This is a genomic window from Arthrobacter sp. MDT2-3 (genome assembly GCF_059090465.1).
Map to the genome: position 1 here is coordinate 1 of NZ_JBNHFS010000005.1, position 114062 is coordinate 114062.

At 64.3% G+C, this 114062-nt stretch carries 104 protein-coding genes and 1 pseudogene (1 of these 105 running past the window's edge); 62 read left to right on the plus strand and 43 right to left on the minus strand.

Annotation, left to right across the window (positions count from 1 at the left end; all coding sequences use genetic code 11):
- The first annotated feature begins 973 nt into the window (after positions 1-973).
- The 7 genes from AC5RUQ_RS15030 (at position 974) to AC5RUQ_RS15060 (ending at position 6243) form a co-directional block, all read left to right on the plus strand.
- Positions 974-1573, plus strand: coding sequence for a class I SAM-dependent methyltransferase (locus tag AC5RUQ_RS15030; RefSeq protein WP_493948153.1), 600 nt, complete (start codon positions 974-976; stop codon positions 1571-1573).
- Positions 1574-1665: 92 nt separating this feature from the next.
- The gene (locus AC5RUQ_RS15035; protein ID WP_493948154.1) at positions 1666-2085 is read left to right on the plus strand and encodes a hypothetical protein; all 420 of its coding nucleotides are present in this window, start codon (positions 1666-1668) and stop codon (positions 2083-2085) included.
- 406 nt (positions 2086-2491) lie between these two features.
- A complete protein-coding gene (locus AC5RUQ_RS15040) occupies positions 2492-2803 on the plus strand; it encodes a hypothetical protein (RefSeq protein ID WP_493948156.1) in 312 nt (103 codons plus the stop codon).
- A 605-nt stretch (positions 2804-3408) separates the two neighbouring features.
- Positions 3409-4272 (plus strand): TIGR02391 family protein, encoded by an 864-nt coding sequence (locus AC5RUQ_RS15045; protein ID WP_493948157.1) that lies wholly within the window; start codon positions 3409-3411, stop codon positions 4270-4272.
- Between the two features lie 37 nt (positions 4273-4309).
- Positions 4310-4669 (plus strand): DUF2750 domain-containing protein, encoded by a 360-nt coding sequence (locus AC5RUQ_RS15050; protein ID WP_493948159.1) that lies wholly within the window; start codon positions 4310-4312, stop codon positions 4667-4669.
- 382 nt (positions 4670-5051) lie between these two features.
- The gene (locus AC5RUQ_RS15055; RefSeq protein WP_493948160.1) at positions 5052-5690 is read left to right on the plus strand and encodes a hypothetical protein; all 639 of its coding nucleotides are present in this window, start codon (positions 5052-5054) and stop codon (positions 5688-5690) included.
- 253 nt (positions 5691-5943) lie between these two features.
- Positions 5944-6243 (plus strand): hypothetical protein, encoded by a 300-nt coding sequence (locus tag AC5RUQ_RS15060; protein WP_493948162.1) that lies wholly within the window; start codon positions 5944-5946, stop codon positions 6241-6243.
- 101 nt (positions 6244-6344) lie between these two features.
- Here the strand turns inward: AC5RUQ_RS15060 and AC5RUQ_RS15065 are convergent, their stop codons facing one another.
- Both AC5RUQ_RS15065 and AC5RUQ_RS15070 read right to left on the minus strand, forming a co-directional pair.
- On the minus strand, positions 6345-7271 hold the full coding sequence (locus AC5RUQ_RS15065; RefSeq protein ID WP_493948163.1) for a hypothetical protein: 927 nt from the start codon (positions 7269-7271) through the stop codon (positions 6345-6347).
- A 333-nt stretch (positions 7272-7604) separates the two neighbouring features.
- Positions 7605-8261, minus strand: coding sequence for a VOC family protein (locus AC5RUQ_RS15070; protein ID WP_493948164.1), 657 nt, complete (start codon positions 8259-8261; stop codon positions 7605-7607).
- Between the two features lie 283 nt (positions 8262-8544).
- Here AC5RUQ_RS15070 and AC5RUQ_RS15075 point away from each other — a divergent pair, with 283 nt between their 5' ends.
- The 8 genes from AC5RUQ_RS15075 to glmS all read left to right on the plus strand — a co-directional run bounded on the left by AC5RUQ_RS15075 (position 8545) and on the right by glmS (position 20996).
- Positions 8545-8808: a putative quinol monooxygenase gene (locus tag AC5RUQ_RS15075; protein WP_493948166.1), complete on the plus strand. Its 264-nt coding sequence runs from the start codon at positions 8545-8547 to the stop codon at positions 8806-8808.
- Between the two features lie 688 nt (positions 8809-9496).
- A complete protein-coding gene (locus AC5RUQ_RS15080) occupies positions 9497-9742 on the plus strand; it encodes a hypothetical protein (RefSeq protein ID WP_493948167.1) in 246 nt (81 codons plus the stop codon).
- Positions 9743-11871: 2129 nt separating this feature from the next.
- The gene (locus AC5RUQ_RS15085; protein WP_493948168.1) at positions 11872-12252 is read left to right on the plus strand and encodes a hypothetical protein; all 381 of its coding nucleotides are present in this window, start codon (positions 11872-11874) and stop codon (positions 12250-12252) included.
- A gap of 2 nt (positions 12253-12254) precedes the next feature.
- Entirely contained in the window at positions 12255-13592 is a 1338-nt protein-coding gene (locus AC5RUQ_RS15090; RefSeq protein ID WP_493948169.1) for a glycosyltransferase family 2 protein, read from the plus strand.
- Positions 13585-15396: a polysaccharide deacetylase family protein gene (locus AC5RUQ_RS15095; RefSeq protein ID WP_493948170.1), complete on the plus strand. Its 1812-nt coding sequence runs from the start codon at positions 13585-13587 to the stop codon at positions 15394-15396. The genes AC5RUQ_RS15090 and AC5RUQ_RS15095 overlap by 8 nt, the downstream gene beginning before the upstream one ends.
- A 53-nt stretch (positions 15397-15449) precedes the next feature.
- Complete coding sequence (locus tag AC5RUQ_RS15100) at positions 15450-17237, plus strand: polysaccharide deacetylase family protein (protein WP_493948171.1); 1788 nt, start codon at positions 15450-15452, stop codon at positions 17235-17237.
- Between the two features lie 36 nt (positions 17238-17273).
- Positions 17274-18974 (plus strand): endo-1,4-beta-xylanase, encoded by a 1701-nt coding sequence (locus tag AC5RUQ_RS15105; protein WP_493948173.1) that lies wholly within the window; start codon positions 17274-17276, stop codon positions 18972-18974.
- A gap of 135 nt (positions 18975-19109) precedes the next feature.
- Positions 19110-20996 (plus strand): glutamine--fructose-6-phosphate transaminase (isomerizing), encoded by a 1887-nt coding sequence (gene glmS / locus AC5RUQ_RS15110; protein ID WP_493948175.1) that lies wholly within the window; start codon positions 19110-19112, stop codon positions 20994-20996.
- A gap of 133 nt (positions 20997-21129) precedes the next feature.
- On the opposite strand, the gene AC5RUQ_RS15115 is transcribed toward glmS, so the two are convergent.
- The 4 genes from AC5RUQ_RS15115 to AC5RUQ_RS15130 all read right to left on the minus strand — a co-directional run bounded on the left by AC5RUQ_RS15115 (position 21130) and on the right by AC5RUQ_RS15130 (position 27518).
- A complete protein-coding gene (locus AC5RUQ_RS15115; RefSeq protein WP_493948176.1) occupies positions 21130-21789 on the minus strand; it encodes a 4'-phosphopantetheinyl transferase family protein in 660 nt (219 codons plus the stop codon).
- Between the two features lie 38 nt (positions 21790-21827).
- Entirely contained in the window at positions 21828-23180 is a 1353-nt protein-coding gene (locus AC5RUQ_RS15120; protein ID WP_493948437.1) for a M1 family metallopeptidase, read from the minus strand.
- 56 nt (positions 23181-23236) lie between these two features.
- Positions 23237-27190 carry a Pls/PosA family non-ribosomal peptide synthetase gene (locus tag AC5RUQ_RS15125; protein WP_493948438.1) on the minus strand — a complete coding sequence of 1318 codons (3954 nt, stop codon included), beginning with the start codon at positions 27188-27190 and terminating at the stop codon, positions 23237-23239.
- 139 nt (positions 27191-27329) lie between these two features.
- Positions 27330-27518 (minus strand): three-helix bundle dimerization domain-containing protein, encoded by a 189-nt coding sequence (locus AC5RUQ_RS15130; RefSeq protein ID WP_493948177.1) that lies wholly within the window; start codon positions 27516-27518, stop codon positions 27330-27332.
- A 270-nt stretch (positions 27519-27788) separates the two neighbouring features.
- On the opposite strand from AC5RUQ_RS15130, the gene AC5RUQ_RS15135 reads away from it, so the two are divergent.
- A complete protein-coding gene (locus tag AC5RUQ_RS15135; RefSeq protein ID WP_493948178.1) occupies positions 27789-28292 on the plus strand; it encodes a universal stress protein in 504 nt (167 codons plus the stop codon).
- Positions 28293-29007: 715 nt separating this feature from the next.
- Here AC5RUQ_RS15135 and AC5RUQ_RS15140 read toward each other — a convergent pair.
- From AC5RUQ_RS15140 to AC5RUQ_RS15195, 12 genes are all read right to left on the minus strand, one after another.
- Complete coding sequence (locus AC5RUQ_RS15140) at positions 29008-29229, minus strand: three-helix bundle dimerization domain-containing protein (protein ID WP_493948179.1); 222 nt, start codon at positions 29227-29229, stop codon at positions 29008-29010.
- 566 nt (positions 29230-29795) lie between these two features.
- Entirely contained in the window at positions 29796-30428 is a 633-nt protein-coding gene (locus AC5RUQ_RS15145) for a TetR/AcrR family transcriptional regulator (RefSeq protein ID WP_493948180.1), read from the minus strand.
- Positions 30425-31189: a tyrosine-protein phosphatase gene (locus AC5RUQ_RS15150; protein WP_493948181.1), complete on the minus strand. Its 765-nt coding sequence runs from the start codon at positions 31187-31189 to the stop codon at positions 30425-30427. The genes AC5RUQ_RS15145 and AC5RUQ_RS15150 overlap by 4 nt, the downstream gene beginning before the upstream one ends.
- Positions 31186-32031 (minus strand): phosphonate ABC transporter, permease protein PhnE, encoded by an 846-nt coding sequence (gene phnE, locus AC5RUQ_RS15155; protein WP_493948182.1) that lies wholly within the window; start codon positions 32029-32031, stop codon positions 31186-31188. Before phnE ends, AC5RUQ_RS15150 begins: the two co-directional genes overlap by 4 nt.
- Positions 32015-32830, minus strand: a complete 816-nt coding sequence (locus tag AC5RUQ_RS15160) for a phosphonate ABC transporter ATP-binding protein (protein ID WP_493948183.1) — start codon at positions 32828-32830, stop codon at positions 32015-32017. Before AC5RUQ_RS15160 ends, phnE begins: the two co-directional genes overlap by 17 nt.
- Complete coding sequence (gene phnD / locus AC5RUQ_RS15165; protein WP_493948184.1) at positions 32830-33735, minus strand: phosphate/phosphite/phosphonate ABC transporter substrate-binding protein; 906 nt, start codon at positions 33733-33735, stop codon at positions 32830-32832. The genes AC5RUQ_RS15160 and phnD overlap by 1 nt, the downstream gene beginning before the upstream one ends.
- A 732-nt stretch (positions 33736-34467) precedes the next feature.
- Entirely contained in the window at positions 34468-34860 is a 393-nt protein-coding gene (locus AC5RUQ_RS15170; protein ID WP_493948185.1) for a hypothetical protein, read from the minus strand.
- 319 nt (positions 34861-35179) lie between these two features.
- Positions 35180-35953, minus strand: coding sequence for an alpha/beta fold hydrolase (locus AC5RUQ_RS15175; RefSeq protein ID WP_493948187.1), 774 nt, complete (start codon positions 35951-35953; stop codon positions 35180-35182).
- A 96-nt stretch (positions 35954-36049) separates the two neighbouring features.
- Positions 36050-36949: a diacylglycerol/lipid kinase family protein gene (locus AC5RUQ_RS15180; RefSeq protein WP_493948189.1), complete on the minus strand. Its 900-nt coding sequence runs from the start codon at positions 36947-36949 to the stop codon at positions 36050-36052.
- A gap of 94 nt (positions 36950-37043) precedes the next feature.
- Entirely contained in the window at positions 37044-37202 is a 159-nt protein-coding gene (locus AC5RUQ_RS15185) for a hypothetical protein (RefSeq protein ID WP_493948190.1), read from the minus strand.
- A 303-nt stretch (positions 37203-37505) separates the two neighbouring features.
- The gene (locus AC5RUQ_RS15190; RefSeq protein WP_493948191.1) at positions 37506-37757 is read right to left on the minus strand and encodes a hypothetical protein; all 252 of its coding nucleotides are present in this window, start codon (positions 37755-37757) and stop codon (positions 37506-37508) included.
- A gap of 224 nt (positions 37758-37981) precedes the next feature.
- Positions 37982-38260, minus strand: a complete 279-nt coding sequence (locus AC5RUQ_RS15195; protein WP_493948192.1) for a hypothetical protein — start codon at positions 38258-38260, stop codon at positions 37982-37984.
- Between the two features lie 179 nt (positions 38261-38439).
- Here AC5RUQ_RS15195 and AC5RUQ_RS15200 point away from each other — a divergent pair, with 179 nt between their 5' ends.
- Positions 38440-39138: a TetR/AcrR family transcriptional regulator C-terminal domain-containing protein gene (locus AC5RUQ_RS15200; RefSeq protein ID WP_493948194.1), complete on the plus strand. Its 699-nt coding sequence runs from the start codon at positions 38440-38442 to the stop codon at positions 39136-39138.
- A gap of 224 nt (positions 39139-39362) precedes the next feature.
- Here the strand turns inward: AC5RUQ_RS15200 and AC5RUQ_RS15205 are convergent, their stop codons facing one another.
- Positions 39363-39587, minus strand: a complete 225-nt coding sequence (locus tag AC5RUQ_RS15205) for a hypothetical protein (RefSeq protein WP_493948195.1) — start codon at positions 39585-39587, stop codon at positions 39363-39365.
- A gap of 238 nt (positions 39588-39825) precedes the next feature.
- Here AC5RUQ_RS15205 and AC5RUQ_RS15210 point away from each other — a divergent pair, with 238 nt between their 5' ends.
- The 6 genes from AC5RUQ_RS15210 to AC5RUQ_RS15235 all read left to right on the plus strand — a co-directional run bounded on the left by AC5RUQ_RS15210 (position 39826) and on the right by AC5RUQ_RS15235 (position 43688).
- A complete protein-coding gene (locus AC5RUQ_RS15210; RefSeq protein WP_493948439.1) occupies positions 39826-40611 on the plus strand; it encodes a hypothetical protein in 786 nt (261 codons plus the stop codon).
- On the plus strand, positions 40608-41039 hold the full coding sequence (locus AC5RUQ_RS15215; RefSeq protein WP_493948196.1) for a phage holin family protein: 432 nt from the start codon (positions 40608-40610) through the stop codon (positions 41037-41039). Before AC5RUQ_RS15210 ends, AC5RUQ_RS15215 begins: the two co-directional genes overlap by 4 nt.
- Entirely contained in the window at positions 41036-41731 is a 696-nt protein-coding gene (locus AC5RUQ_RS15220) for a DUF3618 domain-containing protein (protein ID WP_493948197.1), read from the plus strand. Before AC5RUQ_RS15215 ends, AC5RUQ_RS15220 begins: the two co-directional genes overlap by 4 nt.
- Positions 41728-42432, plus strand: coding sequence for a MarR family winged helix-turn-helix transcriptional regulator (locus AC5RUQ_RS15225; protein ID WP_493948198.1), 705 nt, complete (start codon positions 41728-41730; stop codon positions 42430-42432). Before AC5RUQ_RS15220 ends, AC5RUQ_RS15225 begins: the two co-directional genes overlap by 4 nt.
- Complete coding sequence (locus AC5RUQ_RS15230; protein WP_493948199.1) at positions 42369-42830, plus strand: DUF4383 domain-containing protein; 462 nt, start codon at positions 42369-42371, stop codon at positions 42828-42830. The genes AC5RUQ_RS15225 and AC5RUQ_RS15230 overlap by 64 nt, the downstream gene beginning before the upstream one ends.
- A 72-nt stretch (positions 42831-42902) precedes the next feature.
- Positions 42903-43688: a DUF2382 domain-containing protein gene (locus AC5RUQ_RS15235; protein ID WP_493948200.1), complete on the plus strand. Its 786-nt coding sequence runs from the start codon at positions 42903-42905 to the stop codon at positions 43686-43688.
- A 218-nt stretch (positions 43689-43906) separates the two neighbouring features.
- On the opposite strand, the gene AC5RUQ_RS15240 is transcribed toward AC5RUQ_RS15235, so the two are convergent.
- Together AC5RUQ_RS15240 and AC5RUQ_RS15245 are read right to left on the minus strand one after the other, a co-directional pair.
- Complete coding sequence (locus AC5RUQ_RS15240; RefSeq protein ID WP_493948201.1) at positions 43907-44035, minus strand: hypothetical protein; 129 nt, start codon at positions 44033-44035, stop codon at positions 43907-43909.
- Positions 44036-44044: 9 nt separating this feature from the next.
- A pseudogene (locus AC5RUQ_RS15245) lies at positions 44045-44257 on the minus strand (response regulator); the annotation flags it as partial.
- Positions 44258-44670: 413 nt separating this feature from the next.
- Here AC5RUQ_RS15245 and AC5RUQ_RS15250 point away from each other — a divergent pair.
- The 3 genes from AC5RUQ_RS15250 to AC5RUQ_RS15260 are packed head-to-tail and all read left to right on the plus strand — an operon-like array spanning position 44671 to position 47068.
- Positions 44671-44946 (plus strand): BatC protein, encoded by a 276-nt coding sequence (locus AC5RUQ_RS15250; protein WP_493948202.1) that lies wholly within the window; start codon positions 44671-44673, stop codon positions 44944-44946.
- A 39-nt stretch (positions 44947-44985) separates the two neighbouring features.
- Positions 44986-46152, plus strand: a complete 1167-nt coding sequence (locus AC5RUQ_RS15255) for a cupin domain-containing protein (RefSeq protein ID WP_493948440.1) — start codon at positions 44986-44988, stop codon at positions 46150-46152.
- Positions 46142-47068 carry a ferredoxin family protein gene (locus AC5RUQ_RS15260; protein ID WP_493948203.1) on the plus strand — a complete coding sequence of 309 codons (927 nt, stop codon included), beginning with the start codon at positions 46142-46144 and terminating at the stop codon, positions 47066-47068. The genes AC5RUQ_RS15255 and AC5RUQ_RS15260 overlap by 11 nt, the downstream gene beginning before the upstream one ends.
- Positions 47069-47179: 111 nt before the next feature.
- Here AC5RUQ_RS15260 and AC5RUQ_RS15265 read toward each other — a convergent pair whose 3' ends face one another.
- Positions 47180-48187: a hypothetical protein gene (locus AC5RUQ_RS15265; protein ID WP_493948204.1), complete on the minus strand. Its 1008-nt coding sequence runs from the start codon at positions 48185-48187 to the stop codon at positions 47180-47182.
- Between the two features lie 420 nt (positions 48188-48607).
- On the opposite strand from AC5RUQ_RS15265, the gene AC5RUQ_RS15270 reads away from it, so the two are divergent.
- Both AC5RUQ_RS15270 and AC5RUQ_RS15275 read left to right on the plus strand, forming a co-directional pair.
- Positions 48608-49336: an HNH endonuclease family protein gene (locus AC5RUQ_RS15270; RefSeq protein ID WP_493948205.1), complete on the plus strand. Its 729-nt coding sequence runs from the start codon at positions 48608-48610 to the stop codon at positions 49334-49336.
- Positions 49337-49933: 597 nt separating this feature from the next.
- A complete protein-coding gene (locus AC5RUQ_RS15275; protein ID WP_493948206.1) occupies positions 49934-50701 on the plus strand; it encodes a VldE C-terminal domain-containing protein in 768 nt (255 codons plus the stop codon).
- Between the two features lie 419 nt (positions 50702-51120).
- On the opposite strand, the gene AC5RUQ_RS15280 is transcribed toward AC5RUQ_RS15275, so the two are convergent.
- Positions 51121-52401 carry a cation:proton antiporter gene (locus AC5RUQ_RS15280; protein WP_493948207.1) on the minus strand — a complete coding sequence of 427 codons (1281 nt, stop codon included), beginning with the start codon at positions 52399-52401 and terminating at the stop codon, positions 51121-51123.
- Positions 52402-52677: 276 nt separating this feature from the next.
- Between AC5RUQ_RS15280 and AC5RUQ_RS15285 the strand changes: the two genes are divergently transcribed.
- Positions 52678-53448: an SMP-30/gluconolactonase/LRE family protein gene (locus AC5RUQ_RS15285; protein ID WP_493948441.1), complete on the plus strand. Its 771-nt coding sequence runs from the start codon at positions 52678-52680 to the stop codon at positions 53446-53448.
- A gap of 39 nt (positions 53449-53487) precedes the next feature.
- Here the strand turns inward: AC5RUQ_RS15285 and AC5RUQ_RS15290 are convergent, their stop codons facing one another.
- The gene (locus AC5RUQ_RS15290; protein WP_493948208.1) at positions 53488-54090 is read right to left on the minus strand and encodes a dihydrofolate reductase family protein; all 603 of its coding nucleotides are present in this window, start codon (positions 54088-54090) and stop codon (positions 53488-53490) included.
- A 303-nt stretch (positions 54091-54393) separates the two neighbouring features.
- Between AC5RUQ_RS15290 and AC5RUQ_RS15295 the strand changes: the two genes are divergently transcribed.
- The 6 genes from AC5RUQ_RS15295 (at position 54394) to AC5RUQ_RS15320 (ending at position 63803) form a co-directional block, all read left to right on the plus strand.
- Positions 54394-55026 (plus strand): dihydrofolate reductase family protein, encoded by a 633-nt coding sequence (locus AC5RUQ_RS15295; protein WP_493948209.1) that lies wholly within the window; start codon positions 54394-54396, stop codon positions 55024-55026.
- Between the two features lie 301 nt (positions 55027-55327).
- Positions 55328-58417, plus strand: coding sequence for a DUF5107 domain-containing protein (locus AC5RUQ_RS15300; protein ID WP_493948210.1), 3090 nt, complete (start codon positions 55328-55330; stop codon positions 58415-58417).
- Positions 58414-59727 carry a cellulase-like family protein gene (locus AC5RUQ_RS15305; RefSeq protein WP_493948211.1) on the plus strand — a complete coding sequence of 438 codons (1314 nt, stop codon included), beginning with the start codon at positions 58414-58416 and terminating at the stop codon, positions 59725-59727. Before AC5RUQ_RS15300 ends, AC5RUQ_RS15305 begins: the two co-directional genes overlap by 4 nt.
- Before the next feature lie 12 nt (positions 59728-59739).
- Positions 59740-62100, plus strand: a complete 2361-nt coding sequence (locus AC5RUQ_RS15310) for a beta-galactosidase (protein ID WP_493948212.1) — start codon at positions 59740-59742, stop codon at positions 62098-62100.
- Entirely contained in the window at positions 62070-63032 is a 963-nt protein-coding gene (locus tag AC5RUQ_RS15315) for a helix-turn-helix domain-containing protein (protein ID WP_493948213.1), read from the plus strand. Before AC5RUQ_RS15310 ends, AC5RUQ_RS15315 begins: the two co-directional genes overlap by 31 nt.
- A 102-nt stretch (positions 63033-63134) precedes the next feature.
- On the plus strand, positions 63135-63803 hold the full coding sequence (locus AC5RUQ_RS15320) for a cyclodeaminase/cyclohydrolase family protein (RefSeq protein WP_493948214.1): 669 nt from the start codon (positions 63135-63137) through the stop codon (positions 63801-63803).
- Positions 63804-63824: 21 nt separating this feature from the next.
- Here the strand turns inward: AC5RUQ_RS15320 and AC5RUQ_RS15325 are convergent, their stop codons facing one another.
- The 3 genes from AC5RUQ_RS15325 to AC5RUQ_RS15335 are packed head-to-tail and all read right to left on the minus strand — an operon-like array spanning position 63825 to position 66067.
- Complete coding sequence (locus AC5RUQ_RS15325) at positions 63825-64601, minus strand: MBL fold metallo-hydrolase (RefSeq protein ID WP_493948215.1); 777 nt, start codon at positions 64599-64601, stop codon at positions 63825-63827.
- Between the two features lie 47 nt (positions 64602-64648).
- Positions 64649-65350, minus strand: coding sequence for an SCO1664 family protein (locus AC5RUQ_RS15330; RefSeq protein ID WP_493948216.1), 702 nt, complete (start codon positions 65348-65350; stop codon positions 64649-64651).
- 45 nt (positions 65351-65395) lie between these two features.
- Positions 65396-66067, minus strand: a complete 672-nt coding sequence (locus tag AC5RUQ_RS15335) for an MSMEG_4193 family putative phosphomutase (protein ID WP_493948217.1) — start codon at positions 66065-66067, stop codon at positions 65396-65398.
- A 90-nt stretch (positions 66068-66157) separates the two neighbouring features.
- Between AC5RUQ_RS15335 and AC5RUQ_RS15340 the strand changes: the two genes are divergently transcribed.
- Positions 66158-67546, plus strand: a complete 1389-nt coding sequence (locus AC5RUQ_RS15340; protein WP_493948218.1) for a sigma 54-interacting transcriptional regulator — start codon at positions 66158-66160, stop codon at positions 67544-67546.
- Between the two features lie 62 nt (positions 67547-67608).
- Entirely contained in the window at positions 67609-69615 is a 2007-nt protein-coding gene (locus AC5RUQ_RS15345; RefSeq protein ID WP_493948219.1) for a vWA domain-containing protein, read from the plus strand.
- Positions 69616-69649: 34 nt separating this feature from the next.
- Here the strand turns inward: AC5RUQ_RS15345 and map are convergent, their stop codons facing one another.
- Positions 69650-70432, minus strand: a complete 783-nt coding sequence (gene map / locus AC5RUQ_RS15350) for a type I methionyl aminopeptidase (RefSeq protein ID WP_493948220.1) — start codon at positions 70430-70432, stop codon at positions 69650-69652.
- A gap of 63 nt (positions 70433-70495) precedes the next feature.
- Between map and AC5RUQ_RS15355 the strand changes: the two genes are divergently transcribed.
- Positions 70496-70798, plus strand: a complete 303-nt coding sequence (locus AC5RUQ_RS15355) for a helix-turn-helix transcriptional regulator (RefSeq protein ID WP_493948221.1) — start codon at positions 70496-70498, stop codon at positions 70796-70798.
- A 22-nt stretch (positions 70799-70820) separates the two neighbouring features.
- On the opposite strand, the gene AC5RUQ_RS15360 is transcribed toward AC5RUQ_RS15355, so the two are convergent.
- Positions 70821-72104 carry an MFS transporter gene (locus tag AC5RUQ_RS15360; protein WP_493948442.1) on the minus strand — a complete coding sequence of 428 codons (1284 nt, stop codon included), beginning with the start codon at positions 72102-72104 and terminating at the stop codon, positions 70821-70823.
- A 251-nt stretch (positions 72105-72355) separates the two neighbouring features.
- On the opposite strand from AC5RUQ_RS15360, the gene AC5RUQ_RS15365 reads away from it, so the two are divergent.
- The 3 genes from AC5RUQ_RS15365 to AC5RUQ_RS15375 all read left to right on the plus strand — a co-directional run bounded on the left by AC5RUQ_RS15365 (position 72356) and on the right by AC5RUQ_RS15375 (position 76393).
- Positions 72356-73300: a 5'-3' exonuclease gene (locus AC5RUQ_RS15365; RefSeq protein WP_493948222.1), complete on the plus strand. Its 945-nt coding sequence runs from the start codon at positions 72356-72358 to the stop codon at positions 73298-73300.
- 455 nt (positions 73301-73755) lie between these two features.
- Positions 73756-74181: a ChaB family protein gene (locus tag AC5RUQ_RS15370; protein ID WP_430226086.1), complete on the plus strand. Its 426-nt coding sequence runs from the start codon at positions 73756-73758 to the stop codon at positions 74179-74181.
- Between the two features lie 31 nt (positions 74182-74212).
- Positions 74213-76393, plus strand: coding sequence for an elongation factor G-like protein EF-G2 (locus AC5RUQ_RS15375; RefSeq protein ID WP_493948223.1), 2181 nt, complete (start codon positions 74213-74215; stop codon positions 76391-76393).
- Between the two features lie 19 nt (positions 76394-76412).
- On the opposite strand, the gene AC5RUQ_RS15380 is transcribed toward AC5RUQ_RS15375, so the two are convergent.
- The 5 genes from AC5RUQ_RS15380 to AC5RUQ_RS15400 form a co-directional block, all read right to left on the minus strand.
- A complete protein-coding gene (locus AC5RUQ_RS15380) occupies positions 76413-78095 on the minus strand; it encodes an alkaline phosphatase D family protein (RefSeq protein ID WP_493948224.1) in 1683 nt (560 codons plus the stop codon).
- A 38-nt stretch (positions 78096-78133) separates the two neighbouring features.
- Positions 78134-78862: an anti-sigma factor domain-containing protein gene (locus AC5RUQ_RS15385; RefSeq protein WP_493948225.1), complete on the minus strand. Its 729-nt coding sequence runs from the start codon at positions 78860-78862 to the stop codon at positions 78134-78136.
- Positions 78849-79532, minus strand: coding sequence for an RNA polymerase sigma factor (locus AC5RUQ_RS15390; protein WP_493948226.1), 684 nt, complete (start codon positions 79530-79532; stop codon positions 78849-78851). Before AC5RUQ_RS15390 ends, AC5RUQ_RS15385 begins: the two co-directional genes overlap by 14 nt.
- Positions 79529-80260, minus strand: a complete 732-nt coding sequence (locus AC5RUQ_RS15395) for a class F sortase (RefSeq protein WP_493948227.1) — start codon at positions 80258-80260, stop codon at positions 79529-79531. Before AC5RUQ_RS15395 ends, AC5RUQ_RS15390 begins: the two co-directional genes overlap by 4 nt.
- A 180-nt stretch (positions 80261-80440) precedes the next feature.
- Positions 80441-81268, minus strand: a complete 828-nt coding sequence (locus tag AC5RUQ_RS15400; protein WP_493948228.1) for a DUF4397 domain-containing protein — start codon at positions 81266-81268, stop codon at positions 80441-80443.
- 284 nt (positions 81269-81552) lie between these two features.
- Between AC5RUQ_RS15400 and AC5RUQ_RS15405 the strand changes: the two genes are divergently transcribed.
- Positions 81553-82068, plus strand: coding sequence for a flavin reductase family protein (locus AC5RUQ_RS15405; protein ID WP_493948229.1), 516 nt, complete (start codon positions 81553-81555; stop codon positions 82066-82068).
- 54 nt (positions 82069-82122) lie between these two features.
- Here the strand turns inward: AC5RUQ_RS15405 and AC5RUQ_RS15410 are convergent, their stop codons facing one another.
- Positions 82123-82536, minus strand: a complete 414-nt coding sequence (locus tag AC5RUQ_RS15410; protein WP_493948230.1) for a CBS domain-containing protein — start codon at positions 82534-82536, stop codon at positions 82123-82125.
- A 300-nt stretch (positions 82537-82836) separates the two neighbouring features.
- On the opposite strand from AC5RUQ_RS15410, the gene AC5RUQ_RS15415 reads away from it, so the two are divergent.
- From AC5RUQ_RS15415 to AC5RUQ_RS15430, 4 genes are all read left to right on the plus strand, one after another.
- The gene (locus AC5RUQ_RS15415; RefSeq protein ID WP_493948231.1) at positions 82837-83148 is read left to right on the plus strand and encodes a hypothetical protein; all 312 of its coding nucleotides are present in this window, start codon (positions 82837-82839) and stop codon (positions 83146-83148) included.
- Positions 83138-83734 (plus strand): hypothetical protein, encoded by a 597-nt coding sequence (locus tag AC5RUQ_RS15420; protein ID WP_493948232.1) that lies wholly within the window; start codon positions 83138-83140, stop codon positions 83732-83734. The genes AC5RUQ_RS15415 and AC5RUQ_RS15420 overlap by 11 nt, the downstream gene beginning before the upstream one ends.
- A 25-nt stretch (positions 83735-83759) precedes the next feature.
- Positions 83760-86393 carry an ATP-dependent helicase HrpB gene (gene hrpB, locus AC5RUQ_RS15425; protein ID WP_493948233.1) on the plus strand — a complete coding sequence of 878 codons (2634 nt, stop codon included), beginning with the start codon at positions 83760-83762 and terminating at the stop codon, positions 86391-86393.
- 152 nt (positions 86394-86545) lie between these two features.
- Positions 86546-86698 (plus strand): hypothetical protein, encoded by a 153-nt coding sequence (locus tag AC5RUQ_RS15430; RefSeq protein ID WP_493948234.1) that lies wholly within the window; start codon positions 86546-86548, stop codon positions 86696-86698.
- A 62-nt stretch (positions 86699-86760) separates the two neighbouring features.
- On the opposite strand, the gene AC5RUQ_RS15435 is transcribed toward AC5RUQ_RS15430, so the two are convergent.
- The gene (locus AC5RUQ_RS15435; protein ID WP_493948235.1) at positions 86761-87438 is read right to left on the minus strand and encodes an alpha/beta hydrolase family protein; all 678 of its coding nucleotides are present in this window, start codon (positions 87436-87438) and stop codon (positions 86761-86763) included.
- A 69-nt stretch (positions 87439-87507) separates the two neighbouring features.
- On the opposite strand from AC5RUQ_RS15435, the gene ligD reads away from it, so the two are divergent.
- Positions 87508-88530, plus strand: a complete 1023-nt coding sequence (ligD, locus tag AC5RUQ_RS15440; RefSeq protein ID WP_163163472.1) for a non-homologous end-joining DNA ligase — start codon at positions 87508-87510, stop codon at positions 88528-88530.
- 4 nt (positions 88531-88534) lie between these two features.
- On the opposite strand, the gene AC5RUQ_RS15445 is transcribed toward ligD, so the two are convergent.
- Entirely contained in the window at positions 88535-89155 is a 621-nt protein-coding gene (locus AC5RUQ_RS15445; protein ID WP_493948236.1) for an L-threonylcarbamoyladenylate synthase, read from the minus strand.
- A gap of 161 nt (positions 89156-89316) precedes the next feature.
- Here AC5RUQ_RS15445 and AC5RUQ_RS15450 point away from each other — a divergent pair, with 161 nt between their 5' ends.
- The 6 genes from AC5RUQ_RS15450 to AC5RUQ_RS15475 all read left to right on the plus strand — a co-directional run bounded on the left by AC5RUQ_RS15450 (position 89317) and on the right by AC5RUQ_RS15475 (position 93361).
- Positions 89317-89754 (plus strand): VOC family protein, encoded by a 438-nt coding sequence (locus AC5RUQ_RS15450; protein WP_493948237.1) that lies wholly within the window; start codon positions 89317-89319, stop codon positions 89752-89754.
- A 55-nt stretch (positions 89755-89809) separates the two neighbouring features.
- Positions 89810-90496: a hypothetical protein gene (locus tag AC5RUQ_RS15455; protein ID WP_493948238.1), complete on the plus strand. Its 687-nt coding sequence runs from the start codon at positions 89810-89812 to the stop codon at positions 90494-90496.
- A gap of 16 nt (positions 90497-90512) precedes the next feature.
- Positions 90513-91022 carry an HAD domain-containing protein gene (locus tag AC5RUQ_RS15460; protein WP_493948239.1) on the plus strand — a complete coding sequence of 170 codons (510 nt, stop codon included), beginning with the start codon at positions 90513-90515 and terminating at the stop codon, positions 91020-91022.
- Positions 91023-91188: 166 nt separating this feature from the next.
- Positions 91189-92514, plus strand: a complete 1326-nt coding sequence (locus AC5RUQ_RS15465; RefSeq protein WP_493948240.1) for an inorganic phosphate transporter — start codon at positions 91189-91191, stop codon at positions 92512-92514.
- On the plus strand, positions 92511-92732 hold the full coding sequence (locus AC5RUQ_RS15470) for a hypothetical protein (protein ID WP_256247702.1): 222 nt from the start codon (positions 92511-92513) through the stop codon (positions 92730-92732). The genes AC5RUQ_RS15465 and AC5RUQ_RS15470 overlap by 4 nt, the downstream gene beginning before the upstream one ends.
- 74 nt (positions 92733-92806) lie before the next feature.
- Positions 92807-93361 carry a dihydrofolate reductase family protein gene (locus AC5RUQ_RS15475; protein WP_493948241.1) on the plus strand — a complete coding sequence of 185 codons (555 nt, stop codon included), beginning with the start codon at positions 92807-92809 and terminating at the stop codon, positions 93359-93361.
- 3 nt (positions 93362-93364) lie between these two features.
- On the opposite strand, the gene AC5RUQ_RS15480 is transcribed toward AC5RUQ_RS15475, so the two are convergent.
- Complete coding sequence (locus AC5RUQ_RS15480) at positions 93365-93826, minus strand: hotdog fold thioesterase (RefSeq protein ID WP_493948242.1); 462 nt, start codon at positions 93824-93826, stop codon at positions 93365-93367.
- Positions 93827-94046: 220 nt separating this feature from the next.
- Here AC5RUQ_RS15480 and polA point away from each other — a divergent pair, with 220 nt between their 5' ends.
- The 3 genes from polA (at position 94047) to rpsA (ending at position 99828) form a co-directional block, all read left to right on the plus strand.
- The gene (gene polA / locus AC5RUQ_RS15485; protein ID WP_493948443.1) at positions 94047-96689 is read left to right on the plus strand and encodes a DNA polymerase I; all 2643 of its coding nucleotides are present in this window, start codon (positions 94047-94049) and stop codon (positions 96687-96689) included.
- 146 nt (positions 96690-96835) lie between these two features.
- On the plus strand, positions 96836-98134 hold the full coding sequence (locus AC5RUQ_RS15490) for a GNAT family N-acetyltransferase (protein ID WP_493948243.1): 1299 nt from the start codon (positions 96836-96838) through the stop codon (positions 98132-98134).
- A 215-nt stretch (positions 98135-98349) separates the two neighbouring features.
- Positions 98350-99828 (plus strand): 30S ribosomal protein S1, encoded by a 1479-nt coding sequence (gene rpsA / locus AC5RUQ_RS15495; protein WP_013600871.1) that lies wholly within the window; start codon positions 98350-98352, stop codon positions 99826-99828.
- Positions 99829-99943: 115 nt separating this feature from the next.
- On the opposite strand, the gene AC5RUQ_RS15500 is transcribed toward rpsA, so the two are convergent.
- Together AC5RUQ_RS15500 and AC5RUQ_RS15505 are read right to left on the minus strand one after the other, a co-directional pair.
- Positions 99944-100447 (minus strand): GNAT family N-acetyltransferase, encoded by a 504-nt coding sequence (locus tag AC5RUQ_RS15500; RefSeq protein ID WP_493948244.1) that lies wholly within the window; start codon positions 100445-100447, stop codon positions 99944-99946.
- Positions 100431-101120 (minus strand): IMPACT family protein, encoded by a 690-nt coding sequence (locus tag AC5RUQ_RS15505; protein ID WP_493948245.1) that lies wholly within the window; start codon positions 101118-101120, stop codon positions 100431-100433. The genes AC5RUQ_RS15500 and AC5RUQ_RS15505 overlap by 17 nt, the downstream gene beginning before the upstream one ends.
- A gap of 73 nt (positions 101121-101193) precedes the next feature.
- Between AC5RUQ_RS15505 and coaE the strand changes: the two genes are divergently transcribed.
- From coaE to AC5RUQ_RS15525, 4 genes are all read left to right on the plus strand, one after another.
- A complete protein-coding gene (coaE, locus tag AC5RUQ_RS15510) occupies positions 101194-102408 on the plus strand; it encodes a dephospho-CoA kinase (RefSeq protein WP_493948246.1) in 1215 nt (404 codons plus the stop codon).
- An 81-nt stretch (positions 102409-102489) separates the two neighbouring features.
- Positions 102490-104586, plus strand: a complete 2097-nt coding sequence (uvrB, locus tag AC5RUQ_RS15515; RefSeq protein WP_493948247.1) for an excinuclease ABC subunit UvrB — start codon at positions 102490-102492, stop codon at positions 104584-104586.
- A gap of 203 nt (positions 104587-104789) precedes the next feature.
- Entirely contained in the window at positions 104790-105818 is a 1029-nt protein-coding gene (locus tag AC5RUQ_RS15520; RefSeq protein WP_493948248.1) for a TerC family protein, read from the plus strand.
- A gap of 106 nt (positions 105819-105924) precedes the next feature.
- On the plus strand, positions 105925-107298 hold the full coding sequence (locus AC5RUQ_RS15525) for an MFS transporter (RefSeq protein ID WP_493948249.1): 1374 nt from the start codon (positions 105925-105927) through the stop codon (positions 107296-107298).
- A 13-nt stretch (positions 107299-107311) separates the two neighbouring features.
- Here AC5RUQ_RS15525 and AC5RUQ_RS15530 read toward each other — a convergent pair whose 3' ends face one another.
- The 3 genes from AC5RUQ_RS15530 to AC5RUQ_RS15540 all read right to left on the minus strand — a co-directional run bounded on the left by AC5RUQ_RS15530 (position 107312) and on the right by AC5RUQ_RS15540 (position 111765).
- On the minus strand, positions 107312-108655 hold the full coding sequence (locus tag AC5RUQ_RS15530) for an alpha/beta fold hydrolase (protein WP_493948250.1): 1344 nt from the start codon (positions 108653-108655) through the stop codon (positions 107312-107314).
- Positions 108648-109148, minus strand: a complete 501-nt coding sequence (locus tag AC5RUQ_RS15535; protein WP_493948251.1) for a GNAT family N-acetyltransferase — start codon at positions 109146-109148, stop codon at positions 108648-108650. Before AC5RUQ_RS15535 ends, AC5RUQ_RS15530 begins: the two co-directional genes overlap by 8 nt.
- A 70-nt stretch (positions 109149-109218) precedes the next feature.
- Entirely contained in the window at positions 109219-111765 is a 2547-nt protein-coding gene (locus AC5RUQ_RS15540) for a DEAD/DEAH box helicase (RefSeq protein WP_493948252.1), read from the minus strand.
- 96 nt (positions 111766-111861) lie between these two features.
- Here AC5RUQ_RS15540 and AC5RUQ_RS15545 point away from each other — a divergent pair, with 96 nt between their 5' ends.
- Both AC5RUQ_RS15545 and AC5RUQ_RS15550 read left to right on the plus strand, forming a co-directional pair.
- Positions 111862-112641 carry a trans-aconitate 2-methyltransferase gene (locus AC5RUQ_RS15545; protein WP_493948253.1) on the plus strand — a complete coding sequence of 260 codons (780 nt, stop codon included), beginning with the start codon at positions 111862-111864 and terminating at the stop codon, positions 112639-112641.
- A gap of 161 nt (positions 112642-112802) precedes the next feature.
- Positions 112803-114062 carry the 5' portion of an ABC transporter ATP-binding protein gene (locus AC5RUQ_RS15550; protein WP_493948254.1) on the plus strand. It continues 513 nt past the right edge of the window, so 1260 of the gene's 1773 nt are visible here — the first part of the coding sequence; it begins with the start codon at positions 112803-112805; its stop codon lies beyond the right edge, outside the window.

Sequence of the window (114062 nt, forward strand, 5' to 3'; positions counted from 1 at the left end):
CTACGAGGCCAGATCTCTAGATGACTCATAAGACCTCCGCAGGGCAGGTCACGTACCTAGTCAACGTCGCGCCTGTTCGGGGTTGTCGGATGTCCGTAAGACATCCAACCCGGCTTCCTTGACCAAGCAAACTTGAAGGGGTTTACGTTGCTCTGACCTGGCGATGCCGCAGGTGTTGTGAACAATCGGCGAGAGTGCGTCAGATGTAGCGACTCTGCGTCAAGTTAGATGGAAGTGGACAGAAATGATGCCAGGAACAGCTCCTTCTAAGGCACTTCCCCACCTGTTTTGAAAGGCTGATGTTGGATATTCCGTCAACCTGCCTCGACCGGGCAAACCTCTGTCTGGTGACGCGGCCGGAACTGGTGGCGACTCTGATCCGTCCATGGCTGGGGTCAATTCGGTTATCCACGGCTGGAAATTGGGAGCCGTTGGGGTAGCTCCTGGCAGCAGTAGCGGTGGATAACCTCTGAGAATTGTCCCCGGCTGGGGCCGGCGGACCGGACTTGGAACGTGGGTCGATCCCGGTTGTTCCGTAGATCAGCACCACCTGCTCAGGGTAATTCGGGTTCTCGATGTGAGGGGCGCTGAGATCGTCGTAACTGTGCCGCAACGTCCGTTCGAGGGTAGCGGCCCGCTACCCTGAGCACGAGGCCGCCAATCGGGCTGCTGCCAGAACAGCCAGGTCACCGAGGACCTGATGGACCGCCTCGGCTCGAACTGACCTTGAATTGGCCCTTTCGCCCTGTTTCCGCCGCCGTGCAACGGCAAGCTTTGGGAGTCGAGTGTGGGCAGCGCGTGACGCGGTTTCCTGCTGCGCCAAGGGATCGTAGAAAACCACGTGGAGCCCACTGGTCGTGCTGTCGTCTGATGGTTTCTTCGCCAATGCATTCATCCTTTCTTCCCCGCAAGAGCATGCTGGGCGCCAACCCGGGTGTCATCCCGTGATGTTGGCAGCGCTACGCTCGTCAGCATGGGGAATGAAACTATCCGAGCCGCTTACGGGGCACGTGCCGCCGAATACACACGCATGCTTGGTTCCGTTGAGGACATGCACAAGTTGGATCAGCAACGGATCAGACGTTGGGCTACGAGTATTAACGGCCAACTGATAGACGCCGGGTGCGGGCCAGGCCATTGGACCAACTTCCTGTATCAACACGGCTCGGCTATACAAGGGATAGATCTCGTACCCGAATTCATCGAAAACGCCCGCGCGCGCTTTCCCGATGTGCCTTTTCGCGTTGCTTCCTTCCGCGAGCTGGACGTACCAGATGGATCACTCCAGGGCGTGCTTGCTTGGTACTCCCTCATTCACCTGCCACCAGACGAGTTGCCCGTGGTGCTCAGGGAACTCGCCCGTGCCCTTGTCCAGGGCGGGCAACTACTCGTCGGATTCTTCGAGGGTTTGCCGGGTAAGCCTTTTCCACAGGCTGTTACAACGGCCTACTCCTGGTCCACCGATCAGATGGGGTACTTGCTGAATGAAGCAGGTTTCGACGTGCTCGAGATGGAGTCACGCCAAGACCCGGGCACACGACCCCATGCCGCCATTGGTGCCGCTGTCCGGTAAGTGATCCTCCACTGGGCACCGCGGGGTGCCGTCCTTTCGTGTTGAGGGGATCCCTGTATTCTTGGGACTTCGCGGCCCAAATGGGCGCATGCTTGCTGAAGATTGGGGACTTCATCATAAATCACCGTGTCGACGACAGGAAGACAGGCACAGCACCTGCCGTCCTTCGCGCATCAGCGTACTTTTGGCTGGCAAGCGCGTTGGTGTCCGGTGTCATTCCAGCCATTGTGATGTTCCTGCGGCCGCCGGACTCATCCTCGTTCGCGGTCAGCATGGGAATGCTGGTCCTTCTGACAGCCCTGCAATGCTGGGCGGCGCTCAGCCTTCTGCGGAGCGAACGCTGGGCCAGGTATGTCCTGACTGGCGTGGCTGTCCTTTCCCTTGCCGGTTTGGTTGCCTTGACTGATGTCCTGGTCGTTATGGGTCTGATCCTCAGTCTTGCTGGTGCCGTGTTGATGTGGCTCCCGGCTTCCAGCGCATACGTCCGGCGCAGCCGCTCACCCATCGGCTAGGCCAGTGCCCATCCATGAAGAAGGTGGCAGTGATCAATCGGTGCCGGCCGGGGATGCGGTCGTTCAGCCCGTGACTTCCGACGTGCGGGCCGCTTCCTATCACTAACCCAATAGCACAGCGGTCCGTAACCCTAACAGGACAAGCATCTTCACGTTGTGGGTGATACCTCGAGATGCCCCGTGAAGGATCCCCTTACGGCTGCACCTAGCGCCAAATAGCGCCGCCAAAAAGCCGCCATTTATCGCCGAAAGTCACACGGTGGGCGCTGCGAATATCCCGATCAGTGTCTTGAGAAGCTTTTGTTTTTCAAGACACAACTGGTAGGTGAAATATGGGTCCGGTCCCGGGATGGTTCCTAACGTGTCGAAATACCGCGGGTTGCCTGACGTAAGGAAAGATCGTGCCATGCAGTCAATTTCGTGGCCGAATGCCTGGCAACCGGAGGCCCGTGAGGCCCTACTGCAATTCATCGACGCGGACGTACGGGTCGAGATCATCGTCGGCCCTCCGCTGACTTCAATCGACGGCAGTGTTATCGCCGGGTACGTTTACCTCGAAGGCACCGATTTGATGATCATTTATGATCGCTCGGGTCGTGCAGACGTTTATCCATGGGGCCTTATGGCCGGACCCGTTCTCGAAATCAACAGCCTCTCAGGCCGCCGGCGCAAGCCGGTCTACCAGCATCCGGAGTGGACAAAAACCCGACGAACTTGACCGCCGGACAGGGAGACTCAGGTTTGCCTGTGATCCGAGAGGACTTAAAATCGTTCGGGATCCTCTGCCGGGGGATCCGAAGTTGCTGCATCCTGGGCAGCTTTCAAAGGCTGACGCCTTCTACCAGCCAGGATCAATGCTGGGGCCCCTACAACATGGCGACGGCCACTCTTCTGAGGATTACGGGAAGTTTGGACATGAGGTTGTTCCCCTTGTTGTCAAAGGTGGCCTGCGCCGTGGGACCTGCTTCGTTGGCCTCGGGGGATACTCTTTGGGCCTGGCCTGCGGCCCTGAAACGCGTAAGTCCTGGCCGAAAAGATTGTCACGGATTTATCAGCGTGTTGGTCACCAGAACGGACCCGTTCGGAGCGGCGGCGAGGCGGCCGGGTCCCGGTCTGTGGGCAGCAGCAGCATGCGACAAATAGCGCCGCGAAAAAGCCGCCCTTTACCGCCGAAGGTCAGAGCCCCAGCCAGCAATGGCGCGGAACGTGGCGCCGGGCTTCCGGGGCGCGGTGATCGACCGGCTTACGGACGCTGCTGCTGGGGACCCGGCATAAGCTGAAGCCTGGGACATTTGACACAAGCTCTGAATACGGGGGAATGATTTGAGCGATTATGGTGAGGACTATCTGCGGCGCCTACTCGACGCTGTTGGCCGCTTCGAGGCCGCATTCAATGCCTGGATGGAAACGCAACAAGAATCTGACCATCGTTCTTCTCGAGGCCTTCTTCCAACTGTCTGGGTAAAAGACGGAGTTGACTCTGCACTGGTGCGCCGCCTCGAACTCGATGTCGCAGAGGCCGCCGGGCTGGCAGCACGCGCAGTCGCCGTTACTGGGGCATACATTTCCGTCACAGGACTAGGTGTTATCGACCCGATTTCCAACTGGTCGTTCATGTCATCACCCAAGGCTCCGCTTGCACCGCGCGATATTCGAATGACTACTGCGAACGTCAAAGGTCGGCTAGAGGCAATGCTCATCGACGCGCAGAGCAACTCGGACTCTAGTCTGCCAAGCTTTTCCCCCGCTCAGCTGCACCCCGTGATCTGGTCGGGTGCAGCTGCACACTGGACGGCTCACCAGTTCCGAGTCGCCGTTCGCGAAGCTGCTGAAGGGCTGACAGTCCATTGGAAGCAGAAGCTTTGCCGCAACGATGTGGACGACACAGTGTTCTGGCAACAGACCCTGTCAGCCGGTGAGGCAGCTGACGGCCGACCAAAGCTTGCTTGGCCTGGTCCCGCCGATGACAAAACCGCCAAGAGCATGCGCGGTGGCCTTGAACCCCTCGCAAAAGCTTTGAACGCCCTGGCTACCGGGCTGAATCTGACTGTCCGAAACGTGACTACCCACACTAGAGATGAGCTCACTGAGCAGCAAGCAATGGAGCGCCTGGCTGCATACAGCTTTCTCGCGCATCTACTCGACCAGTGCCAGGTAAACCGCTTCGAGAATGATCCCGCCCGGTAAAGGATGGGCTTTTCGGAGAGTCTGAGACGATGCAGCAATGACAATTAGTGGCGCGCACGCAACTGCATTTTTCGAGGAAGTCGTCCGCGGACAGCAAGTCTGGACGATCAGGGATACTAACGGTTTTCCAGCCCCGCTCGGAAGCGATGGACTTCGTAGCATGCCCTTCTGGTCTCTGAGTTCACGCGCAGAGCGCATCATCTCTAATGTCCACGACTATGCCGGCTTCGAAAAAGTCGTGATCCCCCTCAGTGAGTGGCGATCAAAGTGGCTGCCCGGCCTGGAACGAGATGGGCTACGTGTGGGGCTCAACTGGTCCGGAAACCGGGCAACGGGCTACGACGTGGAGCCAGGCGCGGCCCTGGCATCCTTAATAACCCGCCAATCATCCGAATAGGTGCACCGTGGAGGATCCGCTTGAGGGCGTCGCGCTCATTCGCACGTGCCGTCGACGATGGGGGCGAACTCGAAGCCTTCGCCTTGCTTCTCGGCGATCTTCTTTGCCAAGCCTCCTATGTGGCGGGCAGGGTCAAACCCTCCGGCAGTTTTACCCGGATATGTTCATTGCTGGAAGCCACGGGGAGGGCATTTCGAATCGGTATAGGTCTCTTGCCGGAACATGCCTCGACAGCGCCCCGTCGGGGGCGGCGGGTGTCCTTCCCCCGGCTAAGCTGGAGTCACGTAGCCATTTAGGTGGGGGGACGGGGACCTCAATGACAGATCTTCAGCACGCTGAGACATGTGAAAGCACAACGACGTGGTCGCGGCGCTGTCGGCGCATGACGCTGATCTACGGCGTCGCAGTTTTCGTCGTCCAGCTGCCTTTGATTGTCGGTCTCTTCCTGCTCAGCTTCTGGCTCCTGAACGTTACAGGGCCGCTTTTGCGAGGGGATGTCGCATTCGGCCATCCGGCCTACGAATATTTGCAGAGTTCGAAAGACCTGCTTGTCGCAGCTTTTGGAGTGCTGACCGCGGTACTGGCCCTCTCCTGGGTCCTGCTGCACCGCTGGTGGAAACGCTCCGCGGCAGCCTTGGGGCCAATGCCGGCGGAGCTGCGTCCGAAGACCTTCAAGGACTGGAACCGGCAGAGGCGAATCATGAAAGTGACCTACCTCGCGGCCGGGGCAGTACTCCTGTGGATATTGGTCCTGACGGTGACCAAGGTTGTCTCCGGGGTGCAGGCCTACGAGGCATGGTCCGCCCTTGGCGAAGTCGGGTTCGACGATCCAGGCTACGACGAAGCGCACTCCCTGCTCGATCTGTCCATCGCCTTGGGTGGTGTCGGTGCTATCGCTTTCTGCATCCTCAGCGTTTCCTGCTGGCGTAGCTACGGTCGGGCGCAACTGTTGCTGGGTCCAGAACCTGCCCGAGTCACGATCCGCGAACTGGACGAATTCAACGTCAACCAAAGGGATTAGTTAGCCCACTGCATAGCGCCCGTTCAGGGTCACCTAGCTACTCAGCCTGAACTCCAGAGAGACCACGAGACCCATGCCACCCGACTTGAGGAACACTCGCAGATCTATTGGACTCCGTCGTGGATGGCCGTTCCTGCTCGCCACATCCCTCCTGCTATCAGCCTGTGCCCCTCCGACAGAGCCCGTCGAATCTTCCCAAGTTGTCGGTGTCTGGGAAGCGAAAGGACCGGGCGGGCGAACCGGGACCTTGGATTTGAAGGCCGACGGCACTTTTGAGGGCGTGGACCTTCCGGACCGCGTCTTCTACCCCTCCACTTTTGATGAAAAGTATGGAGGGCCACCGGACTGGAGTAACTCGGATAGCATCGCGGGCACCTGGACGACCGAATGGAACTTAGGGAACCAGCTGGCGTTTGTACTCATCAACATCGAAGGCAGGGGTGACCAAGATCGGATCAACATCAAGGACGTCGGCGATCGGAAGTACCTGAGCTACTACTACACAGACCCCGACTCGGCAGAGTTCCTCGACCTTCGAAGAGTAGCGCGGTAAGAAACGCCAGGGTACTCCCGTGATTGCAGCCACCCCACTCAATGGTGCGCATTCAATCGGGTGCCCGTTAAAGGATCCTCAATCGGGCATCCGCTATTTTTTCAGCCGCTCCTCTGCAGCCTTCCGCTGTTTCTCTTGCAACTCTTGTATCCGGACCTCGAAACGGCCGGGAGGCCCAGGGGTGACGGCGGGTGCAGTCGAGCCGGGAACCAGTCAAGAGTTTCAAGGTCGGGGTGGCGACGAAGTCCCTCGATCAATTTCTTGGTTCCAAAGACCTTTGATCCCAGCAGGTCCCAATCAGTCCACACTACCCATGTCCGGTCCTCTGGCCACCAGAACTCAGGTGTCACGTCCGGCAGGCCCGGGCGCAGCATTGTCGGCAGCAGGTCTCCGAGCTTGAAGGCGAAAATTCGTGAGTGCACTTCGCTGTCAACGTCCAAGACTCGGCCCAGGATCTCGTCTTCGAATGGGTCGGCCGCGGCGAACATTGCTTCCATTCGATCCGTTGTTGTCGCGGCCCTTAGCAGCGGCAGGAGCGCCTCCAGCTCCACTTGGCCGATGGTTGCATCCACGGGCTGATACACGAAGTCAGCATCCGGCAAAACGAGTGATGCTTCGCGCCAGCTTAGGAAGGCGTCCCAACGAAAGCACGGAGGAACTTCACGCCCATCCCAGAATGCCCCACGCAGTGGAACACCCTTGATATCAGCTACTTCCTTCCACCTCACCCGTACAAACTCGGGTGGTGGGGCGACCGGGTAGGGATTCGGATTGTCCTCGGCTAGCGCTCCAGGATTGATGCCTGGCGGGCACACGTACTGATTGTGAAGGATCCAGACACTGTCCTCGCACCCCGGCGGGAGGACATCCGTTTCGGCATTGATAATGACGTCGTCGCCAAGCCAGCAAAGGTCATCCTCGAAGCCCTTAACTGACCAACCGGGCGGCATAGAAGGGCGGGGACGGTCTGGCCAGGGCCAGTCCATCACGTAACACCCAGGCGGCGGCGCCGCGTCCTCGTTAGTCATGAGCCGAACTTACACCGGTCACAGCAGATACCACTCTCCATCCAACCAACACAGATGTATGCTCTACGGCCTCGGAAACCCTAGCCACACAGGCAATGCGGCCCACGTAATGACCCAAGCGCGGCCGCCCGGTAAGGGATCCCCTTGTGGGCTGCCCATGCGCCAAATAGTGCTGCGAGTACACCGCCATTTATCGCCACAAGTCACATTCCAAACGGCTGACAGGTTGGTTCTCTTGTCTCTACAAAGGATCCTTTGCTGATACGGCCTGGCGCCTCGGGTAGTACATCTGTCAGCGTCATCAATCGTGGCCCGGTCGAGGTGCACCGGTGGTCATTGAGTCTCGAGGATCACCTCGCCCAGCGGCGTGGACAATACGGCACGCAGCGCCGGTTTCGGTGCATGTGCCACGCCCTGCAGCGCCAGCAGCTGGCGCACCGTTGGGGGCAGCCCGCCCAATTGCAGCTCCCGCAGCGCGACGGTGCTGGTAGCCATGTGTTCTGTGGGATGCGTGCCGTCCCACTGGATCAGAGTTAACAGCGCGCCGCCTAGCTGCAGTTTGCCGTCGTCGCGCACCAAGACCTTCCACGCTAGCCACCCCTGCAGCGTGTCGCGAGACATGGCCACCGGAAGGCCCGGGTCGATTCCGGCGTCGAGAATGCCCGCTCGGTGTTTGTCCAGAGCGCCGCTGCGCGCCACCACGTGCACCAGGCCTGGCGAATGGGCGATACGTTGCTGCAGTTCCGGGTCGTCGAGGCCGAACCAGCGCCGGCGCGGTGGCGGCGGAGCATCCGGATCGATGGCGATGATCTCGAAGTATGCGCCCGGGAACGGGGCCGACGCGATGCTGAACACCCGGTTATGCGTGCCCATCAGCGGGTGCTTGCCGCCCGGCCCTGGCGTGATGCCGAGCGTCCCCTCGCACCAAGCCACGCCTTGTTCCAGGCTGGCCGCGGCGACGACGAGGTGATCGACTTCGGTGGTGCTCACAGGCCCACCTTACCGCTGACGCAGGTCACGCTCCGGGCGTCAGAGCCGGACGAAGTCGTGGCTGCCGCTACTGATGACCCGTTTTTCCCCGTCAGTACGCCGTGCAGAACCATGGCCAGTCATTTGGTCTTTTCCGGCAGGGCGGCGCTTGGTGTCCGCCTGGCAGATGACCACCGAGGTTGCGGGAGCGTGAATGCCGGAGTTCCTTGACCAGTCTTTTGTCCCGGGTCTAGTTTGACGTTACTGACCACCCGTATCTCGGGACGAGTTGAAGGAGTTTTCCATGGCACTCGTTACTCTCCTCCATCGCTTTGCCGACTACGACACCTTCCGGAGTGTCTACGATTCGGCGGATGGGCTGCGGCAGGCCGGCGGTGTAATCGATCATTCAGTGCATCGCATGGCCGATGACCCTAACAACATTCTGGTGCTCCACTACTTCGATTCGCTTGAGACGGCCCGCGCCTATTTGAGCAATCCCGGTCTGAAAGACGCCATGCAGCAAGCCGGCATGCAGGGCGAGCCGCGGATCGAGTTCTATGAATAAGGAACGGCCCTAATTTTCTGGCTTCACCTGGACTGTAAATCGCAGCGGTAATTGACGTCGTTTTCGCAGCGGTAATTGACGTCGTTTTCGCAGCGCTAACTGGCGCGCAGGACCCGGACTTGACCGACTAGGACGGCATCCAGCACTTGCTGGATTCTTTGCCAGAACCGACCCTGACACCTCGGATTGGCAGCCCTCGGCTTTGGAATTAGTGACCCCTACACGAGGTCGCCCGGCAAGTCCTCCACTGAATTGGAAGCCGTTGAGGTAGCTCCTTAGAAGCAGTAGAGGTGAATAGCCTCTGAGAATTGTCCCGGTCGTGGGCCCGACAGCCTGCCTCTCCACACTGGACTAAGTGCGCGTTCCACAGTTCTGCCGCGCGGCAAATGAGCCTATTACAGCTGCGTGAGCAGTCCCTGCTGTCAGTTTTAGGTGTACTGCAAATCGGCGTCTTCCCAAGAGCGAGCTATGAATTCCTGCTCATGGACAGGCGTTGGTAGGGAAACCGGCTCGAGCTGGTCCAAATATGGAAATAGGCCGTCGGCATGGCAGGCCTCCGTCAAACCCCGGAGCCGTCCCGAAAGAGACAGAAAGGGTCAGCTGATGATCACCCGAAAGACATCTCAGCGCAACCTTCGGACGGCAGACTCTAACTAGGGGGAGCCCTCCGAAATGGAAAGGACCTGGAATGGTCAGCAATCGCGACATCATTGGCTCCTACGACCAACTTAAGCCGGGGGACGCCATCGAAGCGTTTCATAGAAGCGTTCTGGTCCATCGAGGACCGATCACCGACATCGCCCCAGGCCAGGATTTATTATGGATCCTGGACACCTTGACAGGAAGCCGCCGCCTTCTCGACACCTCCGAACTCGAGATTGTGCGCTTGCCCACGCACTATCGAGAAGTCCTTGTCGGGCTGCCAAGTCATTAGCGCCCGTTCTCCCCAAACCGACGTGAAGGCCCCAATTGCGGACGCACCCATTGAAACGAGCTTCTCGTGGCAGTTGACCTGTTTGATGTGTTCCTCCGGGACGCAACCGCTTTTGACCCGTCGTCAGGCACCACTATTGAACCCGACCCCCTTTTCGGCCTCTACACCAGTTGGTGCAGCATCACCTGCCAACCGCCCTGCACGGAAGCGTCATTCTGGGAGGCGATGCGTCAACGGCTCAGGCCGGGCCCTAACGGGCTGCGAATGAAGGGACCAGCCGCGGCGGACTACTTCCTAAATAGCTACCCGGCACTGGTCTAAGCGCCCGCGTGCCGCCTTCAACTTATCCTCCTCGGATCGTTGATCATGGACCGAACCGCCCCGGTTGGGCCGTCCACAAAAAGCCCGGCAGGACAGCGATCTTCCCGTCATGGTCGCCGCAAGGAAAAGGTCGCGGCGGAAATAAAGAGGCTTGGCGCACTAATTGCCGCCGTCAAAATGAGATTTAAGGCCCCATTGCCCCCGATGCGACAAAGGCGAAAGTCGAAGCCAGCAACACATGATAAAGCAGGTCAATAGCGCCGGTGGGGGATTCGCGTTCCTACGGAACTACGAAAAGCATGTCCTTGCTGCGCAATGCCGTCAGCAGCAGCAGAACATCTCTAACGGCAGAGGGTAAACACGAATTCTGAAGGGCGGCTAATCGTTGACTTGGTGGTCGAGTCGCGCACAATGCAGATTTTCGGCTGTGTGATGCAGTGTGATTTCGATCACCAGACCGACCGAAGAAATATGACGTCATATAGATGGTGCTTGATGTTGCAGTGCCAATTATGCGACGATCCCTGGGATTCGCTTTTCCATTTGCAGGCATCTTGGGATTAAAAGCGCAGATGATGAACACATAAAGCGGTAAGATCATTTCTGGTACGCATCTTCCTTATTTCCGCTTCACAGTAGGGATGGAGTAGGGACACGCTCGCAGAAACTGAGCTTGATCCAGCACTTGTAGGTGCGCCTTCCCGCGACCACTTCACGGCACCGCCGTAGGTATGGGGCGATCGTGAGTGTGGAAATATCGAGAAGGTGCCGCGTTCCTTTCACTGTGTCAAGGATCCAGAACAGCCCAGGGTCGGGCGCAGTGTCCGTCCCCGGGTCCCCTGGACCTAAGGTGTCCTGAAAGACCGCGCTAATTCCGTCTCCTGGGGAGTCCGTGGCTGGCGGGAGACGACGATGCCGTCAGCGCAGGCCTTATTTTTTCCTCCAGATTTCGACGGATCCCCCTTCCTAAATATTTGGCAGGCCTAGGGTGGCCTCCACGTGTCCTACGGGTGATGTTTGCCTGACATCTTGGGTGTTTCTTTAGTAGCTCTGGCCTTTGATCCCGATAACACTGCCACCATGACCTATTTTGATCGCGGACATATTCGCGCAACGAAGCCATGCCCTCTCGCTTGACGGGCGGGCCGCAGAACACATTTCCGCGAATACCTCCCTTGCCAGATGCGGCAAACTATTTCTTTGTGAACAATGGGAAAACTTTTGGAAAGGGGACGGTTTCGCGCGGGAATTAAACGCTGATTAGCAGGTAGTCCCTAATTTCTTTTTTGAGTACAAACTACTCATGTTTTTCGTTCCGCCGCCTTTTATGTTTGAAGCGTTGAGTCACTTCTTGTGGCCTGACTCGCGTGACCCTATTGCTGGTGTTGCATACGAAGTACCAAAGTCAGCGGCCAACCCGCTCGGGCGGTTGTCGCCGGCGCCGGCGTTCACGTTCCTGAACTTCACCATCAAAACTTCACGTCCACCCCATAAGCCGTTTCGCCGTTATTGGCTACGTTCCCTTGAATCGGAAGCTGCTTCCAAAAAAAGCGCGACAACAAAAAATTCGTTTTAGGCAGGGAGACTGCGATGATCCAGCTTTTAATGTCCAAACATCACCAAACCGCCCGCCCCCGATCTTCCAGCGCCGTGGCAACCACACCACACCAATCGTGGGACTCCACGTTGCCCGTCGTCGGCACCACGCGTCTAGGTGCCGCATGGTCAATGACAGCAGAACAGAACCTGTCCCGTGCCGTTTGTTCAGCAAAGGGGCCTCTCCGGTGAGGCACCTCGAAAATATCACTGTGTCTGCCCAGGCGACCTTCGGCCGCGACGGGGCGATGTTCGACAGCTTTGTTGGCTTCATCGCTCAGCTCAGCTTGGTGCTTTGGGTTCTGGTGGTCCTCACCATAATCGTCCGCTTCGTGGGTATTCGGATTTATCGGGACACTACGCGCGCAACTCCAGCCAAGATCGCCGCGGTCAGGTCCCTTCAGATTCAGTCCCCAACAGCAAGGACCGACGCCGGTAGGAACTCCCCTCTCCGTGAGGCCCTGGAGCCCACCAAGCGGCAGACCGAGGTCGCGGGTACCGCAATGTCAGGCTTTGCTATGCACCAGGTGGACCTGGAGAACCGGGCCGCCGGGCAGGTGCGCGGGCTCGCCGGCAACTCGACGGGGGCATAACTATGGACTTCGCCCTCTTGGTCTTTTGGCTCTTCGCGGGCGTCAGCATCCTTTATCTCGTGCACTTTGGCCTCTACCTGGCGGGGGCCAACTTTTACGACGTTTGGCAGCAGCGGCGAAAGGGCATCAAGGGTGTCCGGCTCCCCGCCACGTACCAGCCTGAGTGTGCGGGGACGGCCACCTGGACCCGCAAAGGGTTCCCCGAGGTGCCAGGGCTGGTGACCGTGGTGATCGCGGCTCACAACGAGGAGGCCGTGATCGTGCGGACCCTCGAATCGATCCGGCGGAGTACCTACCGTTCCTTCGAGGTCCTGGTCGCTGACGATGCCTCCGGTGACCTCACTGGGCGGCTGGTCCGTGATTACCAACTGCGTCATCCGGAAATGGACCTGCGCATGGTGAGGATGAAAAAGAATGTTGGCAAAGGTGCGGCGCTCAATGCAGCGCTTCGCCGGCATGCACGCGGACAGTTCGTCATGACGCTCGACGCGGATTCCATCATCAGGCGGGACGCCATCAAGAATGCGCTCAGCTACTTCGAGGACCCGTACGTCGCGGGTGTCGCAGCCAACGTGCAGATCATGGAGGAGACTACGGCCCTGGGCATCCTGCAGCGCTTTGAACACATGATCGGCTACCGGTCCAAAAAGCTGTACTCGCTGCTGAATTGTGAGTTTGTAGTGGGCGGTGTGGCGTCCACGTACCGGATGCGCGTGCTGCGCAAGGTCGACTTTTACGACACGGACACGCTGACGGAGGACATCGGCCTCAGCGCGAAGATCACGAACCTGGGTAACCGCCGCTTCCGCCTGGTCTACGGCGCCGACGTCGTGGCCAAGACAGAGGGCGTGCTTACGTTTCGCGCGCTGGCCAAGCAGCGCTACAGGTGGAAGTACGGAAGCATCCAGAACCTCATCAAGTACCGCGCCCTGACCTTGAACTCCAGCCGACGCTACAGCCGCACCTTGACCTATTACCGGATGCCCATGGCCCTGCTGAGCGAGTTCACCCTGCTCATCTCGCCCCTGGCCTGGACGTACGCCATCTACTGGTCGCTGGCCACCTACACCCCTGCCCTGATCATCGGCGCCTATGCCACCATCACTGCCTACACGCTGCTGACGATCCTGATGGATGAAAACCTTTCACCGCGGGAACAAACGAGGCTGTGCATGTACGCGCCGACAGCCTACTTTTTGTTCTACATCATGGACTTGGTGCAGCTGGTGGCTGCGGTCCGCTGCATCATGCGGGCGCGAGGCCTGGTCCGGCGACCCGAGATCAACACCTGGAAGTCTCCGCAGCGGGCAGGCAGCGTGGCGGTGATAAGCCATGGCTAAGCTCCGGGGAGTCCGCCGAGTTCTGCTGAATCCACTCGTCATCATCACCGTCCTGGTCCTCCTGATGAGCGCCGGATGGATGGCGTATACCGGAAGAATGGGCAGCTTCGCCCAAGCGAGGCCCGGAGCCAACCTGCTGCCCGCGCTCTTTCCCGCCATAGTGGGACCTCCGGCGACACCCGGCCCGTCGCCGTCGGCCGGATCGTCGCTGGCTTCTTCCGGCGGCTGGACTGCCGCGCACAGCGGGGATGCGGAGACTTCCTTAGGGCTGGTGGCTGGGCAAATGGGCGGACAGGCTCTGAAACTTGATATCACCCAGTACGCCACGGGCGATGTCACGCTCACCAGCCCGCGGGTGGATGTCGCTACCGGCAAGAGCTATTTCTTCAAGGCGTTCGCCACCACGAATGCGAATTTCAGGCTACTCGTAAGGAAGCACCTTAAGGACGGCAGCTCCAGGCTGGAGCAGCTGCGGAACCCACTGGAACGGCCAGGCACGTCGGCCTTCACGGTGAGCGACGCGTTCAACAGCGGCGAAAGTGTCACCGCGGTGGAGTACGTCTTCCGCCTCTATTCCGCGGGCACCATCAGTGTGGAGGGCACATACCTGGAGCCAGCGGACGATGTCCTCGTGCCGCCAGCCGCAACCGCGGGACCCAACCTGATCCCAAATCCCGGCTTCGCCGGTATCCAGCCCGGCCAGCCGGCATTCTGGTCGCCGTACTCTTCGGGGACGGCAACGGTTGAGTCCGGGCGCGGTGAGGACAGCCGCGGCAGCTTCCTCTGGACCCGCATCGGGAACTACCAGAACGGCGAAGCGAAGTGGCAGTACCAGCCCGTTCCGGCGGCTCCGGACCGCTACTTCAGGTTCGGCGCGGCCTACAAGTCGGACCGCGAGGTTGATGTCGTGGCCGAATTTGAGCTCGCGGGCGGCGGGCGCGAGTTCCGGAACCTTGAGACCGTGCCGCCGGCGGGGGAATGGACCACCATCACCGAAGCGTTCCAGGTTCCGGACGGGGCGACCACCGCAATGGTCACCCTGATTTCACACGGAAACGGCACCACAGGCGTCCGTGACTATTCGCTCACCGACATCACCAAACCGGGTCCGCTGCGCTGGAGCCAGCCCATAGTCTCGCTCACATTCGACGACGGCTGGCAGTCCGTGTACGACCGCGCCCTGCCCTTGCTGGACAAACATGGCTTCCGGTCCACCCAGTACGTCAACCCCAGCTCGATCGAAACGCCCAACTTCATCACCGCGGCAAAGGTCCAGCAGATGCACCAGGCCGGACACGAAATCGCCGCCCACAGCTACCAGCACGTCGACCTCACCTCTGTCGGCAGGGACCGGCTGGACGACGAGTTGCGCAGGAGCGAGGAGTCCCTGGCGGCCGCCGGCCTTCCTACCGATGACTTGGCACCCCCATATGGGCGCTCCGACGCCCAAGTGGACTGGTACGCGAACAAGTATTTCCGGCTTGTGCGCGGAACGGACGATGGCATCAATACCAGGCAAAACCTTGACCTGCGCGACCTGAAGGTCCTCTACATCACTGACCAGACGACGCCGGACACGTTGAAGGAGGCACTCGCCGAGACCTCCAGATCCAACGGCTGGCTCATCCTCGTTTACCACCAAGTCGCTGCCCCGGACTCGTCGGGCACAGTGAAAAACACCATTGCGGTGGACAGGAGCACCATCACCAGCGACGTCCTCGCCACCCAGCTGCAGCTCATCGACGACAGCGGCATCCAAGTCCAACCGGTCGCCCAGGCAGTCGAGCAGCTGCAGGGCCCCTGACCACCATGCGGTGCTTCGCGGCGCCTTCGCCACCCCAAGAAAAGGAAAAAGTCATGATCAATACCAGAGCAAGATTGGCGTGGCATCGCGCCAGGCTCCTGACCATCGGGGTGGCGGTGTGGGCTGTCGCTGCCGCACTGTTGACTCCGACGGCCGCCAACGCAGCCGTGGACAACCCCGCACCAACCCCGCTGGTGTCCTTCACTTTCGACGACGGCATGCAGAATGCCCTGACGCAGGCCGCCCCAACCCTCAAGAAATACGGGCTCACCGGAACCAGCTACGTCAACACCAACTGCGTCGGCATGACCACCGTGCCCAATACGTGCCGCGCCAGCACCGATGTGCCCTACATGACATGGGACCAGATCACCCAGCTGCAGAACACCTACGGCTGGGAAATCGGCTCCCACACCGTGAACCACCTATGCCTTGTCAGCGTGGGCGATGACTGCCAGGCCACCAAGCTGACGGCAGCCCAAGTCGATGCCGAGCTGGCCAACAGCAAGGCAACACTGGCGGCACACGGCTTCAACGCCACCGCGTTCGCCCCGCCCTACGGTGACTACGACATGTCAGCACTCGCCCAGATAGCCAAGTACTACAGCTCCATGCGCGGCTTCGCCGATACCGGCAACAACCCCTGGCCGCTCGGTGACTACCTGATCCGTAACATTCCCGTGCAGGAGCGAACCACACCCGTCGCCACCCTGAAGGCAAAGGTGGACGAGGCAATTACGAACAAGACCTGGGCTGTGTTCACGTTCCACGACATCCGGCCCTCGCCGAGCCAGAACCCAGACGACTACCAGTACGGTACGGCCGAACTCGACCAGCTGGCCGCCTACGTGCAGAGCAAAGTGGCGGCCGGCCAAATCAGGAACGTCAATATCAGCAAAGGCCTTGTGAACGGCAGCCCCAACTTGCTCGCCAATCCGACGTTCAACAATGGGATTGCCGACGGCTGGCGCACCGACGCCCCGTCCACCATTACTGCTGACAATGGAAATAACGGGAACTACCCCGACTCCGCCAGGTCGGTGAAGATAGTCTCCGGTTCAGCGGCTGGCCACCTGTTCTCGCCGAAGGTGCCGGTCACGGCAGGGACTAACTATCTGTTCAAGTCCTTCGTCAACGTCGCGGCAATCTCTTCCGGTGAGGTCGGGTTCTACATCGACGAGTACAACGCCGCCGGGCAATGGATTTCCGGGCAGTTCCGCAAGCGGGAGAACACCCGCTGGGTACAGTCCATGAACTTCAGCTACACCCCGAGCTCCACCAGCGTGGCGTCGGCGAGCCTGCAGGTCTATGTCACAGGAACAGGCATCACAGCGTATCTGGATAATGTTCAGATGCTGGCGCTTGCCGCCGGGTCGACCCCGCCGGCATCCGTCAACCTCGTGCCCAACGGCGCGTTCGATGCCGGCATCAGCTCAGGCTGGAGGACTGACTCGGCGTCCACCATCCAGGCAGACGGCGCCAACCGCGGAAGCCCTGCCAATCCAGTGAATTCGGTGAAAATGACGGCTACCACGGCGAACAGACACCTGTTCTCCCCTCAGGTCGCTGTCACACCCGGGACCTACAAAATCGCCAGCTACCTCAACATTACGGCCCGGACCAGCGGCGAGATGGGCTTCTACATTGACGAGTACAACGCCGCCGGGCAGTGGATCTCCGGGCAGTGGAAGCTCGGGGTATCGGCTGCCGGCGTGACCAACGTCGATCTCACCTATTCACCGAGCACCAGCTCCGTGGCCAAGGCAAGTGTGCAGGTCATCGTCCAGGGCAATTCAGGGCTGCAGGCATACTTCGACGACGTCCGCTGGACCAAGTCCTAACAGCACCACGTCCTGGCACGGGGAAGAGGAGGCGGGATGGCGGAACGACGGCAAGCACTGGTGTTGGGAATGGCGTCCGCCATTCTCGTGGTCCTTTTTATACTGGGCATCCTGTACAGCAGCTCTCCTCCTAAGCCAGAAAACACGGTTGACCTGCTGCGCGGGGACTGGCGGGAAGTTCCCGGGATCCGGACGGGCAGCGGCGGCCTTCAGATCACTCCCACCGCCAGACGCATTGTGGAGCAGAGCGGGGAGGGCGGCCAGCCGAACCCGCCGCTCAACCTGGCCGGCACCCACTTGGTGGTCGGCGGGGAGTTTTCGCTCAGCGCAACGTTCGCGAATGTAACCGCGGACGCGTCCTGGGCTGTCTATGACCGGCCCCCCGTCATCGCGGACGAGTTCCGCGTCGAACCGCCAGGCCTGCGGCTGACGCTCCAAGGCACTGACCTGAACATCGCAGTGTTTGACGGAACTCAGAAGAAGGACGTCACCAAGCCGGTGCCAGTGCACGAGGAGCACCAAACGGTGAAGGACCCGGGCGCCGCGCTCACGGTACACCGCTTGGGCGATACGCTCACGGTCAGCAGCGGCAGCGACGCGCTTTCCTCACTGCCTTTCGGCAAGGTGTTCTCGTCAGGGTCCCTGTGGCTTGGCTTCTCCAGTGATTCCGGAGACTTTCAAATCACCTCTCTGAAGGCGGTTGCACCGGTAAGCGCGGGCCTGCGCACCTCCGGTGCTGCCGCCTCGGGCGTGCAGCGGTCAGCCGACGGACTGCAGGCTCTGGCTGCCAGGATCCGACCGGACTTCCTGGTCGGAGCGGCCGTGGCCCTGGGCCCCCTCACCGGTGACGGGGACTACGCGCGGGAGTTCGTCGAAAACTTCGGTGCCCTTACCCCAGAGAACGCCATGAAGCCGCAATTCCTTTCCCCGCAGCAGGGGGTGTACACGTTCGAGGAAGCCGATGCGATCCTGGCAATGGCCCAAGCCAAAGGCATGGTGGTACATGGCCATACCATTGCCTTCACCGAGGCCATGCCCCGCTGGATGCAGGAGCTCCCCGCAGACTCCGAACAGGAGCGTCGGGCCAGCGCCGACGTGCTGCTGGACTACGTCACCACCGTAACAATGCACTTCAAGGGGCGGCTGGCATCCCTGGACGTCGTCAACGAGCCGTTCGACGTGAACCAGGGGACCAGCATGCAGCAGAACACCTGGTACCGCGTCTTCGGCCCGGACTATCCGGCGATCATCTCCAAAGCGGTTTACGCCGCCGATCCGCAGGTCAAGCAGTACATCAATGAAAACGGTGCCGACGTGCCGGGACGGCGCCAGGACGCCCTGCTCCAGCTCATCCGGGACACCAACGCCAAGGGCGGGCACATCTACGGAGCAGGCCTACAGGCCCACGTTTATGACCTCGAGACGGACGCCATCTCCGCTAAACACCTCACCCGCACGCTCAACCGCTTCGGCGACGCCGGGCTGCACGTCCGCATCTCGGAAAACGACGTTACGGACGGCCAGGGGACGAACGCCCAGGCGAAACAGTACGCCACCGTGCTGGCCACCTGCCTCCACTCGCCCACTTGCGTCTCCTACACCACCTGGGGAGTGGATGACCGCTACGACTGGTGGATCGACGACGGCGGCAACCTGCGGCAGGGCCACGACCACCTGTTCAACAACGGCCGGCCCACCCCCGCATACGACGCGGTGAAGCGTGCCATGGGCGGCTGACGGCACGGGGCTATTGACCGCCCTGCTCTCGAACCACCGCTTCCCTGCCACAATCAAACCCGGACGGGGGCGGCTGTTGGAAGTGCCTTACAGAGCACAGGAAATTAGCCAAAATCCTAGTTCAGGAGACCTTTTATGTGTGGAATCACGGGGTATGTGGGCCGTTCTGGTAACGGCGGGAATCACAGTGCGCTCGATGTTGTCCTGGAGGGACTGCGGCGCCTGGAGTACCGGGGCTATGACTCCGCAGGGGTCGCTGTGGTGTCCCGGGGTTTGATTGAGTCGCGGAAGAAGTCGGGGAAGCTGAGCAACCTGATTGCCGAGCTGGAGGCCCGTCCGCTGCCGGAAACCGTCACCGGGATCGGCCACACCCGCTGGGCGACCCATGGTGGTCCGATGGACCGGAACGCGCACCCGCACCTGGCAGATGACGGCAAACTCGCCGTGATCCACAACGGCATCATCGAAAACTTCGCCGAGCTGAAGCTTGAGCTGCTGGACAAGGGCGTAACGTTCCTTTCCGAGACGGACACCGAGGTGGCCGCGGCGCTGCTGGGGGATATCTTCCGGAACAAGCTGGGCGGGGACACCTCCGACGGCGGCCTGACCCGGGCCATGGAGCTGGCCTGCCAGCGCCTGGAGGGCGCTTTCACCTTGCTGGCGGTCCACGCGGACCAGCCCGACGTCGTGGTTGCCGCCCGCCGCAACTCGCCCCTGGTGGTGGGCCTGGGCGAGGGCGAAAACTTCCTGGGTTCGGACGTGTCCGGGTTCATCGACTACACCCGCCGCGCCGTGGAGCTGGGCCAGGACCAGATCGTCACCATCACGGCGGACACGGTGGAGATCACGGACTTCTTCGGCAAGCCGGCCGAGGGCAAGGAATACCACGTGGACTGGGACCCCGCCTCGGCGGAAAAGGGCGGTTTCAGCTCGTTCATGGAAAAGGAAATCCATGACCAGCCCGACGCCGTGGCGCAGACCCTGCTGGGCCGGTCGGACATCAACGGCAAGCTGACCCTTGATGAGCTGCGGATCGATGTTGAACGGCTGAAGCAGGTCAATAAGATCATCGTGCTGGCCTGCGGTACCGCCGCGTACGCCGGCACCGTGGCCAAGTACGCGATCGAGAACTGGTGCCGGATCCCCACCGAGGTGGAGCTCGCACACGAGTTCCGCTACCGCGATCCGATCCTGGACGAGAACACCCTGGTGGTCTCGATCAGCCAGTCAGGCGAGACCATGGACACTCTGATGGCCGTCCGGTACGCCCGCGAGCAGGGCGCGAAGACCATCTCGATCTGCAACACCAATGGCTCCACCATCCCGCGTGAATCCGACGCCGTGCTGTACACACACGCGGGCCCGGAAATCGCTGTGGCCTCCACCAAGGCGTTCCTGGCGCAGATCACCGCCGCGTACCTGCTGGGCCTGTACCTGGCACAGCTGCACGGCAACGTAGATGAAGGTGACATCAAGGACGTCCTCGCGGACCTGAACAAGATCCCGGCCAAGATCCAGAAGATCCTGGACAACGCAGGGCCGCTGCGGGAACTGGCCCGGTCCATGGCTGACGAGAAGTCGGTGCTGTTCCTGGGCCGGCACGTCGGCTACCCGGTGGCCCTTGAAGGTGCGCTGAAGCTGAAGGAAATCGCGTACATCCACGCCGAGGGCTTCGCCGCCGGTGAGCTCAAGCACGGCCCCATCGCCCTGATCGATGAAGGCCAGCCGGTGTTCGTGGTGGTCCCGTCCCCGCGCGGCCGCGACTCGCTGCACGCCAAGGTCGTGTCCAACATCCAGGAAGTCCGCGCCCGCGGCGCCCGCACCCTTGTCATCGCCGAGGAAGGCGACGAAGCGGTCAAGGCCTACGCCGAGCACGTCTTCTACGTCCCCGAAACCCCCACCCTGCTGATGCCGCTGCTGACCACCGTCCCGCTGCAGATCTTCGCCGCGGAACTCGCTGCAGCCAAGGGCTACGACGTGGACCAGCCCCGCAACCTCGCCAAGAGCGTCACCGTCGAATAACCGGCACACGGGGCGGTGCCGAACAGCTCGCCGACCTCGCCCTCAAACTGGTCGCGGAGGCAGTAAGACTCCGGCGCCCCGGAGAAACGGGCCCCGCAGAGCCAGCAGCAGGGATCGCCGGCCCGGGCCAGTGTTACTGGGCGTCGCTCCGTTGCCGGGTAGCGATCGAGGCAACAAAGTCTTCCGGAAGACCGACACTGGCGGGGCTGATATCTTCGACCTTCCATAGCGCGGGCCCGCGCACTCCTGCAGGGGTCGGCGTGGACACGTCAACCAGGGAAGGGGCCGTTGCCAGGCCCGTCCCTAGTGCTTTCAGGACGGCTTCCTTGCGGACCCAGAGGCGGGTTTGGAGTTTGGCCGTCAGCGCGGGGGGCACTTCTTGCAGCAGGCCACGCTCATTGGCTGTCATCGCCAGCGACGCGAACCCGTCAAAGTCTGCTGCGGCCCCGTTCTCGATGTCCACGCCGATAGCGGCGATACCGTCGTCAAGGCTGGCGGCCAGTAGGCACCAGTTCCCGGACCGGCTGAGGCTGACGCGAAGACGGGCGTCAGAGGAAGGGAACTGATACCGCGGGATCCCGTGTCCCGGGTCGGTTCGATTGCTACAGGCTGGACAGAAGTAGTCGGCCTTGAGGGACTTTGGGCTGTCCCCGGTCAGCGCACTGATGTGGAGGCGCAACGCTATGCGGCCGGCCAGGAAGGCGTCCCGCAGGGCGGGGGAGCGGAAAGTCGAAGTCCTGGCCAGCTCCGCCTCATCCAGGACATGCACCAGGCCCAGGTCGACGTCGGACAACCGAACGGCCGCCAGCGAGACCCTCTGACCTAACGGCGTCACGGGAGCGGGGGAAGTGCTGGCTCATAGAGCCAAGGGTTCAGAACGGCGCGGGCGTTGAATCCGGGGAGTTCGATGCAAACCTGATCGGCTGTGTCCATGAAATCAGCTGTCGTGACGCTGCCAAAGCGGTAACGGTGCGTCCACGTTCTGAGGATTTCGAAGAACAGCGCATCCCCAGTGGCGTGGCGCAAAGCATGGAGGGCAAGGGCGCCGCGTTTGTAGACGCGGTCATCGAACATCAGCTCCGGTGAGGGGTCACCCACCAGCAAATCCTGCGCCTGGGAGGAGAGTCCCTGCCAGGCGCACTGTGCCCTCTGCTGTGCCGTGGTGTTTCCGGAGGCTTCGGACCAGATCCACTCGGCGTAGCAGGCGAACCCCTCGTGCAGCCAGATGTCGGCCCAGGAGGTGGCGGTCAGGGAGTTTCCGAACCACTGATGGGCAAGTTCATGGGCAATGAGCCGCTGGGCCTCCCATTGCTGGTTGAGATGGTTCGGACCGAAAACAGACAGCGACTGCGCTTCCAGGGGGATTTCGAGATCGTCGTCCGCCACCACCACGGTGTAACCGGGGAAGGGGTACGGGCCGAAGCAGGTCTCGAAAGTCTCCATCATCTGGCCTTGCCGCCCGAGGGCAGCAGCGGCGGTGGCCATGAGGGCCGGGGGTGCCGCAACGAATTGCGGGACCTGACGCTGGCCGCCGTCGTCCGCGGTGCCCGGGCGGTGGCCCGGAAGGTGGGGCTGGAAGGCCAGGGGCCCAAGGTCGTAGCGGCCGATCTGCACCGTGGCCAGATAGGTGGCCATGGGCTCAGGCTGTTCAAAGACCCAGGTTTCGCGGCTGGCCTTGGCATGGCGCGAGACCAGCACACCGTTGCAGACCACCCTGTAGTTGGCCTCTGTGGTGATGGTGTACCCGAAGCTGGCTTTCTGGCTGGGATGGTCATTGCAGGGAAACCAGGACGGCGCGCCGGTGGGCTGCCCGGCCACAAGCACCCCGTCGGTGAGCTCTTCCCAGCCCACTTCGCCCCAGTTGCCGCGCAGGGGACCGGGGGAGCCCTCGTACCGGATATCAAGGCTGAAGTCGCTGCCCGCGGGCACGGGACGGCCGGGGACGATGAAGAGCTGGTGCCCCCGCTGGCTGAATCTCTGCACACGCTGCCCGTCCAGTTGAACCTTCAGTACCCGCAGCCCGGCCAGGTTCAGCATGATGGTGGCCAGCTCAACGTGGGAGCGGGCTGTGATGGCGGCGTGGCCGGAGAGCCTGTTGGTGGACACGCGGTAGTCGAGGTACAGCTCGTAGCGGGTGACGCCGTAATCTGCGGATCCGTGACCTGGCGTGTAGGGATCGGGCAGCGGACTGCGGGGGACGGCTGTCCGCTGCCCGCCTGGTACGTGCTCCTGGTGTGCGGTCACTGTAGCTGGGCCTCTCGGGCGGGAACGGCTGCGGCCGGGGAAGCCCATGGGCTGACCGGATTCCCGATCCAGTAGCTGGCCGCCGGAACGGTCTCGCCACGCATCACAAGCGATGCCGGACCCACTGTGCCGCCGGCACCAATTCGGGCTGCAGGCAAAATTACTCCGTGCGGGCCCATGGTTGCCCCGGCTTCAAGCGTAACGGTGTCGATGCTCATCACCCGGTCGTGGAAGAGGTGGGTCTGGATGACGCAGCCGCGGTTCACCGTGGAGTTCTCACCCAGCGTGACCAGATCCGCCTCGGGCAGCCAGTAGCTTTCACACCAGGCGCCGGAGCCGATCTTGGCACCAAGGCCACGCAGCCACCACACAAGGGCTGGGGTGCCCGCGGCAGCGCGCGCGAACCACGGCGCCGTGACCATCTCGATGAAGGTATCCACCACCTCGTTGCGCCAGATGAATGAACTCCACAGGGGGTGCTCCCGTGCATCGATCTTCCCCACGAGCAGCCACTTGGCCGCTACCGAGCTTGCCGCGGCCACAGCCCCGGCTGCCAGCAGCACGGGCGCCCCGAGCACAGCGGCGGCGGCATATCCGGCGGTTCCGGCGATCCAGTCCAGGACGGCAAGGATGGCGACGGCGATGGCTGCGGTGAGGATGACGGGAACAGCCCTGCACAGTTCCCAGCAGGAGCGGTAGATCTTCAGCCTCAGCGGCGGGTCATAGGTCAGGCTCTGGTCAACCTCCATCCGTGCGCGGCGGAGACGCACCGGCGGGCTGCCCAGCCAGGACGTCCCCGATTTCGCTTTCGCGGGCGTCGCGGACAGCACAGCCACCAGCGAGTTCTTGGGCACGCTGCGTCCTGCCCCGGTCATGCCCGAATTTCCCAGAAACGCCCGCTTGCCGATCTTCGCCGGAGCGATCCTCATCCACCCGCCGCCGAGCTCATAGGAGGCAATCATGGTGTCATCGGCCAGGAAAGCGCCGTCGCCCACCGTAGTCATGGAAGGCAACAGGAGCACTGTGGATGCTTCAACGTTCCGGCCCACTTTTGCCCCCAACAGCCGCAGCCAGACCGGCGTAAACAGGCTTGCATAGAGGGGAAAGAGCAGGTCCCTGGCCATGTCCAGAACGCGTTCGGTGGCCCACACCCGCCAGCCGGTGAAGCTGCGGACGCGGTAGTGGCCTTCGCGGAGTCCCAGGCCAAGCAAACGGACGACGGCGGCCGTCAGGACCATGTTGGACAGGAACCAGACGACGGCGGCAGCAGGCACAGTCCACAACAGTTCCGGCCACGACGAGAACAGGGACTCCTGGCCCCGGACGGCGGCGATCACCGGAAGGGCGCCAAGGGCTGCCGAGACGAAGGGGATGAGCGCCAGGGCTGCCGCTGCCAGCGCGTAGGCGCCAAAGGACAGCACCGATTTCAGGCCCGAGGGCGGCCGGGCGGGCCAGGCCTGCTGTGCCTTCCCGAGGCGCTGGGCAGGCGAGCCCGCAAAGCGCTGGTTCGCCTTGAGCTTGCCCAAGACGGCCGAGCCCGGGGCGACTTCGGATCCGGCACCGATGCGGGCGCCCGGCATGAGGGTGCTCCGCGAGCCAACAGTCGCGCCCGGGCCGACCCGTACGTGTCCGATATGGACCAGGTCGCCGTCGATCCACCAACCCGAAAGATCCACCTCGGGTTCGATTGAACAGCCCGATCCCAGGCTCAGCATGCCGGTCACGGGCGGGACGGAATGCAGGTCAACATCCTTGCCCACTTTGGCGCCCAATGCCCGGGCGTAGTACGGAACCCAGGGGGCGCCAGCCAGGCTGACCGCCCCGGACAGGTCCGCGATCTGTTCTGCCAGCCACAGCCTCAGGTGCACCTTCCCGGACCGCGGATAACTGCCGGGAAGCACGCCGCGGAGAAGCAGGCGCGCCGCCGCCACGGAGATGGCCATCCGGCCCAGCGGATTCACAAACGCCAGCCAGGACACCAGCACCCACCACCAGGACACTGTCGGGGCCCCGCTCAGGACACCGCACGCGGCGAGGACGTTGTTGATGGCCATCAGATATGTCAGCCAGCGCATGGCCACGAGCACGTGCAGGGGCAACCCGGCCACGATCTGGAAGACCTGCGATTTACGGGCGGTAGGCCGCACTGAACGTTCCATCGGCTCGGAAGCCGCCATGCCGCCGTCGGGCGATGAAAGCCGGGCAAGTTCGATCAGTGCTCCAAGCCGCGGGCGGGCGTACACGTCAGCCACGGTGATGGTGGGGTAGCGCACCCGGAGGGCGGAGACCAGCCGGGCGGCGGCCAGGCTGCTGCCCCCGTAGGCGAAGAAATCAGCGTCCAGGCTGTCCGATGGCGTCCCCAGGACGGCCGCCCACTGATCAGCGATCCAGGCTGATGGCCCGTCCAGGTCCGGCGCTACGCCTTCACCTGCGGACGCCTGCGCCAGCGGCCATGGCAGCGCATTGCGGTCCACCTTGCCGCTGGTCTTCACCGGAAGGCTGTCGACGACGGCCAGCAGTGGGATGAGGGCCGCGGGAAGCCGGGCTGCCAGCCGGTTCCGTAATTGGTCAAGGTCGGGGGAAGTGTCCGTCGCCGGCACCAGGTACCCAACGAGGATCTGGTTTCCGGCAGCGGTGCTTTGGACCGTGGCCGCCGCGCCCTGGATGCCGGGCAGGGACTGCAGCGCGGCGTCGATTTCGCCCAGTTCGATCCGGCGCCCACCGAGTTTCACTTGCTCATCGGCCCGGCCCACAAAGACCAGGCCTTCAGTCTCGTACCGTACAAGGTCTCCGCTGCGGTAGGCGCGGTCCCATCCCAGCGTGTGCATGGGCGCATACTTTTCCGCGTCCTTGGCCGGGTCCAGGTAGCGGGCAAGGCCAACACCGCCGATGATCAGTTCTCCGGTCTGCCCCTCGTCCACGGGAACGCCGGCGGCGTCGACGACGGCGAGATCCCACCCGTCCAGGGGAAGTCCGATCCGAACGGGACCCGATCCGTCCATCCGTGCGGCGCAAGCCACGACGGTGGCCTCGGTGGGCCCGTAGGTGTTCCAGACCTCGCGTTCGTCCACGGCAAGCCGCGCTGCCAGCTCGGGCGGGCAGGCCTCGCCCCCGAAAATCAGGAGCCTGACTGCATCCAGCGATTCGGCCGGCCACAGCCCAGCAAGGGTGGGAACGGTGGACACGACGGTGATCCCGTTGGTGATCAGCCATGGGCCCAGATCCATCCCGGTGCGCACCAGAGACCGCGGGGCAGGCACCAGGCAGGCGCCGTTCCGCCAAGCCAGCCACATCTCCTCGCAGGACGCATCGAAGGCGACCGACAGTCCCGCCAGGACGCGGTCCGAGGAGTTGATTGGATGGTCCGGAAGGAACAGCCTGGCTTCGGCGTCGACGAAGGCGGCAGCTGACCGGTGTGTCACCGCCACGCCCTTGGGTTTGCCCGTGGAACCGGACGTGAAAATGACCCAGGCGTCATCCTCAACCCCGGGTTGCCGGGGTGCCGGGAAGGGCGCCTCCCTGCCTGCGCTGAAGATGCCACCGGCGCGGAGGATGGCCGCCACCCCGGCTTCTTCGAAGACGAGGGCAGCCCGCTCTTCAGGGTCGTCCGCGTCAACCGGCACGTAGGCGGCACCCACCAGCAGTGTGGCGAGGATGGCTACATACAGCTCGTTGGTGCCCGACGGGATGCGGATTCCAACTTTGTCGCCGGCTCCGATCCCGTTGCCGTGCAGGCGCCGGGCATACTCCTTCGCGGCGGCGTGGAGGTCTGCGTAGCTTAGGGAGACCCTTCCGTCGTCGAGGGCGGAAGCGTCAGGGAACTGCCGGGCCGTTTCCTCAAAGACCTGGACAAGGGTCCGCGGCGGTGCAGCCTTCTCCGCGGCAGCCAGCTGCGGCAAGTACGCCCCCGCACGCCCATTGTGTCCGGGAGCCTGTCCGCCGGTGTTCACTACGGATACTGCCTGCTTCCCTGCTGGTTCAGTCAGATCAGAAACATTCACCGGCCGAAGTTACTCCGCCGGAGTGAACGGACGATGAACAGCGTCGCGGCCATTCACTTTCGCCTGGGAAAGGCTCTGGAGCCGATCATTAGCTTGGTGGCCGGTGGAAGGTCTCCCGGTGGAGCCGGTTCCAGGCGCTGCGTTCCACCAGGATCGGTATGTAGCTGCGGATGCGGGCACGGCCCAAGGTGTCGTATTCGGCAGCGACAATACCTTGGATATGTTCCCTGGGGGTCTCCGGATAACTTGCAGCCACTCGATCACCGACGCGTAGCACAAGGGGTTTCCTGTGGGTCCTGGTCCATCCGACAAATTGCGGATGTCGGAGGCGTCAAGGGCCGGTTAAGGCCACCGCTTCATGCGTAGCTTTGCGGCGCCGTTCGCCGGCATCAGGCGTGCGGCCCAGCTGTGCCCACCTAGCACTGCGGTGAACATCCGGTGAATACTGACCCGCAGGTTCACATTTGACGCGCCGCCGCCCCGGGGCATGCTTGAATTCGGTCAGGGCAGCGTGCGTGAGCACGCATGCTGAGTGCCGTCAGGGAGCATGGATGCATACAAAAACTTCTCCGCCAGTCTGGGCGCCGACATGGCTTACGCAGGGTCGCTGATTCTGGGGGTCCCATGGTCGGTGCCGCCGTTGCTCGTATACGCAGGTGCAGAGCTGGCCGCTGATCTTAACATCCACCTTGTTTGTGCCTTCGTGGACCCGTCCAGTGTTCTTACGGAATGGGAACCTCAACGGATCCGTACGGCGCTTTCGCTTGATCCTGTTGTCAACGAAGAGGCGCTCTACCCTGCCAACGAGGTGCGTTCGCGTATCACCGGTCTTTTGGGCCCTGACGGAACAGCGTGGTCCTTCCGGGAACTGCACGGCGACGTCAGCTCTGCACTGGCGCGACTTGCTGCGAGCACTGGCGCCAGCTTGCTCATGGTCGGGAACGGACGGCCAGGTCTCCTCGCCAAACTCAGCAGGATTATGGAGGGAACGGTGGCGGACAAACTCGTCCAGGCACAGGACAGGCCGGTGGTCGTTGTCCGCGAATGCTGAGCTTCTTGTACAGTCCATAACGGGGAGAGTTTCCATTTTTGATCTACAGATCAAGGGGAGCCGGGACGCGCTTGGGAGAAGAACAGCACGTCTGCCTCATTGAAGATGACCCGGATGGGACTGATTACCGCAGTGTTGAGTCGTGCGGGGGTTAAAAGTACCGGCGGTCGGCTCAGGAGCGAGGGTAAAGCCGCAGCCGGTTCAACCTTGTCCCTGACCACCCTGGACTTGGGTCTGCCCGACATTGGCGGATCAGGACCTAGGATTCCGTCAACCCAAACGGCCACGATCCAGCCGGTGGGTTCTCTCCCTGCGGGCCCGGTGGCTGCCTCCTCTTCCTCCAGCGTCTGCGCGAGCTCCACGAGGAGTTCGGCCAGCGGGACGACAGCAGTGGACGGAACCGCCTCAGCAACGCTGAACCGCTTCGACAGGTACTGGGCGTAAAGGACATCCCGGCTCTGCTGCCCCGACCTTGAAGGGAAAGTCGTCTTCTTCTCCCAGGCTGACGGGAAACAACAACGGCGCCGGGGGTGACGCCTGCAGCGCCCGCGGGACGTCATGACGGTCCATATCGGGCAGCCCTAGGTCAAGAGTCATCAGGGATAGAGACTCAGCAGCTGCCCCTGCGGCCACCCGTCGGTCCAGGAACCGCCGGCCAGCACCTCGGATCCTGCACGGTCCGGCGCGGCGTGTCAGCAGCCCAGGGATGGCGGGACTAGCGGTCGGGGCTGCGTTGGGTTCTCTCGCGGTGGAGCCGGTTCCATGCGCTGCGTTCGACCAGAATCGGTATGTAATTGCGGATGCGCGCATGGTGGTTTAAGATGTCGTACTCGTCTGCGACGACTCCCTCAATGTGGTGCCGGGGCGTTTCCGGATAGCTGGCAGCCAGCCGTTCAACCAGGCGCAGGACGAGGGGTTCCTTGGGGTCATCACTCATCCACTAAAGTGTGGACGGCACCGTAGTGACCGTCAAGGGCAAGACGTCCGCCGTCCCGGCTCCTGTGTAGTGTCATCAATGAGCGTTTTGGCCCTAGTTGATCTCAGCCCCGACAAATCAACGCGCAGAAGCGGCCCGCCCCTGCCTAATAACCTTCCACGCGTAGAACGGAGGGAGCCTAGGGCGACTCCCGGCAGGTAGGTACATTACGTTCATCCAATAGCCATCGAAGAACTGTTGTGTGAAGTGGGTGCGTGAAGGAATATCTGAGTGGCGGTGTGCTGCCTCGATGGGGAGGTTCCTTCTATCCTCCATCGGAGTACTGACCAGCCAGGGCTGACTCCTGGTCTCAGGAACCCTTTCAGGAGTCAGCCCACCCCTACAGCGGCTGCGGCGATTGCTGGAACTTGAGGAGACCGCACTGGTGGAGGGCAGGTACGCCGTGCGCGCCCAGGACCCGTGGTGGGTCCGCACAGCCTTCGTGACCTCTCGTCCTGCAAAGCACTTGAGCTCAACCTCCCCAGTCAATGAGCCGGCGAAGTTTCCTGCCGGCTCACCTTCAAAAGCTAGCCTGTGACGAGCATGCCCCGCCAGGCCACGTCGAGGGCCGCCCGGCACCGTGCACGGGTGGGCTCGTCGTCGAGGCGGTCTCCCCGGACGACGATTTGGTAGTAGAAGACGCCGGCGATGAGGTCGAAGCAGGCTTCGGGATCAAGGTCGGGCCGGAGTACGCCCTGGTCGATTCCGGTGCGCAGGGCGGCTTCGATCGGTGCGCGCCGCCGGGATACATGGGAGGACCAGTAGGCCTTCTGCAGGTCCCGGTCGGCCATGACAAGCCTGATCCGCTGGCGGAATCTTTCCTCCGGGTAGTCCGTTATGCCGGCTTCCGTGGTGGCCCCGAAAAGCATGCCGAAGATGGCCTCGCGTAGGCCAGCGTCGTTGGGGATGGTTGGGGGAACTTCACGTCCGACATCCAGGGCTGCTGCGACGAGCGTGGTGAGCGAGGGCCACCGACGGTAGAGCGCGGCACGGCTGATCCCGCTGCGTCCCACCACCCGGGCAGCCGTCACTTCCTCTTTGTCGTCGATCAGTTCCAGGACTGCAGCGAGGACCTGAGCATCGATGTCGTCGTTGCGCGGGCGGCCGGGGCCCCGGCGCGCATCTCGCGCCGGGGCCGGGACGGTGGATGCTGCGCTCATGCAAGGGCCCGTTCGCGGATGCGGGCGATGGTTCCTTCACCGAGCCCGGCTGCGCGCAGGGGTGCCAGCACGTCACCGTGGCGTTCCCGCAGCCGGGCGAGCATGGTGTGCATGGCTATGTCCATCGGTTCCTCGGAGATGGTCACGGCCGCCATGGCGTCGAGGTCGAATCCGAGGCGGGCCATGAGCGCGCCTATGGTTGGCTTGGTGCGTTCCAGGATGGCGGGCATGTTGGGGGAGGTGCGGGCGTAGTCTGTGACGATGTCATCGTCGGTGGCGCCGAGGGCGAGCAGGAGGACTGCGGCCAGAACGCCGGTCCGGTCCCTGCCAGCGGCGCAATGGAACGCTGTCGCCCCCGGCGCGAGGGCGATGATCCCGAGGGCGCTGGCGAGTTGCGGCGCGGCGCTTTCCACCATCCTCGCGTACATCTCGCCCATGGCGACGTGCTCGATCACGGGCGCGTCGCCGTCGGGCATTCCGGCGCTGATGCTCTCCATGAGGGGCAGGTGGTGGTAGGCAACTCGGTAGCGCGCAAGCGGGCCGCGGCCGGTCACTGCCGCCTCATCGTTGGTGCGCAGGTCAATGACGGCGGCGAGTCCGCCGTCCACAAGTGCCTGTGCGTCCTCGTCCGTGATGACGGACAGGTCGTCGGCCCGGAGCGCCAGCCCGTCGCGGAGGATGCCTCCTTCGATGGGGATACCGCCGAGGTCCCGGAGGTTGACCGGTGCGCTGAGTTCGATGCCGATGGTGGGTGTTGTCATGTGATTTTCCTTCTGATGAGTGCGCTGCCCTGGTCGATGACCGTGACGAGCACGATGATGCAAATGATGATGGCGCTGAGGTGTCCGTAGTTGTACATCCGCATGGCCGTGGTGAGCTCCAGACCGATGCCGCCGGCGCCCACGAGCCCCAAGATCGTCGCTCCGCGGACGTTGCCTTCGAAAAGCAGCAGGCTGTACGAGGTGAGCAGCGGGGCGGCCTGGGGGAGGATGCCGTACTGGACGACTTGGCGTTTTGATGCTCCGACTGCCTGCATGGCGGTGATGGGGCCGCGGTCCACCGATTCCATGGCCTCGGCGAAGATCTTTCCGATGGAGCCCAGGGAGCCAAGGGTCATGGCGAGGATGCCTGCGAACGGTCCAAGCCCGACTGCCGAGACGAACATCAGCGCGAACACCAGGTCCGGCACCGAGCGGATGATGTTCATGACCCAGCGTGCCGGGTAGTAGAGCCAGCGCGGGGCGATGTTGGACGCCGCGGCGAAGGCCACCAGCAGGGAGAGCACCGCGCCGAGGACGGTGCCCACGATTGCCATCTGGATGGTTTCGATCAGCAGGGTGGTGATGGTGGCGAGCTTGGAAAAGTCGGGCGGGAAGAGCCGGGACAGGAACTCGCCCATGTTCAGGGTGCCTTCGCCCAGTTTGGCAAAGTTGAACTCGGCGCCCCAGAAGGACCAGAGGAGCACGACGACGGCGATCGGTATGCCCGTGAGGAACCGTGCGCGGGGCACGGAGAACGCCCGTTCCAGGCGCAACCGTTCTGCAGGGTCCAAGGTAGTTGGTGGCGTTTGGGCTGGGGCCTCGCGTTCAGAGGTGGTGGTCATGGGAGGCTCCTTCCTCGTCGTAAAGTACCGAGAGCTTGCGGGCGTCGAGTTCTCCCGTGGGGGCGGAGAGGATCAGGTTGCCGTTGCGCAGGCCCAGGATGCGGTCGCTGTGGGCGAGTGCGAGGGGCAGGACGTGGAGGCTGACGAGGACGGGGATACCGTCTTCCTTGGCGATGCCGCGGAGCAGCTCCAGTACCGAGTCGGCGAGTTTGGGGTCGAGGGACGCTACCGGTTCGTCGGCCAGGATCACCCGGGGCTGCTGCATCAGGGCGCGTGCGATGGCGACGCGCTGCTGCTGGCCGCCGCTGAGTGCGCGTGCCGGTTCCTTGGCCTTGTGCGCGATGCCCACACGGTCCAGGTAGTGCATCGCCAGTCGGCGGTGCCCGCTGTTGAATCCGCCCACGAGATTGACCGGTCCGGCGTTGTGCAGGGCGCCGGTGAGGACGTTGGTCAGGACGCTTAGGCGGGGAAGGAGATTGAACTGCTGGAAGACCTGCCCGACGTCGGAGCGCAGTTTCCGCAGGTCGCCGTGCCGAAGGTTGGTGACGTCGTAGCCCGCCACACGGGCGGTGCCCGCCGTGATGGGCGCGAAGCCGGTCAGGCTTTTCATCAGGGTCGATTTGCCGGAGCCGGAGGCGCCCAGGAGGGCGACCATTTCCCCCGGGCGGACGTCCAAGTCCACGCCGTCCAGGACCGGCTGGTCGCCGTAGGCGACGGCCAGGTTTCGCACCGAAACCAATGGGAGGACCTGCTTCACCTCCGAGGCGGCCCCGGCTGCGGCAGCAGTAGGTGCACTCATCAGCCGAGGTCCTCAAGCTTCACGTCGGCGACGGAAGCGATCTCGGCGAAGGAATTGAAGATCGCCGGCTCCGGGTCAATGATTTCCTCGAGGCCGATGAAGCCCTTGCCCAAAGCACCGAGGGCTTCGGCGTTCTTCTCGGAGAAAACGTTCGGCAGCGCCTCCTGCAGGAGCTCGCGGGTATCGGTATCCAGGGACTGCCGGGACAGGACGCTGCCCATCACATCCATGGCCGGGCTCTGGCCGATACCCCTCCACTCGCCGTCGGCAAAGGGAAACATCGGAGCGCCCAGCTCGGTCAGCATCACGGCCGTGCAGGCGGCGTCCACCTGGCCCTGCTTTAAGGCGGCGAAGCTTCCTTCGTGGCCGCCGGCGAAGATGGCCTCGTAATCCTCACCCTTCTTCAAGCCTGCCTCGTGCAGCATGTAGACGGGCATGAAGTAACCGGAACTGGACGCCTGATCGGCGAACGCGACGGTCTTGCCCCGCAGGTCCTCCAGCTTCTTCACCGGCGAACCGTCCAGTACCACGCAGGTGGAGACGGGGTCATCGCTGCCGGCCCACGCCATCAGGGAGTCAACCTCGCCGGTGTTGACCGCAAGGGCCGAGGGGAACCCGCTCATGATGCCGATGTCCACGTGGTCACCGCGGATGGCTTCCACAACACTGAGGTAATCAGGCACATCCGTGACCTCAACCTGGCGCCCGGTTTCAGCCTCGAGCAGTTCGGCAAAGGCCTCGATCGGGTTAGCCTGGGTGGGATCCTCGCCCAGGGGAATGGTGGCAATGGTGATCGGCGCAGAAGTGTCGCTGGCCTGTTCAGCTGCCGGCGCCTCGCAACCGGTCAGAGCAACAAGGGCCCCGACACTGAGCATGCCGAGAGCGGGCAAAGTGGGATAACGCATGATTTCCTTCGCGGAAGATGGTGGGGTTTCGAGAACGCCTATATCGAAACTCCGCCAAGTGACCGCGAATTACGAGAACGCTGTACTGAAAAACAAACAATGGGTTAACGTCCGGTCATGTACAACACTGGACGCTGGGACGCCCACTCCACAGACATCGCGCCAACCCCGTCGCCACGGGCAGCGCACTTCGGCACGAGTGCTGAAATCCCAAGTGCGGCCGAGCGTCATTGCTCCTGTGTCCTGGGCTCTGTCCACGACAGACTGGACCCCCTGGATGGTGTATCAATGACAAGGCGCGCAGGCTCCCACCGATACTCAGGAGTGGATTTACGTCGTGTCGTGCTCACAAGAACACCTTCCCGCAGAATTCCAGGATCCCGCTACTTCAGGTGTCCACCAACAGAGGTTAACCCCACCGAACTCATGCGGGGAGGTCCGTCCAATGGTGTCAGGGGCCGGGCATCTTCCGGACCCTCAATCTGCGGTGTCGTGCTGGCGTGTGACCGGTGACAATACGCCGGGGTCGGCCGTGCCGGTAGGCCAGCGCCTCAGCGGGTGCTTCAGATCGCACCAGTGACGACCCGCTCCTTCGCCTCCGGATTCGGAGGATGATGGCAACCGCCAAACCCAGCCAGGCGATGGCCGCACCGATGACGAGGACTATCGCTGGAATTTTGTCCACCCCCACGCTCCTCATCGTGGACGTACTGTTCTTGCCGCCCTCGCGGATTAGTCCTGGTCTTGAATGAACTGATCGACTGCGCGGGGGGTGCCGGGCGGATCGGAGACCGGTGCAAAGCGGCCGGCCATCGGAGTGTCCTCGTGGTTGTCCGAATGGGAACGAGTTGCGACGGTTTCGCGCCGTCGGCTCAGTTCAACAGTTACGAGGTCGAGCAGCGCTTGGGATGGCCCGGGGAGGTGGAGGGGTCTGCCCTGGCGCCCTGAGTGCTGGATCTGCAGGAGCGCGACCTGGATGCGTACGAGCTCACGGGTGGGCACGGATGGCCATCGGCGGGGCAATTCGTGGGCAGTGTCGGCGTCCGAGACGCATAGGACCGGCAGCACAAAGTCATTGGAGCCATGCCGCGGTTGGGAAGGGTTGCTGGGAGCAGCAGAAGTCACGGCGAGTCCCCTCTGAGCCGCCTGAGGGAAGCCTGCTGCTTGACTTAATGCAGGTATAGCGCGGGATCCGAATCTGGTCAACGGCCTTGAGGGGTGCCGATGCCTGAGCCCAAAAACCCAATTCCCTTAACGTTGGGTTCCCCTGAGACAACTTTAAAGCGCACTTACTATTCACGACGCAAGGAGCGGGAGGGGGAGTGCGCGCCGAAGTTTGTCCCGGTTCCAGAGTGGTTTGAAGCAACTTCTTGTCTGGGTGGTACCGGCCTTTTCGTATGGCTCGGCGGTGCATGTTGCCCGCTGGGCTGGAGTGACGGAGAGGCTAGGACTGCTGCTGGAAAGTTAGGGCCAGGATGCCAGCGGCTGTGGCGGCGGCACCGCCGTGCTGGACGATGTGGGGTTGGCCCGGTACTTCAAGGAAGTGCCCATCCGGGGCGGTAGCGGCCAGTTTTTGGCACCAGAGCCGGGGTGCTACGGGATCCCGGGATCCGCGGATGACCAGAGTGGGTTGGTTTGCCAGGGCCAACCGGGCGTTCAGGTCGTAGGTCATCATGACGGGCAGTTCGGTGAGGTACCAGCGCAGGCCGGACCGGGCATACTCGCGGAAGACGATGGCATTGCCGGCGGGGCTTTCGAGCAGCGAGTCAAGACCCAGGGACAGGCTCTGCTGGAGGACGGTCCTCCGGGCCGGGTCCACCACAGGGCCCAGGAGCACGAGGTGGGAGACCAAATCGGGGCGTTGGACCGCGAGTTCGGTCGCGAACTGGGTGCCCATCGAGTGCCCGATCAGCACCACGCGGGAGGCGCCCATTTTTTCCAGTGTCGCCGCGGTGTGGGCTGCGTAGTCGGCGATCGAGAGCTGCCGGGCCGGTGTGGGCGTTCCGGCGAACCCGGGCAGGTCGATGGCGTGGGTGTTCCCGTGACGGGCCAGAAGGGCCTGCAGTCGCCGGTAGTAGCGGTGGGACATGCCGATGCCGTGCAGCAGCACAAAGACCGGGCCCGGTGAATCCGGTGGACCTGTCAGGGTGTGCACGTGTGAGGTCAAGGACCTTGTGGTAACAATCCTGGGCGTCAGGCGGGGGCCCTTCCCGGGCATGAGCAGACGGTAACGCGTTGATTCAGTGTCTGGTTGTTGGTCGGTTGCGGTGTGCACCGGGTGTCCTATTCCTAAGGGGGCGGTTCAATCGGTTCGTTAGCCCAAGGTGGCGAGGGCAGCCGGGGCCGATTCGATGGTGACCCGTGTGTGCGCTTCAACGGATTTCACTTCTCCGTCGATTTGATACGGGATGGGTTTGAGGGTGGTGAAGGCGTAGTTGCTGACGCTGGGCTGGTCTCCCAGGCCTTGGGTGGCAGCGCGCAGTGCCGTCAGCAGGATCCGGAACTTTGACCTATGAGGGAAGGTCACGACTTCGAATTTGCCGTCCGAGATCTGGTCGTCGGCTTCGCTGAGGGTGGCGTATTTGGCCATTTCGGCGATGTTGGCGAAGACAAGGCTGTCGAACTTCCGGCGTTTGCCCTCTGTCGGGCGGATTTCGAAAGGCTTGAATTTGGAGAAGGTGCGCATGACGGAGAACATTTCCTTCAGAGCGCCTTTGCTGCCTTTTTCCAGGTCGATTGCCATGACCGGGGTCAGGCCGAAGCCGATGTAGGAGTGGGCGTACTCTGTGGGCGCGTCTGCTGTTGCGCCCTTGGTGATGCGCAGGAGGTCGATGTTTCGCACGGCACCTGCGGCGATGGCGTGCTCCAGGGGCTGGGTGCCGATGATGCGGCTGTGGTCGTTGGCGTTGCCCGCAGCCAAAACGGCGCATACCGCGTGCGGGTTGCCGGATTGCATCACGCCGTTGACGACTTCGTTATAGCCCCCGTCGCCGCTGACCGAGACGACCAGTACGTCCCGGCCGGTTTGGGCAGCGTCCCTTGCCAACTCGACGGCATGGCCGGCATGGGCTGTGGGTTGAAGCCTGATCTCTGCGGCATAGGGGAGAAGCTCTCCGAGCTCTGTCCGCAGTTGCTCGGCGAGTGTAGGTGCGTCGCCGGTGCTGTTGGGGTTGAAAATGATGACGATTGATTCGAAGGTCCGTGCAGTGGTCATGATGCGCTCCGCGGTCATTATGCGCTGTGGTTGATTGATGAGTGGCGCCCCCGGCACCTGGTCCAGTCCTGATTTGGCCTCGGCTGTGTGGTGCCTAGCTGTTTCCGGTATGGACGAGGCTGTCGGGATCCTGCTGTAGGGCGGGTGCGTCGGCGAGGCCTGCAGGGGTGAGGTCGAGGTCCTCGACGGCGGGGGTCTCTGGCCCGTTGGCGGGAGTGGCGTCGGTCGCAGTGGTGTTGTTGTTGTTCGTCATCTGGCTATACCTTTCGCCGTAGGGCGGGGGCTGGGGAGAGGTTCGCGCCGCTGTTCCGCCCGAAACGGGTGCTGCCGCGGCAAGGCCTGCGACGTGTTCTGCGGTGGTTTCCAGTACACGTGACCGGTGGCATTTCGAGCAGCGGATGGCCACCGCGAGGGTGCCTGCCTGTCCGCTTCTGACAGCCGGTGACTCGACCAGGAGGTGCCGGTCGGTGTCACACGTCCGGCACCACGGATGTTGACCGCGCGCCTGGTGCACGCCACGGGGGACGTAAGTATTGGTCGTTGTGGTCATCGGGGGTCAGACGACAGCCCGGTAGCTGTTCAGGATGTAGTCCGCTGCCGCCGGACCCCTCATGCGCAGGCACTGCCCGGAATGGACGCGTTGCTTCATCGCGGCCCAGAAGGTGTGCTCCGGCCGGGGGGAATGGCGGGAGACGTGGCACCAGCTGGTGTAAAGGCCGTAGAAGGAATCACCGTCAAGAGTCGAATCGGACTGCGGATCACGGTAGGTGGCTTCCTGGAGGAACTGGTCAAATTGCGAATGCGCCATGAACGGCTCTTTTCAAACACGGTGCAAATTCTCCGCCGTTCGGCTACAGCGGCCTCAAACCCGGTGCCCTTGCACGGGACACCAAGCGGTACTGCCGAAAGTATCGGGTTCTATAACCCAGGCAGGCCAAACAAAAAGGTAAGACAGGACAGTCCTGGCGCAACACCCTCCGGTGCCGCGCCAGGATCAGTTCGTTCCGGCACGGGTGCCGGAAGAGCGCATGTTTAGGCGTGGTTGTTGCTGACCCGGTTGCCGGCCTTCGCGAGGCCGCGGGCCACCATCAGGCCGACCGTGAGGAAAGTGATGTACTGCATTGCGTCGTTGGCGTTGAACACGTCAACACCGTTTTCGCTGGCGTCGTCCCCAACAACTGTTGCGGTGATGATCGTGGCGATGACCGCCGCAACATAGACCGCGAACTCAAGGGTCCGGGTCGAAATCTTGATGTCATTGGCATTGCGGACAGCAGTGGTGGAGTGCTCGTTCTGGGTGTGCGTAGTCAATGGTTCTCCTGAGACGGTGATGTGAGCGGCCGTGGCGGCCATGCAAACCCTGATCCCTTTACTGAAACCATGTCGACAACTTCTCTACAATGTAGACTTTACATGTAGACTGCTTAATAAGCAAGCTTACGTATCTCTAAATGGGTGGGCCTGACGCAAACAACAGGACGGACCCGGCCATGGCTTCCCCCGCAGAATCCAAGAGTTCAGCAGGTGCACCGAAAGCGCGCCTGAGCAGGGAACTCGTGCTCTCCACGGCTCTGACGCTTGTGGACAACGATGGCCTGGAAGCATTGTCGATGCGTCGCTTGGGCCAGGAGCTGCAATGCGATCCCATGAGCCTTTACCGCTACGCGGCCAACCGGGCAGCCCTGCTGGACGGGGTCTCCGAAATGGTTTTTGACGAACTGGCCATCTTTCCCGATGACCCGGACTGGCAGGCCCAGCTGCGCAAGATCGCCCATGATCTCCGGCTCCTGGCCCTGCGGCACCCCAATGTGGTGCCGTTGCTGGTTACCCGGCCACTCTCCACACCACTGGGGTTGCGCCCGTTGGGGACACTGCGGCCACTGGAGCAGATCCTGGCGCTGCTGATCGAGGCCGGCTTCACCCCGGCAACAGCCCTTCACGTCTACCGCGCCTACTACGGGTTCCTCTACGGGCACATTCTGAACGAACTGCAGGAATATATTGTGGACCCGGACGAAAGCGAAGCGATCCTGCGTCTTGGCCTGCACCGCCTGCCGGCCAAAGACTTTCCCCACCTGCGGGCATTGGGGCCGGTCCTGGCCGAATATGACGGCGCCGCAGAACTCGACCAAGGACTTAGCATCCTGCTCTCGGGGCTCAGCAACCAACTAACGACCCACCAGTCCTGAACCAGGGCGTAGCAGGTTCAGGGTGTCCTAAATTGTCCGTCCCGGCGGGTCCGGTGTGCTGGTCCCCAGTGCGTGGCCACATTTCCCGTGAATTTGCGCGCACGGGCCAATCTTCATGCTTCAGCCGCCGAACTTACAGCCGAATGTCGTGCTGGTTTGGGGCCGCCAGGCGGAGACAACACGGGATGGTAATCATGCAAAGAACCAGAGGTGAGGGAATGGCCTCATGTGACCCAGTCTTGGGCAGGCGCATCGTGGGATAAGTCATCGATTGCCCAGGCAAGAATCCTCAGCTCGAACGGGTCCCGTTCGGTGAGGCCGCGCAGGTAGGAATCGAACTCGAACATGTCTGCAGATCCACCGTGGGCCCAGTACTTCAACCACAGATCCTTCACCCAGCCCGGGTCCTTTTGGGCCAATGCTCGTGCCACGCTTCGTGGATCCTCCATCGGGTACCTCCTTCACCATTGGGTTGCCGCTCTGCGGCGCTCCTACTGCTCCGGACGCCTTCTACGTTGCCAGCTGCGGGCGGCCGGTGGCAATTACCGACGTCGGCACCGCCCGGGGCTGCAGGACAAACCATTCCCTGATTAGAAAGGCTACTTACTATTTTTTAGTAATCATGCTTACTATTGCGGGGAGTGCTGGTTCGTCTACAGCAGCTGACTATGAAGGAAAGAGAGCATGATGACGGAAAATCAGTGGACCAACGTCCCCGGATCCTCCTCGCAGGATGCGGACATCACCACCATCGGAACAAGCCCGGCCTCTGACGGCGGGTCCGTCTCGAAGAAGGACGCCGCGAAGGAAGAGGCTTCAAACGTAGCCGGGCATGCAGCCTCTGCAGCGCAGGGCGTTGCCCAGACCGCGAAGGAAGAAGTCGCGAACGTCGCTTCCGAGGCAAAGTCCAGCGCAAAGGACCTGCTGTCCCAGGCCAAGTCGGGTCTTTCCAGCCAGGCCGGCACCCAGCAGCAGAAGGCCGCAGAGGGCATCAGGACCTTCTCGGACCAGTTGCAGACCATGGCCGAGGCCCCGGAGCAGCAGGGCATTGCCAGTGACCTGATCCGTCAGGCAGCCGAGCGCACCTCTACGGTTGCTTCCTGGGTTGAAGGCAAGGACCCGGCAGCACTTCTGGCGGATGTCCAGTCCTTCGCCCGCCGCAAGCCGGGCACCTTCCTGCTGCTGGCAGCGGGGGCAGGTATCCTCGTTGGCCGGTTCGGACGCGGCCTCCAGTCGGGTGCTCCAGACTCCCAGGGCGGCGCCCAGTCCTTCGCTTCTCAGCGCTCCGGTCCGGCTCCGGTCGGGCAAAACACAACTTTTGCCACCGGCGGCCCGGCCGGTTTCTATGATGAGCCCGTCATCCGCGCAGGCGCTCCGGTATCGACTTCATCGCTGCCCTCCGGCACGGCGGAAGACACGCCGCTCCGGCTCGAGGATGACCCCTACACGTCGAAGGAAGGACGCCACCTGTGAGCAGCCAAATTCCGGAGCCTGCCCCAAGCGCAGCGCATCTGAAGGCAGACAACACCTCCTTGGGTGACCTGCTCGGTGATGTGACCCGTGACCTGTCCACCCTGATGCGCCAGGAAGTTGAACTCGCGAAGGCAGAGGCCAAGCAGTCCGCCACCAAGGCAGGCAAGGGCGGCGGCATGCTCGCCGGCGCCGGCGTCGCCGGACATTTCGTCCTGCTCTTCCTGTCCCTGGGACTGATGTTCGCCCTGGGCGCCCTGATGCCGCTGGGCTGGGCCGCCGTGATCGTCGCCGTGATCTGGGGCATCATCGCCGCGGTCCTGGCCTCGATCGGCCGCAAGGAACTCAAACAAATCAAAGGCCTGCCACAAACAGGCGAAACACTTTCCGAAATCCCCGAAACTCTCAAACCAGGTGAGGTAAACCGATGAGCGAAAACCCGGACGCAATCCGCCAAGACATTGAAGAAACCCGCGCACGCCTGGGCACCAACGTGGACGCCCTCGCCGACAAAGTCACCCCGGCGAACGTCGTCCAGCGCCAGACCGACAAGGTCAGGAGCAGCGTCAAGGACGCCGTCGCAGGAGTGAAGGACAAAGTCATGGGAGCAGCCGACTCCGCAACCTCCGCTGTTGGTGACAAGGTGTCCACTGTAGGGGACAAGGTCTCCTCAGGCGCCGGCCACACCGGGAACGCCCTGCACAGCACGGGCGATTCCCTCCACGGTGCCGGGGAAAGCGTTGCAGCCAAACTCTCCGACGCCGGGACCGCGATCTCCGCCGCACCGGCACAGGTGAAGGCCAAAGCCCAGGGTAACCCGATGGCCGCGGGCCTGATCGCGTTCGGCGCCGGAATGCTCATATCCTCCCTGATCCCGGCCAGCCAAAAGGAACGCGAAGCAGCCCAGCAGCTCAAAACCGCTGCCGAGCCCCTCGCCACCCAGGTCACTGACGCGGCCAAGGACATGGTTCAGGATCTGAGGGAACCAGCCCAAGAAGCCATGGAAAGCGTCAAGGCGACCGCCGCCGACGGCGTGCAGAACGTCAAGGCCGAAGGCCAAGGCGCCGTTACGGACGTCAAAGACCGTGCGGCAGAGGCCAAGGACACCGTCCAAAGCACGTGAGTGCCCCGGACAGGGTTTCGGAGCCGCCCCGCGACCCGGCGGGGCGGCCACCGGACCCGGACCAGCAGGTACCGGTTGCCGGCGGCCCGCGGCACATGAAGTCCCGTCCCGGCCCGGCTCCTGACCAGTGGGCTACGTACCGGCTGGTCAGTGTCGCGGCCCGGCTCAATGAGCGGCGGCTTAACCGCCGGCTTGCCCGGCTCGGGCTGACCACTGGATCCCTGGACGCGTTGGAGACAGCAGCGGAACTGGAGCCCACCACTGTCACCGATCTCGCCGCCATTCTCTGCGTTAGCAGGCAAAGCCTGGGCAGGGTCGTGCGGCGCCTCCAAAGCCTGGGGCTTCTGACCAAGGAGCCGGCCAGGGATGGCAGGAGCGCCGACATCTGCCTCACCGAGCAGGGACGTGACATCCTTTCCGCCGCTGAAAACCTCATTCGCGCTGAGACGGAAGTTGAAGCGGCAGATGAGGAGTCGTTCCGCAATCAGCTGGAGCAACATATCCGCCACCTCAGGAACGCCGAGCCGAGCCGTGGTGTACGGCACGGACCCTCCCAAGGGCGGGCAATAGCATCCTCAGGTTCGCGCAACACGCAGGATCCAAACCATGCGCTTCACACTGAAAAAGGAGCAGATACTTGGCTGCTACGAACCGGACTTCCGGACCCAAAACAACCCTTCAAAAAGCAGCCCAGGCAGTAGGCGCTGTCTTCCTTCTGGTCGGCGTGCTTGGCTTCATCCCGGGCATCACGAGCAACTATGAAGCCCTCTCCTTTGCCGGCCACGGCTCTGAAGCCCTCCTGTTGGGGATCTTTCAGGTCTCGATCCTGCACAACATCGTCCACCTGCTCTTCGGCGTCGCAGGCATCCTGATGTCCCGCACCAACGATCAGTCCAGGAACTACCTGCTCTACGGAGGGGTCATCTACCTCATCCTGTGGCTTTACGGACTCATCATCGGCCACGACACCCCGGCCAACTTCGTCCCGGTCAACACTGCCGATAACTGGCTCCACTTCGTCCTGGGCATCGCCATGATCGCCCTGGCCATCCTTCTCTCCCGCAACACCACCCGCACCGCAGGCTCCACGCGCCGCTAACCCAACCGGGGGACAACACACGCCCCAACCTGATCCCCAAAGCCGTTCATCAGCACGAAAAGGAAAAACATCATGCTCAACACTGAAAACCTTTCTGCACTCACCACCGCCGGCGGCAACGTCATCGGCTCCGATGGAAGCAAAATCGGGTCTATAGGCCAGATCTACGCTGACGACGACACCTCGGAACCGACCTGGGTTACCGTCAAGACCGGGCTCTTCGGAACCCACGAGTCCTTCGTCCCGCTGGATTCAGCTACCCAGGATGGCAACGACATCGTCGTGCCGTACACCAAGGACAAGGTCAAGGACGCGCCCCGCGTCGCCCCTGACGGGCACCTCGAACCGGAAGAAGAAGACCGGCTCTACACCTACTACGAACGCTCCGGCGGAGCCGCCTACACCGGCACCGGACGGGACACCACCGATCGGGAAACTACCTCCCGCGGCGCCGTCGGTCATGACACTTCAGGTCCCACCACTGATGATGCGATGACCCGCTCGGAAGAGCAGCTTCACGTCGGCACCGAAAAGCAAGCCACCGGCCGTGCGCGGCTGCGCAAATATGTCGTCACCGAGAACGTCACCACGACCGTCCCGGTCCAGCGTGAAGAGGTCCGCCTCGAGCGCGAACCCATCACCGACGCCAACGTTGGTGCAGCCACGAGCGGCCCGAAGATCAGCGAGGAAGAGCACGAAGTGATCCTGCACGAGGAACGCCCCGTAGTGCAGAAGGAAACCGTCCCCGTCGAACGCGTCCGCCTTGACAAAGACACCGTGACCGAAAACGTCACCGTCAACGAAGAAGTCCGCAAGGAAAACATCGAACTCGACAACGACGGCCGCACCAGCCGCTAAGTCCAGCCCCGCCGGGGCACCCGGCACCGTCAATGCAAGTCCAAGGCCCCGCCCCCATTCCTGGAAGGTGGGGCCTTGGGCTCGTTTTCACCGCTCCAACGTGCCGTTGGCTGGCTCATCAGGACGCTGCTACGGCTGCAAGGGAGTGGCGCCTCACCCGAAAACACCAGCAGCGCTATCTCGTATGGCTTCTGATGCGTCGGTCAGCGGTCGACTCGTCAGGCCATGGAAGGCATCTTGGCCAGTTGGGTGCGGGGCCGGCGCAGCATGGCTCCGATTCGGGCACGGAGTTCGTGGGCTCGAAAAGGCTTGCCGAGGTAATCGTCAGCCCCGGCTGCAAGCCCCATCAGCACGTCCTATTCTGCGATCAAGCCCGTAATCCTAATCAGATACGCATCGCTGAAAGTACGAATCCTGCGGGCTGCTTCGAAACCATCGAAGCCAAGCAGATCAACGTCCATAGTGATGATGACAGGATCGTAGTCCCTGACTGCTTCGACGCCTTCGCTGACGGAGGACGCCCGATGAACAACGAAGCCCGACTGCTTGAGCACATCTGACAAGCAGGCCCTGAAGCTTGGTCACCGAACACTCTCCGAGGGGCAAGTTCGTACGCGGGCACCTTTCCGACACGCCGAAGCTGATCACCACTGCTGGTCGTGCCGTAGTTGACACTCGCCGGATGAGCACCCGACGGCGGTGCCGAGCCCATAGCAGATATGACGCCTCTGAAGCTGCTCAATCTTGCAGGCAGCAGTGTTTCCCGGAGGCCGATGCGCACTGGATTCAATCTCCGAAAGGGGACGGGATGGCCGTGCCGGCCGGCCAATAGGACTGTCCCAGTTCTGAATCAAAAGAAGGTTGTTCCCAGGACTGGCCCGTGCCGTTAGGGTGATCACGGGCGGTGCCGTTGAATCGCCCGGTTGGGTGATCAGTGCCGGTGACGGAGCTGATCCTAGCGATTCGATTCTCGGGAGGAAGCATGACCAGTCCAGAGCAGGATCCGAGCCAGCAGGAAGGCCCCGCGGACGGTGGCGCGGCTGGTGTCCCCGGCATGCATGACGGGGGTGCCGACGGAGGAGCTGACAGCGGTGCAAACGGAGGCGCCGATGGCGGTGCTGACGGTGGAGCCGATGGCGGTGCCGACGGTGGTGCCGATGGCGGTGCCGATGGCGGTGCCGACGGTGGTGCCGATGGAGGAGCTGACAGCGGTGCCGATGGCGGTGCCGACGGGGGAGCCGCAGAACGGGGCATCTAAATTTTGAGCACCACCCGCACGGAACAGGACCCCGACGCCTTGGAAAGCGGCGGGGTCCTGGAGACACGCCTGATCAAGATTGGCCGTGAGAGGTTCGCCGGCGACGTCTGGGGGCGCACCGCGCTGCTCACACGTGGGGCAAGCGACTTCGCCGATCTCTTCTCTGCCGAGGCCGTCGACGAACTGATCTCGCGCCGTGGACTGCGCACACCTTTTCTCCGCGTCGCCAAGGACGGCACTACATTTCCCGACTCATCATTCACCTCACCCGCCGGCGTCGGCGCCACCATCTCTGACCAACTCGACGACACAGCGCTTTGGCGCAAATTCGCGGATGGCGCCACGCTCGTGCTGCAGGCACTGCACCGGACCTGGGAGCCTGTCTCGAACTTCAGCAGCAGGCTGAGCACGGAGCTCGGACATCCGGTGCAGGCCAATGCCTACATCACGCCGCCTCAAAACCGGGGTTTCGACGATCACTACGACGTGCACGACGTCTTCGTCCTGCAGATCGAGGGGACAAAGCGCTGGATCATTCATGAGCCGGTTCATACGGATCCGCTGCGTGACCAACCCTGGACCGACCGACGCTCCGCCGTGGCCGAGGCCGCGAAAGGCGCGGCGTATATCGACACGGCGCTAGAGCCAGGGGATGTCCTCTACCTGCCGCGCGGCTGGTTGCATGCTGCCCAGGCGCAGGGCGAGGTCTCCATCCACCTCACGCTGGGAATCCACAGCTGGACCCGCTACGCATTGGCCGAACAGCTCGCGCAGGCCGCGCTTGCAGCGCTGTGCGACGATCCCGAGATGCGCCGTACGTTGCCCTTGGGCGTGGACGGGCCAAACGGGGAGATCGACGTCGTCCGTCGGCGACTGGCGGCCGCCCTCGCCGAGGCTGATACTGCTGCCCTGTTCCACCGCACCCGGCGGGGCCAGGGACGCCCCGCGCCGCTGGGACCGTTGGCCCAGCTCGCCGCCGTCGACGGCCTAAGCCCCGAGTCCGTGGTGCGGCTTCGCGATGCTCTGGACGCACGGCTGGAGGGACGGCGCCTGACCACGCGCGTGGGTTGGCTCGACTTCCCGGACGCCGAGCTGCCGTCTGTGATGTGCGCCCTGGACGGGGAGACTCACACCGCGGGTGATCTCGGCGTCGAACTCGTTGGAAGACTACTGCGCGCGGGGGTCCTCGTTCCCGTTGAACAGTAATCTAACCAATAACCAGGCCGCAGCGGCCGCCAAGCGCTTTTTCTGTTCTGATGGCGCCCGTTTGCGCGGCGACCCGATTGCCGGCACGGCGCCGCACGGTGTCGTCTGGGTCCTCATTGAGTACCGGGGCGGGTGGCCGCTCAATGGCTTCGAGGGGCTCGATCTTGAGCCAGGGACCAAAGCCAGCGTGCTCTCCGCCGCCAAGGCGGCGCGGGCGCGGGTGCTGCTGGTAAGGCGGCCCGGCCCCCGATGGCGTGAAGGTAAGAGCCATTGGGCCGTGCTGCGCCGTGAGAACTCCGGGGCCTATCGTCAGCAATGGGGGACGTGGAGCCGGCATGAGGATCTGGCGGAGATTGCCACAGCTCTCAGCGGCCCCGGAAAACTCGGCCATCCGCCCGTCATCCTGGTGTGCACCCACAGTCAACGTGACCAGTGCTGCGCCGTGTGGGGACGGCCTGTGGGACGTGCGTTGACTGAGCGCTGGCCGGAGCTGGTGTGGGAATGCTCGCATGTAGGCGGTGACAGGTTCGCAGGCAATGTCGTTGTCGCGCCCGACGGCGTGTACTACGGAAATCTGGGCGCTGAGTCGTCCGTGGCCACGATCGAAGAACACCTCGCCGCCCGCATCCACGCGGAGTACTTGCGCGGTTACACGGACCTCTTCCCCGCACAGCAGGCCGCTGTCGCAGCCACGCTCGGACGTTTCGGCCCGGCCGGCCGGAACGATTATGCGGTTGTGGAGACCTCCCGCGACGGCGATTACTGGCGAATCCGCATCACCGGCAGCCCGCCTCACCCGGCGCGCGTCGACGTCGAACTGCGGGCCCGCCACGCCCCGCCGCGCCAACTGACCTGCCGCGGGCCGGCAATGAGCTCGGCTATTGTCTACGAGCTCATGTCGATCCGCGCAGTCTAAAGGACAGGTTTACCGAAGGCAGTTCGTGTGCACTCATCGCCGCGCCAAGAACCACAGGGGTGCCAGCCGGGCCAAAAAGCATCTGCCACGGCTGGCACCCCTACGTCAGGTTTAGCCGGGGATATTGTCCACAATGATGGGGTACTTGAACACGCCAGTGTTCTCCTTGGTGGACGAGTCCTTTTGGTGCGTGAAGATGGTCACGAAATGCACGCCGTCCGTGAGTTGCGTCGTATCGATGGTCCACACGACATTACGGGGGCCATGGCAGGTGCCTTTGACGGTAGGAGCGCAGGCCGTGGTGCCGCTGCCAAGGACAAGTCCAGTGGAAGGCGGATCCGCGTGAAGCTTCGGATCCACTGACACCATCCAACCGGTGATGTTCTTGCTCACTCCATCGGTGGTCGTCTCGTGCGAGGCGATAAAGGAGTAATTGCCCTTGACCGGCGCGTAAGGCAGCGTTGGCGAGTAGGAAGACGTGCTGGACTTCAGCCGGGCGTAAGCGTACGCGGTGTTGGTGTGCCACCCGTAGCCGTTCGTGTCGTGGCGGTTATAGTGGTCCACCGTCTTGCCGTGCTGGATATTAGCCATGTAGCGGATGGCCGGGCGCACCGTCCCGTCAGCAACCTTTATCTCGAACCGGTTCTGCACCTGCTGCCACCCTGTCTTATCGGCTGTGCCAACGTCGAAGGACGTGGTCACCCAAAAGATGCCAGGTCCCCTGAACTTCGTGGAGTCGGCGTTGTAAAAGGTGGCCTTCTCGCCGCAGGCAGAACAGCTGTCGGTTGCGACCTCTTGCGTGAGCCGGTGCAGGTAACCGTTCATGCCGTGCATGTCGATCCGCCAGTGGGCCGTAAGTACCGTGCCACCAGTCCTGACGGTCTGATCAGCAGGCAGGCATGCCCCCAGGTGGGCGTGAGTCCCATGGTCCGACCACCACGACTGTGCTTCAAGGAAAGTCCGCGGCTCAGGGTACATGCCTGTACCAAGGCCTGCGGCTCCCGGGTCATCCGCCGGCGCGCCGATACATCGATATCCGGCCGCTTGGGCCGGACTGACCGGGCCAAGGAAGACGGCCACCAGCAACGCCCCGATCAGGGCGGACAGGATCTTTCGCATTTTCCGAATCATGTGATCTTTCCCCTACAGCTTGAAGATGTGATTGGAACGCGTCCCACGCTATGGTTACGTCGCTGCCATTCGGGACAATTTGGACGTTTGTGCCCGTGTCGATCCAAAGCATGAACCGCTGCGCGGTGGCCGTAGCGTCCGCGCCGCCGCCCGCAACGGGCTGATGACTGGAAGACCAGCACCTAATGGTTGGAGGCGTTCGCGGCAACCGCGGTGAACGTCACGTCATCAGCGCCTGCGACACCGTGGGTCCATGGTTTGAACAGCTGAGGCAACCATTGGCCCTCGAAAGCGGACCTCCGCAGAGTACTAAGGATGCGGACGTGTGGCAGGCACCACGGACTCGGTTACCTGCCACAGGTGGTGGTCGAAGCTAGCGTGGGGTGACGCCATATAACCAGAAGGACCATGAAGACCACCTGTTATTCCGCCAAAGTCCTGACCAGTGTCGCTGCGATGATGCTGGCTGGGTCATTAGTTGGTTGTGACGCTGCCGCCAACGCCCTTGAGGTCCTCGGGTCGGCCCCACGCAATGCAGCCGATGCGCCAGCCCCGGCAGACCCGTCCTTTGCCATTGAGGCCGCCAACGCCCTTGCCCAATTGGAGGGCATCCCGGTGAAAGGGCGCGCCCCGAAGACCGGCTATACCCGGGATGAGTTTGGACCGGCCTGGGCGGACGTTGACCGCAACGGTTGTGACACCCGCAATGACATCTTGGCCCGGGACTTGACGAGCGAAACGTTCAAGCAAGGCACCAACAACTGCGTGGTCCTGACAGGGACCCTGGCCGATAAGTACACCGGCACCACGATTACCTTCACTCGCGGCCAGGACACGAGCTCCGACGTCCAGATCGACCACATCGTTCCCCTCAGCGACGCTTGGCAAAAGGGCGCACAGCAGCTCAACGCTGACCAACGCAAGGAACTCGCCAATGACCCGCTGAATCTCATGGCCGCCGATGGCCCTACCAACGGTGCCAAAGGTGACAAAGATGCAGCTACATGGCTTCCGCCGAACAAAGCTTTCCGATGCGAATACGTCGCCCGCCAAACTGCAGTCAAGGCCAAATACAGCCTCTGGGTCACTCAAGCCGAGCACGACGCCATCGCCGGTCTTCTCGGGGGCTGCAAATAGGTCCCATCGACTTGGGGCCAGGCGATTCCGGCGCGCAGCCGATAGCAGTGGTACAAACATTTGCCGATGCTGATGGGGTCAATAGTCCATGGGCCAGAGAGACCATCAGCAAGGCAGCCAGCCCGTCCCGCACCTATTTCTGAGCCCAGTAATTCCCCGTTCATGGGTTTTTCTTGCTACTTCAACGCGGCTCATAAGGAGCCATGGAGATCGGGAGCTGCACGCGGTCTCAGACGGCACCATCGCCGCCGGCTCCCTGCTGTCGTGGTCTTCCTCCAAGGCGCTGCAGTCGGCGGGGGCTCGACGTCACGGGGGCGTGTGAACCCGGCGCTGGCGGTCCTGGCCCTCCTGACGGGGTCCTTCCTCGCATTTGCACTGGCCGCCCTTTTCATCCGCGTGAAGAGCAGGCTCCAAGGATGACGTAAGTCGCAGGACAAGGTGCTATGAGTGGATCACTGCCACGTAACGAGAGGGACACGTCATCGGAAACGAAACTGCTGTTATAGGCCCCGGAGTCTTCGCGTCGGCGTGGGCCTGTGAGCTGGCCGCTCCCGGCCTCCATGGGGTCTCCGTGCGGTCTGCACGTTTGCTCTCGTGTTGACCCACAATCATGCGCATCGGACCCGGCGCGGCCCGCTTCGGCTGCTCTTAGGCCTGCTGCTGCTCGGGGTGCTTGCGTCGACACTGGTGCTCTTCGGGCCCGGCGTGTTCAGTGGCTTACGCACCGAGATCACCCCGGTGCTGCTGCCCCCGGAATGCACGGTAGAAACTTCCGAGGGAGAAGTCGGTCTCGACCGTGCGGAGGCGCAGCTGGCAACCACCGCCGTCGCGCTCCAAGCGCGCGGGATGGAGGCACCGGACACATCCAGCATCAATGAGGCGGTACTGCAGCGGCTCGCCGGCGGCCCAGCTGACGACGCCGGCCCTACCCTGAGCTGCCGGGGCTCGGCCGCCAGGGACCTGCAGGAACAACAACTGACTGCCACCGGGCTGACACCGCGCGCCGAACAGGTGCGCGACGCCATGACAGAGGTGTTCGGCGACCAAAGCCTGGGCGGATTCGCCCCGGGTGGCATCGGGCAGGGACACGGAGCGGACTCCACGCACTACGACGGCCGGGCGATTGACATCTTCTACCGCCCGGTGACCGAGGAAAATCGGCGTCAGGGATGGATACTGGCCCACTGGCTCGTCGCCCATGCCGAGGACCTGAACATCCAATACGTCATCTTCGACGACCGGTTCTGGAGCGTCTACAGCTCCCGAGGGCGATGGCAGAACTACGATGCACCAAAGCCGGGCAACGACATCCTGCGCCACCTCGACCATGTACACGTAGACGTTCTGGGTGGAAGTCCCAACTGAAGTCCAGACCGCAATGAGTAACGCCCAGCTGGATGCTCCAGCCGGGCGTTTACGTGGTCTTCGTTGGGGCTGCCTAGCCACAGGATCTGAGGTACCTCATCGATAAGGGTTCCGGGGCTGGAAGCTGCCGCATGGAGAAGGTCATGGTCGACAGCGACTGGCGAGGTCTGGTGGGACACAACCATCCAGGGCAATGCCCTGGCAACGGCAGACGGATTACTGATCAAAAGATTCTTTTCGGACTACACCAGGAGAAGTGGCTATCATTCCCTTCGAAACCGTCGACAGCATCAACGAAGACCTGCGAGCCCTCTTCCCCGGCGATTTTTGAAAGGCCGATAACCGGCCAACCGTCCCTACATCAAGCAGTCGCAGCGCCATTGCCGGGCCCCCTCCGCCTCTTGGTGCTGCCATTTCCCCTACGGAACATCCTGGTGCCGCACGGCGGTTCCTGAAGGTTCCCGTTGAAGCTGCCGGAGTGCGAGCAGCGGAAACAGGAGCACCGAGAGCATTCCTGCTCCGACAAGTGCCGACGAGATTGCGCTGGAGATGAGCCCTTCGTTCCGGCCGATGGCTGTCACCGCCACGATGATAGGCAAACCCGTGGCCCCAAACAGAATGATGGCCCGTTTATCGGCCCAGCTGGACTTTGACGGAGCGGTGAGCAGTGACGGTAGCCCGCGAATGACGAGCAGGAGGAGCAGGAACAGGGGGACCAGCGCCAGCGCGGCCGGGCTGGCGCTAAGCGCACTCAGGTCGAAGTCGATGCCGGTATCGATAAAGAAGACCGGCACCAGGAATCCGAACGCGATGGCGTCGACTTTCGCCTCGATGACGTGCCGGTCCTGCTCCGGAGCGCGTGCAATGGCGACCTTCCAGAGGACACCGGCGGCGAAGGCGCCCAGCAGCATATCGAGGCCCAAAACCATGCTGAGCACAACAAGCACGGTAAGGATGAACATGATGGACCGGACGGCGAACTGCCCGCTGGTGTGAAGGGTCCTCGTGACCTGTGCATGGAGAAGGGAGTGGCGTGCCCGTGAGGCGAGATGGATCGCCAGCCCGGTCAGGAGAATAAACCCGAGCAGGACAGCCGTCGCAGGTCCCAATTCCCTGCCGCTGAAGAACAGCGAGATCGCCACCAGGGGTCCAAACTCCCCGGCGGCACCCAGTGCTGTAACAGCGATACCCATAGGCGACTTCGACGTGCCGGCGTCGCGAAGGATGGGCAACAGCGCGCCCAAAGCTGTGGAGCATAAAGCGACGCCGATGATCACCGCGGCAGCCGGCGTCGGGCCCAGCACAAAGCCAGCGCCAATGCCTGCCGCCAGGGAGATGACCCAGCCAGCGGAGGCGCGGGTGATGGGCCGGCCGCGGATGGCGTCAAAATCGACCTCATTGCCGGCAACGAAGAAAAGCATGGCCAGCCCGAACTGGGCCAACGTGTCGACGAACTCGGTTGGTTGGATCCAACCCAACAGGCTGGGGCCGAGCACGATCCCCAGGACAATCTCGAACACCACGATGGGCACCTTGACCGCCCGGTCAAGGAAGCGGGCCGCAAGGGGCGCCACAACAGCCAGCAGAGCGATCAGAACCAATGACGTGGACAAGCCCTGCATCAGCGGTACCTCCGGTACCTCGGCTGCTTCAAAGGAAAAGTAATCCAAAGCTACCGCCAGCCTCAGCAAAGGCGCCACAACAGCTTTTGTCCCTGTCTTCGGTGCGCTGAGCAGCGCCACTCGATGGTGGTAGGCCAACGGGTCTCGTCGCGCTATCGTTTCCCGTAATGCGCGTGCCCGGGAGGGTTGTCACTGGCGAACGTTCTGCAGTGCAACGCCAGGAAAACTGCCTACGAAGGGGGCCGGATGGGTGCTGAGCTGACGAGTGGCGGGTTGGAGTGCCTGTTCACTGGCTCGGTATGGGCGGAGGGTCCCGTGTGGGTGCCGTCGTCGCGGACAGTGCGCTGAAGCGATATCCCCAACAACCGCATTCTCGAGTTCAACTCCGTTACTGGGAAGACCCGTGAGTACGGACTCGGGGTCGAATTCACCAACGGGCGAAACCTCGATGCTGACGGAACTGTGGTGCAGTGCAGCCACGGGCGCCGCCGAATTGAGCGTGACCGCGGGGGAACGGTGTCGGGGCTGGTTGATTCCTTCCAGGGGCGCCGGCTGAACTCGCCCAACGACGTCGTCATCGCGGGCGACTCGAGCATTTGGTTCACGGACCCGCCGTACGGGATCCTTCCGGGCACCAAGGAAGGGAACGAGGGAGCGCAGGAGTACGGCGGCTGCTACGTTTTCCGGTTCGAACCTGCTTCGGGCACTCTCAATGCAGTGATCACTGACCTCGTGTATCCGAACGGGTTAGCTTTTTCACCGGACGAGTCGGTCCTATACGTTTCGGACACAGCCGGTCCGGCTCACGGAGTGCCGTTGAGAATCGTTGCCTACGACGTGCTCGATGGCATCTGCCACAGCAATGAAACCCTCCTCGAGCTTGAAGAAGGTTATGCCGCTGACGGGCTGAGGGTGGACGTCCAAGGCAGGATCTGGACCTCAGCCGGCCCCACCGTACGAATCTATTCGCCGTCCTTCGATCTCCTGGGTGTCATCCCAGTGCCAGAAAAAGTATCGAACGTGTGCTTCGGAGGCCCGGACGGCCAGGACCTCTACATCACCGCAACCACGAGTCTGTACCGGATCCGCACCACCACCCGGGATGCTGCCGCCCGCAATTCTTGAGCGCGAGGACCACTGCCACAGCGGCACCGCGGTTTCCGCCTAGGTGCTGGGAACCAGCCGGTAACGCACATGCGTTACCAGGCGGGTGCCGCTTACTTCGGTCGGTTCAAGATTGAGGTTTCCGACGCCGTCCAGCAGCCTCTCGCCCGCCCCCAGGATAAGCGGCGCGATGTGGAGCCGCAGCTCGTCGATCAGCCCGGCCGAGAGGAACTGCCGGGCAGTTTCGGCGCCACCGGCGATGGCCACGTCTTTGCCGGCCGCAGCCTCCCGCGCCTGGGCCAGTGCGGACTCAACTCCGTTGTCCACAAAATGGAACGTAGTGCCGCCCTGCATCTGCACAGGAGGGCGTGGATGGTGCGTCAGCACAAAGACGGGGGCGTGGTACGGCGGCTCCTCACCCCACCAGCCGCGCCAGTCCTGATCCCACGGACCGGCCCCGGGGCCGGCGAACATGTTGCGGCCCATGATGTAGGCGCCTGCGGAGAGAATGCCCTGAAGCGCTGCGGCGTTGGCCTCGGCTTCTTCGAACTGCCACCGGTGCAGGTCCTCGCCACCCTCGCCCAACGGGTTGGAGTGGCTTTGATGGGGGCCGGCGAGGAAGCCGTCAAGGGATACGGTGAGATCGCAGGTGACGCTGTTCATGGCTTCCTTCTGCTTGGCAGGGGCGTTCTGAGCGCGGATCGATAACGGCCATGCTATTGGCGTTCGACGGCGGCCGGAAGGGCTGTGTCTGCCGTGCCTGAGCGGGCGGCAGGCAGGATCTGCCGGACCTTCGAGTGAGTGGGCTTCGACCAGGCGGACTCTTGCCCCCCGAGGGCGGTTAGGTTGATTCGATTGCCTTCGGGGAGAACCGGGCCGTCCCTTCCCATACACGTCGGAGGGCTCTTGAAGGCCTGATCGCGGCAGGGATAGCATTGCCGGCACCTGCCATCAAAGGAGACGGTCATGGGTGAGACACCTTCCGAGGCGCCATCAGAACTGATGGTTGATTTCATTATTTCGCTGGACGGCTACGCCTCGGCCGAGGGATGGCCGGGCTGGTGGGGCCTGGAGGGGCCGGAATACCTGGCTTGGCTCGAGCAGGAAGGGAAGAAGGACTACACCCTGCTGATGGGGGCGAACACCTATCGGCTGATGTCCGGCATGTCTGAGGAGGCCGCGGCCGAAGGCTCGGCGTTTTCCGAGGAAGAGGGGGCCAGCCTCACCGGCCTTGCCGCGGTGCCGAAGGTAATCTTCTCGTCCACCTTGCAGGCGCCGCTGACGTGGCCGAACTCCGAACTGGTGACCGGGGATGCCGTTGAGGCGGTGAAGGAGATGAAGCGGACCGGAACCGGCCCGTTGAGCACTCTCGGCAGTGTCAGCCTGTGCAGGTCGTTCCTGGCGGCAGGCCTCGTGGACAGGTTCCGCCTGGTCGTCTTCCCGGTGATCACAGGCCGCACCGGGCAGGAGCGGATCTACGACGGCTATCCCGACGTTTCGTTGGAGATGGTGGAGAGCAGGACGTTCGACGGCCGGCTCCAGTTGCTCGAGTACGTCCCCCGAGTGCTCAGCGGTCCGCCTGGCGTTGGTCCGGCCTGAGGCAAGGCAGCAGAGGGAGCCCTGCTCCGTAGAAGATCGTCCATATGCTCGCGCGCTTAGGCCATGGGAACAGGCCGGGGAACTTCATAGGCTTGCACCCGTGATGGATGCAAACGAACACAAGAGCCACTTAGTCCTGCCAGACGCGCCGCCGGATCAGCAGGCCGTTCTGGAGACAGGTGGCGTTGCCTGCTGGTCCGAACCAGTGTCAATTGACACGTATTCTCCCGGGGAACCGGACCGCTACCCGTTGTTCCTTGACCGGCGCGTGTACCAGGGTTCCAGCGGCAAGGTGTACCCAATGCCTTTCATCGACAGCATCGCGGGGACGAAGGCGCCCCGCCTTTGGCAGGCCATTCACCTCGAGAACGAATATATCCGCCTCATGCTCCTCCCGGAGATTGGGGGCCGCATCCACGTTGGGTTCGATAAGACGGCCGGGTATGACTTCTTCTACCGGAACAACGTGATTAAACCTGGCTTGGTGGGGCTGGCGGGCCCGTGGATTTCCGGCGGCGTGGAGTTCAACTGGCCCCAGCACCACCGCCCCGCAACGTTCCTGCCCGTCGAAACCTCCGTGGACAGGAGCGACGAAGGCCAGGTTACCGTGTGGCACAGCGACCTGGACCCCCTGCAACGCATGCGGGGCTCCCACGGAGTCCGCCTTCGCCCAGGCAGTTCCCTGATTGAGGTCGAAGCTCGGCTGTATAACCGGACTGATGAGCCACAGACCTTCCTCTGGTGGGCAAACGTCGCAGCGCGCACGCATGAAAAGTACCAGTCATTCTTCCCCACCGATGTCAACTTCGTTGCCGACCATGCCCGTCGCGCGATTACGGCTTTTCCGCAGGCTGACCGGCCCTATTACGGTGTGGACTACCCGGCGTTGGCTGGAGAGGGCGCGGACCGCATCGACTTTTATGCCAACGTCCCGGTCCCCACCTCGTACATGGTCACCGACACGGAAGACAGCTTCTTCGGCGGCTACGATCACGAGGCCGACGCCGGGTTCGTCCACTGGGCCGACCGCAGCATTTCCCCCGGCAAAAAGCAGTGGACGTGGGGGAACGGAGCGGTGGGCAAGGCTTGGGATGCGCACTTAACGGACGACGACGGGCCGTACGTTGAGCTGATGTCCGGCGTCTTCACGGACAACCAGCCGGACTTCAGCTACCTGGCTCCCGGGGAGACCCGCACCTTCAGCGAGTTCTGGTACCCCATCCGGCAGATGGGCCCGGCGCACCAGGCGAACCTCGAGTTCGCCGTGTCACTTCAGCTGGACAGAACGTGGCGCAGGGTCACTGTGGGCGTTTCCAGTACGGTGGATCGGGAGGATGCAAAGGTTGTTCTCAAGCACCGGGGCGCAACAGTCCGGGAATGGGTTGCCCGGATCTCGCCGGCGCACCCCTTCACCGAAGCCTTTGATCTGCCCGAACCGGCACATGAATCCGACCTCACGCTGCAGGTCCTGGCCGGGGACCGGGAACTGATTCTCTGGACCCCGAGGAAACCACAGGAAAACAGGGAGGAGCCGTGGGTTGCCACTGAACCTGATCCCGCCACCGGCATGGCAAGTATGGACGAGCTTTTCGTCACCGGAACGCATTTGACGCAGAACCGGCACCCCACGCGTTCGCCGCTGCCGTACTTCGAGGAGATGCTGCGCCGGGATTCGCTCGATTCGCGCGCGTCGATTGCGCTGGCAGCCGCGGCCTACAAAATCGGAGATTACTCCCGGGCCCGGAAACTGCTGGAGAACGGCCTGGGCCGGCTCACCCGCCGCAACCTGAATCCGCCCAGCGGGGAGGCAAGCTACCGCCTCGGCCTGGTCCTGGAGCGCACGGGCCGGTTGGATGAGGCCCGGGAGCGGTTCGGCAAGGCAGCGTGGGACAAGGCGTGGGCGCAGCCGGCACACCTGGCGCTGGCACGCCTGGCCCTCCGGTCAGGACAGCCCGCCGAGGCACACCGGCACGCCGACGCCGCCCTGGCAGTGGACCCGGCCAGCCCTGAGGGGAAGCACCTGCTGTACCTGGCCCTGGACAAAGCCGGGCGGCGGGAGGAAAGCGCCCGGCTGTTGCAGGACATCCTCGCGTCTGATGCACTGGACCCGGTAGCCCTGGCGCTTCACGGCTCACTGGACAGCGCGGATCCAAAGACGGCGCTCACTGTGGCTTGCTGGTTTGCGAGGGCTGGTCAGTGGCAGCTCGCGCTGGACCTCACGGTAAATCCCGCGCCCGAGGGCACTAATAAAGTCTTTGGCAATCCCGAACCCCTTCGCCGCTACCTGCGGGCCAGCTGGCTGGAGGAACTGCTGGACCCGGACGCGGCCTCTGCAGAACGTTCCGCTGCCAGGCGCAGTAACACCGCTTATGCCTTTCCATACGGGCTTGACGACTATGACGCGCTGCACCGGGCCATCGAGGCTGACCCGAGGGACAAGGTGGCACCCGGACTGCTGGGGTGCTGGCTGCTGGACGCGGGCCGCGTACCGGATGCCTTGGCGATGCTTGAAAAGTCCATGCTGCTCGGCTCAACGGACCCCGTGGTATGGCGCAACGCGGCTATCGCCACGGTCAACACCGGGGGCAATCCCGCAGCTGCCGACGGGTACTTGGAGCATGCACTGGAATTGAGCCCGGATGATCCGAGGCTTGTGTTTGAACGGGCAGTCCTAGCCGGCCTTCGAGGGGTTTCTGTCGAAGACCGCATCGCTGCCATTGCATGCCACAATCCGGCTGTCCTTGAGCGCGACGACCTGGCAGTGCTCTACGTCAATCTTCTGACGGGTGCAGGCCGCCCCGAGGAAGCCCTGCAGTTGATGGCCGCACGGACCTTCCAGCCTTTTGAAGGCGGCGAAGGAATGGCCCTTGCAGCCTACGACCGTGCTGCCGTCACACACGCAACCACCCTTTTGGAGCAGGAACCAACGGCGGCCATCGCCTTGCTGCGCGCCGGCGTCGAAGCTCCCGCCAATCTGGGCGAGGGACGGCACCCGGCGGACTCCATGGCCGAGCGACTGGTGGCGCTGGGGGATGCCCTCGATCTCGCCGGAAACGCCAGTGCGGCAGTGGACGCGTGGAAGCAGGCCTGCCAGGAAGGCACTGCGCTGGCCGTGGACCCCAAGCCCGCCAGCGGCGAAGACTACTGGCGGGGGATCGCCCATTGCAGGCTCGGCAGGCCGGCAGAAGCGGAAAAGGTCTGGCAGAAACTGGAAGCGCGGGCCGACGAGCTGGAGTCCGCCCCCTCGGCTCCGGACTACTTCGCAACCTCCCTGCCCGAACTGCTGTTGTTCGATACCGGCACCGCTTCATCCCGGCTCGAGATGGCGAACTCACTTCGGAAGCTCGCCGCCATGGGGCGGGCACACGAGAAAGAAGGGGTGAAGCTGTGACCGAAGAACCGAGGTACCTCGGATCCGGAAATACCGAGAAGGACACTGCCTTCCTGACAGGAGCGCCGCCGTCGCACCTGCCATCCCGTCTCACCATCACGCTCTGGGACTTTTCCTGGTATACCCGTGCCGAGGCCGGCGGCCCGTACGCAGACCTGGACGCTGCTTGTGCGAAGGCGGCGGAGCTTGGGTACAACACGATCAGGATCTGTGCCGCACCGCTGCTGCTCTTTGGTGGACTGGGTCTGGAGGGCCTCGCCGGCGAGTTGGAAATTGAAGGGCTCGGGAAAGCACCGGACGGCGGAATCTACGGCAGGGGCACCCGCTGGTACGACGCTCCCGGCGGTTACCGCCTCAACCTGAAGGAGCGGCTCCTGGAACTTTTCGAGGCCGCAGCCGGGCATGGACTCGTGGTCATCCTGGCCAGCTGGGAGTACCAGCAGTCCACAGTCTTTGCCCAGTCTCCGCAATGGTTCGAGGCCATCGACGCCGTGCCGCTAACCGACAGGTACCGCGTCCTCGCCGATGCCTGGCACCGGCTCATCTATGCCCTCACCGATGCCGGGCACCGGGAGCGGATCGCCATGGTGGAACTGCACAACGAGGTGGACTTCTCCATCCTGCCCGCCCTTGCCGACGGCGAGCAGCTGCACCGGCTGCGGTCACTGCATCCGGACCTCTTGGTCACCGCCAGCTACGGCAAACCTCCGCACCTGGCCATGCACGCCGTCCCTGACGGGCCAGGCGCCGCGCAGTTCCACGTCTACAGCTACGGCGTGCTGGACGCGCTCCAGCAGCAGATCGACATCCGTTCCGAGGGCACGGCCGACTTTCCCAACCCGGCCCTGCGTGCGCTGCTGCGCCCCGATGCGCCGGCGGTCGCAGAGTACGGGCGCGTGGCCGACTGGAAGTACCGCGCCACCGTGGTGACTGACCAGATGTTCTATCGCTACGACTGGATTGATCCGGATGCCTGGGACACCTGGCTGCTTAATGAATACGGGCCCTACCGGGAGGTGATGCGGCGGGAGATTGACTCGCGGGTCATCGCCATCGCGGAGTGGGCCAGGTGGAAGAACGTCCCCGCCGTGGTGGGAGAGGGCTGGATCGGCTACACCCCGCTCCACGGCACCTTCGAGGAAGGCCCTATCGGACGCGACCTTGCAGAGAGAGGTATCCGCACGGCGTTGAACCACGGAATCTGGGGCATGGTCCTGTGCTCCAACGCTGCACCCCATCATCCCCTCTGGGCTGATGAAGCCTGGCAACGCCGCATGAACACCCTCATCCTCACCGCTCCTGGGAGCTGAAAGAATCCACACATGCGCCTTGAACACAGCACCCTCGAATCACAGGGAATCCACGGGCTTTTGAAGGTAACCCACCGGCCCCACGAACTGCCCCTGCAGCTCCCGCCCATGAGCAACGGCGAGGACCCCCACAGCAGGTGGCGGCTCACCAGCCGCTACCTCGAATGCGGGGGCCGGCCAGCTATTCCGGTGTCAGGTGAAATCCACTTTAGCCGGCTTCCCCGGGCAAGGTGGGAGGAGCGGCTGCGGCTGATGAAGGCCGGCGGCATCACCGTGGTGGCCTGCTACGTCTTCTGGATCCACCACGAACCAGTCGAGGGTGGGGCCCGCTTCGACGGCAACCTGGATATTGCCGCCTTCGTCCGCCTGTGCGCCACCCTGGAGCTGGACGTTGTCCTGCGGATCGGGCCCTGGTGCCATGGCGAGGTGCGCAACGGCGGCTTCCCGGACTGGGTCCAGGCAGCCGCCGTCGAGCATCGCACCAATGACCCTGCCTACCTGGCTTTGGTGGAGCGCTGGTTCAACTGCCTCGGCAAGGAGCTGCGGGGCCTGACCGGCGCGGACAGCAACGTCATCGGGATCCAGCTGGAAAACGAACTCTACGACCAGCCCGGGCACATCACGGAACTCAAGAAGCTGGCCCGCGCAGCCGGGCTCAGCGCCCCCATCTGGACGGCCACAGCCTGGGGAGGAGCCGACATCCCCGAGGAAGAGGTCCTGCCGGTCTTCGGCGGCTACGGTGACGGCTTCTGGGTGGACTCCGACGCCCCGTGGGACCCGACGTTCCGGCAGCACTACTTCTTCAGCCACGAGTGGGACGACCCCGGCATCGGTGCCGATCTCCGCGAGCGCTTCTCCGGCAGCGACGCAGCGCCCCCTCGCTCTCCGTCCGCCCTCTACCCGCCGGCCACCTGCGAGCTAACGGGAGGGATGGCCACGGCCTACCAGCGCCGGCCGTGGCCCAAGGGCAAGGACGTGGCCGCCGTGGCCAACAACAAGATCGGCAGCGGTTCCGGCTGGCAGGGCTACTACATGTTCACGGGCGGAACGAATCCTTTCGGTGGCCTGCAGGAGTCGCAGGCAACGGGCTATCCCAATGATCTTCCGGTGTTCGACTACGACTTCCACGCGCCCATCGGTGCGTCCGGCCGGCTGGCACCCAGCTTCGGCCTGCTGCGCAGGCAGCACGCTTTCCTGTCCGCATTCGGCGACCGTCTCGCCCCCATGCCGTCCACCCTCCCGGATCAGGTACCTGCCGGCGTCGAGGACTCGACGACACTTCGCTGGGCCCTGCGCAGCGACGGGCAGTCCGGGTTTGTGTTCGTCACCTGGCACCAACCTCATATCCCGCTCAAGGATTACCCGTCGGCGCAGTTCAGGTTATTGCTGGGGGAGGACACAGTGACTTTTCCCGGCAAGGCTGTGGCCATTCCCGCCGGAACGATCAGCGCCTGGCCCGTGAACCTCGAGATTGAAGGGGTCCGGCTGCGCTGGGCAACGGCATCGCCGCTGACCCTTTTGGGGCCGGAATTTACAACGACCCTGGTCCTCGCAGCCGAAGCAGGAATTGAGCCCCAGGTTTGCCTGCCGGAAGGAACCGAGCTTGAGGGCCCCGTTTCTGCCCTGGGTGGCAACACTTACGCGATTGACGCCACGCAGCCGGCCACCCTCACGGTGCAGTCCCCTGAAGGCTCCCTAACCGTCCTCGTCCTACCGGCTGAGCTGGCTGAGCAGGCGTGGGTCCTCGACACCCCGCGCGGCCGTGAACTGGTTCTGTCAGCGGACCCGCTGTGGGTAGGTGCTGACGGACTCCTGGCCGGCAGGTCTGTTGGGTTGCCTTCCATTCGGCGGTACTCCACCGGGACCGCCCGGTTCGAAGACGTTAGAAGCTCGGCGACGGAACCCGAACGGACACGGTTGACCCTCGCTGCGGAGCTCATCCGTCCCGCACAGCCCGTTCCTGCTTCGTTCGGTTCACTGGCCGGGCGGGCTGCCGCCCCCACCGAGGAAGCTATCGAGGAACTGGCCGAGGTGTACCGGCTTGACCTGACGACGGCGGCGGGGTCCTTGGCCGGCGAGGGGCACTCTGAGCTTGAGATCATGTGGGCCGGGGACGCTGCCCGGCTCCTTGTTGACGGGCTCGTGGTTGCCGACCGCTTCTGGGACGGTTCGCCTTGGCTCCTCCAAGCGCACGATGCCGGCATCCGCCCCGAGTCTGAGGTCCTGCTCCAGATCCTTCCCCTCCCGAAGGATGCGAAGGTGGGGGTGCCGCTGGAGGCCCAGTACAGGCGTGAGGCGGTCGACGGCGACCTTTGTGCCGTGGAGAAGGTGGAGCTGCTTATGTGGACGGGCTGGAAGGAACAGTCATCCTGACCCCCACCGCTGGGACCCTGCCCGCCCGGCATACACTGAGTGATCCGACGGAGGGAGCGCAGGTGGAACGGGCAACGGGCTTCCAGAACCAGCGGCTCGTGGTGGTTCCGAGGCCGCTGGTCCGGGAAGCGCTCACGCGTCCCGTCACACGCCGCCTCATGGTCACTGATGCGGGCGTCTTTCCCGTCGCAGAGGCCCATGGGCGGCACCGTCCCTCGGGCACCGAGGAAACGATCGTCATCCTATGCGTCGCGGGGAAGGGGTGGGTGGAAACCGCCGGTTCCCGGTTCGACGTCGGCAAGTCGACCGCCGTCGTTCTTCCTGGCGGTACGGGGGAGGCCCATGCCTACGGTGCCTCCAGCGAGGACCCGTGGACCATCTGGTGGTGCCACGTGTTGGGCTCTGATACTGCTGAACTTGTTGAGGAATCCGGCGTGCGTCCGGACCGGCCCATTATCCCGCTGGTAGCCGTGGACCGGCTGACGGCCATGTTGGACGAAATCATCTCCGCCTTGGAACATGACCAGTCGCCTGCCCGCCTGGTTGCCACAGCAGGAATGGCCTGGAAGCTCCTCGCCACCCTCGCTGTAGACCGCCGCCTCCCTGAGCAGGGGACGCCCCTCCAGCAGGCCATGAAATTTTTGGAGGAGCGCGTTGACGGCAGCATCCGGTTGCCCGACTTGGCTGCGGTGGTGGGTGTCTCGTCGTCGCAGCTGAGCAAGCTGTTCCGGGAAGCTACTGGTGGGGGAGTGCTGGCCCACCACACTGCCCTGAAGATGGCCCGGGCGAGGCTTCTGCTGGATACTACGGCGCTGACTGTCGCCCAGGTGGGACGCGAAATCGGACTCTATGACCAGTTCTACTTCTCCCGCCAGTTCCGCCGGATGCACGGGGTAAGCCCCAGTGCATACCGGGCGGAACGGAAGGGGTGAGCGCCTGCGGCGCCACACTAACTTAGTGCTGGTGCTGGTTCTCCAGCCCCCCTTGCCCTGTGCCCGCCACCGTCTGCTCACCAACGGGGCACAATAGGTGCCATGGCTGATTCTGAAACGGTGACAACCCAGGGCTCGACAGTTGAGGAATGGACGCAGGCGTTGGCAGAGTCCAAGGGCTCGCCGGGCGGCGGGGCAGGGACGGGGGTAATGCTTGCCATCGCCGCGTCCCTGGTGTCGATGGTGGCCGGCTACACAAAGCCAAGCGACGGCAGGGCCGGGGAACTCGCCGACATCCACGCGCGGGCGCGATCGCTCCGGGAGACCGCCCTTCGGCTGGCCGACGACGACGCTGCCGCCTCCGAAGCGTTCGGCGCGGCGTTCCGCCTGGAACCTGGCCGGGAGCGTGATGACGCCATCCACGGGGCGTCGGTTAACGCCGCGAAGGCTTCGGCCGTGCTGGGCGAACGGGCGATGGAAGCCATCGAAGACCTAGGCTGGCTCGCTTCCCATGGAAACCCTGCGTTGATCGCCGATGTGGTTGTCGCTTTCGGTGCCCTCCGGGCAGCGGTGGCGGGCGCGCGCACGAACGTCAGTTTTGACCTCGCAACGCTGCGATCCGCTGGCGCCTCGCTTGAGCAGATCCGTGCAGACCATCCGGATCTCTGGGCGACCGTCCAACAGCTGAACTCGGCACTGGACCGGATCGACGAGCTGACGGCCGGGGTGGATCACCGGGCAGCCCCAACTGACACTGACGCCGTGAAATAGCTCCGGCCGAGTCAGCGAGGACTATCCGGGTTCGCCCCGGTGAAGCGCCGCCAGGGCTTCGGCCAAAGGCATCCGCAACGCCGGGCCGTGGCCGGGAAGCACCACCGAGGCGTGGACGCCGTCCAGCCGTCGGGTGGCTTCCAAGGCGGCGTCCGGGTCCGAGTGGTACATGCGATGGAGCATTTGCGGTCCGGTCTTCCGGCTCAGCGGATGGCTTGCGGCGAAGGAATCTCCGACCGCGATTGCTCCTGCCGTTGGAAGGAGGATCGCGGCGTTTCCGGGCGTGTGCCCCGGTATCAGGATTGCTTCCGGGCGGCCAGGCAGGCTGCGCAGCGTCGCAGCGTCCCACGCGCGGGCCCGCGTTGCCGGCCTTGCAGTGAGCGCTCCGGCTTTGATGACGTGGAGCATCCACCAGAAAACACGGGGGCGCCATGCACGGACGAGGACCTGGCTGAACGTGACCTGGTGCTTCTCCTTGCCCTGGACGTGGGCCAACTCTTCCGGCGAGCAAAGGATGGGGGTGCCGTAGGTGCCGGAGAAGTGGGCCGCAGCTCCGGTGTGGTCGACGTGGCCGTGCGTGATGAGCACGGCCCGGGCATCAGCCGGCTGCAGTCCCAGGTGCCTGATCGATCCCAGCACCAGGGGGCTATCGGCGGGGTAGCCGCTGTCGATGAGCATAAAACCCGACCCGTCGCGGACCACGATCCAGTTCGAGGCTGGTCCCTCAACGAGGAAGACGCCAGGCACCTGCTCGGAAACGCGGGAGGAAGGATGCCAGCCAGAGGTTGTGGAACGCACTGGCCCATCGTAGCGGCCGCTCCCGTTCATAGAGCTGCGTCCGTCACCTACACAAGGGGCCAGGGGTAACGCATTCCGGTGGGGTCGAGCGGCAGCACGCAATCCCGCAGCACACGCTGCACACGCCGCTGCAGGGCGGCCACTTCGGCGTCGTCCAGAAGCTGCGCGACGTCGGGCGGGACGCGCTCCACGAGCGGGGTCACGTCCTGCAGCAACGAGGCAGGAATGGGTTCGCCCGCAAAATCCCAAATGACAGTGCGCAGCTTGAAGCCGGCGGAGAAACACAGCCCATGGTCGATGCCCCATACCCGCCCGTCATGCCCGCGCAAAACGTGTCCGCTTTTACGGTCCGTGTTGTTGCTGATGAAATCGAACAGGGCGATACGGAACAGGGCGTCATGGGTTTCAGGCGATTCCTCGTACAGAGTGAAGTAGTGGTCCCGGTAGTCGCAGGGGACGAACCATTGCAGCGACCCAATTCCCAAGGGAGAGACGTCCCGGATCACTGTTGGCGGCACGAGCCCCCACTGCAGGTAGTCGCTCAGGAGGTACGCAGCGCGTTCGCGCCGGTACAGTCCGGGCTCGAAGTCGGACAATGGCCGTTCTCCGGCCTCCGGCTTGTAGACAGCATGGGCTGAGTCGTCCCCGGAGGAAACCCGCACAAGGAACGTGGCGTTGCTGCTCCTCGGGATGCGTGCCAGCAGTTCCACCCGGCCTTGGTTGAGCAGCGTCAGTTCCCGCCCCGGCACCGGCTGTCCCTTTTCAATGCCTGGCCCAGCCAGGCGCGCCCGGTTTCATTGCGCCCTCAGCCCGCTCAGGGGCTCTGACGTCGAATTCACCATGAGCACCGCAGGCGCCTGGCCTTCGACATGGGAGATGACCGAGACCGAGCCGGGGCTGATCACGATGCGCTGGAAAAGATCAAGGGGGGTGCCCAGGGCGTCGGCAACGGCGGCCTTGATCGGGTCTGCGTGGGAGAAACATACGACGGCGCCTCCGGGGTGCGCGGTGCGCAGCACCTCGAGTGCACCGACCATCCGCGCCTGCATCTCGGTGAAGCTTTCCCCGTTGGGAAAGCGGAACGTTGACGGACTCTGCTGGACGGCCTGCCACTGCGGCAAAGCGGCCAGTTCGGCGAGCGCGGCTCCTGTCCAGTCGCCGAAGTCGCATTCGAGCAGCCCGGGATCTTCGTTCACCTCCAATGCGGAGCGCACTGCGGCGGGCGCTGCAGTTTCCCGGGCCCGCTCCAGGGGCGAGGAATAGATGGCGTTCACCGGAAGCCCGTCGAGGCGTTCGGCTACGCGTTCGGCCTGCACCCGGCCCCGCTCGGACAGGTACAGCCCCGGTGCCCGCCCCGGCAGCACCCTTCCCGTGGTGGGCGTCTCCCCATGGCGAACCAGGAGGAGGAGGGTGCGTTCCGGTCCCGCCGGCGGTTGCGGTGGCATTGTCTGCGTTGCTGCGATCATCGGTATCAGGGTATGCCCGGAAACGGCTGAGGAACGGGTGTTTGCAGAAATCCCTCGATTCACAGCACATGAGGGGACTACCGTGGAGTGGTGACTGATCGACCCGATATCTTCACGGTTGGAGAACTGCGTGCGGCCGGGCACGTCCACAAGGACCTGCGCCACGAGATCCGCGACAACCTGCTCGCCGCGCTCGCCGCCGGCCGCGATCCATGGCCCGGGCTGTACGGCTTCAGCAGGACCGTCCTTCCCCAGCTCGAGCGCGCCTTGATAGCCGGCCACGACGTCGTGCTCCTCGGCGAACGGGGGCAGGGCAAAACCCGGCTCCTCCGCACGCTGGCCGGGCTGCTGGACGAATGGTCACCGGTGATCGAGGACTCGGAACTCAACGAACACCCGTACGAGCCGATCACGGAGCACTCCCGCGCCCGCGCCCTCACCGAAGGGGACCGGATGCGCGTGGCATGGCGCCACCGGTCGGAACGGTACGTGGAGAAGCTCGCCACCCCGGACACATCCGTTGCCGATCTCATCGGCGACGTCGATCCGATGCGGGTGGCCGAGGGCCGCCGCCTGGGGGACCCGGAAACCATCCACTACGGCCTGGTCCCGCGCTCCAACCGCGGCATTATCGCCATCAACGAACTGCCCGACCTTGCCGAGCGGATCCAGGTGTCAATGCTGAACGTGATGGAAGAGCGGGATATCCAGATCCGCGGCTACGTGCTGCGGCTGCCGCTGGACGTACTCGTCGTCGCGTCGGCCAACCCGGAGGATTACACCAACCGCGGCAGGATCATCACGCCGCTGAAGGACCGGTTCGGCGCCGAGATCCGGACCCACTACCCGATAGAGCTGGCCGACGAGGTGGCGGTGATTCGGCAGGAGGGGCAGCTGGTGGCCGATGTCCCGCCCGTCATCCTTGAGATCCTGGCCCGATACACCCGCGCGCTCCGGCAGTCCCCGGCGATCAACCAGACCTCCGGGGTCTCCGCACGGTTCGCCATCGCCGGTGCGGAAACCGTCGCCGCAGCAGCGCTTCGCCGGGCCAGTGTCCGCGGGGAGGAGGAAGCCGTGGCCCGGATCGTGGACCTTGGCACCGCGGTGGACGTCCTCACCGGCAAGATCGAATTCGAGTCGGGGGAAGAAGGCCGCGAGCAGGCGGTCCTGGACCACCTTTTGCGCACCGCCACCGCCGAGGCAGTGCGGGCGCACTATCAAGGCATCGACCTGGGGCCGCTGGTCGCTGCCCTCGACGGCCACAGGACCGTGACCACCGGCGAACATGTCACGGCGCAGGAATTCCTGCAGAACCTGCCGTCCCTCAACGGAACGGGCCTGTACGACGAAATCAGCGGCCGGCTCGGTGCAACCAACGAAGGGCAGCGCGCAGCCGCCATTGAACTCGCACTGGAAGGCCTCTACCTCGCCCGGCGGATCTCAAAGGAGTCCGACGACGAGGAAACCATCTACGGCTAGCGGAAGAACGGCAGCAGCTGGCTGAAAGCAGCGGCACGGCCAGGACAGGAACAGGAGGCATCATGGGCGTCCACAACCACTCCGCCAGGTATGGCCGGTACACGGGCGGGCCAGACCCGCTCGCGCCCCCCGTTGACCTGGCCGAGGCCCTGGACGCCGTCGCCGAGGACGTCATGGCCGGCTACTCGCCCCGGCACGCCCTGCAGGAGTTCCTGCGGCGCGGCGGCCGGAACCGGGAAGGCCTGGATGACCTCGCCCGGCGCGTCCAGCAGCGCCGCAATGAACTCCTGGGCCGGCACCGCCTCGACGGCACCCTCAACGAGGTCCAGAAGCTGCTCGAAACGGCCGTGCTGGAGGAACGCAAGCAGCTTGCCCGGGACGCGATGATGGACAACACCGACCGGGCCTTCCGGGAGATGCAGCTGCAGAACCTGCCCCAGTCCACGGCGGCAGCTGTCAACGAGCTCGCCTCCTACGACTGGCAGTCCAGCACTGCGCGGGAGGCGTACGAGCAGATCAAGGACCTGCTCGGCCGTGAGGTCCTCGACCAGCGGTTCGCCGGGATGAAGCAGGCGCTCGAGAACGCCACGGATGAGGACCGGGCTGCCGTGAACAGCATGCTGCGGGACCTCAACGGGCTGCTGGACAAACACCGGCGCGGCGAAGACACCGATGCTGACTTCCAGGACTTCATGGCCAGGCACGGCGGTTTCTTTCCGGAGAACCCCCAGTCCGTGGAGGAACTGATTGATGCCCTCGCCAAGCGCGCGGCCGCAGCGCAGCGGCTCCTGCAGTCCATGTCTGACGAACAGCGCGATGAGCTCATGCAGCTCTCGGCCCAGGCTTTCGGCTCACCGGACCTGATGGCCCAGCTTGATCAGCTGGACTCCAGCCTGCGGGCCCTGCGCCCCGGCGAGGACTGGACCGGGTCCGAACGCTTTGAGGGCAAGGAGGGCGTGGGCCTGGGTGACGGCACCGGCGTGCTCCAGGACCTCGCCGAGCTCGACGGGTTGGCCGAACAGCTGTCCCAGTCCTACAACGGGTCAAACCTCGGCGATCTGGATCTGGACGCCCTGGCCCGCCAGCTTGGCCAGAATGCCGCCGTGACCGCCCGCACCCTCGCCGAGGTAGAGCGGGCCATGCAGGACGGCGGCTACCTGCGGCGGGGAGCCGACGGCGACCTGCGGCTGTCTCCGCAGGCCATGCGGAGGCTGGGCAAGTCCCTGTTGCGGGATACCGCCAAGCAGCTGTCAGGCCGGCAGGGGCGGCGGGACACGCGGGTGGCCGGCGCCGCCGGGGAGCAGACCGGTTCCAGCCGCCAGTGGGAGTTCGGGGACGCGGAGCCCTGGGACGTCACGCGCACCCTGACCAACGCGATCAGCCGTACCGCGGCCGACGGCGGCAACCCCGCCCGGGGGCTGCACCTTACCGCGGCAGACATCGAAATCAGCGAAACAGAGGCCCGCACCCAGGCCGCCGTCGTCCTGCTCGTTGATGTGTCGTTCTCGATGGCCGCCGAAGGGCGGTGGGTGCCGATGAAGCGGACCGCCCTGGCCCTGCACCACCTCGTCTCCACGCGGTTCCGCGGGGACCGGTTGGAGCTGATTACGTTCGGCCGCTACGCGCAGTCGATGGATATCGGCGAGCTGACGGCACTGCCGGTCCGCCGGGAGCAGGGCACCAACCTGCACCATGGCCTGCTGCTCGCCGGGCGGTTCTTCCGCCGGCACCCGTCCATGCAACCTGTCCTCCTTGTGGTGACCGACGGCGAACCCACCGCGCATCTGCTGCCGGAGGGCGAGCCCTGGTTCTGCTGGCCTTCGGACCCGGAAACCATCCGCGTCACGGTGGCAGAGCTCGATCGCCTGGGGCGTGCCGGCGCGCAGGCGACGTTTTTCCGGCTCGGCGATGACCCTAGCCTTGAGCGCTTCGTCCAGCGCATGGTTCGGCGGGTCGGCGGCAGGGTCGTCGCGCCCGACGTCGGGGGCCTCGGGGCCGCCGTCGTGGGGGAGTACCTGCGCGCGCACTTCCGGGAGCGTGCCTTCGGCGATTCAGACTGGGCGTCCTGAATATTCTGATTGGGGATGTTGTTCAGCCTCGGCTTCAGGAAAGGGCCTGCCCCGGCAGCGTGAGGATTTCCGCACCGTCGTCGGTGATGGCGATCGTGTGCTCACTGTGGGCCGTCCGGCACCCGGTTGCGCTCCGGAGCGTCCAGCCGTCGGGGTCGGTGATGAGTTCAGCGGTGTCCGCCATGACCCAGGGCTCCAATGCCAGCAGCAGCCCGGGCCGCAGCGTGTATCCACGGCCGGGCCGTCCGGTATTTGGCACGTGCGGGTCCTGGTGCATTGTTGATCCGATCCCATGGCCGCCGAACTGGGTGTTGACCGGGTAGCCTGCCTCGCGAAGGACGGAGCCGATGGCGTGGGAGATGTCACCGATGCGGGCTCCGGGGCCCGCGGCGGCTATCCCTGCCTGCAGCGCGCGTTCGGTCGCGTCGATCATCGCGACGCTCTCCAGGGGCTTGGCGTCGCCCACAATGAAGCTGATGGCTGAGTCTGCAGCGACTCCGCCTTTGGAGACGGCGAGGTCGAGCGTCAGCAGGTCGCCGTCGGCCAGCGTGTAATCGTGCGGCAGTCCGTGGAGCACGGCGTCGTTGACGGCGGTGCAGATGTAGTGGCCGAATGGCCCGCGTCCGAAGGACGGCTCGTAGTCCACGTAGCAGGACTGCGCTCCAGCCTCGACGATCATGGCCTTTGCCCACTGGTCGATGTCCAAGAGGCTGGTGCCCACCGTGCTGCGGGCCTTCAGTGTCTGCAGTATGTGGGCGACCAGGGCACCGGCCTCCTTTGCCCGGCCCAGCTCGGCGGAGTTCAGGATCTCAATCATGCGGCACCTTCCCAGAACCAATAACTATCCCGGCCATATTATCCCGGTATTACAATTGGAGCCATGGTCAGATTGCCGCTCAGTCCCGATGAGGTGGAGCGCGGGCAGCGCCTCGGCTCCCTCCTCCGGCGCGCCAGGGGAAAGCGCCCGATGCTCGCCACCGCGTTGGATGCCCAGGTCTCACCCGAGACCCTCCGGAAGATCGAGTCGGGCCGCGTCGCCACTCCTTCGTTCCCCACCATTGCGGCGATTGCCGATGTCCTCGGCCTCTCCCTCGATGCGCTGTGGGCCGAGATCAACCAGGCGGAGGGCGGTGCTGAGCCGGCCAGTGCGCGTCGCAATGCGGCTGAGCGGTTGGCCTCATAGGCGCACAATGATCCGCGGACTCTCAGGGGCGCGTCTCCTCTGCCGGTCCCTTATCCGGCTGCTCCGTTGATGCATTGGCTTCGTCCGCTGCCGCGCCCTGCCGCCGGCTGGCAACCAGGAACGGAACCGCAAGGCTTTGGAAGATCCCCGCCAGGGCCAACGACATGGGATAGCCGTACAGGTCGGCGCTCCTGCCGAGCACCGGCTGCACCACAACGCCGCCGCTGGATCCCATCAGCGAATCAAAGCTCAGCACGGTGGCCCGCTGCTTGGACGGAATCATGTCGTTCACATACGCCTGCCGTACCGGCATGGCGGCGGAATCGATCACTGCCCACAGCGTCAACAGAACCAGGGCAACCCAGAAAACGCGGGCAAACCCGAGCACCAGGAGAATCACAGCACTGATGCTGCCGCTCAGGATCAACACGGAGGTGCGTTTGCGGAACAGGCGCCGGACATAGGGCGCGAGCCAACCGCCCACCACCTCTGCGCCCGCCACAATGGCCGCTGCCAGCCCGGCAACAGAATAGGCGCGGGGGTCGCCAAAAAGCTCCAGCAGGTACGGCTGCAGGGCATAAAAGACATAGATTCCGACGCCGGCACTGAAGGGGGCGGCCAGCATCACGTACCGTACGGGCGGGATTTTCAGGCCGTTTTCGATCGAGGCGGACAGCACTGCCCGCGTTGCGCGCAACGGGTGCGTCGAACGCTCTGGGGTGAACCCGACGTCGTGCATCAGTCCAAAGGCGACCGCGAACATAGCAAGCAGCACGCCCACCCGCACCAGGAAGGGCACACCGAGGTCCGTAGCCTGGGCGATCACGCCACCGGCCACCGAGCCGGCGAGCATCGCCACGCCCGAGACCATCTGCCCCCGCCCAAACACGGCCTCCAGCCCGCCTTCATAGCCGGAGTAGCGCAGCGCATCAACAAGCCAGGCCTCAACCGCACCGGAGAAGAAGGTGAAGCCCAGGCCAAGCAACACGGACACGACTGCCCACCAGGCGAACGGGGCGGAGAACTGCCACAACAGGTAGTAGAGGTACGTGGATCCGGCCAGGGTCACGGTGCCGAGCAGGAATGACGCCCGGCGGCCCCAGCTGTCGGCGACCACGCCGGTGGGAACCTCGAAAATTACCATTCCGACCGTGAAGAAGGCGTTGGCGGCGAAGGCCTCGAAATTGCTGAGGCCCGCGTCCAGCAGGAACAGCGTGTTGACGCCCCAAATGAACGAAGCCGCAAGCGTATTGCCCAGCGTCAACGTCAGGTAGATGCGCTGGATCCTTCGGGCTGCGGCATTCATCGGTTCGCTGGCCCGGCCCCTCCGTCCAAGGAACACGAGGCCATTCTCACCCCGTTCAGGCTCCTGGTGCCAGAGCCCCGAACAAACCGATTCACGGCAGTGGACGGAGGGGCCAGGAACAGCTCAGAGAATCGACCCGCTTTGCTGCCGACCGTCGTCTCAGCATTCCGCACAGCCTGCTGGCGAATATCGGGCTCGGCGGCAAGATGTACAACTCCCACGAGGAGCCCGTTCCGTGTCAGGATCAAGGTATGCCTGACCGCCTGATGCTGCTGGACACTGCCTCGCTGTACTTCCGCGCCTTTTACGGCCTGCCCGATTCCATCCGCCGCGCGGACGGCACGCCGGTCAATGCCGTCAGGGGACTCCTGGACATGATCGCCAGGCTGACCACGGACTACGGGGCCACCCACCTCATCGCGTGCTGGGACGACGACTGGCGGCCGCAGTGGCGTGTGGACCTCCTTCCCACTTATAAGTCGCACCGCGTCGCGGAGGCGATGACGGATGCCCCTGATGTGGAGGTCGTACCGGACGCCCTCGAGGCGCAGCTTCCCATGATCCGCCGGGCGCTTGGCCTGGCCGGAATCGCCATTGTCGGTGCCGCTGACCACGAGGCCGACGACGTTGTGGGCACCTACGCCAGCCACGCCGACCTCCCTGTCGACGTCGTCACCGGGGACCGCGATCTCTTCCAGGTCTGCGATGACGCCCGCCAGGTCAGGGTGATCTACACCGCGCGAGGCATGAAAAACCTCGATGTCATGACCGAAGCGGCGGTGGTGGGCAAGTACCGGGTGCTGCCCCAGCAGTACGCGGATTACGCCACCCTTCGCGGTGACGCGTCGGACGGGCTACCGGGTGTTGCCGGGATCGGGGAAAAGACAGCAGCGTCCCTGCTCCTGAAGTACGGCACTCTGGAGAGCCTCCTCGAGGCAGCGGCGGACCCAAACAGTGGCCTGTCGTCACCTGTCCGGGCGAAGCTGGAAGCCGCCGCCGATTACCTGGTGGCCGCTCCCGCCGTCGTACGGCTTGTGCGGGACCTCGACCTGCCCTCCCTCGAGGAAGCCGGCGCCCGGCTGCGCCCCGTCACCGGCGGGGCGCGCGCCGAACTCGAAAGCGTTGCCACCGAATGGAACCTGGGCGGGTCGGTCAGGCGGCTCCTCGACGCGCTGGACCGTCCCCGGGCAGGCTGAGTGCTTCCGGGTACGGCCCCCTGGCCCGGAAGCAGCGGCGAAACTGCCTATTTCTTGAGCAAAAGTGACATGGTGGGCTGCCCTCCCTGCCGATATGGTGGCTGCAGTGGTTCAAGCAGCCGGACCTCTCAATTGGGGGATTGGAGTTGCTCATGGCCGATGGCCCGGATAAGCGCGGCAGAGCCAAAAGGGACCGGGAGAAAAGCGGTCCCGACGACGCAGGCGATGCAGAGGATGCCCAGCAACAGGCGGATGACCCGGCTGCTGCCCCCGATGTGGAACCCCGCCGCCCACGCCTCTACGGCTACGACCCAGACTATTGGCCGGAGCAGCGATAGTGCTGTCTTCCAGACGTAGGTTCCCGGCCGGCACGGGCAGCAGACAAGCAAACCAGGGCATGGCTAAGCTGAGTGTGTCCGGACGTTCAGCCTGCTGACGAAAGCGCGGTGAGTGCAATGCCGAAGACGGGAAAGAACGACCACGCCCGCAAGGACGAGCTTCCTTCGACCCTTCAGCGCTCCGACCAGAAAGCGCAGGACACGTTTGCCAAAACCTACGATTCCGCCATGGAGTCGTATGACAACGACGAAAGCCGCGCCGCCCGGGCCGCCTACGCCTCACTGAAGCACAGTTACGAAAAAGTGGGGGACCACTGGGAGCCGAAGGAGAAACGCGGGCCTTCAGACAAACGGGCCGAAAAGGGAGCCGGGGCAGCCGAACCCACCGCCGGCGGCGTGGACGCCAACGCCTCCAAGAAACACCTGCTGGAGCGCGCCCGCGAACTGGATATCCCAGGCCGCTCGACAATGGACAAGGACGAACTCGTCAAGGCGCTGCAGAAGGCTAACGAAGCCGCCACCCGCAAGGCACGCGAAAAGTAAAACAACCAGGCAAAGACGCCAGGAGGTTCGGATGTCGGTCAAAGGCACCAGGGACGCAGCAGGTCCTGCAGGGCGGGGCGGGCCGGAAGGGCGCCAGGGCAACGGCACTGCCGGCATCAGCCCCCGGGACCCCGCCATGGTTCGAAACGTGGCACTTGTTGGCCGGTCAGGTGCCGGCAAAACCACCCTTGTCGAGGCACTGCTTGAGGCCAACGGCATGATCACCAGGAAGGGCTCGGTGGTTGACGGGACCACCGTGAGCGACTCCGATCCCGCCGCCATCCACCAACAACGCTCGGTGGCCCTGTCAGTGGTCCCGCTGCCCGTGGCCGGAATGAAGATCAACCTCCTCGACACCCCCGGCTATCCGGACTTCATCGGCGAACTCCGCGCCGGCCTTCGCGCCGCGGACGCCGTCCTTTTCGCCGTCTCCGCTGTTGACGGGGTGGACGCAGGCACCACAGCAATCTGGCAGGAGTGCCAGTACCTGGGGATGCCGCGTGCCGTGGTCATCACGCGGCTCGACCATCCCCGGGCTGATTACGACGGCGTCCTCGCCGCCTGCCGCGCGGCGTTCGGCGACACGGTGCTTCCGCTGTATGTGCCTGTCCGCACCGACGGGGAGGCCACCGGGCTCCTCGGCCTGCTGTCCGGCACGGTCTTCGAATATTCGCCGGGGACGTCCGGTGGCACGGCGCGTGATGGTGAGCCCCGGGAAATCGAAGCAGCCGATGCTGCGCGGGCCGAGCTCATCGAGGGGATCATCGCCGAAAGCGAAGATGAAACGCTGATGGAGCGCTACCTTGGCGGCGAGGACATCAACGCCGACGTGCTCATCGCAGACCTGGAAACCGCGGTCGCCCGCGGAACGTTTTTCCCTGCGGTGCCCGCTTCGGCGCTCACCGGGCTGGGCACGGCGGAACTGCTGGAGCTCCTCACCAAGGCGTTTCCGTCCCCGCCGGAGCGCAGCCTGCCGCGGGCAACAGACCTTACCGGAACGCCGGTCCGGAGCCTCGCCTGCAACCCCGAGGGGCCGCTGGCGGCCGAAGTGGTGCGCACCACGGTGGATGCCTTCCTGGGCCGCGTCTGCCTGGTCCGGGTCTTCTCCGGAACCCTGCGCGGTGATACCCCGGTCCACGTCAGCGGACATGGGCTCGCGGACCGTGGACACCAGGACCACGATACCGACGAGCGACTCACCCACCTTTACTCGCCCCTCGGAGCCAACCTCCGGCCCGTGCCCTTTTGTATCGCCGGCGACATTGCCGCGGTAGCGAAACTGGGCAGCGCCGAGACCGGGGATACCATCTCGGCCAAGGACCGGCCGCTGCTGCTGGCCACCTGGGAGATGCCCGAGCCGCTCATGCCGGTCGCCATTGAGGCCGATTCCCATGGCGACGAGGATGCCCTGGCGCGCAGCTTGGGAAAGGTGGCAGCCGGCGACCCCACCCTTCGCGTGGAACGCAATGCCGAAACCCACCAGCTGATCCTCTGGTGCATGGGGGAGGCCCACGCCGAAGTGGTGCTGGACAGGCTGCGGGACCAGGGGGTGAAGCTGCACACCGTGGACGTCGTGACACCCCTGCGGGAAACCTTCTCCAGCCGTGCCGCAGGGCACGGCCGCCACGTCAAACAGTCCGGCGGGCACGGCCAGTATGCCGTCTGCGACATCGAGGTTGAGCCCATGCCCCGGGGCGCGGGATTTGAATTTCTCGACAAAACGGTGGGCGGCGTCATCCCCGGAACCTTCATCTCCTCCGTTGAGAAGGGCGTGCGTGCCCAGATGCAGAAAGGCGTTGCTTCCGGTTTTCCCGTGGTGGATGTTCGGGTCACCGTCGTGGGCGGCAAGGCGCACAGCGTCGATTCCTCGGACGCAGCCTTCCAGGCAGCCGGTGCCCTTGCCTTGCGGGAGGCGGCGGCAGCGGGCAAAATCCAGCTGCTGGAGCCTGTCTCGTCAGTGGTGATCAGCGTCCCGGACGAGCACGTGGGGACGGTAATGAGCGACCTCTCAGCCCGCCGCGGCCGGCTGACGGGCACCACGTCCTCCGGCGGGGACAGGACGGAGATTACGGCGGAGGTGCCGGACCAGGAACTCCTGAAATATGCGGTGGAGCTGCGTTCCCTGACCGCCGGCACCGGCACCTTCAGCCGCCAGTACCTCCGGCATGATCCCGTACCCGGCAACGTGGCGGCTGCCGGGGCCGGCAGGTGACGCTGGGGCTTCAGCGGGGTTAGGGCGCCTGCGGGGCGTGCTGCTCAGCCGGCCGGGGCGTGACAGTCAGGGATGCCACCTGTTCAAGCCGGGGGTGCAATTGGTCGCCGCCCTCCACCACGCCTTTCTGCCACCACAGCTTCACTCCTTCGGGGACGACCTCCAGGCACGCCAAATTGTTGTCGAACCATGGTCCTTTGATGCCTGTCCACCGGAAGGGCGGGTCCGGAACCTTTGCGGAGCGCGCAGCCAAAGCACCCAGGGATGCCGAGAGCCCGTAGGACGAAAGGCCCGTGACGTATCGCATCAGCCGCGGCAGCGGGTTACGGATAGGAGAGCAAACAGTTTGGACAATCCGGCTTCCCGCTGCCCGCTGCACTTCCGAGACGTAGGAAAAATGGACGTCCCCGGACAGGAACATCACCGTTTCCGGAGCGCTCCCACGTTGGCCGTCGGCCACTTCGGCGGCCATTGCGGCCACGCGCTGAAAGCTCTTCTGGAATGCTGCCCAGTGTTCCAGGTCCAAAGCCCGGCGCAATTTCTCTGCTGCCTTGGCGGGCAGGCTTCCCCATGCGCCCTCGGCAATGGCTTCGTTCCAGGACTCCAGATAATGCAATCCCATTGGCAGGAGGAACGGGAGCGACGTGGCTATGAGCAGGTGGCGAAAACCGCCTCGCATGCAGTGATCAAGCCAGGCCATTTCCGAGTCGTCCAGCAGCGCCCGCCGGTCGGGAGAGAGATTACGGGCCGCGCGTGAGTCCAGCACAATCAGCCTGGTGTCACCAAAGTCCCGGCAGAGGCTCCACCGGTAGGACTCCGGGTTGGCATCGGCGTGTTCCATAAGTTGGTCCAGTTCAGCACTGATGTCCAGTTCGCCGTTCCCGGTATGCTGGACGATCCGCTGCCACATGGCGTCCCGCGCGCGTTCCTGCGGGGAAAGGTTGCCCAGATGCTGGTACACCCAGTACGAAGCCAGCCCCGAAATTACCCGCTCCTGCCACCACGGGGTTGACGCCATCTCCTGCTTCCACGTTTGGGAGGAGTTCCAGTCATCCCGGATGTCGTGGTCATCAAAGATCATGGTGCTGGGCAGGGTGGACAACAGCCAACGGTTCGTGGGATCGGACCATGCGAGATTGTAAAGGTGGGCGTACTCTTCGTAGTCCTTAAGTTCCTCCCCTGGCGGCTCGTCGATGTCCCGCCGGGAGCGGATGAACTCCTGCATCTGTTTGCTGGTTGAGTCCGCGTAAACCTGGTCTCCGAGGAAGGCCACCAGATCGGGCCAGGCCGTGCCGTCGTCGGATGCCATCCGCAGCGCATAGGCGCGCAGGGAGTCCACGCCGTGGCTGCGGTTGCCCGACGCATCGTGCGGAACGCTGGTGCGGCAGGAGCCGAAAGCCATACGTAGGGGCCTGCCGGGAGCCAGGGTTGCGATTCTCGACGGCGGCAGGTGGGATTCCGGCTTGGGCCACACCTCGGTCCCGTTGATCTCAAGAGTGTAGGGAGCGACGGTTCCCGGTTCCAGCGCTGTCACCTCCACCAGGGCGTAGTGGTGGCCGTGGACAGTGAAGGTCCGGGCGGTCCAGGTTTTTCCGGCGGCGTGGACCGTGACTTCTGCGGAGCCGCGCGTCTCCACCCAGATGCTCGCTGAGGTTTCATCCACGTACCGAATCATGGGGCCGAGCACCAGGGGCGATGTCATGACTAAGTTGTACCCGCTCCGGCCCGACGGCGCCATGGTCAGGAGCTGAGGGTGCCCCGGACGATGCTGACACTGGAATGGGCCGGATTTCCGTCGAGCGGTTCGTCAGAGATGTCAACGATGGGGTAGCTGGAGAGGTCGAGGCCCTCCGGAACGTCAAAGCGACCGGAGGAGGAGTTCATGATCCCCAGGCTGACAAGCCGGGAAAGGTCGGGGGCAATGAGCCACACTTCCTGGTAGCCCCGGGCCTCCGACTTGTCCAGCTGCACCTGAATGGTCCGCGATCCGTCGCCGGCTTCGGTCACGGTTGCCGATCCGGTGGCGGAGAACTGCTCCAGCGGTTCCAGGCGGGCCGAGGCGAGCGGAACCGGTGCGACCGTCTGGTTGACGGCGACCACAACGCCGGTGGTGATCACGGCGGCTGCCGCGGCGGCTGCCAGCCAGGTCACGGGCCGGCGAAGCCACGTGACATTGTTGCTTCCTTTTGCAGGCAGGGGTTCAGCAGGCTCCGCGTTTGCGGGGCCCAGCGGATCCGCCGCAACGGCGTCGGAAAGTCCCAGCTTCCGGTGGATTCCTTCCCACACGTTTGGGCTTGGGCTCTCCAAGGTACTGGCGTCGGGCGTGGTCCGGACGGCGTTGACGGCCCGGCGGAGCGCGGCGTACTCGGCTGCGCACTCAGGGCAGGAACGAAGGTGGCTGATGCTGCCCGCGTCCACAGGCTCGTCCAGGGCGAACAGGCTCAGGGCTTCGGGGTCAAGGTGCTGCATGATCCACCTCCAATCGGTGTCTCAGGTGGCTAAGGCTGCGGCGGATATGACTCTTGACCGTACCAAGGGGAAGGTTCAGTTGCCGTGAAATCTGGTCGTGGGTCAGGTCGTCGTAAAACGCCAGGCGCATAATCGAGCCCTGGGGTTCGCCGAGGCGGTCAAGCTCCCCGTCCAGCAGCAGCCTGTCGGCGAGGATTTCAGCGGAAGATGAGGCGGCGGCGTCCTCCGCCCCGGGCTGAAGACCAGCAGCCGCCAGCACTTTGCGGTTTTCACGGGCAGACGCGCTCAGGGCATCGGTGACCGCATTGCGCGTGATCCCGACAATCCACGCCGGCAGTTCCGCCTTGTAGGGGTCGAAGGTGGACCGTGACTTCCAGACGCGGATGAAGACTTCCTGTGTGACGTCGTCGGCTGCGCTGCGGTTACGCAGCGCCCGGAGCGCCAACGTATACACCAGGGGAGAGAACTGGCGGTAGGCCTCGGCCAGGGCAGTTTCGTCGCCGGCGGCGAAGGAATGGTCGAAGTGCCGGTCCCATCTCCCGAAGCCGGAGGGGCGGGAAGCAGCGCTGCCTCCATGCTGCTCGTCGCCGGAAGGGGTCTGGCCAGAAGGTGCCACATCGGCCTCCTTCCCCACCTCGGCGTTGAGCGTCAGGGCTGCGGAGCGGCTCATTCCAGTTCCGCAGTGACAATGACATTGTCACTGTAGTCCTGTTTCTCGTCCAGCCAGCGGCCTCCGCAGGTGACAATCTTGAGCAGGTGTGGCCCGTCACGGCGGAAGAGGGAACCGCCGTCGAACTTGTCCTTGGCCATCAGCTCAACGGAGCGCACGCGGTAGTTCAGGGCCGGTGCGCCGTTTCGCTCGATGGTGACGCGGGTGCCGGGTGTAAGGCCGTTCAGTTGGGAGAGGGGAGCGAGGTCCGAGGTGGTGTCTACGTGGCCCGCCACAACGGCTGCCCCGGCCGCTGCTCCGGGGGCCGGGCCGTGCCGGTACCAGCCGGCCTGGTCGAAGGCTTCCGGAATCTCCATAGCCCCATCCGGAGAGACGCTCACTTCCACGATGCCCATGTTGATGGTGGTGCCCTCGACGGTCAGTGAGCGTGGTGTCGGGTCCTTGGGTGCAGCCGGCATCGGGGTGGCCTGGCGGATTGGAACATTGGGCAGCGCAGCGGGTGTGCTTGCAGGTGCAGGCGACGATGCGGGGGCGGTGGTGGCTGCTGTGGTGGGGGCGGGGGAGGCAGCTTCCGGTGGTGCCGGTGTGCCGCATCCGGACAGCAGCGCCATTACGGAAAGGACGATGGCGGCGGTCATGGTGCGTGCCTTCGTTGCGCTGCGCCCGGTGGCCGCCTGCGCAACGTCCGGGTGGCCCCGGAACCTTCGCTCCGTCGTCGTGCTTTCCATGGGTACAACCTCCTTTGTCAACGTTGCCCAAGTGTTAATGTTGCCCAAGTGCTTGAAGCTCCGCCTCCTGTCTGGGGGAGCGGAAGGGACGGGCCCGGCCGGCCGGCGAAGGATGCCGGCCGGCCGGGCCTTGGATGTCAGGGCGCCGGGCAGGTTACCGTGCCTCGCCTTGCAGCGACCCTAGTTGACCCTGCGCAGGGCAGCCGAGCGGGAAACGGCGACTGCGCCCAGCAGGAGTGCGATCCCTGCAGCCCCAAATCCGGCGACTGCCATGGCCTGTCCTGCGGCGCCCGCGTCAGCAGCACCGGAGCGTCCGCCCGGGACTGCCCCCGGTGCTGAATGCAGGCCCTCAATGGTCTGCACTGCGAGTTGCAGGTTCTGGTCGGTCAGGCTGCCCCAGGCGTACACGATGGTGTGCGTACCTTCGGCGACCGTCACATCAGCGGGGCCAATGACGGGCTGGGTGGTGCCCGCCGCTGCCACAGCTGCCGGGATGGTGCCCGGATCCAGCGTCAGTGTCTGTTCGTTCGGGTTGGCCAGGTTGGAAATGACGGCGGAACCGGCGGCCAGGACGTCGACTGCGGGAGCGGCAGCGGTGTGCCTGACTGTCAGTTTGCCCTTGCCGGGTTCAATCGGCGAGACGTCGTTGGTAAAGAAGTTCGCCGTGGGCTTGCCGGCGGCATCCAGGTTGGCCACGGCAGTGTAGTTGCCGTTAGCGGCGAGGGTCACGTTGACCGGGCCGATCACGGCGGCTGATGCGTCTGCTGCATCCGCGGCAGTGATGGCGAGGGCGTAGTTTCCTGCCGGAAGAGCCAGCGGGCCGGCAAGGGTGCCGGGAGTAAAGTCGTCCAGGGTCCGCTCGCCATTGACCCAGACGTCGACGGTCAGGCCGGGCACTCCGTGCAGAACGGACAGCTGGGCGTCGCCTTGAGCCGCCTGGGCCGGGCCGGCGAAAGCCAGTGCTGCCGCGACTGCCACTGCTCCTGATGCAAAAATGCTGGTGCGCATGATTTCTCCTTCTTCGGCCCGCTGGGCGGGCGGTTTTTGCTTACACCCCTATTACCGGCACCAGTGCCCATCCGGATGCAGATGCATGAAAAAACTTTAAAAAAATTCCCGGCTGCCCACTGGAAGGCGGAGGTGGTATTTGACGCCGGGCTGCCCGGCTCCATTACGGACGATGTACCGGTATGACCCTCCGTGTCGGTGCGCGTCCGCACGTTGCAGAGCGGTTGAATCCTGTGAGCGGCTGATGGTTTGGTGAGGTAACGATCCAACGAGAGGGCCACGCCATGACAGTCACAGCAGATCTTGCTCCCCGCCGGCTTCGCGACATTTTTGGGACCTTCGCCACCGGTTTGACCGTGATCACCAGCGCAACGGAAGGTGGCCCGGCTGGATTTACCTGCCAGTCGTTCGCATCGTTGTCCCTCGAACCTGCGCTTGTGACCTTTAGCCCGGCGAGGACGTCCAGTACCTGGCCGGTACTGCGCCAGGCAGCATCGTTTGCCATCAACATCCTCCCCGCAACGCAGCAGCATCTCGCGGGGCAGTTTGCCAGGTCGGGAGCTGACAAGTTTGCCGGTGTGGGCTATTCAGCCTCGCCGTTGGGCAACCCCGTCCTGGACGATGCCCTTGCCTGGATCGACTGCGAACTCCATGCGGAGTACGACGGCGGTGACCACACTATTGTGGTGGCTGCCGTGAGGCACTTGAGCGCCCGGGAGGACGCCGAGCCACTGTTGTTCTTCAAGGGCCGGTACGCCGGGATTGCCCCCGCTGGCCGCCTGCTTGAGGCGGCCAGCTAGGCATAGGGTCTACGGCGGCGCTGCAGCGCCATGCCGCGTTCCGGCGGCTGCCAATCAATATGAGATGAACGCGACCAGTTCGCCCACCCGGTCCTCGGGGTAGTTGCGGGCGATGTCGGCCTGGCTTAGAACCCCCACCAGATCGTGGCCATCGATCACGGGCAACCTGCGCACCTGATGGTCCTGCATTGTTCGGATCGCTTCTTCGATCGAATCGTCAGCGCCGATGGTGACGGGTTTTCCTTCACCAAATTCTCCGGCTGTTGCCGTGCGTGGATCCCCGCCCGCTGCCAGGCATTTGATGACGATGTCCCGGTCCGTCAGCATGCCCTTGAGCCTGTTGTCCTCGCCGCAGATTGGGAGTGATCCCACATCGAGTTCCTTCATTTTCCGGGCTGCCGCCTCGAGCGTCTCTTTCTCGCCCACGCATTCTGCGCCCCCGGTCATGATTTCCCGTGCCGTCGTCATGATCTCCTCCATCCGTAATGCCGTGCCTGCCATGCCCTGCCGTGTCTGCGGCGGGATCGGGTGGCCCTACGGGGAGTCGGTCGTGGTCCACAGCTCCGAAGAGCCAGCCAATGGCAAAATGGTAAGCCTGCTGATTATTTGTGTCCAGAGCTATATCGGCCCGGGAGGCAGTTGATCCAGGCAGGCCCCGCCGGCCGGTGAGGTGCAGGGGCTGGAGTTCTTGCGTCACCGCAATCAGGTAGTAAGCTTGCTGATCAATACTAGTAAGCTTGCTGATTAACTGAGGTTAGGAGTAGGGCCATGGGCACAGTTTTTTCTGCCGCCACGGCGCTGGCGGTTACCCTTGCCGGCGCAGCCGCGGCTCTGAGTGCCCCCTTTGGCGCTGCCGGGAACGGCGGCCAGTACCTGGCCGGCCACGTGCTGTTGGGGCTGGGCCTCGGTCACTCAATCGCCATCCTGCTGCGGATGGCAACCAGCCGCCTGATGGCCGGCCGATCCGCAGGCAAGGAGGCTGCCGGCACTGCACCGGAGCCGGCCCAGCTCGCCACGGTTACCGTCCTGCCCACCAGGCCCGCGGCCATGGCACCGCTGCGGGGCAGGCATGCCGCCTGAGACGCAGCCGCTGCGTGAAGGCACAGAAGGCACGCCACCCCGGAAGCGCCTCCGCGTCTGGCAGGCCGCCTCTGCACTACTGGCAGCGGCCGGCCTTGCCGCGGCGCTTTATGCGGCCTCACCGCTCGCGCGGCCGGCGGATTCCGATGAAGGTACACTCCGGGGGCTGCAAATCAGGGTGCTCACCATTAGCCAGGCTGCATCGGAAAACCGCATGGACGGTGCCCTTGCCGCGCTGGAGGCGCTGGAGAAAGACCTGAACGACGCCGCCGGGCAAGGCCTGATCTCGGTGTCGAGGTATCGCGGCATCGAGGCGGCCCTGGACTCTGTGCGTGCGGAGATTACCGGCCAGATTGCAGCGGTGTCGGCTGCCGCTGCTGAAGCCCCAACGGCGGGCACCGCAGACTCCTCCGCGGCTCCGGAACCCGCGCAGCAGCCCGCGCAGGTTGTACCGCAGGTTGTACCGCAGCCGCCCCTGATCGTTCAGGCACCTGCCCCTGAGGTGGCTCCCGTCCAGGAGGAACCGCAGTTGCCGGAGCCCGCAAAGGAAGCCAAAGGAAAGGGCAAGGGGCCAGGGAAACCCTGAGTGAACTTCCGGGCACAATGGACGGATGACTTCTCCAGCCGGGCAGCAGACTGCCGGCAAACCCTTCGACATTGCCGCCATCGGCGCCGGGCTGGCCTTCGCCAGCTCAGCCCGGGCGCTGACGGAAGCCCTCACCGGCGGCAACGGCCCGCGCTCCGCCGTCGTGCAGGCGCCGCCGGGAACCGGTAAAACTACCCTGGTCCCGCCACTGCTCGCGAATCTTTTGGCGCCGCGCGGCGGGCGCGTGGTTGTCACCCAGCCCCGCAGGGTCGCTGCCCGTGCCGCCGCGCGCCGGCTCTCGGTCCTGGACGGCACCCGGCTGGGCAGCCGGGTTGGCTATGCCGTGCGGGGGGAACGGCAGGCCGGATCCGAAACACTCATCGAGTTTGTGACGCCCGGCATCCTGCTGCGCCGCCTGCTCTCCGACCCGGGGCTGGATGGTGTGGCCGCGGTGATATTGGACGAGGTCCACGAACGCGGACTTGAGACGGACCTGCTCGTCGGCATGCTCGTCGAGGTGCGGGAGCTGCGCGGGGACCTCACCGTCGTCGCCATGTCCGCGACCCTGGACGCACCGCGCTTTGCCGCCTTGCTCGGCAACAGCGACGACAGGGCACCCGCTCCCGTAGTGGACTGCCCCTCGGTGCTCCACCCCCTGGAAACAGAGTGGCGGCCTGCTTCGGGGCCACGCCTGGACGACAGGGGAGTAACGCATGCCTATCTCGATCATGTTGCCGCCACAGCTGCGGAGGAGCTCACGCAGGCGTTGAAGGGAGACGGCTCCACCGATGCCCTTGTTTTTGTTCCCGGCGCGCGGGAGGTCTCCCGGGTGGCGGCGGAGCTCCGCCGCAGGCTGGGACCGGACGCGGACGTCCTGGAGCTCCATGGCCAGGTGGCTGCAGCGGAACAGGACCGCGCAGTTTCAGGCCGCGCACCGGGCGGCAGCCCCAGAATCATTGTCTCCACGGATCTTGCTGAATCCTCCCTTACCGTGCCGGGTGTCCGGCTTGTCATCGATTCAGGGCTCACCCGGGAACCGAGGCGCGACGCCGGCAGGGGGATGAGCGGGCTGGTGACGGTTTCGTGCTCCCGGGCCTCCGCCGATCAGCGTGCAGGGCGGGCAGCCCGCCAGGGTCCCGGGCGGGTGGTCCGGTGCTATGACCAGCAGGCTTTTGGCGCCGCCCCGGCCCATGTGACGCCGGAAATCAAGGTGGCGGACCTGACCGGCGCCGCACTGCTCCTGGCAGCCTGGGGTTCCCCGCGCGGAGAGGGGCTCGCGCTGCCGGACCAGCCGCCACAGCAGGCCATGGACGATGCCATGCAGATCCTGCGGGAACTTGGCGCAGTGACAGACGAGGGCCAGGCCACCGGCATGGGAAGGCTCCTGGCCACCATGCCGGCGGATCCCCGGCTGGCCCGGGCCCTGCTCGACGGGGCAGCAGCCGCGGGTCATTTGCCGGCAGCCGAAGCGGTGGCACTGGTCGCGGGTGATTACCGCGCTCCCGGCGCTGACCTGCCCCGCCTCCAGGCCCAGTTGCGGAACGAAACAGGACCGGAAGCACGGCGCTGGGCGGAGGATGCCCGCCGTCTGGCAGCCCTTGCGAAGCAGGGTGCGCTGACTGCTTCGCCGGCACAGCCCGCCCTGCCCGGGAAGGTCGCCGGTGCAGCGGTGGTGGGCGCCGTCGTCGCACTTGCCTTCCCTGACCGCGTGGCACGAAGGGTGGACGGTGACATTCCGAACCGCTATCTCCTTTCCTCGGGTACCCGCGCCGGGCTGCCTGCCGGGAGCTCGCTGTCCGGCCATGAATGGCTGGCGGTGGCGGAAGTGACCCGCGCCGGCGGGAGGGACGCGGCCGGAACCGGTGCGGTGATCCGCTCGGCAGCGCCGCTCGCACCCGAACTGGCGGAAGCTGCTGCGTCGCACCTTTTGACCGATGCGGTCGAGGCGGAATTCAGCGCCGGCCGCCTCTCTGCCCGGAGGGTGCGGCGGCTGGGGGCCATCATCCTGTCGTCCACGCCGGTCCGCCCGTCGCCCGCCGAGGGGCGCGCGGCCGTAGCGGAAGCCCTGCAGCGGGGAGGCCTGGGCGTCCTTGACTGGTCGACGGCGGCAGATGCGTTGCGCCGCCGTCTCGCCTTCCTGCACCGCGGGCTGGGTGCGCCGTGGCCGGACGTTTCGGACCAGGCACTGCTGTCGCGGCTGGGGGACTGGCTGGGACCGGAGCTGGAAGCCCTCGCCGGCGGAGCGGCTGCACGCTCCATAACCCTCGGCGACCCGTTGCGCCGGTTGCTGCCCTGGCCCGAGGCGGCCAGACTGGATGACCTCGCCCCGGAGTGGCTCGAGGTGCCCAGCGGGTCGCGGGTCCGGATCGATTACCCGGACGTTGCGGACCACACTGCCCGGCCCGTGGTGGCCGTCAAGCTGCAGGAGTGCTTTGGGTGGGCAGAGACACCGCGACTGCTCGGTGGCCGCGTACCCGTCCTCTTCCACCTGCTCTCACCGGCCCGGCGACCGCTTGCCGTAACGGACGACCTGACGTCGTTCTGGTCCGGCCCGTACGCGCAGGTCCGGGCCGAAATGCGCGGCCGATACCCCAAGCATCCCTGGCCGGAGGATCCTTGGACGGCCCCGGCCACCGCACACGTTAAGCGGAGGAAGTAGCCGCTCAACCGGCGGATTCCGGCACCAGGAAGTTCAGCGTGAGGTCTCTGATACACAGTTGAAACCTCGCGTCGATGGACTGAAACATCCCGTGGATAGGCTCGTTTCCACCTGGACGGCGTTGTCCACACCCTCACATTAAGGACGTGCAGATGTTTCTCCTCACCAGCCTCAACCTCTTGCTCGACGGCCAGCGGAACGATGACAGCCGATTCCACGGTGGCAGCGATGGACAGTCCGAATTTCCCCACGGTCAGTTGAGCTCTGCCGCCTGGGAAGGGTGGTGGCAGGACGACGCCGCGTAGCTGCTGTCCCCCCGGCGGCTATGGAGCATCGTGGGCCGGCTGCTGTGGCTGGAAGTTCGCTGTCAGCAGTGGCCGCGGATAAAGGCAGCCACGGGTTCGGCAAGGGAAGCACCCACCTCGTCCGCCGAACGCTTACGCCCGGCGACGACGAACGAGTGGTCGCCGCCCTCCATCCACTCGAGAACGGCATTGGTCCCGATCCGCGAGACCACGCCCGCCAGGATGTCCGGTGTTGCGAACGTATCCCGGCTTCCCTGCATGAACAACATGGGAGTTGTGAGCCCGTACAGGTGTTCATCCCTCAGTTTGTCCGGTTTGCCGGGCGGATGCAGGGGATAACCCAGGTACACCAGTCCTGCCGCTTCCATCCCCTCGGCCACCGCCATGGATGCCATCCGGCCTCCAAAGGACTTGCCGCACGCCCAGATCGGGCCGGCATCATTATGGGCTGCAGCCTGCTCCGCCGCCGCGGCCATCGCCACACGCCAGGTGGCGACGGCGACGGGCGGCCGGTCAGGAAATTTTCGGCCCGCTTCCCGGTAAGGGAAGTTAAACCGCAACGTTGCTGTCCCCAGCGCATTCAGCGCCGCTGTGAACCCGCGGAGGAAGGGATGCTCCATCCCGGCGCCCGCCCCGTGGGCCACCACAACCGTTGCGGTCGGATCATCCGGGCGGGCGTACACGGCAGAGACATTGACGCCGCCCACTGCGAGGGTCAGGGGCACTTCTAAGGCAGGCATGCCTCCATCATGCCGGACCCGGATTCCCAAATCTCAACGCAGACAGCAGCCGGGGTGTACGTTGTCCCCATGGCGAGCGAACAGACCACCATCACCGTTCCGGGCCCCGACGGCGAGCGCGAGATGCGCATCTCCAGTCCCAGCAGGGTGCTCTGGCCCGACCTGGGACTCACGAAACTCGACCTCGCACGATATTTCGCCGATGTGGGGGAGGCGTTTATCACCGCCAACGGGGACAGGCCGGTGGCGCTGCAGCGGTACAAGGACAACGTTGACGGCGAGATGTTCTTCTCCAAGAACCCGCCCAAGGGCACCCCGGAGTTCATCCGGACGATGAAGGTGGTTTTCCCAAGCGCCCGTTCCCATCCCATGCTGGTCCTGGACGAACCGGCCGCGGCCATCTGGGCGGTCCAGATGAACACTGTCGTTTTCCACCCATGGCCGTCCCGTACCGCGAACACGGACAACCCGGACCAGTTGCGCATCGACCTGGATCCGCAGCCGGGCACCGATTTCGACGACGCTGTCCCGGCGGCGCTGCTGCTGAAGGAGGTCCTGGCCGAGGCTGGGCTTACCTGCTTCATCAAGACCTCCGGAAACAGGGGACTGCATGTGTACGCGCCCATCGAGCCCACCCGCGAGTTCCTTGATGTGCGGCATGCCGTGATTGCTGCGGCCCGGGAAGTGGAGCGCAGGATGCCGGAGAAAGTTACCACCGCCTGGTGGAAGGAAGAACGGGGCAAGAAGATTTTCCTGGACTTCAACCAGGCCAACCGCGACCGCACCATCGCCGGCGCCTACAGCCCCCGGGCGCTGCCGCACGCCTCAGTGTCATGCCCCATCACCTGGGATGAGCTGGAGACCGCGGATCCGAAAAACTTCACCATCCTCACTGTGCCGGACCGGCTTAAGACCGTCGGTGATCCCTGGGCGGACATGCACAACAACCCGGGAACCATCGACACCCTTCTTGAGTGGTGGGACCGGGACCTCAAGGACGGCCTTGAGGAAATGCCCTTCCCCCCGGACTACCCCAAGATGCCGGGCGAACCGCCGCGGGTGCAGCCCAGCCGGGCCCGAAAGCAGGATTAGCGCCCTACTCGAAACGGGACGGGTCACCCGTCCCGCGGCGGACCACCTCGGCCACGCCGCTGGAGAAGTCCACCACTGTGGTGGGCTCGGCTCCGCAGTCCCCGGCGTCGATCACGGCGTCCACCTGGTGGTCCAGCCGCTCTTTGATTTCCCATCCCTGAGTCATCGGATCCTCCTCGTCCGGCATCAGCAGAGTGCTTGAGAGCAGCGGCTCGCCGAGCTCGGCCAGCAGCGCCTGCACCACACGGTTGTCCGGGATCCTGACTCCCACGGTCTTCTTCTTGGGGTGCAGCAGGCGCCGCGGAACTTCTTTGGTGGCCGGCAGGATAAAGGTGTAGCTCCCCGGAGTCACGGACTTGATGCTGCGGAAAACGTCGTTGCCGATGTTCACGAACTGCCCCAACTGGGCAAAATCCCTGCAGACCAGCGTGAAGTGGTGCTTGTCGTCCAATTTCCGGATGGACCGGATCCGGGCGAGGGCGTCCTTGTTGCCCAACTGTGCCCCCAGCGCATAGCAGGAGTCGGTTGGGTAGGCGATCAACCCGCCGTCGAGCACAATGCGCACTGCCTGGGTGACGGCACGGGGCTGGGGATCCTGCGGGTGAACGTCAAAGTATCTGGCCATGCACCCGAGCCTACGTTCCCCGCCCCGCCGCCGCACGCATTGACGCCAGGGCGTAGCCAAAGCAGCCGGCAGGGCAGATGACCCCCTACCCGCCGACTCCGGATTGGGGCAGGATGTTGTCTGGTTCCATCCCTTTCAGTACAACTCAAGGAGATCCAGCCATGCCCACAACCCTCAACCCGTACCTTGGCTTCCGTGACAATGCCCGGGAAGCAATGAACTTCTATCAGTCTGTTTTCGGCGGTGAGCTGACGCTCAGCACTTTCGGGGAGTTCCAGGCCAGCGAGGACCCGGCCGAGGCGGAAAAGATTATGCATGGCATGCTGACCACCACGCAGGGCCTGGTGCTGATGGGCGCCGACACGCCGAACAGCATGGAGTTCAGTGAAGGCTCCTCCATCTCGATCTCGTTGAGCGGGGATGATGAAACCGAACTGCGCGGTTACTACGAAAAGCTCAGCAGCAACGGCGGCAATGTCACGGTGCCGATGGAGCAGGCGCCGTGGGGCGACGTCTTCGGGATGTGCACGGACCGCTTCGGCGTCGCCTGGCTGGTCAACGTCAACAACCCCGAGACTGCAGGACAGGCAGCCGGCTGACCAGCCCAGCCGTCCTTCCTTGAGGAGGGGCGCCACGCAGTGCGACGATGTACGCGTGGAGTCCCTCTTTGAGATCCTTGACGATAAATGGTGGCTCGTCTTCCCCGCTTTGGCCTTTGCCGGTCACTGGGCGAACTCGTGGCGCAAGGCCAGCGACCGGCGGCACCAGCGGAAGGTGGAGCTGTATAAGCTCAAGAATCAGGCACGTGAGGCTGAGAAAGCTTCGGCCGCTGAGGTGGAGTCACTGATGGCCGCCCATGACGCCGCCAACAAGCGCTGGCTGGACTACGAACTCGACGTGGGCAAGCTGATCGACTTCCCGCTTATGACCGATGTCCGGGAACCCCTCACAGTGGCGTTCCTTCGAGCCAAACGTGAAGCCGACGGACTCCGGCCGGCGGCAGCGGCGGACATGACCTCACACTCCCGCCTCGAGGCATACCGGAAAGCTGTGGATGGCTTCAGTGTGGCTCTGGACGTCTCCGAGCGCGAAGCCAGGCGGCTCAGGGACAGCAAGTTCACAGGTCCAGAACGGGAACGGCTGGCCACCGCCCGGCAGCTGCTGAAAATCGCGGAAAACCATGCAGCCACCCCGGCGGAACGCCAGGCTGCCTACAAGCGGGCCCGCCGGGAACTCGACGGCCTCATCGTCCTGCCCGACGTGACCGTGGCGGCTCTCGAAGAGAAAATCGCACCGATGCTGGACCCGGGCGCACAGCCCTTCAATTCCCACCACGCCTGATCCGCCGGAAGCAGCCGTGGCCGTTCGAACCCTCTACCTTGACGTCGACGGGGTCATCTGTCCCTTTGGCCCCAAAGGGAGCACCGGCTGGGGAACACCTTGGATCCGTGCTGATGCCGGGCTGCTGCCTGTGGCGTACGCACCTGAACTTGTCAAAGGACTCAACAGCCTGGCTGCCATGCCCGGGCTGCGGTGCGTCTGGCTCACCAGCTGGGAGGACCTGGCGCCCCAATACCTCTGCCCGGCCATCGGCCTGAACGGCGGCCGCTGGCCCTTCCTGACAGCCGACGGGCCCGGAAGCGGACCCGGCTGGTGGAAGCTCCGTGCTCTTCAAGCCCATGTGGAAGAGACTGGACCCGGCGCGGTGGCATGGGTGGATGACCAGCTCGCGTTCGAGGCGGAAGCCCAGGCCTGGGCGGGGATCATGGGCCGGCGTTTGCTCACGCTGTCACCGGACCCCCGGCGGGGAATCTCGCCCGCGGAATTGGACGCCGTCGCCGCCTTCCTCGCGGCGCCGGTGTTTTGACCTCCTGCCGAGGACGCGTACGATCGATAAGGTTTCTCGCCGGTTGCGTTAGCCCATCGTGTTAACAACGCAGGGTCATTCCAAGCGAACAGCTGGTGAATTATGCTGTGCAAGGCAGCCGGGGGAAAGAAACTGCTGAACGTCGACTCTGCAGATTGGGCAACAGGTGGATATCACCTTCATGGTGGCGCTGGTCATCGCACTGGCACTATTTTTCGACTTCACGAACGGCTTCCATGACACAGCGAATGCCATGGCTACGCCCATCGCAACCGGTGCCATCAAGCCGAAGACTGCGGTAACCCTCGCGGCCGTTTTGAATCTGGTGGGCGCCTTCCTGTCTACGGAAGTCGCCAAAACGGTCTCCGGTGGCATCATCCGTGAAGGTTCCGAAGGCGTGCAGATCACGCCGGACATCATCTTCGCCGGTCTTATGGGAGCAATCCTGTGGAACATGATCACGTGGCTGAAGGGCCTGCCGTCGAGTTCCTCGCACGCCCTGTTCGGCGGTCTGATCGGTGCGGCCATTGCCGGCATCGGCTTCAATTCCATCAATCTTGAGGGCCTTATGCAGAAGGTCATCCTGCCTGCGATCTTTGCGCCGCTCATCGCCGGCATCGTTGCCTACATCTGCACCCGCCTCGCCTACGCCCTGACGTCACGGCACGATCCCGAAACCGGCAGCAAGCTCACGCAGAAGCGCGGCGGCTTCCGGACCGGCCAGATCTTCACATCCAGCCTGGTTGCACTTGCCCACGGCACCAACGACGCCCAGAAGACCATGGGCATCATCACCCTGGTCCTGATCGCGGCCGGGACGCAGACCCCGGGGTCCGGCCCGCAGTTCTGGGTGATCGCCGCCTGTGCCTTTGCCATTGCCATCGGCACCTACGCCGGCGGCTGGCGCATCATCCGCACCATGGGCGCCGGGCTCACGGAAGTAAAGCCTGCGCAGGGTTTCGCCGCCGAGACCAGCACGGCGTCGGCCATCCTCGCGTCCTCGCACCTCGGCTTCGCACTCTCAACCACCCAGGTGGCGTCCGGTTCCGTCATCGGCTCCGGCATGGGCCGCAGGGGAACCAGCGTCCGCTGGAACATGGTGGGCAAGATCGCCCTGGGCTGGCTCTTCACCCTTCCCGCAGCCGGCATCGTGGGGGCGCTGACTGCGCTGCTGGTCAAGACCGGCGTAGTAGGGGTCCTGATTGCGGCCGTCGCCGGCACGGCAGCCGTTCTCTTTATGTTCTTCTACTCACGCAAGTCCGCCGTCGGCCACCATAACGCCATTGAGGTGGAGGAAGCCGGCCAGGCCGTGCGCTTTGCCAAGAAGAAGGCGATGGCCCGGGCGCGCGCCAAGGCCAAGGCCCACTCGAAGGCCAATGCCGAAGCAAACACCAATGCTGAAGCCAAGACCAGCGCCGAGCCCAACACCAGCGCCGAGGCCACTACCGAAGCTGAAGCCGAAGCCATTACAACGAAAGATGCGCAACGATGAAATGGTTGGAACTGCTGACCGTGGCAGGGGCCACCCTGGCAGCCGCAGTGACCGTCGTGGTTCTCTACTCGCTGGGCGTTCGGCTGACGGCCATTGCCGGCGACGTGCAGCAGGCTTCACCGGGGGTGAAGCGGTCCCTTGCCTATGTGTGCTTCGGGCTGTGCGGATTGGCCGTGCTGTTTGGCCTGTACCTGATCATCCCGTACTTCTCCGGCTAACGTGCCCGGGACGCGCGGCAAGAGCTGCCCACTGGGCCGTTGGCCGGACGGCGGCGGATGGTTAAGCTGGGGCCATGTCCCGGATTCAGTATTTTGTAGCCGCGTCCCTTGACGGTTTTATTGCCACGCCCACAGACGATCTGAGCTGGCTCCTGCAGTTCGATGGTTTTGAGGGCGGCAAGGAAAGCTATGAGACGTTCATGGCCGGCGTCGGCTGCATCGTTATGGGCGGCGGGACGTATGCCTGGCTGATGGAGCATGAACCAGGAAACTGGCCCTATCCTGACACCCCCTGCTACGTCTTTACCCGGCATGAGTACACCGCGCCGGACGGGGCGGACATTACGTTTATCCGCGGGAGCGTCAGTGAGTTCATCGCCGACTTCAAGGCAGACGCCGGAGGCAGGAACGTCTGGGTGGTGGGCGGGGGAGACCTCGCGGCGCAGTTTGCCGACGCAGGCCTGCTGGATGAGCTCATCCTCTCCGTCATTCCCGTTGTGCTTGGCGACGGCAAGCGGCTACTCCCATTGACAGGCCCGACGCCGCCACTTGAGTTGACTGCCTCCCGCGCCATGGGCAGGGGCATCGTTGAGCTGCGTTACCTCCTGAATACAAAGCCCGGGGATTAACGACTATTCGTTATCCCGGATCAAATTGGTGATCCGGGCGGTGGACAGTCGCCGCCCCTGCCCATCCGTCATCACAATCTCGTGTGTCGCAAGAGTCCGGCCAAGGTGGATCGCGGAGCAGGTTCCCGTGACCGTGCCCGACGCGATGGACCGGTGATGGGTGGCGCTGACCTCGATGCCCACCGCGTGGCGTCCTGGCCCGGCATGCATGCCCGCAGAGAATGATCCAAGCGTCTCGGCCAGCACCACGTGGGCGCCGCCGTGCAGGATTCCCGCCACTTGGGTGTTTCCCTCCACCGGCATGGTGGCCACCGTCCGCTCGGGACTCATCTCCAGGAAGCGGATCCCCATCTTAACCACCAACGCGCCTATCCCGAATTGGCCCAGCCAGCCGTGCAGGTGCTCCGGGACGCCGGCGGCAGTGAGCTCGTCGGCGAAGGCGCCGGGCGTGAAATTGTCCATCATGGCAACTAGGCTGGCACCTGTGAGTGAAACAACCAAACCGGCCCCTTTCCCGTCCAATGTCCTGCAGGAGGACAACGCCCCACAGGGCTCAACCGCCCTTGAGGACGCTGCTGTTCAGGACACGGTTCCGGGCCAGGCCGGCGGATCGGTTTCGGCCACTGCTGCCCCCGTGGTCCCTATCACCGGCCAGCCGCGGCTGCTGGTGCTGGACGGCCACTCCATGGCTTTCCGTGCCTTCTTCGCCCTCCCCGCGGACAAGTTCTCCACGATGAACGGGCAGCACACCAACGCCATCCACGGCTTTACATCAATGCTGATCAACCTCATCAAGGAACAGCAGCCCACCCACATCGCTGTGGCCTTCGACGTCTCGGACGAAACCACCCACCGCAAGTCCCAGTACAGCGAATACAAGGGCGGCCGGAACGAGACGCCCAGGGAGATGAGCGGCCAGATCGACCTCATCGCGCAGGTCATGGAGGCATGGGGCATCAAGACCATCAAGCTGCCGGGCTACGAGGCGGATGACATCCTTGCCACCCTTGCCGCAATGGGTGAGAAGGCAGGATTTGAGGTCCTGCTGGTTTCGGGTGACCGGGACGCGTTCCAGCTCATCACGGACAACGTCTTCGTGCTCTATCCCAAGAAGGGCGTGAGCGACATCCCGCGGATGGATGCTGCTGCCATCGAAGCCAAGTACTTCGTCAGCCCGTCCCGGTACTCTGACCTCGCCGCGCTGGTGGGGGAGACCGCGGACAACCTGCCCGGTGTGCCCGGCGTCGGCCCGAAGACCGCAGCCAAGTGGATCAACCTTTACGGCGGACTCGAAGGTGTCCTCGAGCACCTGGACTCCATCGGCGGGAAGGTGGGCGACGCCCTGCGGGAGAACGTCGAAAACGTGAAGCGGAACCGGATGCTCAACCAGCTCCATACGGACTTGGAGCTTCCCGTCACGCTTGATGACTTGTACCAGCCCCGCCCGGACCAGGCCGCGCTGGAGGATTTGTTCGACCAACTTGAGTTCAAGACCATCCGCAGCCGGCTCTTCGCCCTCTACAGTGACGAGGACGCTCCGGCGGCCGAGCGGGAGAGCATCGACGCCCCGGAGTACACCACTCCTGCCACCGCCGCCGAACTGGAAGCGTTCCTGGCCGCGGGCGCGGGGCAGCGCTCCGCGCTGGCTGTGGACCTCATTCCCGGACGGATCGGCGAGGACGCGGCAGTATTGGCCATCGTCCGGGACGATGCCGCTGTTTACATCAACCTGTCCGGCCAGGATGCGGAGACCGAGAACGTGCTTGCCAGCTGGCTGCGCGACCCCGAAGCGCCGAAGGTGATGCACGGATTCAAAGCTGCACTCAAAGCTTTGACCTCCCGGGGGCTGGAGCTGGAGGGCGTGGTGGACGACACCTCGATTTCCGGGTACCTCATCCAGCCCGACCGCCGCTCCTACGAACTCGACGAACTCGCCCAGCACCACCTCAACGTCGGAATTCCTGCCGCCACTGCCAAGGCCGGACAGCTGGAACTGTCGTTCGACGGGGACGATACCGCCGCCGCCGACGCACTGGTCCAGGCAGCCGCCGTCGTGCAGTCCCTCAGCCGATACTTCGAAACCGAGCTCAATGAGCGCAAGGCGGAGGAGCTGCTTTCCACCCTCGAATTGCCGGTCAGCCGGGTCCTGGCTGACATGGAACTTGCCGGCATCGCCATCGACATGGACCGCATGGACGAACAGCTCGCCGATCTTGCCAGGGTCATCGACCACGCCCAGGAGCAGGCATTCGCGGCCATCGGCCACGAAGTGAACCTGGGGTCGCCCAAACAGCTGCAGACCGTCCTGTTCGACGAACTCCAGCTGCCCAAGACCAAGAAGATCAAGTCCGGCTACACCACCGACGCCGCCTCGCTGAAGAACCTTCTGGAGAAAACCGGGCACGAGTTCCTGGTCCAGCTCATGGCGCACCGTGAGGCATCCAAGCTGCGGCAGATGCTCGAGTCGCTGAAGAAGTCTGTGGCGGAGGACGGCCGCATCCACACCACCTACGCGCAGAACGTAGCGGCCACCGGCCGGATCTCCTCGAACAATCCCAACTTGCAGAACATCCCCATCCGCAGTGAGGAAGGCCGCCGCGTCCGCGGAATCTTCGTGGTCAGCGAGGGCTACGAATGCCTGCTGTCCGCCGACTACTCGCAGATCGAAATGCGGATCATGGCGCACCTGTCCGGCGATGAGGGCCTGATCCAGGCTTACCGCGACGGCGAGGACCTGCACCGGTTCGTGGGCTCCAACATCTTCCACGTGCCCACCAGCGAAGTCACCAGCGCCATGCGCTCCAAGGTGAAGGCCATGTCCTACGGGCTGGCCTACGGACTGACCTCCTTCGGCCTGTCCAAGCAGCTGGAGATCTCCGTGGACGAGGCCCGCACGCTGATGAAGGACTACTTCGACCGGTTCGGCGCCGTCCGCGACTACCTCCGTGGCGTGGTGGACCAGGCAAGGGTGGACGGCTACACCGCCACCATTGAGGGCCGCCGCCGCTATCTGCCGGACCTCACCAGTACAGACCGGCAACTGCGGGAAAACGCTGAACGCATCGCCCTCAACAGCCCCATCCAGGGCTCGGCAGCAGACATCATCAAACGCGCCATGCTCGGCGTCCATGCCGAACTCCGGTCGCAGGGCCTGAAGTCGCGAATGCTCCTGCAGGTCCACGACGAACTGGTCCTTGAAGTCGCCGCGGGGGAGCGGGCAGCGGTGGAGAAACTCGTGACCGAGCAGATGGCCGCCGCGGCGGACCTTACTGTCCCGCTGGAGGTCCAGATCGGTGTTGGTCCCAGCTGGTATGACGCCGGGCACTAGCGCGGCCACGCCCTGTAACTGACGGGGCGGGGCGCGATGGACAACCAGGACGTCTGGACACAGTTCAAGGAACTGTACGCGCCCCGTCCCCGCGGAAGCGTGTCGATGCTGGCCAGGAGCGGGGCGGATTGGTTAGGCTCGGTCCGATGGCTGATCTGAGCGGGAACTATGAGATCCGTCGCTTCGGCGCGGTGTCCAAAGGTAATGACGGCTACGCCGAGGCGGAAACCTGGGCCAGGGCGGTGGCCTTTGGGTTCCACGAGTCCACCCGCACGCCCGAGCATGTTGCGAAGTCCCTTGCCACCTACGAAACGGACGGCCGGGTCCTAACCGGGGTCTACCAAACAGGCCCAGTCGCGCCAAATTCGCTGCCCGCCAACGTGCCGGTGGCCACCTTTGCCACCTTCCGCAAGAGCCTGAACATCGGTTTTGGCCGGACCCTTGAGACCCGGCTGGTCACCTCGGTGACCGTGCGGACCTCGCACCGCCGCCGCGGCCTGCTGCGCCGGATGATGAGCGAGGACCTGCACCTCGCCAAGCAGGACGGGCTCGCGATGGCCGCCCTTACCGCCTCCGAGGGAACCATCTACGGGCGCTTCGGCTACGGTGTCGCCAGCTTCGAGCGGACGGTGAAGGTGGATACCACTGCCCGGTTCAGCCTCGGGCACAACCCCACGGGCAGTGTGGAGGTGGCAGATCCCAAGGCCCTGCTGCAGCTCGCGCCGGAGGTCTTTGACCGGGTCCACCAGCTCACCCCCGGATCCCTCGGCCGGCAGGAATGGTACCGGCAGCTCGCGTCGGGATCACTCAGCCGCGACGGCAAGGAGGACCCCGCCGTCAAGGTTGTCCTGCACTACTCGGCCGACGGAGCCGTGGACGGCTACGTCTCCTACAAGTTCCTCGGCTGGGACACCGAACCGTACACGGTGGAAGTGGTGGACCTGGTGGCCGCCGGCAACGACGCCTACCTGGAGCTCTGGCAGTTCCTGGGCGCCATCGACCTCGTGGAGCGGGTGTCCTGGGACGAGGCACCGGTCGATGACCCGCTGGCATGGGCACTCAGCGATCCCCGCTGCATCGACTCCTCGGACAGCCGGGACATGCTGTGGCTCCGCGTCCTGGACGCCGGCAAGGCATTGGAGGCCAGGCACTACCCGGCGGACGGCCGGCTGGTCTTCGAAGTCCATGACGCCCTGGGCCTCACGGCAGGAACCTTTGCCCTCACTGTGGATGGCGGCAAGGCCGTCGTCGAACGCCTGCCGGAAACCGCGGAAGCGGACCTGGCGCTGGATGTCTCGGCCCTTTCCTCCATCTACCTGGGTGCCGTCTGCCCCGTCACGCTGACGGCAGCAGGGCGGATCCAGGAAAAGACGGCCGACGCGGCGCTGAAGGCACGGCAGATGTTCGCCGTCGAGCGGGCACCACACTGCCTCACCCATTTCTGACCCGTAACCCTGGAAACAGGAGCGCCGCTTTTGACCCGTGTTGCGGGCAGCGACTAGAATGAACGGGCGTGTGTTACGTGTGCGCAGCTTTGGTTCGCACTTGAACGCCACGCAATCAGGATGACCCGGCAATCCGCCGCGCTCCGCCTCCAGGTCAGTACCCGGAAGTGGTGGTCGCCTGACCAACTAACTATCCACAACGGAGCCCCTACTACATGACCATCACCTCCACCGAGAAGCCCGGTACCCCCGTAGTCGCCATTAACGACATCGGTACCGCTGAGGACTTCCTCGCAGCAGTCGACGCCACCATCAAGTACTTCAACGACGGAGATCTCGTCGAAGGTACCGTCGTCAAGGTCGACCGCGATGAAGTCCTGCTCGACATCGGTTACAAGACCGAAGGTGTCATCCCCTCCCGTGAGCTGTCCATCAAGCACGACGTTGATCCCGGAGACGTCGTCTCCGTTGGCGATCAGGTCGAAGCCCTGGTGCTCACCAAGGAAGACAAAGAAGGCCGCCTGATCCTCTCCAAGAAGCGCGCTCAGTACGAGCGTGCCTGGGGCGACATCGAGAAGGTCAAGGAAGAAGACGGTGTTGTCACCGGTACCGTCATCGAGGTCGTCAAGGGTGGTCTTATCCTCGACATCGGCCTGCGCGGCTTCCTGCCCGCATCCCTCGTCGAGATGCGCCGAGTGCGCGACCTGGCTCCGTACATCGGCCAGCAGATCGAAGCCAAGATCATCGAGCTGGACAAGAACCGCAACAATGTGGTCCTTTCCCGCCGTGCCTGGCTCGAGCAGACCCAGTCCGAGGTCCGCTCCACCTTCCTCAACAAGCTGGAAAAGGGCCAGGTCCGTCCCGGCGTCGTTTCCTCCATCGTCAACTTCGGTGCCTTCGTGGACCTGGGCGGCGTAGACGGCCTGGTTCACGTTTCCGAGCTGTCCTGGAAGCACATCGACCACCCGTCCGAGGTTGTCGAAGTTGGCCAGGAAGTCACCGTCGAGGTTCTCGAGGTCGACCTGGACCGCGAGCGTGTTTCCTTGTCCCTCAAGGCTACGCAGGAAGATCCGTGGCAGACCTTCGCCCGCACCCACGCCCTCGGCCAGGTTGTTCCGGGTAAGGTCACCAAGCTCGTTCCGTTCGGTGCGTTCGTCCGCGTCGAAGACGGCATCGAAGGCCTGGTCCACATCTCCGAGCTGGCCGTGCGCCACGTGGAGCTGGCCGAGCAGGTTGTCTCCGTTGGCGACGAGCTGTTCGTCAAGGTCATCGACATCGACCTCGAGCGCCGCCGCATCTCCCTCTCCCTCAAGCAGGCCAACGAGGGCGTCGACGCCGACAGCACCGAATTCGATCCGGCTCTGTACGGCATGGCCGCAGAGTACGACGAAGAGGGCAACTACAAGTACCCCGAGGGCTTCGATCCCGAGTCCAACGAGTGGCTTGAAGGCTACGAGAACCAGCGCGCCGCCTGGGAGCAGCAGTACGCTGACGCCCAGACCCGCTGGGAAGCCCACAAGAAGCAGGTTGCCCAGCACGCTGCTGACGATGCTGCTGCCGCAACGTCCGGTGACAGCGATTCCGGCACCACCAGCTACTCCTCGGAGCCTGCTGCTGAGTCCAACGCCGGTGCAGGTACGCTTGCATCCGACGAGGCTCTCGCCGCTCTGCGCGAGAAGCTGACCGGCAACTAATTGCCACCGGCCCGGACTTTCCGGGCCAACGCGACAGACCCCCTGCCCACACGGCAGGGGGTCTGTCGCGTTAACGGAACTGACGGGCCCGCCGTGCTTAAGGGGAACCAGGCACTTAAAGTACGACGACGGCGCTTACTGTCCCGTCGTCGTCGGGCGTGAGTACTGCCCCGGCGGAAGCAAGGACGCGCTGGGCGCCGAGGTTTCCCGTGAGGGTCCGGGCGGTAACCTCGGCGATGCCGGCGTTGCGGGCCTCGTGGAGAACCAGGCGCAGGGCGGCGGTTCCGATGCCCCGGGACCGGAAGCTCCTGCCGAGCCAGATGCCGGTGTCGGCAACAGCCACACCGTTGCCGGATTCAACGCGGCGGAGGCGGATGGAGCCGGCAAGGCTGCCGTCGGCGAGAATACCCCACGTCTTCTCGCCTGCATCCCCGTCCAGGCCGTGGGCGGCCGCGCGGTGATAGCTGAAGAACCACGCCGTGCGCTCCGGGTTCCAGCCCGGGCCGCCCAGCGGGGGCGCCACTTCGTCGGGGGAGGCGTCGCGCTTGGCGAGTTCCAGGAGCTGCTCCAGCACTGTTTCATCCACGTCCACCAGTGCCACGTCAGGGGAAGGGGACATCCACCCACTCCGTTCCTTCGGTTTGGAGGACGGCGCTGCCCGCGGTGAGTGCCTGAAGGCGCTCCGCGGCGGCCGAAATTTCCCCGGCTTCGTCCGGCAGCGCCAGCCGCAGGACAGTGTGCTGCGCGCCGTAGCTGGTTTCCGCCATCACGAAACCAGCACCCCGCAGGTCATTTTCCAGCCGCCCGGCAGCAGCATGCGGCACTTCCGCAGAGCAGATCCGCAACCTGCTGCGGCGCACCATTGGCGCCAGGGAAAGCGCCGAGGACACTGACTCCGAGTAGGCCCGTACCAGTCCGCCCGCTCCCAGGAGGATCCCGCCGAAGTAGCGCACGACGACGGCGGTCACGTCGCTGAGGTCGGCCAGCCCGGGCGTCGTTTCCCTTTTGGCCAGGGCCTCAAGCATGGGGATGCCGGCCGTACCGGAGGGCTCGCCGTCGTCGCTGGAGCGTTGGATGTCCCGGTCGGGCCCGAGAAGGAAGGCCGAGCAGTGGTGCCGGGCGTCGTGGAACTCGCGGCGGAGGCCGGCCACCAGGTCCCTCGCGGCTTCCTCGCTGTCCGCCCGGCGCAGCACTGTGATGAACCTGGATCGTTTGATCTCGATCTCATGGCGGAAGTCCGGACCGGACGCCAGGGTGGTGTAGGCGGTTGTCCTGCTGTCTGGCTCTTGCATCCGCCCCAGTCTAGTTGCGGCATCGGCCGTGGGCCCACGACGCCAGGGGGCGGCAAGGCAATAGTGTGGTGGAGTGCTGAAAATTGGGTTGACGGGTGGAATCGCCTCAGGAAAGTCAGTTGTCGCCTCCCGGCTCAGGGAACGCGGGGCAGTGCTGGTGGACGCTGACGCGCTCGCGCGGGAGGTGGTGGAACCCGGCACGGAAGGCCTGGAGCGGATCGTGGCTGAGTTCGGCGAGGAGGTCCTGGGCGTTGACGGCCGGCTGGACCGGCCAAAACTCGGCGCCCTGGTGTTTGGGGATTCTGCACGCCTGGCGACGCTGAACGGGATCGTCCACCCGCTGGTCCGGGCCCGCGCCGCAGCCATGGTCGAAGCCGCCGCCGTGGATGCCGTGGTGGTGCAGGACATACCGCTGCTCGTGGAAACCGGCCAGGGCAGTAACTTCCACCTCGTCCTGGTTGTGGATGCGCCGGACGACGCGCGGTTGCAGCGGATGCTTGATCACCGCGGAATGAGCCGGGAGGCCGCGCAATTACGCATGGATGCCCAGGCGGGCAGGGAGGATCGTTTGGCCGCGGCCGACGTCGTCCTCGACAATTCGGGGAGCCTGGAGGACCTGGTGAAGCAGGTGGACGAACTCTGGGACGGGCGGTTGGTGCCCTTTGCGCGGAACATGGCTGCCGGGACGCGCGCGGCAAGGAACGGCGGGCCTGTCCTGGAACCGTACCGGGAGGAGTGGGCGAAGCAGGCGGCCAGGATAGCGGCAAGGCTGACGACGGCGGCGCCTGGACTCATCCTGGCGGTGGACCACATCGGCTCCACGTCCGTCCCCGGGCTGGCCGCGAAGGACGTGATCGACCTCCAGATTGCGGTGTCCGGCCTGGACGTTGCTGACACTGCTGCGCCACTGCTGGCGGACGCCGGGTTCCCCCTGGTTCCCGGCGCCGGGTCCGATACGCCCAAACCGACGGAGCCGGATCCCCGGCAGTGGCAAAAACGGTTCCACGCCAACGCCGATCCCGGCCGGCCGGTCAACATCCACGTCCGCGTTGCCGGCTCGCCTGGCTGGCGTTATGCCCTGATGTTCCGGGACTGGTTGCGGGATGACCCGGCCGCGCTCCGGCTGTATGCAGCGCACCAGGCAGATCTTGCCGGGCGTTTTGCCGGCTCGGCCAGCACCAGGGCGTATGCCGAGGCCAAGGAGCCTTGGTTCACGGATGTTGCGTGGCCGCGAATGTCTGCCTGGGCGACGGAAACCGGGTGGGCTCCGCCGTCCTACCCATCCTGAGGCCGGCCCGAAGATCCGGCGGCTGTTCGCCCGTAACGGACGTGCCCTCCCAGTGTCGGTGCCCCACGGTAAATTAGAACCATGAGCCTTGCGCAGGAGATCAACCGTGTTGTAGCCCCCTTCGAGGTCATCAGCGAGTTCAAGCCTGCCGGGGACCAGCCAGCCGCGATTGCGGAGCTGACGGAACGTATCAAGAACGGCGAGAAGGACGTTGTGCTGCTCGGCGCCACCGGTACCGGCAAGAGCGCCACGACGGCGTGGCTGATCGAACAGGTCCAGCGGCCCACCCTGGTGATGGTCCAGAACAAGACCCTCGCGGCGCAGCTGGCCAACGAATTCCGTGAGCTCCTGCCCAACAACGCGGTGGAGTACTTCGTTTCGTACTACGACTACTACCAGCCGGAAGCCTACGTACCGCAGACGGACACCTTCATTGAGAAGGACTCCTCCGTGAATGAGGAAGTGGAGCGGCTGCGGCATTCCGCAACCAACGCCCTGCTGACCCGGCGTGACGTCATCGTGGTGGCCACTGTCTCCTGCATCTACGGCCTGGGCACCCCGGAAGAGTACATCGCCGGCATGGTCACCCTCCGCAGGGGCCAGGAGATGAACCGGGACGCGCTCCTGCGGAAATTCGTTTCCATGCAGTACACCCGCAATGACATGGATTTCCACCGCGGCACCTTCCGGGTGCGCGGCGATACGGTCGAGATCATCCCAATGTACGAGGAACTGGCCCTGCGAATCGAGTTCTTTGGCGACGAAGTGGAGAACATCTACACGCTGCATCCGGTTACGGGCGAAGTGATCCGCGAGGAAACCGAGATGTACGTCTTCCCCGCATCGCACTACGTGGCCGGACCGGAACGGATGACCCGCGCCATTAAGGCCATCGAGGATGAGCTCGCCGAACGGCTGGCCGTGCTGGAAGGGCAGAACAAGCTGGTGGAAGCGCAGCGCCTCCGCATGCGCACCACCTACGACCTCGAGATGATGCAGCAGATGGGCTTCTGCAACGGCATCGAAAACTACTCACGCCACATCGACGGCCGCGGCGGCGGCACCGCTCCGCACTGCCTTATCGACTACTTCCCGGACGACTTCTTGCTGGTGGTGGATGAATCCCACGTGACCATCCCGCAGATCGGCGCCATGTACGAAGGGGATATGTCCCGCAAGCGGACCCTGGTGGACCACGGCTTCCGGCTGCCGTCCGCCATGGACAACCGGCCGCTGAAGTGGGACGAGTTCCTGGAACGCATCGGGCAGACCGTCTACCTTTCCGCGACACCCGGCAAATACGAGCTGGGCAAAGCGGACGGGACGGTCCAGCAGATCATCAGGCCCACCGGCCTCATCGACCCCGAAGTCGTCGTCAAGCCCACCAAGGGCCAGATCGACGATCTCCTCGGCGAAATCAGGACCCGCGTGGAGAAGGACGAGCGTGTCCTTGTCACTACCCTCACCAAGCGCATGGCCGAGGACCTCACCGACTACCTTTTGGGCCATGGCATCAAAGTGGAGTACCTGCACTCCGACGTCGATACGCTGCGCCGGGTGGAGTTGCTGCGTGAACTCAGGATGGGCAGTTTCGACGTCCTGGTGGGCATCAACCTGCTCCGTGAGGGCCTGGACCTGCCGGAAGTCTCCCTGGTCAGCATCCTGGACGCGGACAAGGAAGGCTTCCTGCGGTCCTCCACGTCCCTGATCCAGACCATCGGCCGTGCTGCACGAAACGTGTCCGGCCAGGTGCACATGTACGCCGACCGAATCACGGACTCCATGGCCCACGCCATCGAGGAAACCAACCGGCGCCGTGCCATCCAGGTGGCCTACAACACGGAAAACGGCGTGGATCCGCAGCCGCTGCGGAAAAAGATCGCCGACATCACCGACCAGCTTGCCAGGGAAGATGCCGACACCCAGGAACTGCTCAAGAACAACCGACTGGCCAAGGGCGGCAAACGGAAGGCCGCTGCAAAGGGTGCCGCCCAGGTGCGCTCCGACGGCCTCGCCGCCGCACCGGCGGAGGACCTGGTAGGCCTGATCGAACAGCTGACGGAACAGATGCACGGGGCCGCTGCCGAGCTGCAGTTCGAGGTGGCGGCCCGGATCAGGGACGAAGTCAGCGAGCTGAAAAAGGAACTGCGCCAGATGCAGGCCGCCGGGCACGCCTGACGCAAACGCCATCAGTGACCTGGCTGGGCACCAGCCTGGGGTACAGTTAATGCCACGTAGGGGAGTATCCCGAGCGCTACGATCGTCAACACGCAGGGCATGGTTGCCCTGCCGGGCGTAGCGGGCCGCCACATCAGCACCAAGTGCACAGGCAGGCCGGAGAGACTTACACTGCATCTCTGTACCCTGCGAAAGGCTACCCTGTGCTCGATTTGCCCGTGTGGTTCGAGGTCGGCTCCCTTGTCGTCCTCGGCCTGATCCTCCTGATCGACCTTCTCCTCGTGGTGCGCCGCCCCCACGAGCCCTCCATGAAGGAAGCCGGACTGTGGGTGGCGTTCTACGTCAGCCTGGCTCTGGTGTTCGCCGGCGCCATGTTCGCCTTCACCGGCCCTGAATACGGCGGACAGTTCGTCGCCGGCTGGGTAACGGAATACAGCCTCAGCATCGACAACCTGTTTGTGTTCATCATCATCATGGCCAGGTTCTCCGTACCCCGGAAGTACCAGCAGGAAGTGTTGATGGTGGGCATCATCATCGCCCTGATCCTGCGCGGCATCTTCATCCTGCTCGGCGCCATTGTGATCGAACAGTTCAGCTGGGTGTTCTACATCTTCGGCGCCTTCCTGCTCTGGACCGCCTGGAAGCAGGCCCAGGACGAAGGCGAAGACGAAGAAGACCGGGAGAACCCGCTGATCGCCAAGATCCGCAAGGTCATCCCCATGTCCGAGAAGTTCGACGGCGGCAAGCTGCGCACCACGGTGGATGGCAAAAAGGTCTTCACCCCGATGCTGATCGTGTTCATCACCATCGGCCTCACGGACCTGCTCTTCGCCGTTGACTCCATTCCGGCGATCTTCGGCCTGACCCAGAGCCCGTTCATCGTCTTCACGGCGAACCTGTTCGCCCTGATGGGCCTGCGCCAGCTGTACTTCCTGCTGGGTGGCCTGATGAACCGCCTGATCTACCTGAAGCACGCCCTGTCCTTCATCCTGGCGTTCATCGGCGTCAAGCTGGTCCTGCACGCAATGCACGTCAACGAACTGCCGTTCATCAACGGCGGCCAGCACATCGAATGGGCTCCCGAGATCCCCACCTTTGTGTCCCTGGCGGTCATCGTTGGCACCATCATCATCGCAGTGGTTGCGAGCCTGCTCAGCTCCAAGGCGAAGGAAGCCCACCTGGATCCGCGCCTCGAAGAAGACGTACGCAAGAGCCACAGCGACGTCGACTAGTTCTTTCCGCTTCTGAAACACCTGCAATCCCGGCCGCCCTGTGGCCGGGATTGCTGGCTTTAAAGTAGCCCTATAACACCTGGACGCCGAGGACTAAGCTCTGATCATGGCCGGCACTTTGATGACGGAAAGCGGAGTCCGCCAGGTGCAACGCCGCACCGTGGTGCTGCTGAGTGCAGCCCAGGTCTTTGGCGGGATCGGAACCGGGGCCACGGTTTCCATCGGTTCCATCCTGGCCGTCGAGCTCTCAGGATCAAGCGCGTGGGCGGGAGCGGTCGCTACGGTTATGACGTTGGGGGCTGCACTGGCTGCTTTGCCTCTCGCGTCCCTGGCTGACCGACGCGGACGCCGGATCGGCCAGGTGGCCGGGCTCTCGGCCGCACTGCTGGGCACCCTGCTGATGGTGCTGTCCATAGTTTGGGGCGTCTTCTTCCTGCTGGTGCTTGGTGCGGCCGGTATCGGAGTCGGTACTGCCGCAAGCCTGCAGGCACGGTTTGCCGCAGTCGACCTCGCAGATGCCGAACACCGGGGACGGTCCCTGTCCGCTGTGGTGTGGGCAGTGACAGTCGGCGCCGTGGCCGGGCCCAACCTGATCCAGCCCGGCACCGTGGTGGGCGAGGCGCTCGGCCTGCCGCCTGTCGCAGGTCCGTTCGTGATCTCCGGGGCCGGGCTCCTCGTGGCCACTGTGCTGCTCTTCGTGGGCCTGAGGCCCGACCCCCTGCTGCTGGCACGCAGCCTCGCAGCCGCGGCGGCTCCCGCCCAAGCAGTCTCTCCAGTTCCGGGGAGTCCCCAGGCCGAAGCTTTGCGCGTCGTGTCCCCTTCAATCCGACCGGGTGGGTCCTTGGCCCGGGGGATGCGGGCCATCCGCAGTTCCCGGATGGCGCTGCTCGCCGTGTCCGCGGTGGTCGGGGCCCACGCTGTGATGGTGGGTGTTATGTCCATGACGCCGCTGCACCTGCAGCACCTCGTCGAAGGGCCGGCAGCGTCACATGCCGGCCACACGGCGTCGGGTGATGTGCTGGTGATCATCGGATTCACCATCTCGCTGCATATCGCGGGTATGTTTGCGCTGTCACCGGTGATGGGCTGGCTGACCGACAAGGCAGGCAGGACCGAAACCATCGTGATCGGCTTCTGCCTGCTGATCACCGCCGTCGCCGTCGCCGGCTTCGGCCAGGGCTCCACCGTCGCAGTCGCCGTGGGGCTTGTCCTGCTGGGCCTGGGCTGGTCCGCGTCCACTATCTCCGGCTCTACGCTCCTGGCTGAGAGCGTGGGCCAGGACTCCCGTGTGGTGGTTCAAGGTGTTTCGGACATGCTCATGGGGATCGCCGGCGCAGTTGGCGGCGCCATGTCCGGCCTGGTGCTTAGCCAGGCCGGCTACCTGGGGCTGAACATGGCGGGAGCCCTGGTGGGAGCTGCCGTATTAGTGGCGGCAGCGGTAACAGTCGTGGCTCGCCGCCGGGGGACGCTGGTGCCGTAGGCACGGCATAACGTCAATTGCTGGAACGTGCCATACCCAGCAGGCGGGCGAAGATTCCCTCACCGTCGTCGGCAATTCCGTCGTGATGGAAGTCCGGCGTCTCCCACACCTGCAGTCCGTGGACAGCCGAAGCCGTCTCCAGGGACAGGTTCCGGTCCACGTAAATGTCATCCGAGTAGACGGCCGCGGCTACGGGAACAGTGTTGGCGGCCAGCTGATTGACGTCGTAGAGGGGCTTCCAGTCCGGCTTCGCTGCCAGCAGCCCTGCCACTTCGCGCAGGGGCCGCAGCGCGGGGTCCTGGTCAAAGTACCAGGGGTACACCATTTCGCCTGTGAGCAGCAGCGGATCCGCGTCCGGCCTGAACTCCGGAAACTCGCGCAGCACCCGCCAGGCAGACCAGTCAGTGGCCTCGCCCTGCCCGTAGATGGACTCATGCATCAGGGCATACAACGGGTTGGAGCGGCGGGACACGATCCCCTGCATCTGTTCCAGGAAGGGATCCGAAAGCCGGCTGCCCCCGGCGGCCTCGATGAACGCATCCTCCAGCAGGTAGTGCAGGCTGTCCACCCTGGTGTTGCCGCCCAGGAACGCCCCCGCCATTTGGAAGCGCTCCACGGTGAGGGGGCCGCCGTCGGGCAGGAACTCCGGGGTGCTCCGCAGATGGCGCCCAATCCGCTCGACCGTGGCCCGGTCTTCGGGGTACCAGCCGAAGTATTCCGCGTTGCGCGCGGCCACGCGCTTGAAAGTGGCGCGGTACACGTCATCAGCGGAGCCGGTCAGCGGGGCAAGGCCACCGGTGATGAGCGCCTCACGCAGGCCTTCAGGGGCAAACGAGAGGTAGGTGAGCGCGCAGAAGCCGCCGTAGCTCTGCCCGTAGATGCTCCAGGGTCCCGAGCCCAGCGCACCCCGGATCAGTTCAGCGTCGGCCACGATTGAATCAGCCCGGAAGTGCTCCAGGAAAGCGGCCTGCTGTTCCGCCGTGCCGCGCAGGGGCAGGGTGTTTCGGTCAAGGGGAGTGGACAGCCCGGTGCCGCGCTGGTCCAGCATCAGGATCCGGAAGTCTTTGGCGGCGGCCTTGCTCCAGCCGCCCAGCGAACCGAACCTGTTGCCGCGGCCGCCCGGACCGCCCTGCAGGAACAACAGCCAGGGCAGCTCCGCGGCCTCCTCCTCGCTGTGCGAGGCCGAAACATATTCGCGGGCGAATACCGTGATGGTTTCCGGATCGGGGGAGGAGACGAAATGGTCCAATGGCACCGTAAAGAAATGCTCAACCGTTCGCATGTTGCGGAATTCATGCCGGGCACGAACCTCGTGCCGCACCTGCCCGCGTGCGGCGGCCACCTCCACGTCAGCCATTGGCGGTGGCCTGCACGGCGCTGCCGAACTGCTCGAGGGCGTCGCCCGTGAGGCGGAAGGTGGACCAGCCGTCCATGGGCCGGGCGCCCAGGCGGCGGTAGAAGTTGATGGACGGCTCGTTCCAGTCCAGCACGCTCCACTCCACCCTCGCGTAGCCGTTCTCGACAGCGATGCCGGCCAAGTGCTGCAGCAGCGCCTTCCCGTGCCCCTCGCCCCGCGCCTCCGGGCTGACGTAGAGGTCCTCCAGATAGATCCCGTGGACACCTTCCCACGTTGAGTAGTTCAGGAACCACAGGGCAAAGCCCCGGACATCGCCGTGATCGTTCTCAGCCATGGCCGCAAAGACCCGCGGGTTCTCGCCGAAGAGAACATGCTGCAGCATCTCCGGGGTGTTGCGGACTGCGTCCGGTTCCTTCTCATAGTGCGCCAGTTCGTGGATCATGCGGAGGATCGCGGGGACGTCGTGCGGCGTTGCAGGGCGGATTACACTCATTGTTCGAGCTTACCGCCGGACCGTGCCGCCGCTGTCAGCCCGCCCCCCAAAGCGGGGGCGGCGCGGACTGTCAGAGCCGGTTCACGTCCGTCACCCGCACCACGGCTGTTCCGGTTTCATCCGAGGCCTCCAAATCCACCTCGGCGGAGATTCCCCAGTCGTGGTTCCGGGCGGGGTCGTCAAAGATCTGCCGGACCTTCCACACACCGGGCTCCTCGGTGATGATGAGGAGTCCGGGGCCGCGGGCGTCCGGGCCGGTGCCGATGTCGTTGTGCTCGTCGAAGTAGTCATCCAGGACGTCTTCCCAGCGGTCCGCGTCCCAACCTGCGGCGCCGTCCAGTTCACCCAGGGCCGCGGCGTCCTCATCCGCGAACAATTCCACCCGCCGGAACATCTCGTTGCGGACCATCACCCGGAAGGCGCGGATGTTGGAGGTGAGCGACGGCGGCGGAGGCGGCGGTGCATCGTGCGGGGTGGGGGCCGCGCCCGAGGTCAATTCCTCCCACTCGTCCAGCAGGCTGGAGTCAACCTGGCGGACCAGCTCGCCCAGCCAGGCGTTGAGGTCTTCCAGGTCTTCCCGCAGCATGTCCTGTGGCACTGTCTGCCGCAGGGCCTTGAAGGCATCCGCCAGGTATCGCAGGACGATGCCTTCCGAGCGGGCCAGGCCATAGAACTGCACGAACTCGCCGAAGTTCATGGCACGCTCGTACATGTCCCGCACCACGGATTTTGGCGCCAGTTCGAAATCGCCCACCCACGGCGCGGCTTTGCGGTACACCTCGAAGGCTTCGCTCAGGATCCCGGCCAGGGGCTGCGGGTACGTCACTTCCTCCAGCATCGCCATGCGCTGGTCGTACTCGATGCCGTCCGCCTTCATCGCAGCTATAGCTTCACCGCGGGCCTTTTTCTGCTGGGCAGACAGGATCTGGCGCGGCTTTTCCAGCGTCGCCTCGATCACGGACACCACATCCAGGGCGTACGACGGCGACTCCGGGTCAAGGAGCTCCAGCGCGGCCAATGCGAATGGGGACAGCGGCTGGTTCAGTGCGAAGTTGGGCTGCAGGTGGACGGTAAGGCGAACAGTACGGCCGTCGGACCCCTGCTGTTCGGGCGGGATGCGCTCCACCACCTCGGCGGCCAGCAACTCACGGTAGATGCCCAGGGCCTTCTTCATGAGCTGCAGCTGCGAGGAGCGGGACTCGTGGTTTTCGGTCAGGAGGCGGCGGGCTGCGGCAAAGGGGTCCCCGGGCCGTTCCATCAGGTTCATCAGCATGGCGTGTGTCACGGTGAAGCTGGACGTGAGGGGTTCCGGCACCGATTCGACCAGCCGCTTGAACGTGGGTTCGCCCCAGGACACAAAGCCCTCCGGCGGCTTTTTCTTCACCACCTGGCGCAGCTTCTTCTGGTCGTCTCCGAATTTGGCGGTGGCCTTGGCCATCGCCTTGACGTTCTCCGTGACGTGCTCGGGGGCCTGGACCACCACGGTCCCGGCGGTGTCGTAGCCTGCCCGTCCGGCCCTGCCGGCAATCTGGTGGAACTCACGCGGGTTGAGCAGCCGGGTGCGGACGCCGTCGTACTTGCTCAGGGCGGTCAGAAGCACGGTGCGGATGGGCACGTTGATGCCCACGCCCAGGGTGTCCGTGCCGCAGATGACTTTCAAGAGGCCGGCCTGCGCCAGCTGTTCCACCAGCCGGCGGTATTTCGGGAGCATGCCCGCGTGGTGCACTCCAATGCCGTGGCGGACCAGGCGGTTGAGCGTCTTGCCGAAACCGGCGGCGAAACGGAAGTTGGCGATCAGCTCGGCGATCCTGTCCTTCTCTTCGCGGGTGCAGACGTTGATGCTCATCAGCGTCTGCGCGCGGTCGATCGCCTCGATCTGGCTGAAGTGCACCACATACACCGGCACCTGCTTGGTGGAGAGCAGCTCCTCGAGCGTCTCGTGAACAGGGGTCTCGTGGTAGTAGTAATGCAGCGGAATGGGCCGCACCGCCGAGCTCACCGTGGTGGTGGCCCGTCCGGTCAGCTTGGTCAGTCCTTCTTCAAACCTGCTGACGTCCCCCAGCGTGGCCGACATCAGGAGGAATTGTGCCTGGGGGAGCTCCAACAGGGGCACCTGCCACGCCCAGCCGCGCTGCGGGTCCGAGTAGAAGTGGAACTCGTCCATGATCACCGAGCCCAGCTCCGCTGCCGCCCCTTCGCGGAGCGCCGTGTTGGCCAGGATCTCGGCCGTACAACAGATGATGGGGGCGTCCTGGTTGACACCGGAATCGCCGGTGATCATGCCCACGTTCTCGGCGCCGAAAATCTCGCAGAGGGCAAAGAACTTTTCTGAAACCAGCGCCTTGATCGGCGCCGTGTAGTAGCTGCGCCGGCCCTGGGCCATCGCTTGGAAGTGGGCGGCAATGGCTACGAGGGACTTTCCGGAACCGGTGGGCGTGGCCAGGATGACGTTGGCCCCCGTAGCCAGCTCCATAATTGCTTCGTCCTGCGCGGCGTACAGCTCCAGCCCCCGGCTTTCCGTCCACTCAACGAACCGGGTGTACAAAGCGTCAGGATCGACGGCGGAAGCGGGCAGGTCGCGGGCGGGCAGAAGGGGCAGCTGGTCAACGAGTTTCATTGATTTCCAGCTTAGTGCCCTGACGCGGCCCGTAATCCGCTGCCTCCGGGTTAGGCTTCGGCGTACCTGCAGAACCAGAACGTGGAGACAGATGACATGAAATGGGATCCGGCGAAATACGTCCAGTTCGGCGATCACCGGCATCGGCCGTTCTTCGACCTCACGGGCAGGGTGGACGCTGAGTCGCCCGGGCAGGTAGTGGACCTGGGGTGCGGGCCGGGAAACCTCACAGCCACGCTCGCGGAGCGCTGGCCTGAAGCCGAGGTCGTCGGGCTGGATTCCTCGGCGGAGATGCTGGCCAAAGCCGAAGCAGTTGCCCAGGGAACGCCCTCCCTGCGGTTTGCCCTCATGGATATAGCTGAGTGGATGCCATCCGCGGAAACCGGGGTAGTGGTGAGCAACGCGGCACTGCAGTGGGTTCCCGGCCACCAGGACATGATGCGTTCCTGGCTGGCGGCGCTCCGTCCGGGCTCATGGTTTGCCATGCAGGTTCCAGGAAACTTCAACGCACCGTCCCATGCGCTGATGAGGGAGCTCGCCGGGTCCTCCCGGTGGGCACCCAAGCTCCGGGGGGTGCTGCGGGGCGGCGAGTCGGTGGGTGAACCCGCGGATTACCTTCGAATACTGCTCGACGCCGGCTTCTCGGCGGACGCGTGGGAGACAACCTACCAGCAGGTGCTGCCCGGCCGGGATCCAGTCCTGGAGTGGGTGCGCGGTACTGCCCTGCGGCCCGTCCTGGCGGTTCTGCCGGCGGAGGAGGGCGCCGACTTCGAGGCCGAGTATGCGGCAGCCCTTCGAAACGCCTACCCGGCTGGCCCGCACGGAACCGTCTTTCCCTTCCGCCGGATTTTCGCAGTAGGTCGCAGGAACGGTTGAGGAACCTCCATTCGCTGGATGTTCTCTACAAAGGCGTCATGGGGTGTGACACAAAGCGTAAGTGATGTGGCTTACAATTGCGTGATTGGCCGTTGGGGGAGGCCGTTACCGCCTATGGCGGCCTCCCTGACCGCAGTGGAGGTATGGTGCTGATTGCATTAATGAGGCGGCTGTTGGCGGACCACAAGCCCGCCGTGACCGCCATCGTCCTCCTGCAGCTGGTTCAGGCCGCGGCGAACCTCCTGTTGCCTACAGTCAACGCCGCGATCATTGACGACGGAATCGTCACTGGCCGGACCGACGTGATCTCCCGCCTGGGCGCGGTGATGGCCGTGATCGCGATTCTCCAGGCGGCGGCCGCCGTCGCAGCGGGATACCTCGGCGCGGTTGTTGCGATGAGGATGGGGCAACAGCTGCGGGGGGAAATCTTTGCAAGGATCCAGTCGCTGTCCTCCCAGGACGTTGCCGTTTTCGGGACCCAAAGCCTGACCACCCGTGCCACCAACGACACGCAGCAGGTCCAGGCGTTCGCTGTGCTGGTGTTCACCATGCTGGTAGCCGGGCCGGCCATGGGGGTGGGGGGCGTGGTCCTGGCCCTGCAGCAGGACGTGGCGCTGTCATCGGTGGTGATCGTCATAGTGCCGCTGCTCCTGCTGATTATGTACCTCATTGTCCGGAGGCTGATCCCGCTCTACCGGGAAGGGCAGGATCTGCTGGACCGCGCCGGCGGAATCCTTCGTGAGCAAATCATCGGCGCCGGTGTGATCCGGTCCTTTGTCCGCCAGGACCGGGAAGTGCGCCGCTTCGCCCGGGTTAACAGCAGCCTCACTGCCAATAACCTGCAGTCCGCGCTGCTGGTTGCCGGCATGCTCCCGCTGGTCATGCTGGTGGTCAACATTTCCTCCGTGGCTGTGGTGTGGTTCGGGGGACACCGGATCCAGGGCGGCCTGATGAACATCGGGGCGCTGACAGCGTTCATTGCTTATATCCTGCAGATCCTGCTGGCCATCATGATGTCGATGTACGTCCTGATGACGGCACCCCGCGCAGCGGTCTGCGCAGAGCGGATCAGCGCCGTCCTGGACACCGAGCCGTCAGTACGGGAACCGCTGGACCCAAAACCCCTTCACCTGAAGAGCGAAGACAGTCCCGCGGCTGGCCCTGACGTCCAAACAGCTCGTACCGTGCCTCCCGGTACCCTGGAGTTCTCTGACGTGGGCTTCTCCTATCCGGGTGCAGAGGAGCCCGTCCTTGCCGGCATCAGTTTCACCGCACGCCCGGGCACCACAACGGCGATCGTTGGCTCTACCGGCAGTGGGAAGTCCACCCTCCTCAACCTGATCCCGCGCTTCCTGGATTCCACGGCCGGAAACATCAGCCTGGGGGGCGTGGACATCAAGGACGCTTCCCTGGAAACCCTG

Excerpts from the sequence above, each read along its gene's own strand:
- AC5RUQ_RS15235 (WP_493948200.1), top strand. The coding sequence starts at position 42,903 with ATGCTCAACACTGAAAACCTTTCTGCACTCACCACCGCCGGCGGCAAC.
- AC5RUQ_RS15430 (WP_493948234.1), top strand. The coding sequence starts at position 86,546 with ATGTTTCTCCTCACCAGCCTCAACCTCTTGCTCGACGGCCAGCGGAAC.
- AC5RUQ_RS15385 (WP_493948225.1), bottom strand. The coding sequence starts at position 78,862 with ATGCAGCACCTTGACCCCGAAGCCCTGAGCCTGTTCGCCCTGGACGAG.
- AC5RUQ_RS15450 (WP_493948237.1), top strand. The coding sequence starts at position 89,317 with ATGCCCACAACCCTCAACCCGTACCTTGGCTTCCGTGACAATGCCCGG.
- hrpB (WP_493948233.1), top strand. The coding sequence starts at position 83,760 with ATGACTTCTCCAGCCGGGCAGCAGACTGCCGGCAAACCCTTCGACATT.
- AC5RUQ_RS15525 (WP_493948249.1), top strand. The coding sequence starts at position 105,925 with ATGGCCGGCACTTTGATGACGGAAAGCGGAGTCCGCCAGGTGCAACGC.
- AC5RUQ_RS15435 (WP_493948235.1), bottom strand. The coding sequence starts at position 87,438 with ATGCCTGCCTTAGAAGTGCCCCTGACCCTCGCAGTGGGCGGCGTCAAT.
- AC5RUQ_RS15150 (WP_493948181.1), bottom strand. The coding sequence starts at position 31,189 with ATGACAACACCCACCATCGGCATCGAACTCAGCGCACCGGTCAACCTC.
- AC5RUQ_RS15445 (WP_493948236.1), bottom strand. The coding sequence starts at position 89,155 with ATGGCCAGATACTTTGACGTTCACCCGCAGGATCCCCAGCCCCGTGCC.
- AC5RUQ_RS15270 (WP_493948205.1), top strand. The coding sequence starts at position 48,608 with ATGAAGACCACCTGTTATTCCGCCAAAGTCCTGACCAGTGTCGCTGCG.
- AC5RUQ_RS15300 (WP_493948210.1), top strand. The coding sequence starts at position 55,328 with ATGCCTTTCATCGACAGCATCGCGGGGACGAAGGCGCCCCGCCTTTGG.
- polA (WP_493948443.1), top strand. The coding sequence starts at position 94,047 with ATGGCTTTCCGTGCCTTCTTCGCCCTCCCCGCGGACAAGTTCTCCACG.
- AC5RUQ_RS15160 (WP_493948183.1), bottom strand. The coding sequence starts at position 32,830 with ATGAGTGCACCTACTGCTGCCGCAGCCGGGGCCGCCTCGGAGGTGAAG.
- AC5RUQ_RS15295 (WP_493948209.1), top strand. The coding sequence starts at position 54,394 with ATGGGTGAGACACCTTCCGAGGCGCCATCAGAACTGATGGTTGATTTC.
- AC5RUQ_RS15490 (WP_493948243.1), top strand. The coding sequence starts at position 96,836 with ATGGCTGATCTGAGCGGGAACTATGAGATCCGTCGCTTCGGCGCGGTG.
- uvrB (WP_493948247.1), top strand. The coding sequence starts at position 102,490 with ATGAGCCTTGCGCAGGAGATCAACCGTGTTGTAGCCCCCTTCGAGGTC.
- AC5RUQ_RS15355 (WP_493948221.1), top strand. The coding sequence starts at position 70,496 with ATGGTCAGATTGCCGCTCAGTCCCGATGAGGTGGAGCGCGGGCAGCGC.
- AC5RUQ_RS15535 (WP_493948251.1), bottom strand. The coding sequence starts at position 109,148 with ATGAGTGTAATCCGCCCTGCAACGCCGCACGACGTCCCCGCGATCCTC.
- AC5RUQ_RS15475 (WP_493948241.1), top strand. The coding sequence starts at position 92,807 with ATGTCCCGGATTCAGTATTTTGTAGCCGCGTCCCTTGACGGTTTTATT.
- phnD (WP_493948184.1), bottom strand. The coding sequence starts at position 33,735 with ATGCGTTATCCCACTTTGCCCGCTCTCGGCATGCTCAGTGTCGGGGCC.
- AC5RUQ_RS15240 (WP_493948201.1), bottom strand. The coding sequence starts at position 44,035 with ATGGGGCTTGCAGCCGGGGCTGACGATTACCTCGGCAAGCCTTTTCGA.
- ligD (WP_163163472.1), top strand. The coding sequence starts at position 87,508 with ATGGCGAGCGAACAGACCACCATCACCGTTCCGGGCCCCGACGGCGAG.
- AC5RUQ_RS15365 (WP_493948222.1), top strand. The coding sequence starts at position 72,356 with ATGCCTGACCGCCTGATGCTGCTGGACACTGCCTCGCTGTACTTCCGC.
- rpsA (WP_013600871.1), top strand. The coding sequence starts at position 98,350 with ATGACCATCACCTCCACCGAGAAGCCCGGTACCCCCGTAGTCGCCATT.
- AC5RUQ_RS15545 (WP_493948253.1), top strand. The coding sequence starts at position 111,862 with ATGAAATGGGATCCGGCGAAATACGTCCAGTTCGGCGATCACCGGCAT.
- AC5RUQ_RS15320 (WP_493948214.1), top strand. The coding sequence starts at position 63,135 with ATGGCTGATTCTGAAACGGTGACAACCCAGGGCTCGACAGTTGAGGAA.
- AC5RUQ_RS15090 (WP_493948169.1), top strand. The coding sequence starts at position 12,255 with ATGGACTTCGCCCTCTTGGTCTTTTGGCTCTTCGCGGGCGTCAGCATC.
- AC5RUQ_RS15250 (WP_493948202.1), top strand. The coding sequence starts at position 44,671 with ATGACCAGTCCAGAGCAGGATCCGAGCCAGCAGGAAGGCCCCGCGGAC.
- AC5RUQ_RS15370 (WP_430226086.1), top strand. The coding sequence starts at position 73,756 with ATGCCGAAGACGGGAAAGAACGACCACGCCCGCAAGGACGAGCTTCCT.
- AC5RUQ_RS15405 (WP_493948229.1), top strand. The coding sequence starts at position 81,553 with ATGACAGTCACAGCAGATCTTGCTCCCCGCCGGCTTCGCGACATTTTT.
- AC5RUQ_RS15095 (WP_493948170.1), top strand. The coding sequence starts at position 13,585 with ATGGCTAAGCTCCGGGGAGTCCGCCGAGTTCTGCTGAATCCACTCGTC.
- AC5RUQ_RS15505 (WP_493948245.1), bottom strand. The coding sequence starts at position 101,120 with ATGCAAGAGCCAGACAGCAGGACAACCGCCTACACCACCCTGGCGTCC.
- AC5RUQ_RS15265 (WP_493948204.1), bottom strand. The coding sequence starts at position 48,187 with ATGCGAAAGATCCTGTCCGCCCTGATCGGGGCGTTGCTGGTGGCCGTC.
- AC5RUQ_RS15030 (WP_493948153.1), top strand. The coding sequence starts at position 974 with ATGGGGAATGAAACTATCCGAGCCGCTTACGGGGCACGTGCCGCCGAA.
- AC5RUQ_RS15050 (WP_493948159.1), top strand. The coding sequence starts at position 4,310 with ATGACAATTAGTGGCGCGCACGCAACTGCATTTTTCGAGGAAGTCGTC.
- AC5RUQ_RS15190 (WP_493948191.1), bottom strand. The coding sequence starts at position 37,757 with ATGGCGCATTCGCAATTTGACCAGTTCCTCCAGGAAGCCACCTACCGT.
- AC5RUQ_RS15175 (WP_493948187.1), bottom strand. The coding sequence starts at position 35,953 with ATGCCCGGGAAGGGCCCCCGCCTGACGCCCAGGATTGTTACCACAAGG.
- AC5RUQ_RS15210 (WP_493948439.1), top strand. The coding sequence starts at position 39,826 with ATGACGGAAAATCAGTGGACCAACGTCCCCGGATCCTCCTCGCAGGAT.
- AC5RUQ_RS15065 (WP_493948163.1), bottom strand. The coding sequence starts at position 7,271 with ATGACTAACGAGGACGCGGCGCCGCCGCCTGGGTGTTACGTGATGGAC.
- AC5RUQ_RS15055 (WP_493948160.1), top strand. The coding sequence starts at position 5,052 with ATGACGCTGATCTACGGCGTCGCAGTTTTCGTCGTCCAGCTGCCTTTG.
- AC5RUQ_RS15540 (WP_493948252.1), bottom strand. The coding sequence starts at position 111,765 with ATGAAACTCGTTGACCAGCTGCCCCTTCTGCCCGCCCGCGACCTGCCC.
- AC5RUQ_RS15410 (WP_493948230.1), bottom strand. The coding sequence starts at position 82,536 with ATGACGACGGCACGGGAAATCATGACCGGGGGCGCAGAATGCGTGGGC.
- AC5RUQ_RS15220 (WP_493948197.1), top strand. The coding sequence starts at position 41,036 with ATGAGCGAAAACCCGGACGCAATCCGCCAAGACATTGAAGAAACCCGC.
- AC5RUQ_RS15185 (WP_493948190.1), bottom strand. The coding sequence starts at position 37,202 with ATGACGAACAACAACAACACCACTGCGACCGACGCCACTCCCGCCAAC.
- AC5RUQ_RS15135 (WP_493948178.1), top strand. The coding sequence starts at position 27,789 with ATGGATGCATACAAAAACTTCTCCGCCAGTCTGGGCGCCGACATGGCT.
- AC5RUQ_RS15500 (WP_493948244.1), bottom strand. The coding sequence starts at position 100,447 with ATGTCCCCTTCCCCTGACGTGGCACTGGTGGACGTGGATGAAACAGTG.
- AC5RUQ_RS15105 (WP_493948173.1), top strand. The coding sequence starts at position 17,274 with ATGGCGGAACGACGGCAAGCACTGGTGTTGGGAATGGCGTCCGCCATT.
- AC5RUQ_RS15395 (WP_493948227.1), bottom strand. The coding sequence starts at position 80,260 with ATGGAAAGCACGACGACGGAGCGAAGGTTCCGGGGCCACCCGGACGTT.
- AC5RUQ_RS15075 (WP_493948166.1), top strand. The coding sequence starts at position 8,545 with ATGGCACTCGTTACTCTCCTCCATCGCTTTGCCGACTACGACACCTTC.
- AC5RUQ_RS15380 (WP_493948224.1), bottom strand. The coding sequence starts at position 78,095 with ATGACATCGCCCCTGGTGCTCGGCCCCATGATTCGGTACGTGGATGAA.
- AC5RUQ_RS15100 (WP_493948171.1), top strand. The coding sequence starts at position 15,450 with ATGATCAATACCAGAGCAAGATTGGCGTGGCATCGCGCCAGGCTCCTG.
- AC5RUQ_RS15080 (WP_493948167.1), top strand. The coding sequence starts at position 9,497 with ATGGTCAGCAATCGCGACATCATTGGCTCCTACGACCAACTTAAGCCG.
- AC5RUQ_RS15140 (WP_493948179.1), bottom strand. The coding sequence starts at position 29,229 with ATGAGTGATGACCCCAAGGAACCCCTCGTCCTGCGCCTGGTTGAACGG.
- AC5RUQ_RS15415 (WP_493948231.1), top strand. The coding sequence starts at position 82,837 with ATGGGCACAGTTTTTTCTGCCGCCACGGCGCTGGCGGTTACCCTTGCC.
- AC5RUQ_RS15335 (WP_493948217.1), bottom strand. The coding sequence starts at position 66,067 with ATGATCGCAGCAACGCAGACAATGCCACCGCAACCGCCGGCGGGACCG.
- AC5RUQ_RS15360 (WP_493948442.1), bottom strand. The coding sequence starts at position 72,104 with ATGAATGCCGCAGCCCGAAGGATCCAGCGCATCTACCTGACGTTGACG.
- AC5RUQ_RS15200 (WP_493948194.1), top strand. The coding sequence starts at position 38,440 with ATGGCTTCCCCCGCAGAATCCAAGAGTTCAGCAGGTGCACCGAAAGCG.
- AC5RUQ_RS15345 (WP_493948219.1), top strand. The coding sequence starts at position 67,609 with ATGGGCGTCCACAACCACTCCGCCAGGTATGGCCGGTACACGGGCGGG.
- AC5RUQ_RS15470 (WP_256247702.1), top strand. The coding sequence starts at position 92,511 with ATGAAATGGTTGGAACTGCTGACCGTGGCAGGGGCCACCCTGGCAGCC.
- AC5RUQ_RS15290 (WP_493948208.1), bottom strand. The coding sequence starts at position 54,090 with ATGAACAGCGTCACCTGCGATCTCACCGTATCCCTTGACGGCTTCCTC.
- AC5RUQ_RS15145 (WP_493948180.1), bottom strand. The coding sequence starts at position 30,428 with ATGAGCGCAGCATCCACCGTCCCGGCCCCGGCGCGAGATGCGCGCCGG.
- phnE (WP_493948182.1), bottom strand. The coding sequence starts at position 32,031 with ATGACCACCACCTCTGAACGCGAGGCCCCAGCCCAAACGCCACCAACT.
- AC5RUQ_RS15390 (WP_493948226.1), bottom strand. The coding sequence starts at position 79,532 with ATGAGCCGCTCCGCAGCCCTGACGCTCAACGCCGAGGTGGGGAAGGAG.
- AC5RUQ_RS15205 (WP_493948195.1), bottom strand. The coding sequence starts at position 39,587 with ATGGAGGATCCACGAAGCGTGGCACGAGCATTGGCCCAAAAGGACCCG.
- map (WP_493948220.1), bottom strand. The coding sequence starts at position 70,432 with ATGATTGAGATCCTGAACTCCGCCGAGCTGGGCCGGGCAAAGGAGGCC.
- AC5RUQ_RS15310 (WP_493948212.1), top strand. The coding sequence starts at position 59,740 with ATGCGCCTTGAACACAGCACCCTCGAATCACAGGGAATCCACGGGCTT.
- AC5RUQ_RS15480 (WP_493948242.1), bottom strand. The coding sequence starts at position 93,826 with ATGATGGACAATTTCACGCCCGGCGCCTTCGCCGACGAGCTCACTGCC.
- AC5RUQ_RS15375 (WP_493948223.1), top strand. The coding sequence starts at position 74,213 with ATGTCGGTCAAAGGCACCAGGGACGCAGCAGGTCCTGCAGGGCGGGGC.
- AC5RUQ_RS15400 (WP_493948228.1), bottom strand. The coding sequence starts at position 81,268 with ATGCGCACCAGCATTTTTGCATCAGGAGCAGTGGCAGTCGCGGCAGCA.
- AC5RUQ_RS15180 (WP_493948189.1), bottom strand. The coding sequence starts at position 36,949 with ATGACCACTGCACGGACCTTCGAATCAATCGTCATCATTTTCAACCCC.
- glmS (WP_493948175.1), top strand. The coding sequence starts at position 19,110 with ATGTGTGGAATCACGGGGTATGTGGGCCGTTCTGGTAACGGCGGGAAT.
- AC5RUQ_RS15420 (WP_493948232.1), top strand. The coding sequence starts at position 83,138 with ATGCCGCCTGAGACGCAGCCGCTGCGTGAAGGCACAGAAGGCACGCCA.
- AC5RUQ_RS15530 (WP_493948250.1), bottom strand. The coding sequence starts at position 108,655 with ATGGCTGACGTGGAGGTGGCCGCCGCACGCGGGCAGGTGCGGCACGAG.
- AC5RUQ_RS15040 (WP_493948156.1), top strand. The coding sequence starts at position 2,492 with ATGCAGTCAATTTCGTGGCCGAATGCCTGGCAACCGGAGGCCCGTGAG.